At 59.4% G+C, this 115,343-nt stretch carries 103 protein-coding genes and 1 pseudogene (2 of these 104 only partly in view); 55 read left to right on the plus strand and 49 right to left on the minus strand.

Features of this window, described 5'->3' with window-relative positions:
- From mraY to lpxC, 10 genes are all read left to right on the plus strand, one after another.
- Positions 1-459, plus strand: partial view of a phospho-N-acetylmuramoyl-pentapeptide-transferase gene (mraY, locus tag JFU47_RS22535; RefSeq protein WP_123365686.1) — the end only. The gene continues 624 nt to the left of window position 1, outside the view; the window shows 459 of its 1,083 coding nt (coding positions 625-1,083); its start codon lies beyond the left edge, outside the window; its stop codon occupies positions 457-459.
- 5 nt (positions 460-464) lie between these two features.
- Complete coding sequence (murD, locus tag JFU47_RS22540) at positions 465-1,811, plus strand: UDP-N-acetylmuramoyl-L-alanine--D-glutamate ligase (RefSeq protein ID WP_201185773.1); 1,347 nt, start codon at positions 465-467, stop codon at positions 1,809-1,811.
- Positions 1,808-3,025: a putative lipid II flippase FtsW gene (gene ftsW / locus JFU47_RS22545; RefSeq protein WP_111451317.1), complete on the plus strand. Its 1,218-nt coding sequence runs from the start codon at positions 1,808-1,810 to the stop codon at positions 3,023-3,025. The genes murD and ftsW overlap by 4 nt, the downstream gene beginning before the upstream one ends.
- Positions 3,015-4,085: an undecaprenyldiphospho-muramoylpentapeptide beta-N-acetylglucosaminyltransferase gene (gene murG / locus JFU47_RS22550; RefSeq protein ID WP_046048250.1), complete on the plus strand. Its 1,071-nt coding sequence runs from the start codon at positions 3,015-3,017 to the stop codon at positions 4,083-4,085. Before ftsW ends, murG begins: the two co-directional genes overlap by 11 nt.
- Positions 4,078-5,538, plus strand: a complete 1,461-nt coding sequence (gene murC / locus JFU47_RS22555) for a UDP-N-acetylmuramate--L-alanine ligase (RefSeq protein ID WP_123365690.1) — start codon at positions 4,078-4,080, stop codon at positions 5,536-5,538. The genes murG and murC overlap by 8 nt, the downstream gene beginning before the upstream one ends.
- Positions 5,535-6,503: a D-alanine--D-alanine ligase gene (locus JFU47_RS22560; RefSeq protein WP_201185775.1), complete on the plus strand. Its 969-nt coding sequence runs from the start codon at positions 5,535-5,537 to the stop codon at positions 6,501-6,503. The genes murC and JFU47_RS22560 overlap by 4 nt, the downstream gene beginning before the upstream one ends.
- A 4-nt stretch (positions 6,504-6,507) precedes the next feature.
- Positions 6,508-7,377 carry a cell division protein FtsQ/DivIB gene (locus JFU47_RS22565; RefSeq protein WP_123365692.1) on the plus strand — a complete coding sequence of 290 codons (870 nt, stop codon included), beginning with the start codon at positions 6,508-6,510 and terminating at the stop codon, positions 7,375-7,377.
- Positions 7,378-7,391: 14 nt separating this feature from the next.
- The gene (gene ftsA, locus JFU47_RS22570) at positions 7,392-8,651 is read left to right on the plus strand and encodes a cell division protein FtsA (RefSeq protein ID WP_008147519.1); all 1,260 of its coding nucleotides are present in this window, start codon (positions 7,392-7,394) and stop codon (positions 8,649-8,651) included.
- A gap of 75 nt (positions 8,652-8,726) precedes the next feature.
- Positions 8,727-9,920, plus strand: coding sequence for a cell division protein FtsZ (ftsZ, locus tag JFU47_RS22575; RefSeq protein ID WP_033061342.1), 1,194 nt, complete (start codon positions 8,727-8,729; stop codon positions 9,918-9,920).
- Positions 9,921-10,032: 112 nt separating this feature from the next.
- The gene (gene lpxC, locus JFU47_RS22580) at positions 10,033-10,944 is read left to right on the plus strand and encodes a UDP-3-O-acyl-N-acetylglucosamine deacetylase (protein ID WP_140892705.1); all 912 of its coding nucleotides are present in this window, start codon (positions 10,033-10,035) and stop codon (positions 10,942-10,944) included.
- A gap of 68 nt (positions 10,945-11,012) precedes the next feature.
- On the opposite strand, the gene JFU47_RS22585 is transcribed toward lpxC, so the two are convergent.
- The 7 genes from JFU47_RS22585 to JFU47_RS22615 form a co-directional block, all read right to left on the minus strand.
- Positions 11,013-12,509: a sensor domain-containing diguanylate cyclase gene (locus JFU47_RS22585; protein WP_201185777.1), complete on the minus strand. Its 1,497-nt coding sequence runs from the start codon at positions 12,507-12,509 to the stop codon at positions 11,013-11,015.
- 147 nt (positions 12,510-12,656) lie between these two features.
- Complete coding sequence (locus JFU47_RS22590; protein WP_201185779.1) at positions 12,657-13,976, minus strand: OprD family outer membrane porin; 1,320 nt, start codon at positions 13,974-13,976, stop codon at positions 12,657-12,659.
- A 195-nt stretch (positions 13,977-14,171) separates the two neighbouring features.
- Entirely contained in the window at positions 14,172-14,396 is a 225-nt protein-coding gene (locus JFU47_RS22595) for a hypothetical protein (RefSeq protein ID WP_201185781.1), read from the minus strand.
- 237 nt (positions 14,397-14,633) lie between these two features.
- Entirely contained in the window at positions 14,634-15,998 is a 1,365-nt protein-coding gene (locus JFU47_RS22600; RefSeq protein ID WP_201185784.1) for a heavy metal sensor histidine kinase, read from the minus strand.
- The gene (locus JFU47_RS22605; RefSeq protein WP_166497711.1) at positions 15,988-16,665 is read right to left on the minus strand and encodes a heavy metal response regulator transcription factor; all 678 of its coding nucleotides are present in this window, start codon (positions 16,663-16,665) and stop codon (positions 15,988-15,990) included. Before JFU47_RS22605 ends, JFU47_RS22600 begins: the two co-directional genes overlap by 11 nt.
- 9 nt (positions 16,666-16,674) lie before the next feature.
- The gene (locus JFU47_RS22610; protein WP_201185794.1) at positions 16,675-19,776 is read right to left on the minus strand and encodes a multidrug efflux RND transporter permease subunit; all 3,102 of its coding nucleotides are present in this window, start codon (positions 19,774-19,776) and stop codon (positions 16,675-16,677) included.
- Positions 19,773-20,933: an efflux RND transporter periplasmic adaptor subunit gene (locus JFU47_RS22615; protein WP_201185798.1), complete on the minus strand. Its 1,161-nt coding sequence runs from the start codon at positions 20,931-20,933 to the stop codon at positions 19,773-19,775. Before JFU47_RS22615 ends, JFU47_RS22610 begins: the two co-directional genes overlap by 4 nt.
- Positions 20,934-21,462: 529 nt before the next feature.
- Between JFU47_RS22615 and JFU47_RS22620 the strand changes: the two genes are divergently transcribed.
- Positions 21,463-21,720 carry a hypothetical protein gene (locus JFU47_RS22620; protein WP_150654724.1) on the plus strand — a complete coding sequence of 86 codons (258 nt, stop codon included), beginning with the start codon at positions 21,463-21,465 and terminating at the stop codon, positions 21,718-21,720.
- A gap of 142 nt (positions 21,721-21,862) precedes the next feature.
- Positions 21,863-23,002, plus strand: coding sequence for a transporter substrate-binding domain-containing protein (locus JFU47_RS22625; protein WP_201185801.1), 1,140 nt, complete (start codon positions 21,863-21,865; stop codon positions 23,000-23,002).
- Positions 23,003-23,062: 60 nt separating this feature from the next.
- Here JFU47_RS22625 and JFU47_RS22630 read toward each other — a convergent pair whose 3' ends face one another.
- The 5 genes from JFU47_RS22630 to norR form a co-directional block, all read right to left on the minus strand.
- On the minus strand, positions 23,063-23,812 hold the full coding sequence (locus JFU47_RS22630) for a YkgJ family cysteine cluster protein (RefSeq protein WP_201185803.1): 750 nt from the start codon (positions 23,810-23,812) through the stop codon (positions 23,063-23,065).
- Positions 23,813-23,895: 83 nt separating this feature from the next.
- Positions 23,896-24,222, minus strand: coding sequence for a hypothetical protein (locus JFU47_RS22635; protein WP_201185805.1), 327 nt, complete (start codon positions 24,220-24,222; stop codon positions 23,896-23,898).
- A gap of 179 nt (positions 24,223-24,401) precedes the next feature.
- A complete protein-coding gene (locus JFU47_RS22640) occupies positions 24,402-24,860 on the minus strand; it encodes a GNAT family N-acetyltransferase (protein ID WP_201185807.1) in 459 nt (152 codons plus the stop codon).
- A gap of 27 nt (positions 24,861-24,887) precedes the next feature.
- Positions 24,888-25,790, minus strand: a complete 903-nt coding sequence (locus JFU47_RS22645; protein ID WP_008147551.1) for a chemotaxis protein CheV — start codon at positions 25,788-25,790, stop codon at positions 24,888-24,890.
- A gap of 191 nt (positions 25,791-25,981) precedes the next feature.
- The gene (gene norR / locus JFU47_RS22650) at positions 25,982-27,535 is read right to left on the minus strand and encodes a nitric oxide reductase transcriptional regulator NorR (RefSeq protein WP_140677819.1); all 1,554 of its coding nucleotides are present in this window, start codon (positions 27,533-27,535) and stop codon (positions 25,982-25,984) included.
- A 156-nt stretch (positions 27,536-27,691) separates the two neighbouring features.
- Between norR and hmpA the strand changes: the two genes are divergently transcribed.
- Positions 27,692-28,873 (plus strand): NO-inducible flavohemoprotein, encoded by a 1,182-nt coding sequence (hmpA, locus tag JFU47_RS22655; RefSeq protein WP_140677817.1) that lies wholly within the window; start codon positions 27,692-27,694, stop codon positions 28,871-28,873.
- Positions 28,874-28,964: 91 nt separating this feature from the next.
- Here the strand turns inward: hmpA and JFU47_RS22660 are convergent, their stop codons facing one another.
- From JFU47_RS22660 to JFU47_RS22680, 5 genes are all read right to left on the minus strand, one after another.
- Positions 28,965-29,621, minus strand: a complete 657-nt coding sequence (locus tag JFU47_RS22660) for a helix-turn-helix transcriptional regulator (protein ID WP_201185808.1) — start codon at positions 29,619-29,621, stop codon at positions 28,965-28,967.
- Between the two features lie 93 nt (positions 29,622-29,714).
- Positions 29,715-30,842 (minus strand): NAD(P)/FAD-dependent oxidoreductase, encoded by a 1,128-nt coding sequence (locus JFU47_RS22665; RefSeq protein WP_140892678.1) that lies wholly within the window; start codon positions 30,840-30,842, stop codon positions 29,715-29,717.
- Positions 30,843-30,907: 65 nt separating this feature from the next.
- Positions 30,908-31,855 carry an ornithine cyclodeaminase family protein gene (locus tag JFU47_RS22670; protein WP_201185810.1) on the minus strand — a complete coding sequence of 316 codons (948 nt, stop codon included), beginning with the start codon at positions 31,853-31,855 and terminating at the stop codon, positions 30,908-30,910.
- Between the two features lie 126 nt (positions 31,856-31,981).
- Complete coding sequence (rhlB, locus tag JFU47_RS22675) at positions 31,982-33,469, minus strand: ATP-dependent RNA helicase RhlB (RefSeq protein WP_095130527.1); 1,488 nt, start codon at positions 33,467-33,469, stop codon at positions 31,982-31,984.
- 98 nt (positions 33,470-33,567) lie between these two features.
- Positions 33,568-34,224, minus strand: coding sequence for an alpha/beta hydrolase (locus JFU47_RS22680; protein ID WP_008147566.1), 657 nt, complete (start codon positions 34,222-34,224; stop codon positions 33,568-33,570).
- A gap of 467 nt (positions 34,225-34,691) precedes the next feature.
- Here JFU47_RS22680 and JFU47_RS22685 point away from each other — a divergent pair, with 467 nt between their 5' ends.
- The 4 genes from JFU47_RS22685 (at position 34,692) to JFU47_RS22700 (ending at position 38,850) form a co-directional block, all read left to right on the plus strand.
- Entirely contained in the window at positions 34,692-35,720 is a 1,029-nt protein-coding gene (locus JFU47_RS22685; protein ID WP_123365710.1) for an amino acid ABC transporter substrate-binding protein, read from the plus strand.
- A gap of 65 nt (positions 35,721-35,785) precedes the next feature.
- The gene (locus tag JFU47_RS22690; RefSeq protein WP_140677809.1) at positions 35,786-36,967 is read left to right on the plus strand and encodes an amino acid ABC transporter permease; all 1,182 of its coding nucleotides are present in this window, start codon (positions 35,786-35,788) and stop codon (positions 36,965-36,967) included.
- Between the two features lie 10 nt (positions 36,968-36,977).
- The gene (locus JFU47_RS22695; protein ID WP_201185812.1) at positions 36,978-38,075 is read left to right on the plus strand and encodes an amino acid ABC transporter permease; all 1,098 of its coding nucleotides are present in this window, start codon (positions 36,978-36,980) and stop codon (positions 38,073-38,075) included.
- 10 nt (positions 38,076-38,085) lie between these two features.
- A complete protein-coding gene (locus tag JFU47_RS22700; RefSeq protein ID WP_008147575.1) occupies positions 38,086-38,850 on the plus strand; it encodes an amino acid ABC transporter ATP-binding protein in 765 nt (254 codons plus the stop codon).
- Between the two features lie 65 nt (positions 38,851-38,915).
- Here JFU47_RS22700 and JFU47_RS22705 read toward each other — a convergent pair whose 3' ends face one another.
- Positions 38,916-39,398 carry a type II toxin-antitoxin system MqsA family antitoxin gene (locus JFU47_RS22705; protein ID WP_201185814.1) on the minus strand — a complete coding sequence of 161 codons (483 nt, stop codon included), beginning with the start codon at positions 39,396-39,398 and terminating at the stop codon, positions 38,916-38,918.
- Positions 39,395-39,706, minus strand: coding sequence for a type II toxin-antitoxin system MqsR family toxin (locus tag JFU47_RS22710; protein ID WP_201185816.1), 312 nt, complete (start codon positions 39,704-39,706; stop codon positions 39,395-39,397). The genes JFU47_RS22705 and JFU47_RS22710 overlap by 4 nt, the downstream gene beginning before the upstream one ends.
- 167 nt (positions 39,707-39,873) lie before the next feature.
- Here JFU47_RS22710 and JFU47_RS22715 point away from each other — a divergent pair.
- The 5 genes and pseudogenes from JFU47_RS22715 to JFU47_RS22735 all read left to right on the plus strand — a co-directional run bounded on the left by JFU47_RS22715 (position 39,874) and on the right by JFU47_RS22735 (position 43,821).
- Positions 39,874-40,532, plus strand: a pseudogene (locus tag JFU47_RS22715) (FadR/GntR family transcriptional regulator).
- Positions 40,522-41,838 (plus strand): CynX/NimT family MFS transporter, encoded by a 1,317-nt coding sequence (locus tag JFU47_RS22720; protein WP_201185818.1) that lies wholly within the window; start codon positions 40,522-40,524, stop codon positions 41,836-41,838. Before JFU47_RS22715 ends, JFU47_RS22720 begins: the two are co-directional and overlap by 11 nt.
- 127 nt (positions 41,839-41,965) lie before the next feature.
- The gene (locus JFU47_RS22725) at positions 41,966-42,436 is read left to right on the plus strand and encodes a nuclear transport factor 2 family protein (RefSeq protein ID WP_201185820.1); all 471 of its coding nucleotides are present in this window, start codon (positions 41,966-41,968) and stop codon (positions 42,434-42,436) included.
- Between the two features lie 40 nt (positions 42,437-42,476).
- Positions 42,477-42,797: a GIY-YIG nuclease family protein gene (locus JFU47_RS22730; protein ID WP_140677796.1), complete on the plus strand. Its 321-nt coding sequence runs from the start codon at positions 42,477-42,479 to the stop codon at positions 42,795-42,797.
- Between the two features lie 88 nt (positions 42,798-42,885).
- On the plus strand, positions 42,886-43,821 hold the full coding sequence (locus JFU47_RS22735) for a glutathione S-transferase family protein (RefSeq protein WP_201185822.1): 936 nt from the start codon (positions 42,886-42,888) through the stop codon (positions 43,819-43,821).
- Between the two features lie 48 nt (positions 43,822-43,869).
- On the opposite strand, the gene JFU47_RS22740 is transcribed toward JFU47_RS22735, so the two are convergent.
- Together JFU47_RS22740 and yejK are read right to left on the minus strand one after the other, a co-directional pair.
- Positions 43,870-44,220, minus strand: coding sequence for a glutaredoxin family protein (locus tag JFU47_RS22740; protein WP_201185824.1), 351 nt, complete (start codon positions 44,218-44,220; stop codon positions 43,870-43,872).
- Complete coding sequence (gene yejK, locus JFU47_RS22745) at positions 44,220-45,224, minus strand: nucleoid-associated protein YejK (protein WP_008147593.1); 1,005 nt, start codon at positions 45,222-45,224, stop codon at positions 44,220-44,222. The genes JFU47_RS22740 and yejK overlap by 1 nt, the downstream gene beginning before the upstream one ends.
- A 395-nt stretch (positions 45,225-45,619) precedes the next feature.
- On the opposite strand from yejK, the gene JFU47_RS22750 reads away from it, so the two are divergent.
- Positions 45,620-45,901 carry an HU family DNA-binding protein gene (locus JFU47_RS22750; protein ID WP_007905514.1) on the plus strand — a complete coding sequence of 94 codons (282 nt, stop codon included), beginning with the start codon at positions 45,620-45,622 and terminating at the stop codon, positions 45,899-45,901.
- Between the two features lie 198 nt (positions 45,902-46,099).
- Here the strand turns inward: JFU47_RS22750 and rlmF are convergent, their stop codons facing one another.
- The 5 genes from rlmF to JFU47_RS22775 form a co-directional block, all read right to left on the minus strand.
- Positions 46,100-47,122: a 23S rRNA (adenine(1618)-N(6))-methyltransferase RlmF gene (gene rlmF / locus JFU47_RS22755; protein ID WP_111451350.1), complete on the minus strand. Its 1,023-nt coding sequence runs from the start codon at positions 47,120-47,122 to the stop codon at positions 46,100-46,102.
- 174 nt (positions 47,123-47,296) lie between these two features.
- Positions 47,297-50,143 carry a valine--tRNA ligase gene (locus JFU47_RS22760; RefSeq protein WP_201185831.1) on the minus strand — a complete coding sequence of 949 codons (2,847 nt, stop codon included), beginning with the start codon at positions 50,141-50,143 and terminating at the stop codon, positions 47,297-47,299.
- A gap of 214 nt (positions 50,144-50,357) precedes the next feature.
- Positions 50,358-50,753, minus strand: coding sequence for a DNA polymerase III subunit chi (locus JFU47_RS22765; protein ID WP_123365724.1), 396 nt, complete (start codon positions 50,751-50,753; stop codon positions 50,358-50,360).
- A gap of 8 nt (positions 50,754-50,761) precedes the next feature.
- Positions 50,762-51,190 (minus strand): DNA polymerase III subunit chi, encoded by a 429-nt coding sequence (locus tag JFU47_RS22770; RefSeq protein WP_201185833.1) that lies wholly within the window; start codon positions 51,188-51,190, stop codon positions 50,762-50,764.
- A gap of 60 nt (positions 51,191-51,250) precedes the next feature.
- Positions 51,251-52,741, minus strand: a complete 1,491-nt coding sequence (locus JFU47_RS22775; protein WP_201185835.1) for a leucyl aminopeptidase — start codon at positions 52,739-52,741, stop codon at positions 51,251-51,253.
- Positions 52,742-53,047: 306 nt separating this feature from the next.
- Between JFU47_RS22775 and lptF the strand changes: the two genes are divergently transcribed.
- From lptF to pdxJ, 8 genes are all read left to right on the plus strand, one after another.
- Entirely contained in the window at positions 53,048-54,166 is a 1,119-nt protein-coding gene (gene lptF, locus JFU47_RS22780) for an LPS export ABC transporter permease LptF (RefSeq protein WP_201185836.1), read from the plus strand.
- The gene (lptG, locus tag JFU47_RS22785) at positions 54,159-55,220 is read left to right on the plus strand and encodes an LPS export ABC transporter permease LptG (RefSeq protein WP_201185837.1); all 1,062 of its coding nucleotides are present in this window, start codon (positions 54,159-54,161) and stop codon (positions 55,218-55,220) included. The genes lptF and lptG overlap by 8 nt, the downstream gene beginning before the upstream one ends.
- 171 nt (positions 55,221-55,391) lie before the next feature.
- Complete coding sequence (lepA, locus tag JFU47_RS22790; protein ID WP_008151572.1) at positions 55,392-57,191, plus strand: translation elongation factor 4; 1,800 nt, start codon at positions 55,392-55,394, stop codon at positions 57,189-57,191.
- A 5-nt stretch (positions 57,192-57,196) separates the two neighbouring features.
- Positions 57,197-58,051 carry a signal peptidase I gene (gene lepB, locus JFU47_RS22795; RefSeq protein ID WP_140677781.1) on the plus strand — a complete coding sequence of 285 codons (855 nt, stop codon included), beginning with the start codon at positions 57,197-57,199 and terminating at the stop codon, positions 58,049-58,051.
- Between the two features lie 184 nt (positions 58,052-58,235).
- Positions 58,236-58,925, plus strand: coding sequence for a ribonuclease III (gene rnc, locus JFU47_RS22800; protein WP_033053426.1), 690 nt, complete (start codon positions 58,236-58,238; stop codon positions 58,923-58,925).
- The gene (gene era, locus JFU47_RS22805) at positions 58,918-59,820 is read left to right on the plus strand and encodes a GTPase Era (protein WP_008151577.1); all 903 of its coding nucleotides are present in this window, start codon (positions 58,918-58,920) and stop codon (positions 59,818-59,820) included. The genes rnc and era overlap by 8 nt, the downstream gene beginning before the upstream one ends.
- Before the next feature lie 169 nt (positions 59,821-59,989).
- The gene (recO, locus tag JFU47_RS22810) at positions 59,990-60,679 is read left to right on the plus strand and encodes a DNA repair protein RecO (protein ID WP_201185838.1); all 690 of its coding nucleotides are present in this window, start codon (positions 59,990-59,992) and stop codon (positions 60,677-60,679) included.
- Between the two features lie 43 nt (positions 60,680-60,722).
- The gene (pdxJ, locus tag JFU47_RS22815) at positions 60,723-61,466 is read left to right on the plus strand and encodes a pyridoxine 5'-phosphate synthase (protein WP_192345530.1); all 744 of its coding nucleotides are present in this window, start codon (positions 60,723-60,725) and stop codon (positions 61,464-61,466) included.
- Between the two features lie 125 nt (positions 61,467-61,591).
- Here pdxJ and mltF read toward each other — a convergent pair whose 3' ends face one another.
- A complete protein-coding gene (mltF, locus tag JFU47_RS22820) occupies positions 61,592-63,052 on the minus strand; it encodes a membrane-bound lytic murein transglycosylase MltF (RefSeq protein WP_123365731.1) in 1,461 nt (486 codons plus the stop codon).
- Between the two features lie 274 nt (positions 63,053-63,326).
- On the opposite strand from mltF, the gene purL reads away from it, so the two are divergent.
- Both purL and JFU47_RS22830 read left to right on the plus strand, forming a co-directional pair.
- Positions 63,327-67,223: a phosphoribosylformylglycinamidine synthase gene (gene purL, locus JFU47_RS22825; protein ID WP_201185839.1), complete on the plus strand. Its 3,897-nt coding sequence runs from the start codon at positions 63,327-63,329 to the stop codon at positions 67,221-67,223.
- 35 nt (positions 67,224-67,258) lie between these two features.
- Entirely contained in the window at positions 67,259-67,570 is a 312-nt protein-coding gene (locus JFU47_RS22830; protein ID WP_150654755.1) for a Nif3-like dinuclear metal center hexameric protein, read from the plus strand.
- A gap of 167 nt (positions 67,571-67,737) precedes the next feature.
- Here JFU47_RS22830 and nagE read toward each other — a convergent pair whose 3' ends face one another.
- The 7 genes from nagE to JFU47_RS22865 form a co-directional block, all read right to left on the minus strand.
- Positions 67,738-69,453, minus strand: a complete 1,716-nt coding sequence (gene nagE / locus JFU47_RS22835) for an N-acetylglucosamine-specific PTS transporter subunit IIBC (protein WP_201185840.1) — start codon at positions 69,451-69,453, stop codon at positions 67,738-67,740.
- Positions 69,454-69,481: 28 nt separating this feature from the next.
- Positions 69,482-71,998, minus strand: a complete 2,517-nt coding sequence (gene ptsP, locus JFU47_RS22840; protein WP_201185841.1) for a phosphoenolpyruvate--protein phosphotransferase — start codon at positions 71,996-71,998, stop codon at positions 69,482-69,484.
- Positions 71,999-72,163: 165 nt separating this feature from the next.
- Positions 72,164-73,186, minus strand: coding sequence for an SIS domain-containing protein (locus tag JFU47_RS22845; RefSeq protein WP_140892631.1), 1,023 nt, complete (start codon positions 73,184-73,186; stop codon positions 72,164-72,166).
- A complete protein-coding gene (gene nagA, locus JFU47_RS22850) occupies positions 73,167-74,273 on the minus strand; it encodes an N-acetylglucosamine-6-phosphate deacetylase (protein WP_201185843.1) in 1,107 nt (368 codons plus the stop codon). The genes JFU47_RS22845 and nagA overlap by 20 nt, the downstream gene beginning before the upstream one ends.
- A 50-nt stretch (positions 74,274-74,323) precedes the next feature.
- Positions 74,324-75,055, minus strand: a complete 732-nt coding sequence (locus tag JFU47_RS22855) for a GntR family transcriptional regulator (RefSeq protein WP_008151596.1) — start codon at positions 75,053-75,055, stop codon at positions 74,324-74,326.
- A gap of 340 nt (positions 75,056-75,395) precedes the next feature.
- On the minus strand, positions 75,396-75,899 hold the full coding sequence (locus JFU47_RS22860; protein ID WP_123365738.1) for a L,D-transpeptidase family protein: 504 nt from the start codon (positions 75,897-75,899) through the stop codon (positions 75,396-75,398).
- Between the two features lie 112 nt (positions 75,900-76,011).
- The gene (locus tag JFU47_RS22865; protein WP_140677758.1) at positions 76,012-76,563 is read right to left on the minus strand and encodes an NUDIX hydrolase; all 552 of its coding nucleotides are present in this window, start codon (positions 76,561-76,563) and stop codon (positions 76,012-76,014) included.
- A gap of 146 nt (positions 76,564-76,709) precedes the next feature.
- On the opposite strand from JFU47_RS22865, the gene JFU47_RS22870 reads away from it, so the two are divergent.
- The 5 genes from JFU47_RS22870 (at position 76,710) to purT (ending at position 79,997) form a co-directional block, all read left to right on the plus strand.
- On the plus strand, positions 76,710-77,309 hold the full coding sequence (locus JFU47_RS22870) for a CoA pyrophosphatase (RefSeq protein WP_123365740.1): 600 nt from the start codon (positions 76,710-76,712) through the stop codon (positions 77,307-77,309).
- 67 nt (positions 77,310-77,376) lie between these two features.
- Positions 77,377-77,901, plus strand: coding sequence for a gamma carbonic anhydrase family protein (locus JFU47_RS22875; RefSeq protein ID WP_007954617.1), 525 nt, complete (start codon positions 77,377-77,379; stop codon positions 77,899-77,901).
- Complete coding sequence (locus JFU47_RS22880; protein ID WP_201185844.1) at positions 77,898-78,113, plus strand: DUF1289 domain-containing protein; 216 nt, start codon at positions 77,898-77,900, stop codon at positions 78,111-78,113. The genes JFU47_RS22875 and JFU47_RS22880 overlap by 4 nt, the downstream gene beginning before the upstream one ends.
- A gap of 135 nt (positions 78,114-78,248) precedes the next feature.
- Positions 78,249-78,716, plus strand: coding sequence for a preQ0 transporter (locus tag JFU47_RS22885; RefSeq protein ID WP_140677754.1), 468 nt, complete (start codon positions 78,249-78,251; stop codon positions 78,714-78,716).
- Positions 78,717-78,815: 99 nt separating this feature from the next.
- Complete coding sequence (purT, locus tag JFU47_RS22890) at positions 78,816-79,997, plus strand: formate-dependent phosphoribosylglycinamide formyltransferase (RefSeq protein WP_201185845.1); 1,182 nt, start codon at positions 78,816-78,818, stop codon at positions 79,995-79,997.
- Positions 79,998-80,107: 110 nt separating this feature from the next.
- Here the strand turns inward: purT and JFU47_RS22895 are convergent, their stop codons facing one another.
- The 3 genes from JFU47_RS22895 to JFU47_RS22905 form a co-directional block, all read right to left on the minus strand.
- Positions 80,108-81,424 carry an MFS transporter gene (locus JFU47_RS22895; protein WP_033056397.1) on the minus strand — a complete coding sequence of 439 codons (1,317 nt, stop codon included), beginning with the start codon at positions 81,422-81,424 and terminating at the stop codon, positions 80,108-80,110.
- A 248-nt stretch (positions 81,425-81,672) separates the two neighbouring features.
- On the minus strand, positions 81,673-82,917 hold the full coding sequence (locus JFU47_RS22900; RefSeq protein WP_201185849.1) for a transporter associated domain-containing protein: 1,245 nt from the start codon (positions 82,915-82,917) through the stop codon (positions 81,673-81,675).
- Between the two features lie 12 nt (positions 82,918-82,929).
- A complete protein-coding gene (locus JFU47_RS22905; RefSeq protein WP_046053341.1) occupies positions 82,930-83,742 on the minus strand; it encodes a cytochrome C assembly family protein in 813 nt (270 codons plus the stop codon).
- A 210-nt stretch (positions 83,743-83,952) separates the two neighbouring features.
- On the opposite strand from JFU47_RS22905, the gene ffh reads away from it, so the two are divergent.
- The 11 genes from ffh to JFU47_RS22960 all read left to right on the plus strand — a co-directional run bounded on the left by ffh (position 83,953) and on the right by JFU47_RS22960 (position 94,328).
- Positions 83,953-85,329, plus strand: coding sequence for a signal recognition particle protein (gene ffh, locus JFU47_RS22910; RefSeq protein ID WP_074879887.1), 1,377 nt, complete (start codon positions 83,953-83,955; stop codon positions 85,327-85,329).
- A 249-nt stretch (positions 85,330-85,578) separates the two neighbouring features.
- Positions 85,579-85,830, plus strand: a complete 252-nt coding sequence (gene rpsP, locus JFU47_RS22915) for a 30S ribosomal protein S16 (RefSeq protein ID WP_007944872.1) — start codon at positions 85,579-85,581, stop codon at positions 85,828-85,830.
- A 5-nt stretch (positions 85,831-85,835) separates the two neighbouring features.
- Positions 85,836-86,372 (plus strand): ribosome maturation factor RimM, encoded by a 537-nt coding sequence (rimM, locus tag JFU47_RS22920; protein WP_008014731.1) that lies wholly within the window; start codon positions 85,836-85,838, stop codon positions 86,370-86,372.
- Positions 86,354-87,127 carry a tRNA (guanosine(37)-N1)-methyltransferase TrmD gene (trmD, locus tag JFU47_RS22925; protein ID WP_201185851.1) on the plus strand — a complete coding sequence of 258 codons (774 nt, stop codon included), beginning with the start codon at positions 86,354-86,356 and terminating at the stop codon, positions 87,125-87,127. Before rimM ends, trmD begins: the two co-directional genes overlap by 19 nt.
- 45 nt (positions 87,128-87,172) lie before the next feature.
- Complete coding sequence (gene rplS, locus JFU47_RS22930) at positions 87,173-87,523, plus strand: 50S ribosomal protein L19 (RefSeq protein ID WP_003175895.1); 351 nt, start codon at positions 87,173-87,175, stop codon at positions 87,521-87,523.
- A 136-nt stretch (positions 87,524-87,659) separates the two neighbouring features.
- Positions 87,660-88,556: a site-specific tyrosine recombinase XerD gene (gene xerD / locus JFU47_RS22935; RefSeq protein WP_201185852.1), complete on the plus strand. Its 897-nt coding sequence runs from the start codon at positions 87,660-87,662 to the stop codon at positions 88,554-88,556.
- A gap of 194 nt (positions 88,557-88,750) precedes the next feature.
- Positions 88,751-89,482, plus strand: coding sequence for a bifunctional protein-disulfide isomerase/oxidoreductase DsbC (gene dsbC, locus JFU47_RS22940; RefSeq protein WP_123365749.1), 732 nt, complete (start codon positions 88,751-88,753; stop codon positions 89,480-89,482).
- A gap of 134 nt (positions 89,483-89,616) precedes the next feature.
- Positions 89,617-90,921 carry a homoserine dehydrogenase gene (locus JFU47_RS22945; protein WP_046053481.1) on the plus strand — a complete coding sequence of 435 codons (1,305 nt, stop codon included), beginning with the start codon at positions 89,617-89,619 and terminating at the stop codon, positions 90,919-90,921.
- Between the two features lie 66 nt (positions 90,922-90,987).
- Positions 90,988-92,397 (plus strand): threonine synthase, encoded by a 1,410-nt coding sequence (thrC, locus tag JFU47_RS22950; protein WP_076029878.1) that lies wholly within the window; start codon positions 90,988-90,990, stop codon positions 92,395-92,397.
- Positions 92,398-92,519: 122 nt separating this feature from the next.
- The gene (locus JFU47_RS22955; RefSeq protein ID WP_201185854.1) at positions 92,520-93,878 is read left to right on the plus strand and encodes a transporter substrate-binding domain-containing protein; all 1,359 of its coding nucleotides are present in this window, start codon (positions 92,520-92,522) and stop codon (positions 93,876-93,878) included.
- Positions 93,879-94,040: 162 nt separating this feature from the next.
- Positions 94,041-94,328: a DUF3509 domain-containing protein gene (locus tag JFU47_RS22960; RefSeq protein ID WP_201185856.1), complete on the plus strand. Its 288-nt coding sequence runs from the start codon at positions 94,041-94,043 to the stop codon at positions 94,326-94,328.
- Positions 94,329-94,498: 170 nt separating this feature from the next.
- Here the strand turns inward: JFU47_RS22960 and JFU47_RS22965 are convergent, their stop codons facing one another.
- Both JFU47_RS22965 and JFU47_RS22970 read right to left on the minus strand, forming a co-directional pair.
- Positions 94,499-95,425 (minus strand): TIGR02285 family protein, encoded by a 927-nt coding sequence (locus tag JFU47_RS22965; protein ID WP_446739648.1) that lies wholly within the window; start codon positions 95,423-95,425, stop codon positions 94,499-94,501.
- Complete coding sequence (locus JFU47_RS22970) at positions 95,406-96,605, minus strand: CaiB/BaiF CoA transferase family protein (protein WP_201185860.1); 1,200 nt, start codon at positions 96,603-96,605, stop codon at positions 95,406-95,408. Before JFU47_RS22970 ends, JFU47_RS22965 begins: the two co-directional genes overlap by 20 nt.
- 147 nt (positions 96,606-96,752) lie before the next feature.
- On the opposite strand from JFU47_RS22970, the gene JFU47_RS22975 reads away from it, so the two are divergent.
- The 3 genes from JFU47_RS22975 (at position 96,753) to JFU47_RS22985 (ending at position 100,446) form a co-directional block, all read left to right on the plus strand.
- Positions 96,753-97,295, plus strand: a complete 543-nt coding sequence (locus JFU47_RS22975) for a YaeQ family protein (protein WP_007897614.1) — start codon at positions 96,753-96,755, stop codon at positions 97,293-97,295.
- Between the two features lie 66 nt (positions 97,296-97,361).
- Positions 97,362-99,071, plus strand: coding sequence for a single-stranded-DNA-specific exonuclease RecJ (gene recJ, locus JFU47_RS22980; RefSeq protein ID WP_201185862.1), 1,710 nt, complete (start codon positions 97,362-97,364; stop codon positions 99,069-99,071).
- Positions 99,072-99,339: 268 nt separating this feature from the next.
- Positions 99,340-100,446 (plus strand): NADH:flavin oxidoreductase/NADH oxidase, encoded by a 1,107-nt coding sequence (locus tag JFU47_RS22985; protein ID WP_201185864.1) that lies wholly within the window; start codon positions 99,340-99,342, stop codon positions 100,444-100,446.
- 208 nt (positions 100,447-100,654) lie between these two features.
- Here the strand turns inward: JFU47_RS22985 and JFU47_RS22990 are convergent, their stop codons facing one another.
- The gene (locus JFU47_RS22990; RefSeq protein ID WP_123365755.1) at positions 100,655-102,280 is read right to left on the minus strand and encodes a glucan biosynthesis protein D; all 1,626 of its coding nucleotides are present in this window, start codon (positions 102,278-102,280) and stop codon (positions 100,655-100,657) included.
- Between the two features lie 390 nt (positions 102,281-102,670).
- Between JFU47_RS22990 and JFU47_RS22995 the strand changes: the two genes are divergently transcribed.
- Positions 102,671-102,856, plus strand: a complete 186-nt coding sequence (locus tag JFU47_RS22995) for a hypothetical protein (protein ID WP_123365929.1) — start codon at positions 102,671-102,673, stop codon at positions 102,854-102,856.
- A gap of 368 nt (positions 102,857-103,224) precedes the next feature.
- On the opposite strand, the gene JFU47_RS23000 is transcribed toward JFU47_RS22995, so the two are convergent.
- Positions 103,225-103,737 carry a BRO-N domain-containing protein gene (locus JFU47_RS23000; RefSeq protein WP_201185866.1) on the minus strand — a complete coding sequence of 171 codons (513 nt, stop codon included), beginning with the start codon at positions 103,735-103,737 and terminating at the stop codon, positions 103,225-103,227.
- A 299-nt stretch (positions 103,738-104,036) separates the two neighbouring features.
- Between JFU47_RS23000 and JFU47_RS23005 the strand changes: the two genes are divergently transcribed.
- Both JFU47_RS23005 and JFU47_RS23010 read left to right on the plus strand, forming a co-directional pair.
- Positions 104,037-105,296, plus strand: a complete 1,260-nt coding sequence (locus JFU47_RS23005) for an AAA family ATPase (protein WP_201185867.1) — start codon at positions 104,037-104,039, stop codon at positions 105,294-105,296.
- A gap of 2 nt (positions 105,297-105,298) precedes the next feature.
- Entirely contained in the window at positions 105,299-105,925 is a 627-nt protein-coding gene (locus JFU47_RS23010) for an RloB family protein (RefSeq protein WP_201185869.1), read from the plus strand.
- 58 nt (positions 105,926-105,983) lie between these two features.
- Here JFU47_RS23010 and JFU47_RS23015 read toward each other — a convergent pair whose 3' ends face one another.
- From JFU47_RS23015 to JFU47_RS23050, 8 genes are all read right to left on the minus strand, one after another.
- The gene (locus JFU47_RS23015; protein WP_201185871.1) at positions 105,984-107,468 is read right to left on the minus strand and encodes an APC family permease; all 1,485 of its coding nucleotides are present in this window, start codon (positions 107,466-107,468) and stop codon (positions 105,984-105,986) included.
- A gap of 227 nt (positions 107,469-107,695) precedes the next feature.
- The gene (locus tag JFU47_RS23020) at positions 107,696-109,120 is read right to left on the minus strand and encodes a gamma-aminobutyraldehyde dehydrogenase (protein ID WP_201185873.1); all 1,425 of its coding nucleotides are present in this window, start codon (positions 109,118-109,120) and stop codon (positions 107,696-107,698) included.
- A gap of 178 nt (positions 109,121-109,298) precedes the next feature.
- Complete coding sequence (locus JFU47_RS23025) at positions 109,299-110,135, minus strand: ABC transporter permease (protein WP_129441525.1); 837 nt, start codon at positions 110,133-110,135, stop codon at positions 109,299-109,301.
- Positions 110,125-111,072 carry an ABC transporter permease gene (locus JFU47_RS23030; protein WP_201185875.1) on the minus strand — a complete coding sequence of 316 codons (948 nt, stop codon included), beginning with the start codon at positions 111,070-111,072 and terminating at the stop codon, positions 110,125-110,127. The genes JFU47_RS23025 and JFU47_RS23030 overlap by 11 nt, the downstream gene beginning before the upstream one ends.
- A 1-nt stretch (position 111,073) precedes the next feature.
- A complete protein-coding gene (locus JFU47_RS23035; RefSeq protein WP_140677720.1) occupies positions 111,074-112,111 on the minus strand; it encodes an ABC transporter ATP-binding protein in 1,038 nt (345 codons plus the stop codon).
- A 258-nt stretch (positions 112,112-112,369) separates the two neighbouring features.
- Positions 112,370-113,521, minus strand: coding sequence for a putative ABC transporter substrate-binding protein YdcS (gene ydcS, locus JFU47_RS23040; RefSeq protein WP_123365764.1), 1,152 nt, complete (start codon positions 113,519-113,521; stop codon positions 112,370-112,372).
- Between the two features lie 82 nt (positions 113,522-113,603).
- Positions 113,604-115,091: a gamma-aminobutyraldehyde dehydrogenase gene (locus JFU47_RS23045; protein ID WP_201185877.1), complete on the minus strand. Its 1,488-nt coding sequence runs from the start codon at positions 115,089-115,091 to the stop codon at positions 113,604-113,606.
- Between the two features lie 100 nt (positions 115,092-115,191).
- Positions 115,192-115,343, minus strand: partial view of a LysR family transcriptional regulator gene (locus tag JFU47_RS23050; protein WP_046048338.1) — the 3' end only. 763 nt of this gene lie beyond the right edge of the window; the window shows 152 of its 915 coding nt (coding positions 764-915); its start codon lies beyond the right edge, outside the window; the stop codon is at positions 115,192-115,194.

A 115,343-nucleotide genomic window follows, 5' to 3' on the forward strand; every position in this document is an offset into this window, starting at 1 on the left:
GGCGGCGGGTTGGGCATTTTCTGCTACCTGTCGGGTAACGTGAAATTCGCTGAATACCTGCTGATTCCGTATGTGCCGGGCGCAGGCGAATTGATTGTGTTCTGCGGCGCCTTGATCGGCGCGGGCCTCGGGTTTCTCTGGTTCAACACGTATCCGGCTCAGGTGTTCATGGGCGACGTCGGCGCACTGGCGCTGGGCGCGGCACTGGGCACCATCGCGGTAATCGTCCGTCAGGAAATCGTCCTGTTCATCATGGGCGGCGTGTTCGTGATGGAGACCCTGTCAGTCGTCATTCAGGTTGCTTCCTTTAAGCTCACCGGTCGCCGTGTGTTCCGCATGGCACCGATTCACCACCACTTTGAACTCAAGGGCTGGCCCGAGCCACGCGTGATCGTCCGTTTCTGGATCATCACCGTGATTCTCGTGCTGGTTGGCCTTGCCACCCTGAAGCTGAGGTAGAACGAGTGTCTCTGATCGCTTCTGACCACTTCCGCATCGTTGTCGGCCTCGGCAAGAGCGGCATGTCCCTGGTTCGCTTCCTGGCGAACCGGGGCACGTCGTTTGCTGTTGCCGATACGCGGGAAAATCCACCGGAACTGGCCACGCTCAAGCGTGACTATCCGCACGTGGAAGTGCGTTGTGGCGAGCTGGACGTCGAATTCCTGTGCCGCGCCGACGAGCTCTACGTGAGCCCCGGCCTGGCGTTGGCGACCCCGGCCCTGCAGGCTGCCGCCGCCCGTGGCGTGAAATTGTCCGGTGACATCGAGCTGTTCGCGCGTAACGCGAAGGCGCCGATCGTTGCCATCAGCGGTTCCAATGCGAAAAGCACCGTCACCACGCTGGTGGGCGAGATGGCTGCAGCGGCCGGCAAGCGTGTCGCTGTCGGTGGCAACCTCGGTACGCCGGCGCTGGATTTGCTCAGCGACGACGTCGACCTGTACGTGATGGAACTGTCGAGCTTCCAGCTCGAAACCACCGATCAACTCAACGCCGAAGTGGCGACCGTGCTCAACGTCAGCGAAGACCACATGGACCGCTACAGCGGTCTGCCGGCTTATCACCTGGCCAAGCACCGGATCTTCCGGGGTGCCAAGCAGTTTGTGGTCAACCGTCAGGATGCCCTCAGCCGTCCGCTGATTGGCGAGGGTCAGCCATGCTGGACCTTCGGTTTGAGCAAACCTGATTTCAAGGCATTCGGTATCCGTGAAGAAGACGGCGAGAAGTACCTGGCCTTCGAATTCCAGAACCTGATGCCGGTGCGCGAGTTGAAAATTCGCGGCGCCCACAACCAGTCCAATGCCTTGGCGGCATTGGCCCTGGGCCACGCTGTCGGCCTGCCATTTGATGCCATGCTGTCGAGCCTGCGCACCTTCGCCGGGCTTGAGCATCGCTGCCAGTGGGTCCGTGACCTGAATGGTGTGAGCTACTACAACGATTCCAAAGCCACCAACGTCGGCGCCGCACTGGCTGCCATCGAAGGCCTGGGCGCGGACATCGACGGCAAGCTCGTGCTGATCGCCGGTGGCGACGGCAAAGGTGCCGAGTTCAAGGACCTGCGTGATCCGGTGGCGGCCAACTGCCGCGCCGTGGTGCTGATGGGCCGCGACGCCGAGCTGATCGCTCAGGCCATTGGCGATGCCGTGCCGCTGATTCGCGTGAACTCGCTGATCGAAGCGGTCGAACAATGCCGCGCCATTGCAGAAAACGGCGATGCCGTGCTGCTGTCGCCGGCCTGCGCCAGTTTCGACATGTTCAAGAATTACGAAGACCGTGGTCACCAGTTCGTCCGCGCTGTGGAGGATCTGGTATGAGCCTGAGAAACATCATCAAGCCGTACCCGTCGCCGATCATCACCGGGCGCGGCATCGACCTCGACTTCCCGATGCTCGCCGGCTGCCTGGCATTGATCGGCCTCGGGCTGGTCATGATTGCCTCGGCCTCGACCGAAGTGGCGGCAGTGCAATCGGGCAGCGCCCTGTATTACATGATTCGCCACCTTATCTACATCGTGCTGGGCCTGGGTGCCTGCGTCGTCACCATGATGATTCCGATCGCCACCTGGCAACGCCTGGGCTGGCTGATGCTGATTGGTGCGTTCGGTTTGCTGGTGATGGTGATCATCCCGGGGATCGGCCGTGAAGTGAACGGTTCGATGCGCTGGATCGGCTTCAGTTTCTTCAACGTTCAGCCTTCCGAGATCGCCAAGGTGTTCGTGGTGATCTACCTCGCCGGTTACCTGGTGCGTCGTCAGAAAGAAGTGCGTGAAAGCTGGATGGGCTTCTTCAAGCCGTTCATCGTTCTGCTGCCAATGGCGGGTCTGTTGCTGATGGAGCCGGACTTCGGTGCCACCGTCGTGATGATGGGGGCTGCAGCTGCGATGCTGTTCCTCGGCGGGGTCGGGCTGTTCCGTTTTTCCTTGATGGTTGTCCTGGCGGTCGCGGCGGTGGTGTTGTTGATTCAAGTGCAGCCGTATCGAATGGCGCGCCTGACCAACTTTGCGGACCCGTGGGCCGACCAGTTCGGTGCCGGCTATCAGTTGTCTCAAGCGTTGATCGCTTTTGGTCGCGGCGAATGGCTGGGCGTTGGCCTGGGCAACAGCGTGCAGAAACAGTTCTACCTGCCCGAAGCCCACACTGACTTCGTGTTCTCGGTCCTGGCTGAAGAACTGGGTGCCGTGGGTTCTTTGTGCACGGTAGCGCTGTTCGTCTTTGTCTGTATTCGTGGCATGTACATCGGTTATTGGGCCGAGAAGGCCAAGCAGTTTTTCGCCGCCTACATCGCGTACGGCTTGTCGTTCCTGTGGATTGGTCAGTTCCTGATCAACATCGGGGTGAACGTCGGTTTGTTGCCAACCAAAGGTCTGACCCTGCCGTTCCTCAGTTATGGCGGCAGTTCGTTGGTGATCTGCTGTGCCTGTCTCGGTTTGTTGCTGCGCATTGAATGGGAAAGTCGAACCCACTTGGGCAGCGAAGAGATGGAGTTCCATGAGAGCGACTTCGCCGAGGAGCCGACCCATGGGCGCTAACGTATTGATCATGGCGGGCGGCACCGGTGGCCACGTGTTTCCGGCGCTGGCGTGTGCCCGCGAATTCCAGGCCCGTGGTTACACCGTGCATTGGCTCGGGACACCGCGTGGCATCGAGAACGATCTGGTCCCGGTGGCCGGCATCGAACTGCATCGGATCAATGCCAGCGGATTGCGTGGCAAGGGCAAATTGTCCCTGCTCAAGGCGCCGTTCATGTTGCTCAAGTCGATCTGGCAGGCACGGGCGATCATTCGCCAGCTGCGGCCGGTGTGTGTCGTCGGCTTCGGTGGTTATGTGACCGGTCCTGGTGGCGTTGCAGCCAAACTGGCCGGCGTGCCGGTGATCGTTCATGAACAGAACGCCGTCGCCGGTACCGCCAATCGGTTGCTGGTGCCGTTGGCCGCCCGAGTCTGTGAAGCGTTCCCCGACACCTTTACCCTGTCGGGCAGCCGTCGGACCACCGGTAACCCGGTGCGCACCGAGCTGTTCCTCGAAACACCGCGACAGGCTCTGGCCGGTCGCAAGGCGCGTTTGCTGATCCTGGGCGGAAGCCTGGGCGCAGAACCGTTGAACAAGTTGCTGCCTGAAGCCCTGTCGCAAGTCGCCCCCGACCTGCGTCCGGAAGTGTTTCATCAGGCTGGCAAAAACCACGATGAAGTGACTGCAGAGCGCTATCGCGCGGCTGGCGTCGAGGCGCAAGTGCAGCCTTTCATCAAAGACATGGCCCAAGCCTATGGCTGGGCCGACCTGGTGGTGTGCCGCGCAGGCGCGTTGACCATCAGTGAACTGGCCGCCGCCGGTCTGCCCTCGATGCTGGTGCCTTTGCCCCACGCGATCGACGATCACCAGACCCGCAACGCCGATTATTTGGCCCGTGAAGGCGCTGCCTTCCTGATGCCGCAAAGAACGACTGGCGCAGCGGATCTTGCCGCACGCCTGACAGAGGTCCTGATGCAACCACAACGACTCACCGACATGGCCACCGCGGCACGCCGCCTGGCCAAACCCGATGCAACCCGTAACGTGGTCGATACCTGCCTGGAGGTGGCCCATGGTTGAGAATCAGAAAGCCATGCCGCAACCGGAAATGCGCCGCATCCGTCGCATCCACTTCGTCGGCATCGGCGGCGTGGGTATGTGCGGCATTGCCGAAGTGTTGTTGAACCTGGGCTATGAAGTGTCCGGTTCCGACCTGAAAGCTTCGCCGGTGACCGAGCGTCTCGAGTCCTTCGGCGCCCACATTTACATCGGCCACCGTGCCGAGAACGCTGCGAACGCCGACGTATTGGTCACCTCCAGTGCCGTGAACACGTCCAACCCGGAAGTCGCCACTGCCCTGGAACGCCGCATTCCGGTGGTGCCTCGCGCTGAAATGCTGGCTGAGCTGATGCGTTACCGCCACGGCATCGCCGTCGCCGGTACCCATGGCAAAACCACCACCACCAGCCTGATCGCTTCGGTGTTTGCCGCCGGTGGCCTGGACCCGACATTCGTGATCGGTGGCCGTCTGAATGCCGCGGGCACCAATGCCCAGCTTGGCACCAGCCGTTACCTGATCGCTGAAGCTGACGAAAGCGACGCCAGCTTCCTGCACTTGCAGCCGCTGGTGGCCGTGGTCACCAACATCGACGCCGACCACATGGCGACCTACGACGGTGACTTCAACAAACTGAAGAAAACCTTCGTCGAGTTCCTCCACAACCTGCCGTTCTACGGTCTGGCGGTGGTGTGTCTGGACGATCCGGTGGTGCGTGAAATCCTGCCCCTGGTGAAACGTCCGACCGTCACTTATGGCTTCGGCGACGACTGCGACGTGCGCGCAATAAATGTGCGTCAGCAGGGCATGCAGACCTTCTTCACCGTGCTGCGTCCTGATCGCGATCCGCTGGATGTCTCGGTGAACATGCCGGGCAACCACAACGTGTTGAACGCACTGGCAACCATCTGCATCGCCACCGATGAAGGCGTCAGCGATGAAGCCATCGTCCAGGGCCTGTCCGGGTTCCAGGGTGTCGGCCGACGCTTCCAGGTCTACGGCGAACTGCCGGTAGAGGGTGGCAGCGTGATGCTGGTCGACGACTACGGTCACCACCCGACCGAAGTCGCCGCGGTCATCAAAGCCGTGCGCGGTGGCTGGCCGGAACGCCGTCTGGTGATGGTCTACCAGCCGCACCGTTACAGCCGGACTCGCGACCTGTACGACGATTTCGTCAATGTATTGGCCGACGCCAACGTCCTGCTGCTGATGGAAGTCTACCCGGCCGGTGAAGAACCGATCCCGGGCGCCGACAGCCGCAAGTTGTGCAACAGCATTCGTCAGCGCGGTCAGCTCGACCCGATCTACATCGAGCGCGGTGTCGACCTCGCGCCGATCGTCAAACCGCTGCTGCGTGCCGGCGACATCCTGCTGTGCCAGGGCGCCGGTGACATCGGAGGTCTTGCACCGAAACTGTTGAAAAGTCCGTTGTTCGCAGGCGCCGTTGCTGCGCCGAGTGTGGGGAAGTTGAAATGACTGCTGCTTACGCCAACCTCGTCTCCACTATTGCGCCGAAAGATTTCGGCCGCGTCGCCGTGCTCTTCGGCGGCAAGAGTGCCGAGCGTGAGGTTTCTCTCAAGTCGGGTAACGCGGTTCTCGACGCGCTGCTAAGCGCCGGCGTGGACGCGTTTGGTCTCGACGTGGGCGATGATCTTTTGCAGCGTCTGCTGAACGAAAAAATCGATCGCGCCTTCATCATTCTCCACGGTCGTGGCGGTGAAGACGGCAGCATGCAGGGCCTGCTGGAATGCCTGGGTATTCCGTACACCGGCAGCGGCATTCTGGCCTCGGCACTGGCCATGGACAAGCTGCGGACCAAACAGGTCTGGCACAGCCTCGGTATTCCGACGCCACGCCATGCCGTACTGAGCTCTGAGGCCGATTGTATTTCGGCGGCGACGGAACTGGGCTTCCCTTTGATCGTCAAACCGGCCCATGAAGGTTCAAGTATCGGGATGGCCAAAGTGACCTCCGCGTCGGAGTTGATCGACGCGTGGAAAGCGGCCAGTACCTACGATTCGCAAGTGTTGGTCGAGCAATGGATTCAAGGTCCGGAGTTCACCATCGCCACCCTGCGTGACCAGGTGTTGCCACCGATTGCCCTGGGCACGACGCACAGCTTCTACGACTACGACGCCAAGTACGTGGCTTCCGATACTCAGTACCGGATTCCGTGTGGCCTGGACAGCAGCAAAGAAAAGGAACTGATGGACCTCACGGCGAAAGCCTGTGAGGCGCTGGGTATCGCCGGTTGGGGCAGGGCTGACGTGATGCAGGATGCCGACGGGCAGTTCTGGTTCCTGGAAGTCAATACCGCACCGGGCATGACCGATCACAGTCTGGTGCCGATGGCGGCTCGTGCTGCCGGTCTGGATTTCCAGCAACTGGTTCTGGCGATTTTGGCCGCCAGCATTGCCGGCAACAACGAGCCGCGAGGTTAAGACCATGCAAGGCGCACAGCTGAGACATCAGCCCTCCGCACCACCCGGCCGCAAGCCGGTACCGCGGGGTGCCAGCCGAATGGTGGCCAAAGAGCCGATGTCTGCGCGCCTGCCGAAAGCCAATTTTGGTTTTCTGAAAAGCCTGTTCTGGCCCGTGCTGTTGGTCGCACTGGGTTTCGGTACTTACGAAGGCGCACAGCGATTGCTGCCGTACGCCGACCGGCCGATCACCAAGATCAACGTGCAGGGCGACTTGAGTTACATCAGCCAGCAAGCGGTGCAGCAGCGGATCGCCCCGTACGTGGCGTCGAGCTTCTTCACCATCGACCTGGAGAGCATGCGCACCGAGCTTGAAACGATGCCATGGATTGCCCACGCCGAAGTGCGTCGGGTATGGCCGGATCAAGTGGTGATCCGACTGGAAGAACAACTGCCGGTAGCCCGTTGGGGCGATGAGTCGCTGTTGAACAACCAGGGTCAGGCGTTCACCCCGCGAGAGCTGGCGAACTACGAACACTTGCCACAGCTGTTCGGCCCACAACGGGCCCAACAGCAAGTGATGCAGCAATACCAGGTGCTGAGCCAGATGCTCAGGCCGTTGGGCTTCTCGATTGCGCGCCTGGAGTTGCGTGACCGAGGCAGCTGGTTCCTGACCACCGGCGCCGGCAGCGCAGGCCCGGGAATCGAACTGTTGCTGGGACGCGGCAACCTGCTGGAAAAGATGCGCCGCTTCATTGCCATCTATGACAAGACGCTTAAAGAACAGATTACGAACATTGCGCGCATCGATCTGCGCTACGCCAACGGCCTCGCTGTTGGCTGGCGGGAACCTGTAGCGCCCACGGCAGCCCAACCCGCTGTCGCGAAGAATTAAGAAGAGGCAGGACCATGGCAAACGTGCAAAGCGGCAAAATGATCGTCGGTCTCGATATCGGCACCTCCAAGGTGGTGGCGCTGGTCGGCGAGGTCTCGGACGACGGCACGCTGGAAATCGTCGGGATCGGTACCCATCCGTCCCGTGGCCTGAAGAAAGGCGTGGTGGTGAACATCGAGTCCACCGTGCAATCGATCCAGCGCGCGATCGAAGAGGCGCAGCTGATGGCTGGTTGCCGTATTCACTCGGCGTTCGTCGGCGTGGCGGGCAATCATATCCGCAGCCTGAACTCTCACGGCATCGTGGCGATTCGTGATCGCGAGGTCAGCTCCGCCGACCTCGAGCGCGTTCTTGACGCTGCTCAGGCTGTAGCGATCCCGGCTGACCAGCGCGTGCTGCACACCCTGCCGCAGGATTACGTGATCGATAACCAGGAAGGTGTTCGTGAGCCTCTGGGCATGTCGGGCGTACGTCTGGAAGCCAAGGTTCACGTGGTCACCTGCGCCGTCAACGCCGCACAGAACATTGAAAAATGCGTGCGTCGATGCGGCCTGGAAATCGACGACATCATTCTCGAGCAACTGGCTTCGGCCTACTCGGTCCTGACCGACGACGAGAAAGAGCTGGGCGTGTGCCTGGTGGACATCGGTGGCGGCACCACCGACATCGCAATCTTCACCGAAGGCGCGATCCGTCACACCGCGGTCATCCCGATTGCGGGCGATCAGGTGACCAACGACATCGCCATGGCGTTGCGCACCCCGACCCAGTACGCCGAAGAAATCAAGATTCGCTACGCCTGCGCCCTGGCCAAACTGGCCGGTGCCGGTGAAACCATCAAGGTCCCAAGTGTCGGCGACCGTCCACCGCGCGAGCTGTCCCGTCAGGCCCTGGCCGAAGTGGTCGAGCCGCGTTACGACGAACTGTTCACCCTGATTCAGGCCGAACTGCGTCGCAGTGGCTACGAAGACCTGATCCCGGCCGGCATCGTGCTGACCGGTGGTACGTCGAAGATGGAAGGCGCAGTCGAATTGGCCGAAGAAATCTTCCACATGCCGGTCCGCCTGGGCGTGCCGCATGGCGTCAAGGGCCTGGACGATGTGGTCCGTAACCCGATTTATTCCACCGGCGTTGGCCTGTTGATGTACGGCCTGCAAAAGCAGTCCGACGGGATTTCGTTCTCGGGCATCAGCAGCCGCGACAGCTACAGCAATGAAGAACCGAAAGCCGCCTTGCTCGATCGCATCAAGAGCTGGGTACAAGGCAACTTCTAAAGATTTACCGCAGCACCGCAAGACCGCAGCAAAAAGCAGTAGGCGAAAAAACTAGAGAATGTAAGGAGAGGGAAAATGTTCGAACTCGTAGACAACATCCCCGCAAGCCCGGTTATTAAAGTTATCGGTGTTGGCGGAGGCGGCGGCAACGCCGTCAACCACATGGTCAAGAGCAACATTGAAGGCGTTGAATTCATCTGCGCCAACACTGATGCCCAAGCGCTGAAAAGCATCGGCGCGCGGACCATCCTGCAACTGGGCACCGGCGTGACCAAAGGTCTCGGCGCTGGCGCCAACCCTGAAGTAGGTCGTCAGGCCGCTCTCGAAGATCGTGAGCGCATTGCCGAAGTCCTGCAGGGCACCAATATGGTGTTCATCACCACTGGCATGGGCGGTGGTACCGGTACCGGTGCTGCGCCGATTATTGCTGAAGTGGCCAAGGAAATGGGGATTCTCACCGTTGCGGTGGTGACCCGTCCGTTCCCGTTCGAAGGCCGCAAGCGTATGCAGATCGCAGACGAAGGCATCCGTCTGCTGTCGGAAAGCGTCGACTCGTTGATCACCATTCCCAACGAGAAACTGCTGACCATCCTTGGCAAGGACGCAAGCCTGCTGTCCGCATTCGCCAAGGCCGACGATGTACTGGCCGGTGCCGTTCGCGGTATCTCCGACATCATCAAGCGTCCGGGCATGATCAACGTCGACTTTGCCGACGTGCGTACCGTGATGAGCGAAATGGGCATGGCGATGATGGGCACTGGCTGCGCCAGCGGTCCGAACCGTGCACGTGAGGCCACCGAAGCGGCCATTCGCAACCCACTGCTGGAAGACGTGAACCTGCAAGGTGCACGCGGCATCCTGGTGAATATCACCGCCGGTCCTGACCTGTCTCTGGGTGAGTACTCCGACGTGGGTAGCATCATCGAAGCTTTCGCTTCCGAGCACGCGATGGTCAAGGTCGGTACCGTTATCGATCCGGACATGCGCGATGAGCTGCACGTAACAGTAGTAGCCACTGGTTTGGGCGCGAAAATCGAGAAGCCTGTGAAGGTTATCGACAACACCATGCACACGTCCGTGGCATCGCAACCGCAGCAACAAGCGCCTTCGCGTCAGGAAGCGCCAGCGGTAAACTACCGTGACCTGGACCGTCCGACCGTCATGCGCAACCAGGCTCAAGCCGGTGCTGCGACTGCCGCGAAGATGAATCCGCAAGATGATCTGGATTACCTGGACATCCCGGCTTTCCTGCGTCGTCAGGCTGATTGATGGAATGTATCAGGGCGATGAAGGTGATTGGTGTTCAGCAAAGGTCTGGTCTGCTATCATCGCCAGCCTTTGTTGATACCAGTTCGCAATTTGCGCTGAAGCGGCCCAAGCCATGATTAAACAACGCACACTGAAAAATATTATCCGTGCTACAGGTGTAGGCCTGCACTCCGGGGAGAAGGTATACCTGACCCTCAAGCCTGCACCTATCGACACCGGCATTGTGTTTGTTCGTGCCGATCTCGACCCTGTGGTGCAGATTCCTGCCCGCGCGGAAAACGTTGGTGAAACCACGATGTCGACCACATTGGTCAGTGGTGACACCAAAGTGGATACGGTGGAGCACTTGCTCTCGGCCATGGCTGGCCTGGGCATCGATAACGCCTACGTCGAGCTCTCCGCGTCTGAAGTTCCGATCATGGATGGTAGCGCTGGACCTTTCGTATTCCTGATTCAATCGGCCGGCCTGGAAGAACAGGACGCACCGAAGAAGTTCATCCGGATCCTGCGGGAAGTGACAGTGGAAGATGGCGACAAGCGCGCCACTTTCGTCCCTTTCGAAGGCTTCAAGGTGAGTTTCGAGATCGATTTCGATCACCCGGTTTTCCGTAACCGCACACAAAGTGCAAGCGTGGATTTTTCCAGCACTTCGTTTGTAAAAGAAGTCAGCCGCGCCCGTACCTTTGGTTTCATGAGTGATATCGAGTACCTGCGCAAGCACAACCTCGCACTCGGCGGCAGCGTTGAAAACGCTATTGTGGTCGACGCGGATGGTGTACTGAACGAAGACGGCCTTCGCTATGAAGACGAATTCGTGAAGCACAAGATCCTCGATGCAATTGGTGACCTCTACCTGTTGGGCAATAGCCTGATTGGTGAGTTCAAGGGCTTCAAGTCCGGACATGCATTGAACAACCAGCTGCTGCGCAAGTTGATTGAGCAGACAGATGCTTGGGAAGTCGTGACTTTCGATGACGCCAGCACTGCACCGATCTCTTACATGCGTCCAGTTGCGGCCGTGTAAGTAAAAAACCTCTCTAGTTTTTAAAGGCTACCTTCGGGTGGCCTTTTTTTATGCCTGCGGGAAAGGTCTCAATCCGCAGCGACCACCCGGTTACGCCCACTTTCCTTGGCCTGATACAGCGCCTTGTCCGCTGCAAACAATAGTTGTTCCAGGCTGATATCGGCGGAGGTGGTCCAGGTACTGATACCGATACTGACAGTAATCGGCGACTCGGCACCTGGCACCAGCGGCAATTGCTCCACTGTCGCTCGGATGTGTTCGGCAATCTGTTGCGCACCCTGGCTGTCGGTTTCCGCGAGAATCACCGAAAACTCTTCGCCGCCGTAACGGGCGACCAGATCCGCTGGTCGCCTCACATTGGCGGAGATCACCTTGGCCAACGAGCGCAAGGCATCATCGCCACCCTGATGCCCATGGCGATCGTTGAAGGCCTTGAAGTGGTCGGCATCAATCATCAGCAGCGATAACGGCTGGCCGGAACGTTGAGCGCGGAACCACTCATGACGCAGGACCTGATCCAGCGTTCGGCGGTTGGCCAGGCCGGTCAAGGCATCGGTGGCCGCCAGTTGCGCCAGTTCCTGTTCGGCGTTGTGGCGCAGGCGCAGTTCCCGGCTGAGCAGCCAAGTCAGCCAGAGCAAGCTGATGCACAGCGCAGTAGTCGCAACGCTAACCACTACCGTCGTACGTTTCCACGACGCAAACACTTCATCGCTGGACAGTGCAACGATGACGATCAACGGCAAGTTGCCCACCTTGGAGAAGGTGTACAGGCGTTTGTCCGGGTAGCGGCTTGAAACACTGGTGAAGCTGCCGTTGCCTTCTTTAACGATGCGCTGGAAGTTGGGACGGTTGCTGAAGTCCTTGCCAATCAGCTCTTCGGCCAGGCGGGGCTCCTGGGCCAGAAGAATCCCGTCCGAGCTGATCAGGATGACCGAGCTGTCACGACCGATGTTCAAGCTGTTGAACAACTGATCGAAATAACTCAAGCGCATGGCGGCTTCGGCCACGCCAAGAAATTCGCCCTGTGAGCCGCTGACCCGGCGACTGAAGCTGATTCGCCATTCATGTTCAGGCTGTCTGGAACGGAAGGGACGGCTGATGAGCATGCTCGGGTCGCGATTATTCACGTGCGACTGAAAGTACTCGCGGTCGGCAAAATTGCCCTTTCTGGGCTCCACCGACGCTGAGTCGGCGATCACGTCGCCCTTGTTGTCCAGCAACAAAATGTCGCCCTTGTACGGCGCGGCAGTGGCACGGTCAAACAAGGCCAGATGGCGGATGGCAGGGGAAACGCTCTTGAGGTCTTCACGCTGCGAGGCAGCGATCAAGCCGAGCAAAGACAGGTCATAGAGTTCGACATTGCGCAGCACGTCGGCGTCGATCAGTTGCACGATATTGGTTGCTGCGCGAGTGACAGACTGTTCAGCATTAGCGCGTTCGCGAATGAGCAGGAACGCCACGATGCTCAGAATTGCAATCACCAGCAGCAAACTGCCGAGAACCAGAAGCCGCTCCGATCGCGTCGACCGGATCGGGTGGTGAGATGTTGCACTGCTCACACTCATGGTTCTGACTTCTGCTAATGAGGCGTTATGAAAGTGTTTTGCAAGACTCAGGCAGAATCCCAGAAACCGTTTGCGTTCGGAGCGCCTGTATAAATCCCGGATAAAAAAAAGGCCAGCAAAACATGCTGGCCTTTTACTTATTGAAGCTTAGAAGACATTGAGCGGGTAGTCGACGATCACTCGGTATTCATCGGTGTCCTGATCCAGCGCGCCGTAGCCGTTGCCTCCACGGTTGGTCGCCCATTGCAGACGCAGCGCGAGGTTTTTGGCCTTGCCGTCCTGAATCACGTACTTGAGATCAATGTCGCGTTCCCAGTGCCTGGCGTTTTTGCCGTCAGCGCTGTACCACGAGGCATAACCGGGGCTGTCCGGATCGACCTTGGTCAGGTCCAGTTCACCTCGGGAGTAAGACACTGCGGAGGTCAGGCCGGGCAGACCAAACCCGACAAAGTCGTAGGCGTACTTGAGTTTCCATGAGCGTTCGTTCGGGCCGTTGAAGTCCGAATACTGCTGGGAATTGTCGAGGTAGACGCTGTCGCCCTGGCTGATGTAGTCGAACGGCGTGTTGCCGTTGACCCGCTGATAGGCGGCGGTAACGCTGTGATTGCCCACACCGACGGTGAAATGCAGGCTGTAGGTGTTGTTGTCGATGTGGCCCAGCAGGGCATCGCCGGTGTCTTGCGTGTGATAGGCATGCAGGCCCGGGTTGAGGCTGATCAGATCATTCAGCGCGTAGGTGTAGTCCAGATCGTAGTAATACTGGTTCCAGATGTCCTTGAGTTCGGAGGCATAGAGGCTGCTGGTCAACCCCGGCAGGCCGCTCCAGGCCACGCCGGCCCAATTCAGGTGCTTACTTTCGTCACCGTCGGCCAGGCTGCCGTAGGACGTGCCGATTCGGGTGTGTCCGCTCTGGTTGTAAGGCTTGGTGAAACTTGCCTGGCCACCTTCAATCATCCAGCCGTCGAAACTGTGGTTGGTCAGGCTGATGCCGCGAAAGGTCTGGGGCAGCATGCGGGTTTCGCCGCCGGCGATCACCGGGTTAGTGAGAAACAAGTCACCGGCCTTCAGTTCGGTATCGAAGGCACGCATTTTCAGCGTGCCACCCGCCGTCGAGAACGAGCCCGGCGCTTTGCCGTTGCCATCGCTGACCGGCAATATACTCGACCCGTCGGTACCGCCACCGCCGTCGAGCTTGAGCCCGAGCATGGCGTGGGCATCAACACCGAAACCGACGGTGCCTTGGGTGTAACCCGATTCGAAGAGGCCGAGGAAACCCTGGCCCCATTCAATGTTGTCGTCCGCCTGCTGCAGGCGATTGCGGTTCATGTAGTAGTTACGGGCGTTGAGGTTGAGGCTCGATCCTTCAACGAAACCTCCGGCGTTTGAGTCGTCTGCGGCGTGAGCAGCAGGCGCCACCGTTGCAGCGATTGCAATGAATAACGGGCTGAATCTAAGAGGGAAACGCACTAGCGGTAAAGCTCCTTGGGTCAACTAAGAGTCTCATTGTTTTGAGGCTCAGGATGTTTCTTGTTAAGGAAGACGAACTAAAGCTGTTTAAAACCACCACGAAAAAAAGCCGCTGATAGCAGCGGCTTTGAAGACAACTTTTCAAAGGGAAGAGCCGATGAAAAGTGTCGAGGGAAACAGAGCGATACTTAATAATCAGCTGTCTTTCTCAACCAGTGGCTGGGCTTGAGTGCTCGATGCTTGAGGGGTTTGCGCAGCTTCCTGAGCCTTGGCCGTCATTTCGCTCTGATACTGTTCGAACGCAGCAGCGCGTGCGGAATTTTTCGCGACGAACGTCTGCGACTCTTCAGCGACGGCGAACGGAGACAGAAACAAAGAGGACAAAACGAAAGCGCTGGCAATACCCATGGTGTTGGACATCTTTAAAACCTTCTTGCTTGGCAAGTGCTGTTTGGTGCGGCAAAGATAAGGGGGATTGGAGGGGGGGAAAAGAGCGGATTCATGAAAGGACTGTTGCGCTTAAGGCAACAGTTTAGGCTGATCGTTCCCACGCTCTGCGTGGGAATGCCTCATCGGACGCTCTGCGTCCGCTCTTGGGACGCGGAGCGTCCCGGGCTGCATTCCCACGCAGAGCGTGGGAACGATCATTTGGCGGGGTTAAACCGGGAGGTGAATGCCGAAGGTATTCATGCCGTGATCACTGCGCACAAACACATCCCCGCCGTGCATCAGCGCAATCGCTTTTACGATCGCCAATCCCAACCCATGGTTGTTGCCACTGTTGCTGCGAGACGCATCGACCCGATAAAAACGCTCAAACAGCCGCGACAAATGCTCGCTGGCAATCGGCGACCCAGGGTTCGCAACCCCGATGCTGACCTGATGCTCCTCAACCTCGATCTGCACCTCAATCACCTGGCCCGGCTCGGTGTGCTGCACCGCATTGCTTAGCAGATTAATCAACGCCCGACGCAGATGAGCGATCTCGATCCGCACCTGGGCGTCGCCACTGACCTGCACCTGCACCTGTGCGTCTTCAAGAATGAAATCCAGATATTCCAGGGTCGTGGCCACTTCATCTGCCAGCGAGGTAGAGGTCAGTTTGGTGGCCTTGCTGCCCTGATCCGCGCTGGCAAGAAACAGCATGTCGTTGATGATCGAGCGCAGTCGCTCAAGCTCTTCAAGGTTTGATTGCAGCACTTCAAAATAGTGTTCCGCGGATCGCCCGCGAGTCAGCGCCACTTGGGTCTGGCCGATCAGATTGGTCAGCGGCGAGCGCAGTTCATGGGCCACGTCGGCATTGAACGACTCAAGGCGCGAGTAAGCCTGTTCGACCCGCTCCAGTGTCGAGTTGAACGAATTAACGAACTGATTCAGTTCCGGCGGCAGCGGCGACAATTGCAGGCGACCGGACAACAACGGCGGTGCCAGCCGCTGGGCTTCCTGGGACAACTTGATCAGCGGCTTGAGGCCGATCCGCGCCACCCAATAACCAAGGGCCGAAGCCAGTAACACGCCGATGATCGCCAGGCTGATCAGGGCAATCAGCAGATGATGTTGAGTCTGCAGAAACGTTTCGGTGTCGATACCGATCATGAAGCGCAACGGCGGGCGCTGATCCTTGGCCGGGAACTGACTGACCAGCACTTTCAGCGGATAGGGCTGATCCGGCAGACTCAAGTCGTGCATGCCCAGCGGCCCTTCGGCAAAGGCGCGGATCTGCGGCGTCAGGTTGCCGTACTCGTAGTGCGGATCACCGCTGATGATCCAGAAGCTGATGCGCTTGTCTTCTTCGCCGAGCAGCTTGAGCTTGTTGTTGATCTTCACCCAATGCTCGGGCGTGCCGTAACGGCCGACGGTGGATTCGAGCACGCTGTAACGCGCGTCCAGTTCAGCCTCGGGCAACAAACCCAGACCTTTATCGACCTGTTGATACAGCGCCCAGCCGATCAACAGAAACACCAAAAGCGCCACCAGCGTAAACATCCCGCTCAGGCGCAGCGCAATCGAGTTACTGGACACTGCGGCTCTCCAGCACATAACCCATTCCACGAATCGTGTGCAGCAGTTTCTCGTCGAATGGCCCGTCGAGCTTGGCCCGCAGGCGTTTGATCGCGACTTCGACGACGTTGGCGTCGCTGTCGAAATTGATGTCCCAGACCATTTCGGCGATGGCGGTTTTCGACAGAATTTCCCCTTGCCGCCGCGCCAGTACGCTCAGCAGCGAGAACTCCTTGGCGGTCAGGTCCAGGCGCGTGCCGGCGCGGGTGGCTTTGCGGCTGATCAAATCTATCCACAGGTCGGCGATGCTCACCTGCACCGGTTCATGGCCACCGCTGCGACGGGTCAGCGCTTGCAGGCGCGCCACCAGTTCGAGAAAGGAAAACGGTTTGCCGAGGTAATCGTCGGCACCGTCGCGCAGGCCTTTGATCCGGTCTTCCACTCGCTCGCGGGCGGTGAGCATGATCACCGGGGTTTGCTTGCGCGCACGCAACGCACGCAGTACGCCGAAGCCGTCGAGGCCCGGCAGCATGACGTCGAGGACGATCACCGCGTAGTCGCTTTCCAGCGCCAGGTGCAGGCCTTCGACACCGTCGCGCGCCAGGTCCACGGTGTAACCCTGTTCCGTCAGACCGCGGTGCAGATAGTCCGCGGTTTTTTCCTCGTCTTCGATAATCAGAACGCGCATGACCCCGCCTCAGTCTGTGGTCGCCAACGCCGGTATCGGTGCTGGTTTGGGCCGATGGAAAAGCCGCTCAAGCCACAAGTATATGACCGGAGTGGTGAACAGCGTCAGCGCCTGGCTCACCAGCAAGCCGCCGACGACCGCGATCCCCAAGGGCTGGCGCAGTTCGGCGCCGGTTCCGTAACCGAGCATCAATGGCAACGCGCCGAGCAGGGCGGCGAGGGTGGTCATGATGATCGGCCGGAACCGGGTGATACAGGCCTGGTAGATCGCCTCTTCCGGCGGCAGCCCGCCCTTGCGTTGGGCTTCGAGGGCGAAGTCGATCATCAGGATGCCGTTCTTCTTCACGATCCCGATCAGCAACACCAGCCCGATCAGCGCCATGATCGAAAAGTCCTGCCCGCAAATCCACAGCATGATCACCGCACCGAGCCCCGCCGACGGCAGCGTCGAGATGATGGTCAACGGATGGACGAAGCTCTCGTAAAGCACGCCGAGAATGATGTACACCGCGACCAGCGCCGCCAGGATCAGCCATGGCTGACTGGCCAGCGAACTCTGGAACGCCTGGGCCGCGCCCTGGAAGTTGCCGCTCATGGCGGCCGGCATGCCGATTTCGGCCTTGGCCTGGTTGAGCATGATCACCGCATCGCCCAACGCCACACCGGGCGCGAGGTTGAACGACAAATTGGCAGCCGGGAACATGCCGTCATGGGCGATGGACAGCGGGCCGACCGTTGGCGCGTCGAATTTCGCCAAGGCCGACAGCGGCACCATTTCCCCGCTCAGGGGCGAGCGCAGGTAGAAATAGTTGAGGCTTTCGGCCTTGCCGCGCTGCTTGGTGTCCAGCTCCAGAATCACGTTGTACTGGTTGATCTGAGTCTGGAATTCGTTGATCTGCCGCTGGCCGAAGGCGTCGTACAGCGCTTCATCGACATCACTCGCGGTCAGGCCAAAACGCGCGGCGGCGCTGCGGTCGATGCTGATGTGGGTGATGCTGCCGCCCAGTTGCAGGTCGTTGGAAATGTCACGGAACGCCGGGTTACTGCGCAGTTTTTCCGTGAGGCGCTGGGTCCAGGTGCTGAGGACTGCACCGTCGTTGCTCTTGAGCACGTATTGATACTGGGCGCGGCTCGGGCCGGAGCTGAGGTTGATGTCCTGCCCGGCGCGCAGGTACAGCACGATGCCCGGGACTTTCATCAGTTGCGGACGAATCCGGTCAATGAACTGGCTGGCAGAGACATCGCGGTCGCCGCGTTTTTTCAGGGAGATCCAGAAGCGGCCGTTGGCGATGGTCTGGTTACTGCCGGAGACGCCCACGGAGTGGGAAAACGCCGCGACCGCCGGATCCGCCGCGACGATTTCGGCCATCGCCAGGTGTTTTTTCACCATGTCGCCGTAGGAAATATCGGCGGCGGCTTCGGTGGTGCCGAGGACAAAACCGGTGTCCTGTACCGGGAAGAAACCTTTGGGGATAAAGATGTAACCCGCGATGGCCAGACCGAGGGACAGGCCGAACACGCCGATCATCAGCTTCTGGTGGGCGAGGGCGCGACGTAGAAGTTTTTCATAGCCTGCCAGCAAGCGTTCGCCAAACGTAGGTTTGCTGTGGGCGTGATGCACCGGCGCACGCATGAACAGCGCGGCGAGCGTCGGCGCCAAGGTTAGCGAGACCACCACCGAAATCATGATCGTCGAAGTGGCGGTCAGGGCGAATTCCTTGAACAGCCGCCCGACCACACCGCCCATGAACAGCAACGGAATGAACGCCGCCACCAGCGAAAAGCTGATGGAGACCACGGTGAAACCGATCTCGCCGGCACCTTTGATTGCCGCCTCGCGCATGCCGTCGCCAGCTTCAAGGTGACGGTGAATGTTCTCCACCACCACAATCGCATCGTCGACCACAAACCCCACGGCCACCACGATCGCCACCAGCGTCAGGTTGTTCAGGCTGAAACCCATGATGTACATCAGGGCGAAACTGGCGACTAGCGAAACACCCAGCACGGCGGACACGATCAGGGTCGCCGACCATTGGCGCAGGAACAGCGCCATCACCGCCACCACCAGCATGATCGCGATCAGCAGGGTGACTTCCACCTCGTGCAGCGAGGCGCGGATGGTTTGGGTGCGGTCGACCAGCACCTTGACCTGCACCGAAGCCGGCAGCATGGCTTCGAGGCCGGGCAAGGCGGCCTGGATGCGATCCACGGTTTCGACGATGTTGGCGCCCGGTTGCCGGGAAATCACCAGGTTCACCCCCGGCTTATCGCCGGCCCAGGCTTGCACGTAGGCATCTTCCGAACCGTTGACGACTTTGGCCACATCCTTGAGGTGAACCGGGGCGCCGTCCTTGTAGGAAACGATGAGTTGGCTGTATTCCTCAGGGTGGAACAACTGGTCGTTGGTCGACAGCGTCGAAATGCTCGACTCGCCATACAACGCACCTTTGGCCAGGTTGAGGCTGGTGCTCTGGATCGCCAGACGAATGTCCGCTAGCGTCAGGCCGATGGCAGCCAGTTTGTCAGCCGAGGCCTGTACGCGGATCGCCGGACGTTGCTGGCCGGTGATGTTGATTTGGCCTACACCGTCGATCTGACTGATCTGACGGGAGAGTAAGGTTTCCACCAAGTCGCTGAGTTCGGTGCCGGGCATTTGGGTCGAGTTGACGCTGAGGATCAGTACCGGGCTGTCGGCCGGGTTGACCTTCCGCCACGTCGGCAGGGTCGGCATGTCTTTGGGCAGTTTGCCGGCGGCGGTGTTGATGGCTGCCTGAACTTCCTGAGCGGCGGTGTCGATGCTTTTGTCGAGGGTGAATTGCAGGGTCAGGTTGGTCGAGCCCAAGGCGCTACTCGACGTCATCTGAGTCACGCCGGGGATGGCGCTGAATTGCACTTCAAGCGGCGTGGCCACCGACGAAGCCATGGTTTCCGGGCTGGCGCCGGGCAATTGCGCGGCGACCTGGATGGTGGGGAATTCGGCTTCCGGCAATGGCGCGATGGGCAGGCGTGGGAAGGCAATGACACCGAGCAGCACCAACGCAAAGGTCAGCAGAATCGTCGCAACCGGATGGTCGATACACCATGCAGAGACCGAGCCATGGCCCTTCATGGTTTCGGCTCCGATTGCACCACTTGCGGCGGCTCGGTCAGCACCTGCACGGTCGAGCCGGGTTTGAGCCGCGACTGGCCGTCGCTGACCAGTACATCGCCTGGTTTAACGCCTTTGATGATGTCCTGACCGCTGCCTTGATAGACCATTTGTACGGTGACGGTTTCGACCTTGTCACCGTTGACCCGGTACACAAAATGTTGATCGAGGCCACGCTGTACGACGGTGGGCGGGACCACCAGCGCATCTTTATCCAGCGCTGTCTGAATTTTTACCGTCACCAGCAGGCCCGGCCAGAGTTCCTGCCCGGCGTTGTTGAATTCAGCTTTGGCGCGAATGGTCCCGGTGTTGGCGTTGATCTGGTTGTCGATCAGGGTCAGGTGGCCTTCGCCCAGCAGGTTGCCGGTTTCGCCATCGGTGTCGGCGCCGATGTAGGCCTTCACTTGTGCGCGTTGCGGGTCGCCAATCAGGCCTTGCAGGGTCGGCAGCATTTGCTGCGGCAGGGAAAACTCGACGGCGATCGGGTCGATCTGCGTCACGGTGAACAGGCCTTGGGCGTCGGTCATGCGCAGGAAGTTGCCTTCGTCGACTGTACGAATGCCGACGCGGCCGGTAACCGGGGAGCGAATCTGTGTGTAGGAAAGCTGCACCTGAGCGGCGTCGATTGACGCTTGATTGCCTTGGGCGGTGGCTTTGAGTTGGTTGACCAGGGCTTGTTGCTGGTCGTAGGTCTGTTTGGAAACGCCGTCGTCGACGCTCAGCAGTTTGTAGCGCTTGAGGTTGACCAGGGCGACTTGCAGCTGCGCCTGGCTTTCGCCGAGTTGCGCCCGGGCCTGATCGAGGCTGGCGCGGATCGAGCGGTCGTCGATGGTGGCGAGCAGGTCGCCTTTGTTCACCAGTTGGCCTTCTTTAACCAGAATTTTGGTGAGGATGCCGTCGATTTGCGGGCGCACCACAACGCTGTGCAGGGACAGCACCGAGCCGATGCCGCTGACGTAGCGGGGAACGTCTTTTTCGACGACGTTCACTACCCGAACGGGGATCGCAGAGGGCGCGGTCAGTTTGGGGGTAGCGGGCTTGATGGCGTACCACAGGCCCAGCGCTGCCAGAACGATCAGAAGGGCTGCGAGCAGGGCGGGTTTTTTCTGAATTCGCATGCGAGTGGGGCGCCGGGGCTGGGGTGGTCGGAGTTTTTTCAGGTTTATACCTTCCTTTATAAACCTGTTCGCCCGTCAGGAAGGTGACTGCTAACTGACGGCGCTGTCAGTTTGGAAGCCGGCCAGGCTCTTGTGGACCAGGTACATATCCATTTCTGCGGTAACAGCTACTTAGGGTTTCGCCCTTACGGCGAGTCACTTTTTCAAACGACAAAAAGTAACCAAAAGTCTTCGCCCGGTATGACTCACCCCCAGATGAACACCTCCACTCAGCCTCCCGAAGGGGCGGGGGGATCAAGATCAAGAGCTGCAGGCGAGCTAACGCTCGGCCTGTTGAGTGGTGAGGTGCGAAAGGCGTGTGCCGATTCCCTGTGGGAGCGAGCCTGCTCGCGAAGGCGTCAGGTCAGTCAATGCAAAACCCGACGGACTCGCTTGCTGCTTGAAGCTTGCGGCTCCCGACACAGGTATACTGCCGCCTTTCGCGGCTCGCTGACCGGGCCCGACTCTATGTGCATCACCCGGAGCTTTCATGACTTCCCCGACACAACCGCCGGTTGCCGACGCTTTGAGCGACGACCAGGCAGACCTGCCAGACAGCGTCGACTCCAGCGCAGACAGCGAAACCAAGGCCGCGATCCCGGCGTTCAAGTTCCCTTTCAAACCGGGTGAGTTGGCTGGTGCGAAGAACGCCAGCCAGCCCTGGTACAAGAACGGCGCCAAGAATGGCCACACCAAGACGCCGGGGGCGGCGCCTCCTGGCACTCGTCGCTCCATGGGTAAACGGTGACTGTCAGGCGTTTTGTTGACCGGTAATTGTTCTTCCTGTCATTGAGACAGTTCCCACAAGGATGAGCGATTCGTCCTCTGGGAAAGTCGGCGGCCACTCGTCGAAGATTCATGCCCGTGAATTTTTGATGTAGGCCTCCAAAATGTCTCTGGTAAAAACCCTCTCTTTACTGTCGCTGGTGGCCCTGACCACTGGCTGCATGTCGCCTGCGCCCGATCCGCAGATCCGTTTCGGTGTCGAAGCGCTGGTTCCGCCGTTCGAGAGCCGTAACGACAAGGGTGAGCTGGTCGGATTGAATATCGAGTTGGGCAATGCACTGTGTGCCGAACTCAAATCCCGCTGTGTCTGGGTTGATCAGGATTACGCGACCAACATTCATGCCCTTGAAGCCAACCGTTTCGACGTGATCATGCCGATGACGGCAACATCGGCGCGTCGAGAACGGGTCGATTTCACCGATAATCTTTACCCCCTGAGCAGCCGTCTGGTGGCGCGCAAAGGGGCGAATCTTCAACCGGATGTGCAATCGCTCAAGGGCAAGCGTGTCGGCGTCCTGGCAGGCACCAGCCGCGAAGCGTTCGCCAAGTCCCGTTGGGCCCCGGCCGGGGTGACGGTGCGCAGTTTCAATTTCAACAATCAATTGGTCGCCAGCCTGCTGGCGGGTGAGCTCGACGCGACCCTGCAAGACTCGATTGAAATCACCCAGGCGCTTTTAAGTCAGCCTCAGGGGCAAGGTTTCGATTTTGTCGGTCCGGCGCTCAAGGACCCCATGCTGGGCAGTGGCGTGGCGATGGCGGTGCGAAAAACCGACACCCTGCTGCGCGATAACCTGAATGCGGCGCTTGAGCGTCTTAAGCAAAATGGCCAGTACCAGGCGATTACCCAGCGTTATTTGCCACCCGCAGCACCAGACTCACCGCGCTACTTTCCGAATGAGGAAGGTCTGCCATTCTCCGATGCGGTACAGGTAGGCGAGACCATTTACTTTTCCGGCATGCTCGGCCTCGGGGCTGATGGCGAACTGGTGAAGGGCGGCATCGGCCCGCAGACGACCCAGGCCATGGAGAACTTGCGTACCGCGCTGCAACGCAACGGTTCGTCCCTGGCTCAAGTGGCCAAATGCACGGTCATTCTTGCCGACATAAGGGATTTTTCCGCCATGAGTGCTGTGTATCGCAGTTTCTTTGCGGCGGATCGTTTGCCAGCACGTACGACGTTTGCCGGCAAGTTGGTCGAGAACGCGCGGGTAGAAGTGGAATGTCTGGCGGTGACGGCCAGCTAACCCTCTTGACGACGAATCACTGCGCAACGGGATTGCGCAGTGGTTCTGAAGACTGGCGTCTCAGGCTGCCCGCAACGAAATAAACGCATAGTTCACTGGCGTATCTGTCGCCACTTGCGCACCCGCCGCCTGCACTTGCCCGGCAATGTCCTCGCCCGACACATGAAACAACCAGTCAGTGCCTGACTCAGCCAATGGCTTCGCCGCAACCTGATCGATGGCCCTCGCAAACGCCGTCATGTCCGGCAGATAAGCAGTAAAGCCATCACCCTTCAGTGCTGTAGTCCGAATCCCCAGCAATGCGCAAATCGCATCCTTGGTCCGAATGTCATCGCGATCCGCCTGGCGGGAGCGCTGGATCAATCCGGCCAGTTCCTGATCGACCAATTCACCCCCCACAATCAGATCCGGTCCTTTTTCCCACGACTCGGGAGGACATTCCTTCACGGCAATGTTCAGGGGGATGTGCGGATTGATTTCCATCGGATAGATGCGGCACACCAGCGGCCGGCGTTCATAGATGTGGCAGAGGTTATCTTCGTCAAGATTCCGGCAAGGACCGACGTTGTAGGCGGCAAAGGTGATGGCTATATACGCCTCGGATACGCCGCTTCGGACTTTCACTGAACGGCGTTCGGCGTGTTCGCGTTGCTGCACTGGCAGGCCCAGGCCATTGCCCAGGAAACCTTCCACCAGCACGATCACCTGACCGCCGTCGGCCGCCCACATCCGGGCTTCGGGCAGCGTCAGGGGCACGTGGTGGTCGTTGCAGCATTTGCCACAACCTACGCAGGAAAACGTCGTATTCATTGAACGGCCAGTCGCATAAAAGGACATGAAACGGCGACAGAATGCCGCCGCAAAGGCCACTGTCGAAGCAAGTTATGCGCCAGTCACTGTGCCTTGGCGGTGGGGCGGATGGAGTCCCATTCGGTGACGTAAGCGGTTTTGCTTTTCTTGTTATAGAGACACAGTTCGGTGCCTTGCTGGCCTTTCATGTGTTTTTGCGGGTATTGGCCTTGCAACAGAAGGGCGGTGTAGCCAACCCGGTCATCGAACTGCGCGGCGTTGCCGACAGGTTTGGCATTCTTCAGGCCGCTGGCCTGGGTGCAACTGGCGAGCACGGCTTTGTCGTAAGCGGCCCAGGCGTCGGGGCTGGAAGCGTGAGCCTGGGAGGCGAGGGCGGTGAGGCAGAGGAAGGTCAGGCTTGCTGCTTTCATGGGGGCGGGCATCCTTGGGGGTGTTTTGGCCAAGGTTGGAGTATGCCTGATGGTTTCAGGTTGAATGTGTCGGCCCTTTCGCGAGCAGGCTCGCTCCCACATTTGCTCTGCATATGACACAGATTTTGTGTACGACGAAGATCCATTGTGGGAGCGAGCCTGCTCACGAAGGCGGTGTGTCAGGCCGGAACAGGTTCCCTGCGGATCACACGCATTCCGGCGTTTTCATACAAACGCTGCGCCCGAAGGTTGTCTTCCAGCACCTTCAAGTCCACAAAACCTTCGCGTCGTTGCTGAAATATGTTGAAAGCATGTAGCAGCAACGCGCGTCCTAATCCTTGGCCCTGAGCCCGTGGTTGCACCACCAGGTCCTTGATATAGGCGCTGGTCCAGCACTGGCACACGCCGACGATACCTTTGATGTCCAGAGCGATGAAGCACAGGCTCGGATCATATTCAGGATCGGTTTCAAAACGCTGTTGCCAAACGTCCAGTGCCGGCACGCGACCGCCACCTTCCTGATAGCCCAATTCCATCAAACGATGAACGGCTTCAGCCAGATCGGGGCGGTATTCGCTGAGGACGATTCCCTGAGGCCAAGTGATCGCAGGCACACCTTCAGCGAGGTTGCGCCGCATCAGAAAGCAAAAGTCCTTGGCCAAGACTCAATGACCTTGTTCAGCGACAGCCTTGGCTGCTTCGATCAGGCACTTGGTCAGTTCTGGCGAGGAGAACTTGGTCAATACCGCGTTCGCGCCGGCAAGACGGGCCTTTTCGCTGTTCATCGCGCTGTCCAAAGAAGTGTGGAGCAACACATAGAGGTGCGAGAAGTCCGGGGTTTCACGCAAGGTACGGGTGAAGGCGTAGCCGTCCATTTCGGACATTTCGATGTCCGAGACGATCAGGTTGATCTGCTGGGCCGTGCCTTGCAGGTCCAGCAGGCAGTCGATGGCTTCCTTGGCACTGCGAGCGGTGTGGCATTGCAGGCCGAGGTTGCGCAAGGTGTGAACCGATTGCTGCAACGCCACCTGACTGTCATCGACCACCAGAATCCGAGCGTTGCCGAGTACTTCGGCGTCTTCCATGCTCAGTTCGGTCGGGGCCGTTTCGATCTGCGCCGGGGCGATGCCATGGATCACTTTTTCGATGTCCAGCACCTGTACCAACGTGCCGTCGACCGAGGTCACGCCAGTGATGTACGAACGCACGCCGCCAGAGCCAAAGGGCGGCGGACGGATGTCGGTAGTCAGGCAGTGGACAATCTTGCTCACCGCTTGAACGTGCAAACCCTGCTTGGAGCGGCTGACATCGGTGACGATCAGGCAGCCACCGTTCGGGTCTTCCAGCGGTCGTTCGCCGATGGCACGACTGAGGTCGATCACCGACAACGATGCGCCGCGCAGGGTGGCGATGCCTTTGACGTGGGGATGCGACTCCGGCAGCTTGGTCAGCGGCGGGCAGGGAATGATTTCACTGACTTTCAGCAGGTTGATCGCCATCAGCTTGCCGCTGCGCAAGGTAAACAGCAGAAGCGAAAGTGAATCTGCGCGGGCTTTGTTTGAAGACATAAAAACCTTCTGTAGAAAAAGGTGATGGGCAATCGCGAGGATCGCCAACAGCTATCGATGCCGGGTTATCGACCTGAACGGGGTGGGCTTTAGGGTCGTTATGGGTTGGTGGTCGGATCCACCCCTCACCCCAGCCCTCTACCCTCTGGGGAGAGGGCTGGGGTGAGGGGTGGATTCAGAAACCGCCACACTTAATCCTTTATCCCCAACCGCTTCGCCATCCTTCCAAGATTCGCCCGATCCAAGCCTAGCTCACGCGCCGCACTCGCCCAATTGTTATGGTGCCGTTCCAGACAGGCGTTGATCAGTCGACGCTGATAATCCTCGGTTGCGGCCCGCAAGTCTCCCGAGACCAAAGCAGCAGGGCTGACAGGGGCTGGCTCGGTTGCAAGCTCAACGCTGCCAGTGGGCAAATCCAGATCCGCCGCACTCAAGCTGAGAATCTTCGGCCGCTCCTTGCAGTTACCCAGCGCCTTCAAGGCACTGCGGCCAATCAAGTGCTCCAGCTCCCGCACATTGCCCGGCCATGCATACGCCAGCAATGCAGCCTGCGCATCGCTGTTCAGACGCAGGCTGTTGAGGCCCATGCGAGAGCGGTTTTGCTCCAGAAAATAGCCGCTGAGCAGCAACACATCCCGCCCACGATCACGCAGTGCTGGCACCAGCAACGGATAAACGCTCAGGCGGTGATAGAAGTCGGCACGGTAGCGGCCGCTGCGCACTTCCTCGGCCAGGTCGCGATTGGTCGCGGCGATCAGCCGTACGTCCACCTGATGTTCTTTATCCGACCCCAATCGCTGCAGCTGACCGCTTTGCAGGACTCGCAGCAATTTGGCCTGGACGGTCAGGGACAGCTCACCCACTTCATCGAGAAACAGCGTGCCGCCATTGGCCAGTTCGAACTTGCCGCGCCGATCGTTCATTGCGCCGGTGAAGGCGCCGCGGACATGGCCGAACAATTCACTCTCCACCAGCGTTTCCGGCAGCGCGGCGCAGTTGAGGCTGATGATTGGCTTATCGGCCCGGGGCGATGCGGCGTGGATGGCTTGGGCGACCAGTTCCTTACCAACCCCGGTTTCGCCGGTGATCAGCACGGTAAGATCGCTGCCGCCCACCAGATTGATTTCTTCCACCAGCCGTTTGTGGGCCTTGCTCTGGCCAATCATCTCGCGGTTCTGCTGGCCGCTGGCTTGTCGGTAAACCTCGGCACGCTGATGTTCGTCTTCGACACGATTGGCCAGGCGTTCGATGCGCTCGGCGGCGTTGACCGTGGCGGCGGCGAGGCTGGCGAAAGCTTCCAGAGCGTCCAGTTCGATCGGTTCGAAGCGCTCCGGATCGAGTGCGTCGAGGGTCAGCAACCCCCATGGACGCTCGTCGATAAACAGCGGGCAACCCATGCAGTCGTGGACTTCCAGATGCTCATCGAGGCCATCGACCAGTCCGTCGTAAGGGTCGGGCAAGTCGCTGTCGGCGGCGAAACGGGTCGGGCCGTGGCTGCTGAGCAGCGCTTCGAAACGCGGGTGTTCGCTGACTTTGAAGCGTCGGCCGAGAGTGTCGATGCTCAACCCGTCGACGGCCAGTGGCACCAGCCATTCGCCATCAAGTCGCAGCAGGGCGGCAGCGTCGCACGGGAGCAAGGCGCGCATGGCTTCGAGCAAGCGCCGATAGCGCTCGCCTTCGGGAAGTTCGCGGGACAGGTCGGAGACCAGTGGCAGCAGGGCGGTCAGCAGGGATTTTGCAGTCATAGTGACTCCATGTAGTCGGTATGACTATAAGCCAGTGTGTGTCGATATGACTATTAAGAATTTAACATGTTGATTTTTAAGGTTTTATTTTCTGGCACGAAAACTGATAAGTACAAGGCAGTCAGTTAGCAATCCAAGTAGATCAGGAGTCGCCTTATGCTTAGCGTTCAAGACCGTGCAATCGTCAAATCCACTGTGCCCTTGCTGGAAAGTGGTGGCGAAGCATTGATCACTCATTTCTACCGCATGATGCTGTCCGAGTACCCGGAAGTCCGCCCGCTGTTCAACCAGGCCCACCAGGCCAGCGGCGACCAGCCGCGTGCCCTGGCGAACGGTGTCTTGATGTATGCGCGGCACATCGACCAGCTCGACCAGTTGGGTGACCTGGTGGCCAAGATCATCAACAAGCACGTGGCCCTGCAAATCCTCCCGGAACATTACCCGATTGTCGGCGCCTGCCTGCTGCGAGCCATCTCCGAAGTGCTGGGCGATGAGATCGCCACTCCTGAAGTGATGGCCGCCTGGGGGGCTGCTTACGGTCAATTGGCCGACATCCTGATCGGCGCCGAAACCAGCATCTACGACCAGAAAGAACAGGCACCGGGCGGCTGGCGCGGGGCGCGGGAATTCATCGTGGTGGCCAAGGTCGAGGAGAGCGCGGAAATTATCTCGTTCTACTTCGAACCAGCGGACAAAGGCCCGATTCTGGCGGCAGAGCCAGGCCAGTACATCGGCATGAAACTGATTCTCGATGGCGAAGAGATTCGTCGTAACTATTCGCTGTCGGCCTTGGCCAACAAGGGCCAGTACCGGATCAGCGTCAAACGTGAAACCGGTGGCCGCGCCTCCAACCATTTGCACGATCAACTGCATGTTGGCGCAAAAATTCAGTTGTTCCCGCCATCGGGCGAATTCACCCTGACCGACAGCGACAAACCGTTGGTGCTGATCAGCGGCGGCGTCGGCATCACTCCGACTCTGGCGATGCTCGAAGCGGCGCTGGCGACCGAGCGGCCGGTGCACTTTATCCACTGCGCACGCAACGGTAGCGTTCACGCCTTCCGTGACTGGATTGATGGCTTGGCCGAGCGTCATCCGCAACTCAAACGCTTCTATTGCTACGACGAAGATGATGGCGTGAGCCCGGCGGCGGACAAGGTTGGGTTGTTGAGCCAGGAGCAGCTGGGCGAGTGGTTGCCGCAGCAGCGCGATCTGGACGCTTACTTCCTGGGGCCTAAAGGCTTCATGGCGGCGGTCAAGCGTCACCTGAAAGCGTTGGGTGTGCCGGAGAAGCAAAGTCGTTACGAATTCTTCGGGCCGGCTTCGGCGCTGGAGTAACGGGTTGCGGTCACTCTGAAAAATAGAGTGGCCTCCCTGACAAACGAGCCCGCACACAGATCTGTGTGCGGGCTCGTTTGCGAATGGCTGCTCAGCCCTTCAGTTCTTTCAAATGTTTGTACACCGTTGCCCGCCCCATGTTCAGCACGTTCGCTACATAGTTGGAGGCGCTTTTACCTTTGAAGGCGCCTTCGGCGTGCAGTGCCAGCACCAGTTCGCGCTTATGGTCACGGGTCAGCAGGTTCAGGCTCAGCTGACGTTCGCGCAGCCAGGCGTGGAGGAAGGTGTTGATGCGCTCCTGCCAGTCATCGCGAAACAGTGATTCTGGCTGCGGAATCAACTTGCTCGGTGACAGGAACAGATCCAGAGCGGCCTTGGCATTTTCGAATAACGAAATATTCAGATTAATGCACAGCACCGCCAGCGGATGACCTTCGCTGTCGCGCAGCACGCTGCTCAGGCTGCGAATCTTCTGGCCATCCCAATTGAGCTTTTCGTACGGCCCGATGTTTCGTTCGCTGATATCGTCGCTGAGCATGTCCTCCAGCGCCGAGTCGTCACCGATTTCCCGTTTGGACAGGTTGTTGGCGATGTAGTCGACCTTCTGGGTACGCAGGTCGTGCAGCACCACCTCGGCGTGAGGAAAGAACAACGTGGCGATGGCGTCGGCGATCGCGCGGAAATTGTCCAGCGGCGAACTCTTCAGTGCAGAGTCATCACCGGCTGGTTCTTGTTCTTGGGCGTTCATAAAGTGGAGCTCCAGACAGCATCAGCGCCCCGTCAAAAAAGGGCGCTGGAAGTTTGCCGCAATCGTGTCGACACGTCACCTGACGTCTGAACGTCAGCCCAGTCGGGCGGGGGAGAGCATCCCGGGGTTCAGACCAAAGCGAGTCAGTTGCTCGGGCAACGCTTCACCGCGCACCAGTGCCGCGCTGGCCTGGCCCATGGCCGGCGAGGTCTGGATGCCATAACCGCCTTGTGCCGCCACCCAGAATAGCCCCGGCACCTGCGGATCGAAACCGGACAGCAAATCCCCGTCGCTCACGAAACTGCGCAAGCCGGCCCAGGTGCGGGTCGGACGGCGGATGGTCAGGGTGGTGGCTTCTTCGATCTGGTAGATGCCCATTGCGATGTCCAGCTCTTCGGGCTGCACGTCGTGCGGTTCCACCGGGTCGGCGTTGGCGGGCGAGCCGAGGAACATGCCGGCGTCGGGCTTCATGTAGAAGGATTCGTCGAGGCTGACAAGCATGGGCCAATGGTGGATGTCCACGCCCTCGGGGCCGGCGAAGATGAAAGCCGCACGGCGCTTGGGTTGCAGGCCCAGTGGCTTGGCACCGGCCAGCTCACCGATTTTGTCGGCCCAGGCGCCAGCCGCGTTGATGATGATCGGGGCGCTGAAGGTCTGGCCGTTGGTTTGCACGTGCCACACACCTTCGTCGTCCCGGGTCAGGCTCGTGACTTCACTGTCGGTATGAACTTCGCCCTTGTTGCGTCGGATACCGCGCAGGTAGCCCTGGTGCAAGGCATCGGTGTCGATGTCGCTGGCGGTCGGGTCGTAAATCGCACCATGGACTTTTTCCCGACGCAGGATCGGCAGGCGCGCGAAGGCTTCGTCGGCGCTGAGCAGCTGCATTTCCGGCACTGTGGCTTTGGCGCTCAGGTATTGATTGTTCAGCTCGTCCGGGTCACCGGTGAAGTCCACGGTCATCTCGCCACGCGGAGTCAGCAGCGGGTGTTCGCAGAAACCGGCCGGCGGCGCGTCGAAGAAGTCGCGGCTGGCCTGGGTCAGCGCCCTAACCTGCGGTGTGCCGTATGCGGCGGTGAACAGTGCAGCTGAACGTCCGGTGGAGTGGTAAGCCGGATGGGATTCGCGTTCGAGCACGATCACTCGGGCGTGCTGCGACAACCAGAAACCGGTGGAAGCGCCGGCAATCCCGCCGCCGATGATGATGAAATCTGCCTGGCTCATGAACGTCTCCTGATGGGCGCAAAGGCCAAATTTGTAGTGATCCCTTGTAGGAGGGTTTTGTGGTGTTAGTGCTTTAGGCGGTAGATGGCATTGGCCAGCGCGATGTCTTCCAGGCCCAGACCAATGGAGCGGAAGAACACATGACGGTCGTAGCCAGGGCGCTGCACTTTTTCGCTGAGCAGATCGGGCAGGTCGCCGATGATCGCGTTTTTATCCCAGCCATGTTGTTCACCGGCAATCAGCATCTCGCCGGCCGAGCCCGGGGTGGTCAGACGATAGTCGCAGAACACTTGCATGTCGTTGAGGCTCTGCGGCGGTACTTCATGGGCACGCGGTGCGTTGGTGCTGATGGAGGTGATCAGCGCCGGTTTGCTCAAGCTTGACGGGTCGATCACCGGGCCTGCGGACGAGGTGCAGAGCATGATCACGTCGGCGTCTTGAACCGCTGCTTCACGACTGTCGACGATGGTCAGCCGTGGATCGAGGCTTTTGAGCTGTGCCAATACTTCGGGATTTTTGTCGCTCAGGCTCGGCGAGTAGAGGCTGATACTCTGCCAGTCGCGCAGGCCTTTGACGTAGTGCAAGTGCGCCTGGGCGACCTTGCCGCTGCCGATGATTGCCAAGCGTCGGGCCTTCAGCGGGGCGAGGACGTCGACCGCCACTGCCGTGGTTGCGGCGGTGCGTGCTGTGGTCAGTTCACCGGCATCGCAGAGCAGCAACGGCTGGCCGGTCTGCATCGACATCAGCAGCGTCCAGGCGGTCACCAGCGGGCCTTGTTCGCGCACGATGTACGGCGAGGTCTTGACCCCGTAAACGCCGTCTTCGGCCAGCACGCCCAAGTAGTTGATGAAGTCACCAGCGCCCTGTGGAAACTCCACTAGCTGCTGCGCCGGTTGCACAGCTTGCCCGGCGGCCAGGTCGCGGAACAGTTTGCGCAGGATCTGCGGCACGTCGACCTGCGCCAGCAGCTCACGGGCCTGAGGTTGGGTAATCACATAAGGCGTACTGGACATGGTCGGCTCCGGGAGCTGGAAGTAAACTAATTTGTCCATTATGGACTTTTAGTTGTCTCGAACAATATCCAGACGAAAAAAAAGCGCAGTCCGTTTCCGGCTGCGCCTCTTTTGGTGCGACCCGCGTTACGGGCGCTTGCGCTCAACCGCCCGCAGCAGATGCGTCGGTGGCGTTTCGCAGCTGATCTTGCGACCCAGCAGCGCCTCGATGGACGGTAGCTGGTAGGAATCGTCTTCACCGGCAAAACTGATGGACACACCATCGGCGCCGGCACGACCGGTACGGCCGATGCGGTGCACGTAGTCGTCCGGGACTTCCGGCAGGGTGAAGTTGATCACGTGGCTGATACCGTCGATGTGAATGCCGCGACCGGCCACATCGGTGGCAACCAGGACGCGGATCTTGCCTTCGCGGAAACCTTCCAGAGTCTTGATGCGCTTGTGCTGCGGCACGTCGCCGGACAGTTGCGCGGCATTGACGCCGTCACGCACCAGGCGTTCTTCGATGCGCCGCACTTCATCCTTGCGGTTGGCAAACACCATCACCCGCTCCCAACCGTTGTCGTTGACCAGGTTGTAGAGCAGTTTGTATTTGTCGGCACCGGCGACGGCGTAGATGTGTTGCTCGACATTTTCGCTGGCCACGTTCTGCGACTCGATCTCGACGATCGACGGGTCGGTGGTCCATTGCTTGGCCAGGTTCATCACGTCTTCGGTGAAGGTCGCGGAGAACAACAGCGTCTGGCGCTCGTTCTTCGGCGGAGTCTGGCGAATGATCTGACGCACTTGTGGGATGAAACCCATGTCGAGCATCCGGTCGGCTTCGTCCAGGACCATGACTTCGACCATGTCCAGGTGCACGTCGCCGCGCTGGTTGAAATCCAGCAGACGACCCGGGGTGGCCACGAGGATGTCGCAATGACGGGCTTCGAGGTGCTTGAGCTGCTTGTCGAAGTCCATGCCGCCGACGAACGTCATGACGTTGAGGCCGGTGTATTTGGTCAGGTCGGCCGCGTCCTTGGCGATCTGCACCACCAGTTCACGGGTCGGCGCAATGATCAGCGCCCGCGGCTCGCCCATGTAGCGCTCTTTCGGCGGTGGGGTTTCCAGCAACTGAGTGATGATCGAAATCAGGAACGCTGCGGTTTTGCCGGTGCCGGTCTGGGCGCGGCCAATGGCATCTTTGCCGGCCAGGGTGAAGCCGAGGACTTGTGCCTGAATCGGCGTGCAATACGGGAAGCCCAGGTCCTGGATGGCGTGCATCAGTTCGGGGGCGAGTTTGAAATCGTGAAAACGGGTTTTGCCTTCCTGGGGTTCGACGGCGAAGTCTTCGAGTTTCCAGGGGATAACCGGTGCTTTTGGCTTGGGTTCGCGACGCGGTCGGGCAGGTTTTGCAGCTTCGCTGCTTGGTTCTTCAGAGGCTTGAGCCTCAACGGGTTGGACGGCCGGTGTGGTCATCGGCTCGTGCTTCGGTACCGCTACGGTTGCGGTCCGGCCAGACTGATTACCGTCGGTGCGGTGGCTGGGATGGTGAGACGGAGCGCTGGAGACTGGCGCGAGCTGCTCAGTCTCGCTTTTACCGAACATTTTCTTGAGTGCTTTGAGCACGGTCATCTCATCGATTGGTTAAGGAATATACGCCGGCCAGTGTAATGCAAGAATCGGGCGCGGCGTAGTGGGATGGATCAATGGGCTGCTTTTCACATAAACCGTTAACGCAAGCGCTCGGCGAGCCAGACCCCAATGTCGCGAATCTCCTCGGGTAACACTTCGTGACCCATTGGGTATTCCTGCCATGTCACGGTGACACCATGCTGCTTTAAATACTCGTAAGCGGTGCGGCCCATGGAGTTTTGAACAACGTCATCGTACTGGCCGTGTAAAGACAGCACGGGAATGCGCTGCTGGCTGGCGGAAAGCTCCAGTTCATCGCTGAAGGTCGGTGCATAGGTCGAGAGGGCAAGTACGCCACCCAACGGCCCCTGCCATTTCAGAAACGCGGTGTGTAATGCCACCGCGCCACCTTGGGAAAAACCTGCCAAAAATATCCGCGAGGCGTCTATTCCGATGGCTCGCTCCACTTCGATCAAATTGACGATCCTCTGCGCCGACTCTTCCAGCTGCTCGCGGTTGATCGCGCGCGCCGGGCTCATGGCCAATATGTCGTACCAGCTCGGCATCTCGTAACCACCGTTGATGGTCACGGCGCAGGTCGGTGCCTGAGGGAGAACGAAGCGGGTGGTCAGCAGGGTTTCCTGCAGCGCTTCGGCCACCGGCAGGAAGTCGTAGCGGTCGGCGCCCAGGCCGTGCAGCCAGATAACGCAGGCGTCTGCGGGCTTGACGGGTTGAAGAATCAAGGGCTCGGTCATGGTTGCTCCAATGTTGTGCAGGCGCTCTCATTGGGTGCGTGATCTGAGTGCGCGCCTGGTTGATCAGTTAAGAAGATGTCGCAAGGCTACAAGTTTTGCTATTGACCTGTCGCGCAATCGCTTCAGCGAGCGGTCTGGTACGGGCTTTGCTATGGGGAAACGGTGCAACCCATCTCGCGCCTTGCGGTAACACTATCAGTGTACTGCTGGCGGTGGGATAGCAAAGAATCCGGTGATGGATGTTCGCCAGTGGCCGCTACGGGCTTCGCGAACGTGAAAGGGCTACAGCCCGTTCGGCCGATTGGTGAGAAGTGAGTTGTCCATGATGTGGATTTTCTCCTACTAGACTCATAGCGCAGGTCCTACGTCGGTTGACCCTAAAAAAAGCCAACACGGGTCGACTACGCCTCATAAGGGTGCGACAGGACTCAAGCTCCGACACAACAAGAGCAAAACTGGAGGTTTGAATGAAGATGTTGAAATCCACCCTGGCTATCGTGACTGCAGCCGCAGTACTCGGTGTCAGTGGGTTCGCTCAGGCGGGTGCAACCCTGGATGCAGTGCAGAAGAAAGGTTTCGTACAGTGCGGCGTCAGTGACGGTCTGCCTGGCTTCTCGGTACCGGATTCGACTGGCAAGATCATCGGTATCGATGCTGATGTCTGCCGCGCTGTGGCCGCTGCCGTATTCGGCGACGCGACCAAGGTCAAATTCAGCCAGTTGAACGCCAAAGAGCGTTTCACCGCGCTGCAGTCCGGCGAAATCGACGTGCTGTCGCGTAATACCACCTGGACCAGCTCCCGCGATTCGGGCATGGGTCTGGTGTTTGCTGGCGTGACGTACTACGACGGCATCGGCTTCCTGGTGAACAACAAGCTGGGCGTGAAGAGCGCAAAAGAGCTCGACGGCGCCACCATCTGCATTCAAGCCGGTACCACGACCGAGCTGAACGTTTCCGACTACTTCCGCGGTAACGGTCTGAAATACACCCCGATCACCTTCGACACCTCCGATGAAAGCGCCAAGTCGCTGGAATCCGGTCGTTGCGACGTGCTGACCTCCGACAAATCCCAGCTCTACGCACAACGCAGCAAGCTGGCGACCCCGACCGACTATGTCGTTCTGCCGGAAACCATCTCCAAGGAGCCTCTGGGCCCGGTCGTGCGTAAAGGCGACGAAGAGTGGTTCAGCATCGTCAAGTGGACCCTGTTCGCGATGCTCAACGCTGAAGAAATGGGTATCACTCAGAAAAACGTTGAAGCTGAAGCCAAAGCCACCAAGAACCCGGACGTTGCTCGTCTGCTGGGCGCTGACGGTGAATACGGCAAAGACCTGAAAGTGAAGAAAGACTGGGTCGTGCAGATCGTCAAGCAAGTGGGTAACTACGGTGAAGTGTTCGAGAAAAACCTCGGCAAGGGCACTCCACTGGCCATCGACCGCGGGCTGAACGCTCTGTGGAACAACGGCGGCATTCAATACGCACCACCAGTGCGCTGATGGTTCTATCACCCGGTGGGCCAACCACCGGGTGATGTTCTGTTCCATTATTTGCGGGGCACTTCATGCAAAATTCAATCGGCGCACCAAAGCAGAGGCTCAGCCTCAGCGATCCAAAAGTGCGTGCGTGGCTATTTCAGATCATCACCATTGTGGCGGTGGTCTCGATGGGCTGGTATCTGTTCGACAACACGCAGACCAACCTTCAACACCGGGGCATTACCTCCGGCTTCAGCTTTCTGGAGCGCAGTGCCGGTTTCGGCATCGCTCAACACCTGATCGACTACACCGAATCGGACAGCTATGCCCGGGTGTTTGTCATCGGCCTGCTCAACACGCTGCTGGTGACCTTCATCGGCGTGATCCTGGCGACGATCCTCGGGTTCATCGTCGGCGTGTCACGGCTGTCGAAGAACTGGATCATCAGCAAGCTGGCGACTGTTTATGTGGAAGTCTTCCGCAACATTCCGCCGCTGCTGCAAATCCTGTTCTGGTACTTCGCGGTGTTCCTGACCATGCCGGGGCCACGCAACAGCCATAACTTCGGCGATACCTTCTTTGTCAGCAGTCGCGGCCTGAACATGCCGGCCGCGTTGACGGCGGATGGTTTCTGGCCGTTTGTGGTCAGCGTCGTCGTGGCCATTGTCGCCATCGTGCTGATGAGCCGCTGGGCAACCAAACGCTTCGAAGCGACCGGTGTGCCGTTTCACAAGTTCTGGGTGGGTCTGGCGCTGTTCCTGGTGATCCCTGCGCTGTGCGCATTGATCTTCGGCGCGCCGCTGCACTGGGAAATGCCGAAGCTGCAAGGCTTCAACTTCGTCGGTGGCTGGGTGCTGATCCCGGAACTGCTGGCGCTGACCCTGGCCCTGACGGTGTACACCGCGGCGTTCATCGCCGAGATCGTGCGTTCGGGCATCAAGTCGGTCAGCCACGGCCAGACCGAAGCGGCGCACTCGTTGGGTTTGCGCAACGGTCCGACCCTGCGCAAGGTGATCATCCCGCAAGCCCTGCGCGTGATCATTCCACCGCTGACCAGCCAATACCTGAACCTGGCGAAGAACTCCTCGCTGGCGGCCGGTATCGGTTATCCGGAGATGGTGTCGTTGTTTGCCGGTACGGTGCTAAACCAGACCGGACAGGCGATCGAGGTGATTGCCATCACCATGAGCGTGTACCTGGCGATCAGTATCAGCATTTCCCTGCTGATGAACTGGTACAACAAGCGCATTGCGCTGATCGAGCGGTAAGGAAAAGCGCATGACGACTCATACTTTCAAACCTGACATGCCGCCCCCGAACCGCAGTATCGGTGTCGTGGCGTGGATGCGCGCGAACATGTTCTCCAGCTGGCTCAATACCCTGCTGACCCTGTTCGCGTTCTACCTGATCTACCTGGTGGTGCCGCCGATCCTGAGCTGGGCGATCCTCGATGCCAACTGGGTCGGCACCACGCGCGCCGACTGCACGAAGGCGGGCGCCTGCTGGGTGTTCATCCAGCAGCGCTTCGGCCAGTTCATGTACGGCTACTACCCGACAGACCTGCGCTGGCGCGTGGACCTGACCGTGTGGTTGGCGGTCATCGGCGTGGCACCGTTGTTTATCTCGCGCTTTCACCGTAAAGCGGTATACGGGCTGAGCTTCCTGGTGCTGTACCCGATCATTGCCTACTTCCTGTTGCAGGGCGGCCTCTTCGGTCTGAGCACCGTGGCGACCAGCCAATGGGGCGGTTTGATGCTGACCCTGGTGATCGCCACTGTCGGTATTGCCGGTGCGTTGCCGCTGGGTATCGTCCTGGCGCTGGGCCGTCGTTCGAACATGCCGGCGATTCGGGTGGTCTGCGTGACCTTCATTGAATTCTGGCGCGGCGTACCGTTGATCACGGTGCTGTTCATGTCCTCGGTGATGCTGCCGCTGTTCCTGCCTGAAGGCATGAACTTCGACAAATTGCTGCGGGCACTGATCGGCGTGATCCTGTTCCAGTCGGCGTACGTCGCCGAAGTGGTGCGCGGTGGTCTGCAAGCGATTCCCAAAGGTCAGTACGAAGCGGCTGCCGCGATGGGCCTCGGCTACTGGCGCAGCATGGGCCTGGTGATTCTGCCGCAAGCCCTGAAGCTGGTGATCCCCGGCATCGTCAACACCTTCATTGCGCTGTTCAAGGACACGAGCCTGGTGATCATCATCGGTCTGTTCGACCTGCTCAACAGCGTCAAACAAGCCGCCGCCGACCCGAAATGGTTGGGCATGGCCACCGAAGGCTATGTGTTCGCGGCCCTGGTGTTCTGGATTTTCTGTTTTGGTATGTCGCGCTATTCCATGCATCTGGAACGCAAGCTCGACACTGGCCACAAGCGTTAGGAGTTCTGTAATGAGCGAAGCAATCAAAAAGCCTGTGAGCCCTGAAGGCATTATTCAGATGCAGGGCGTGAACAAGTGGTACGGCCAGTTCCACGTGTTGAAAGACATCAACCTGAACGTTAAGCAGGGCGAACGTATCGTCCTGTGCGGCCCGTCGGGTTCCGGCAAATCCACCACCATTCGTTGCCTCAACCGTCTGGAAGAACACCAGCAGGGTCGCATCGTGGTCGATGGCGTGGAGCTGACCAACGACCTCAAGCAGATCGAATCGGTACGCCGTGAAGTCGGCATGGTGTTCCAGCACTTCAACCTGTTCCCGCACCTGACCATCCTGCAGAACTGCACGCTGGCACCGATGTGGGTACGCAAGATGCCCAAGCGCAAGGCCGAAGAAATCGCCATGCATTACCTGGAACGCGTCCGCATTCCGGAGCAGGCGCATAAATTCCCGGGGCAACTGTCCGGCGGTCAGCAACAGCGTGTGGCGATTGCCCGCGCCCTGTGCATGAAACCGAAAATCATGCTGTTCGACGAACCGACCTCGGCACTCGACCCGGAGATGGTGAAAGAGGTTCTGGACACCATGATCGGCCTGGCTGAAGACGGCATGACCATGCTCTGCGTGACCCACGAAATGGGCTTCGCCCGCACCGTGGCCAACCGCGTGATCTTCATGGACAAGGGCGAAATCGTCGAACAGGCTGCGCCGAACGACTTCTTCGATAACCCGCAGAATGAGCGGACCAAGCTGTTCTTGAGCCAAATCCTGCATTGATTGGCGCTTGGCAGTGAAATAAACCCGGACAGTGTTCCGGGTTTATTTTTGTCTGGGGTTTGTGGTCAGGATGCGAGCGCGGATTGGTGTAACTGATCGAGGTTTGCCAATAGACTTTGCAAGTCTGCACCTTCGCGAAGTACTCGCACATCGTCAAGTAACTCTGGATGCCGATCAAGCAGGCGCATCAGCATAAATAACGGTTGAGGCGGTGCCAGTTCAGCACGCTCATATCGGGAAAATGCGTTGTGGCCGCCACCCGAAAGCAACTTTACCGCTTCCTTCTGCGAGAGTTTCAACTTGCGACGAATACGCTTCATCTCGGTGGCCATAAGTTGACGGCAATCGAGCAGCAGTTGATCGCTTGCCTGGGAGTAGCGCTCTGCGCTGTTGTCATCGAATTCGATTTCGCCGCAAACTCGGCACTCGTAGCCTGAAATATCGCCTACCTGACGTGACATCTGTTTGAAGTCGATGGTGAAGCTGCGCCCATCGAAGGGCTGCAGCCCTTCATGAGTACCGCAGCTGAAACATTGCTTTCCATTCATGCGTCTTTCTCCTTGAAGGAGATTACGGGAGGTCCACCACCGGGGCGGTAGGTCACTTTGATGTAAATCTCCAGGCCGTGAGTCTTCATGTAATAAACGTCCTGCCAAATGCGATGGTCGGCAAAGGTCGTCATCGATTTGTGCAGCATTCTGTTTTCCAGCGAACAGACGATTTGCAGCATTTGGGCAAGACTTAAATCAAGTCGTCGACCGCCTTCCCGTGCAGCGCCGGTAAATGCCTTTGTCCCTAATCTGATGACCTCCGACTTGACCACGGTCAAGTCGTAGTGAGGTGTGTTCTTTTCCATAAGAAGCCGCTTGCCCTGTCTCTAAAAATACCCTTAAAGGGTAATTTTGACTAATCGAAAATCCCGCTCCATTTCCCTCTCCTTGACCGTAGGCTGTTGCCGTCCTACATGTAGCTGACTAACATGTCAGAAAATTCATCCTATGATTGGATGAAAGGGCGAATTCCATGTCAGACATTTCTCCATTAGTTAAACGATCTTTGGTCGACCAAGCGTTGGACCAATTACGCCTACGCATCACCGAAGGCATCTGGACGGTCGGCCAGCGTTTACCCACCGAACCCGAGCTGTCCGCCGAGTTGGGCATCAGCCGCAACACCGTGCGTGAAGCCATGCGCGTATTGGCGTTTTCCGGGTTGATCGAAATCCGTCAGGGCGACGGCAGCTATCTGCGGGCAGTGGTCGATCCTCTCGACACCATGAAGGCGTTGTCCCGCTGCTCCCATGAGCAAGCCCGGGAAACACGGCACATTCTGGAAGTCGAGGCCATCGGTCTCGCCGCGTTGCGTCGTACCGACGAAGACCTGGTGGCATTGCGCGAGGCGTTGGGCGTCAGCGGCAGTCACTACCACGGCGATCTCGACACGTATATCGCCTGCGATCTGGTGTTCCACCGCCGCTTGGTTGATGCCGCACACAACCCGACCCTCAGCGAGCTGTATCGCTATTTTTCCAGCGTCATCGGTGCGCAGTTGCGCGAGACCCTGAACATTTCCCCCGACGCCAAGAGGTGTTCGACCTCCATATCGAACTGCTTGATGCCGTCGAGCAACGCGACCCGGAACGGGCCAAAGCCCTGTCGAGGCAGTTGATCAATGAACCTTGAAACCGAGAACCCCATGTCCAGCCAGCAGGTCAACAAAAGCAGCATCCCCCAAGCCAAGCGCACGGCGGAGCTCGAAGAGCTGCTGATTGACGCCGAGGCGGATGACGAACAGGTCCAGCAAAGTCACCCGATCCTGCGACGGCCGTGGCTGCTGTTGCTGGGCCTGATTCTGGTGGCGCTGAACCTGCGCCCGGCGCTATCGAGCATGGCGCCGATGCTCAGCGAGGTGTCGAAAACCCTCGGTCTGTCGGCAGCCCAGGCCGGTTTGCTGACGACGTTGCCGGTGCTGTGCCTCGGCTTGTTTGCACCGCTGGCGCCCGTGCTGGCCCGATGTTTCGGCGCCGAGCGAGTGGTGCTGGGCATTCTCTTGATGTTGGCCGGCGGGATCATCCTGCGCAGTTCGTTCGGTGAGATCGGCCTGTTTGCCGGCAGTGTGCTGGCCGGCGCGAGCATCGGCGTGATCGGCGTGTTGCTGCCTGGCATCGTTAAACGCGACTTTGCGAAACACGCGGGTACCATGACCGGCGTCTACACCATGGCCTTGTGCCTGGGGGCGGCGATGGCGGCGGGCGCGACCGTGCCGTTGAGCGAGCATTTCGACAAGAGCTGGGCCTTGGGCCTCGGCTTCTGGGTGGTTCCGGCATTGGTCGCGGCGATTTTCTGGTTGCCACAAGTCGGGCAGAAACACGGCGCGCACAACGTCGCGTATCGGGTTCGCGGCCTGTTGCGTGATCCACTGGCCTGGCAAGTGACGCTCTACATGGGGCTGCAATCTTCTCTGGCCTACATCGTGTTCGGCTGGTTGCCGTCGATCCTGATCGGTCGCGGCCTGACGCCGACCCAGGCGGGTCTGGTGCTGTCAGGCTCGGTCATTGTTCAGTTGGCGAGTTCACTGGCGGCGCCATGGCTGGCGACGCGTGGCAAGGATCAGCGTCTGGCGATCGTCATCGTCATGCTGCTGACCCTTGGCGGCCTGTTCGGTTGTCTTTACGCACCGATCGAAGGCTTGTGGGGCTGGGCGATCCTGCTGGGTCTGGGGCAGGGCGGTGCGTTCAGTCTGGCGTTGACCCTGATCGTGCTGCGTTCGCGGGATGCGCACGTGGCAGCGAACCTGTCGAGCATGGCCCAGGGCTTCGGCTACACCTTGGCGTCCATGGGGCCGTTCGCGGTCGGCATCGTGCATGACTGGACCGGCGGCTGGAACGCCTTGGGCTGGATTTTCGGCATCATCGGCCTCGGGGCGATCATCGCCGGCCTGGGCGCTGGACGTTCGCTGTACGTCCAGGTCGAAAGCGAAAAGGTCTGACACCCGCACACTGTCGATATTCGGCTCACGAATGCCGATAGTGTTTCGCGCCTTTGTTGACTATCGTGCAGGCAATCTTTCGACACCACTTTGCGCATCTATTTGCACATCCAGAGGGAGCCTGTCCATGAGTGATGCCCACAACGCATTGATCACCCAGTTCTACCAAGCCTTCCAGCGGCTGGATGCCGAGGCCATGAGCGCCTGCTATACCGACGACGTGGTGTTCAGTGATCCTGCGTTCGGCCAATTGCACGGACGCGATGCAGGCGACATGTGGCGGATGCTCACCACTCGGGCCAAGGATTTTTCCCTGACGTTCGATAACGTGCGCAGCGATGAGCGCACGGGCGGCGCCCATTGGGTGGCGACGTACCTGTTCAGCCAAACCGGCAACACCGTGGTCAACGACATTCAGGCACGCTTCGTTTTTCGCGACGGCAAGATTTGCGAGCATCACGACAGCTTCGATCTGTGGGCCTGGTCCCGACAGGCGCTGGGTTTCAAAGGGTTGTTGTTGGGCTGGACGCCGGCGGTGAGAAACGCCGTGCGCGCGCAAGCCTTGAAGGGGCTGAAGGCATTCCAGGCCAGTCGCTGATAAGATCGCGGCTTGTTTCCTTTCAAGCCTTGATCGTCACGTGAACACTGCCAGCGAATCTTCCGTCATTGCCGCCGAACCATCGCTGCCTGTCAGCAAACCCTGGTTCGTCTACCTCGTTCGCGCGGCCAATGGTTCGCTCTACTGCGGGATCAGCGATGATCCCGTGCGCCGCTTCGCCACCCACCAGAGTGGCAAGGGCGCGCGCTTTTTTCTCTCCAGCCCTGCCGTGGCATTGGTCTACACCGAAGCCTGTCGCGATAAAAGCGAAGCGCTGCGTCAGGAACGGCTGATCAAAAAACTCAAGAAAAGCGCCAAGGAATGCTTGGTGGCGAGTGCCGCTGCGGGCTTATCAATCTGACTGATAAGTGCCCATCAGGCAGATCGGTGGGCTGCGCATGGAATGCGCGCTAAGCTGCGGATTCCCTATCCGTGCGCCGGAGCCGAGCATGTCCGAGTTGATTCTTCATCATTACCCGACGTCCCCTTTTTCTGAAAAGGCCCGCTTGCTGCTGGGCTTCAAGGGGCTGTCCTGGCGCTCGGTGAAGATCTCGCCGGTGATGCCAAAACCCGACCTGACCGCGCTGACCGGCGGCTACCGCAAGACGCCGGTGTTGCAGATAGGCGCGGATATCTATTGCGACACGTCGCTGATGGCCCGCCGTCTGGAACAGGAAAAAGCCTTGCCGGCGTTCTTCCCGGAAGGTCAGGAAATGATCGCCGTGACCTTCGCCGCATGGGCGGATTCGGTGGTGTTCCAGCACGCGGTCAGCCTGGTGTTTCAACCGGAATCGATCGCCGTGCGCTTCGGCAATATGCCGTCGGAAGCGATCAAGGCATTCATTGCCGATCGCGCGGAGTTGTTCAGCGGTGGCAGCGCCACACGGTTGTCGGCTGAACAAGCCCGGCATCAATGGCCGACTATCATGACGCGACTGGAGCAACAGCTTCAGCGCGAACAGGGCGATTTCCTGTTCGGCGAGCCGTCGATTGCCGACTTCGCCCTGGCCCATCCGCTGTGGTTCCTCAAGGCTACGCCCGTCACTTCACCGTTGGTCGATGCTTATCCAGCGGTTTCGGCATGGCTGGGGCGCGTGTTGGGCTTCGGGCATGGCGCGTTCAGCGAGATGACCTCCGAGGAGGCGCTGGAGGTTGCGCGCAATGCCACACCGACCGCATTACCGGATGAGCAATTCGACGAGCCGAATGGTTTTGAGGCTGGCCAGCAGGTGGCCATTGCCGCCATCGATTACGGCGTTGACCCGGTGGCGGGTGAGTTGCTGTTTGCGGGCAGTGAAGAATTGATTTTGCGTCGTGAAGACGAGCGGGGCGGCGTGGTGCATGTGCACTTTCCGCGATTCGGGTTTCGCATTGAAGCCCTATAAATGCTGAACAAAAAACGCCCGGCAAAGCCGGGCGTTTTCATGTCTGGGTTATTTCAACGCGGCGAGAATGGCGTCCGGGTCATACCCGCGAATCAATGTCCCATTCACATCAATAATCGGAATCCCGCCGCCACCCAGCGCCTCGTAGGCCTTGCGCGCCTCGGCATCCTTCTCAATATCGAACTCCTTGTACGGAATGCCCTTCTGATCGAGAAAGCGCCGGGTCAGTTTGCAGTAACCGCACCATTCGGTGGCATAGAGCACGACGTTGGCCTTGGCCTGAGTCTGCTCGGACACCACTTGCGCCGGATGGAACACCCGCTCGATCTTGCCCCAGTTCTGGTAGACCACGACCACCAGCAGGATCAGCAGGAATTTTTTCAGTACGCCGCCGAGCATCAGTTACGTCGCTTGAGCTGATCGGTGAGCTGGGTCGGCAGACCTTTGATGATGAGCGTGCCGGCTTCTTCGTCGTATTCGATCTTCGAGCCCAGCAAGTGCGCTTCGAAGCTGATTGACAGGCCTTCGGCGCGACCGGTGAAGCGGCGGAACTGGTTGAGGGTCCGTTTATCGGCCGGGATCTCTGGCGACAGGCCGTAGTCTTTGTTGCGGATGTGATCGTAAAAGGCTTTCGGGCGCTCTTCGTCGATCAGCTCCGAGAGTTCTTCCAGTCCCATGGGTTCACCCAATTTTGCCTGGCTGCTGGCGTAATCCACCAGGGTCTTGGTCTTCTCGCGGGCGGACTCTTCCGGCAGGTCTTCGCTTTCGACGAAGTCACTGAAGGCCTTGAGCAGGGTGCGGGTTTCGCCGGGGCCGTCGACGCCTTCCTGGCAGCCGATGAAGTCGCGGAAATACTCCGAAACCTTTTTGCCGTTCTTGCCTTTGATGAACGAAATGTACTGCTTGGACTGCTTGTTGTTCTGCCACTCGGACACGTTGATCCGTGCTGCCAGGTGCAGTTGACCGAGGTCCAGGTGCCGGGACGGGGTCACGTCCAGCTGATCGGTCACTGCAACGCCTTCACTGTGGTGTAGCAGGGCGATCGCCAGGTAGTCGGTCATGCCTTGCTGATAATGCGCAAACAGCACGTGGCCGCCCACAGAGAGGTTTGATTCCTCCATCAGCTTTTGCAAGTGTTCCACCGCCACCCGGCTGAACGCTGTGAAATCCTTGCCGCCATCGAGGTATTCCTTCAGCCAGCCGCTGAACGGATGCGCCCCGGACTCGGCATGGAAGAAACCCCAGGCCTTGCCTTGTTTGGCGTTGTAGCTCTCATTGAGGTCGGCAAGCATGTACTCGATGGCGCTCGACTCGGCCAGTTCGGAATCGCGAGCGTGGAGAACTGCAGGTGTGCCGTCGGGTTTTTTGTCGATCAGGTGGACGATGCAATGACGGATCGGCATGGGCTTCTCGGCTGATTGAAGAGAGGAGGGCGTGCTCCCCCAAAAAGTGCCAAGTGTACCGCAACCACTGGTTTTGGCGCGGCACGAAGGGCAATTCGCAGGTGTCCGGTGGCGCTTATGCTGTTTTTTACAGTTTTAGAGCAATAAAGCTGACCAAATGGGTAGCTAGAGGCGGATATTTCCCCGTCTCTGTGCTAGTTTTGCCCGGTCTTACGCGAAGTCACTGCGTTAAGCGTGCATTCAGCATTTGTCAGGTCGAACCAAACCCTGATTTCGGTATCTATAACCCCGACTCGTCGCGGTTATGGCCGAGGGTGCCAGATCCAGAAGATCGGGCTCGATGGCTGACACTGCACTCTGCAATCCATATGAATTTGATAGGGAAGGAACACTACATGGCTCTTACTAAAGACCAACTGATCGCCGACATCGCTGAAGCTATCGACGCGCCAAAAACCACCGCGCGTAACGCTCTGGACCAACTGGGCCAAATCGTTGCCGATCAGCTGGAAAACGGCGGCGAAATCACTCTGCCAGGTATCGGCAAACTGAAAGTGACTGAGCGTCCTGCCCGTACCGGCCGCAACCCTTCGACTGGCGCTGCCATCGAAATCGCTGCCAAGAAAGTTATCAAGCTGGTTGTGGCCAAAGGCCTGACCGACGCTGTTAACAAGTAAGACGCAGTAAAAAAAAGCCGTGCTCCGGAGTAATCCGGGCACGGCTTTTTTGTGTCTGCGATTTACCACATACGCCGCTAAACCAATGTGGGAGCGAGCCTGCTCGCGAAAGCTATCTAACAGTCAATATTGATGTGACTGATAAATCGCCTTCGCGAGCAGGCTCGCTCCCACAGTTGATCTGCGTCGGTCAGTTACTCAGCTTTTCTTTACCCAGCGCTCACGCCAGACCTGCTGCTCGGATTTGGTCTGGAAGGTCCAGGCGACGAAGCGGCTTTGCTTCTGCCCCTGAGACATTTCCACGACCTGGCTTTCCAGTACGCCAGCCTTTTTCAGCGCCGTCTGGATCGCCGGCAGGTTGGAGGCTTTCGAGACCAAGGTGCTGAACCAAAGCACTTTGTGTTGGAAATGCGCGCTCTCGGCGATCAGTTGCGTCACAAACCGTGCTTCGCCACCTTCACACCACAATTCTGCCGATTGACCGCCAAAGTTCAGCACTGGCAGTTTGCGTTTTGGATCGGCACGGCCCAGCGCGCGCCATTTACGCTCGCTGCCCTTGGTCGCTTCGTCCATCGAGGCGTGGAACGGCGGGTTGCACATGGTCAGGTCAAAGCGTTCGCCGGGTTCGAGCAGGCCCAGCAGAATGTGCTTGGGATTGCTTTGCAGGCGTAACTGAATGGCTTTGTTCAGTCCGTTGGACTGCACGATGGCTTTCGCGGCGGCCACGGCCGTCGGGTCGATTTCCGAGCCAAGGAAGTGCCAGCGGTAGTCGCTGTAGCCGATCAACGGATAAACGCAGTTGGCGCCCATGCCAATATCGAGCACCTTGACCGGCGCGCCGCGGGGGATCTCGCCGTCGTTGACGCTGGCCAGCAGGTCGGCCAGGAAGTGCACGTAATCGGCACGCCCCGGAACTGGAGGGCAGAGGTAATCGGCCGGGATGTCCCAATGGGCGACGCCGTAGAACGACTTGAGCAACGCACGGTTGAACACCCGCACTGCGTCCGGGCTGGCGAAGTCGATACTTTCTTTGCCGTACGGATTGATGATCACGAACTTCGCCAGTTCCGGCGTGGTTTTGATCAGCGCCGGGAAGTCGTAACGACCCTGATGGCGGTTGCGCGGATGCAGGCTGGCCTTCTCGCGGGGCTCCACGGCTTTGGCCGGGGTGGCGGAATCAGGCTTTTTGCGCGCAGGGCGGGGTGTGCGGGGGGCGTTCATGGGCGTGGTCGATTCGGGTATGGCTGAAAGTGGGGGCATTGTCCCACATCCAGCCGTTGTGAACCCAATTGTGACAAACAGCACAATCCCACAAGGGATTTGTGGTGTAGGGGGAAAGTGATGGGCACAAAAAAGGAGGCCGTTTCGGGCCCCCCTTTTCATTGCGATTTGCCGTTACAGGCTGGCAATCCGCGCATGTTGCTCGGCCAACTTGCCCAAAGCCTGCTCAGCTTCAGCCAGTTTGGCGCGTTCCTTCTCGATGACTTCGGCCGGGGCCTTGTCGACGAAACCGGCGTTAGACAGCTTGCCGCCCACGCGCTGAACTTCGCCCTGCAGACGCAGGATTTCCTTGTCCAGACGCGCCAGCTCAGCATCTTTGTCGATCAGGCCGGCCATTGGCACCAGCACTTCCATCTCGCCGACCAGTGCGGTGGCGGACAGCGGTGCTTCTTCGCCAGCAGCCAATACGGTGATCGATTCGAGGCGAGCCAGCTTCTTCAGCAGGGCTTCGTTCTCGGTGAGACGACGCTGATCTTCGGCGCTGACGTTTTTCAGGAACAGGTTCAGCGGCTTGCCCGGACCAATGTTCATTTCGCCACGGATGTTACGCGTGCCGAGCATCAGGCCTTTAAGCCACTCGATGTCGTTCTCGGCAGCCGGATCGATGCGCTCTTCATTGGCCACTGGCCACGGTTGCAGCATGATCGTCTTGCCTTCGATACCAGCCAGCGGCGCGATGCGCTGCCAGATTTCTTCGGTGATGAACGGCATGAACGGATGCGCCAGACGCAGCGCGACTTCCAATACCCGAACCAGCGTGCGGCGGGTGCCGCGCTGACGTTCGACCGGTGCATTTTCGTCCCACAGCACAGGCTTGGAGAGTTCCAGGTACCAGTCGCAATACTGGTTCCAGATGAACTCGTACAAGGCTTGTGCAGCCAGGTCGAAGCGGAACTGATCGAGTTGACGGGTCACTTCGGCTTCGGTGCGTTGCAGCTGCGAAATGATCCAGCGATCCGCCAGCGACAGCTCGTAAGCTTCGCCGTTCTGACCGCAGTCTTCGCCCTTGTCCAGTACGTAGCGCGCGGCGTTCCAGATCTTGTTGCAGAAGTTGCGATAGCCCTCGACGCGGCCCATGTCGAACTTGATGTCGCGACCGGTGGACGCCAGCGAGCAGAAGGTGAAGCGCAGGGCGTCGGTGCCGTAGCTGGCGATGCCGTCGGCGAACTCGTCGCGGGTCTGCTTCTCGATCTTCTTCGCCAGTTTCGGCTGCATCATGCCGGAGGTGCGTTTCTGCACCAGGTCTTCGAGCTCGATGCCGTCGATGATGTCCAGCGGGTCCAGGACGTTGCCCTTGGACTTGGACATCTTCTGGCCCTGGCCATCACGCACCAGGCCATGGACGTAAACGGTCTTGAACGGAACCTGCGGCGTACCGTCTTCGTTCTTCACCAAGTGCATGGTGAGCATGATCATCCGGGCAACCCAGAAGAAAATGATGTCGAAACCGGTCACCAGCACATCGGTGGAGTGGAATTTCTTCAGGAACTCGGTCTGCTCAGGCCAGCCGAGCGTGGAGAAGGTCCACAGACCCGAACTGAACCAGGTGTCGAGAACGTCATTGTCCTGTTGCAGCGCAACGTCCGGGCCGAGGTTGTGCTTGGCACGTACTTCGGCTTCGTCGCGACCGACGTAGACTTTGCCTGACTCGTCGTACCAGGCCGGAATCCGGTGGCCCCACCACAGCTGACGGCTGATGCACCAGTCCTGGATGTCGCGCATCCACGAGAAGTACATGTTTTCGTACTGTTTCGGCACGAACGCGATGCGGCCGTCTTCAACGGCTGCGATGGCTGGCTCGGCCAATGGCTTGGTCGACACGTACCACTGGTCGGTCAGCCACGGCTCGATAATGGTGCCGGAACGGTCACCTTTCGGCACTTTCAGCGCGTGATCGTTGACGCTGACCAAGAGGCCGGCAGCATCAAACGCGGCAACGATTTGCTTACGGGCTTCGAAGCGGTCCAGACCGGCGTACTCGGCCGGAATCTTGCCGTCGATGCTTTCGTTCAGGGTGCCGTCGAGGTTGAACACCTGACAGGCCGGCAATACAGCGGCGTTCTTGTCGAAGATGTTCAGCAGCGGCAGGTTGTGGCGCTTGCCGACTTCGTAGTCGTTGAAATCGTGAGCCGGGGTGATTTTCACGCAGCCGGTGCCGAATTCAGGGTCGCAGTAATCGTCGGCGATGATCGGAATGCGGCGGCCGACCAGCGGCAGCTCGACGAATTTGCCGATCAGGGCTTGGTAGCGTTCATCGTTCGGGTTAACCGCTACGGCGGCGTCGCCGAGCATGGTTTCCGGGCGAGTGGTCGCGACGATCAGGTAATCGTTGCCTTCAGCGGTTTTGGCGCCATCGGCCAGTGGGTATTTCAGGTTCCACAGGAAACCTTTCTCGTCGTGGTTTTCCACTTCGAGGTCGGAAATCGCCGTGTGCAACTTGGTGTCCCAGTTGACCAGGCGCTTGCCGCGGTAGATCAGGCCGTCTTCGTGCAGGCGCACAAAGGCTTCTTTCACGGCTTCCGAGAGGCCGTCGTCCATGGTGAAGCGCTCACGGCCCCAGTCCACGGACGAGCCGAGACGGCGGATCTGACGGCTGATGTTACCGCCGGACTGATCCTTCCATTCCCAGACTTTCTCGAGGAATTTCTCACGGCCCAGATCGTGACGATTCTGGCCCTGGGCTTCGAGTTGACGCTCCACCAGCATTTGCGTGGCGATACCGGCGTGGTCGGTACCCGGCTGCCACAAGGTGTTGCGACCCTGCATGCGGCGGAAACGGATCAGGGCGTCCATGATCGCGTTGTTGAAGCCGTGACCCATGTGCAGGCTGCCGGTGACGTTTGGCGGCGGGATCATGATGGTGTAGGACTCGCCCGCGCCTTGCGGGGCGAAGTAATTCTCTGACTCCCAGGTGTTGTACCAGGAAGTTTCAATGGCGTGCGGCTGGTAGGTCTTATCCATGCGCGGCGGGACCCTATTGGCATTTATTCAGGAAAAGCCGGCAAGTATAGCGGGGCATCGGGCGCAGGGCGAGCGGGTGCAGACAGGGCGCAGTCTCAATAACGGCGCGAATCAAATGTGGGAGCGAGCCTGCTCGCGATGCAGGCGCCGCGGTCTATCAGGAAACCGAGGTGATGCTATCGCGAGCAGGCTCGCTCCCACAGGGATTGGTGTTTTATTCGTACTGACTCAACAACCGTTCCATTCGCGCGCTGAGGCGGCGTTTGATTTCGGTTTCGATGTGCGGGGCGAAGTCGTCGATCACGTCTTGCATGATCAATTGCGCGGCGGCGCGCAGTTCGCCATCCAGGTGCAGCAGGTCGTCGGGGCCCTTGCTGGCGGCGGGTGCCGGTTGGGCAGCAGGGGCTGCAGGGGCGGGTGGCGCCGGTTCGAGAATTGGCGGGCTGGCGCCGACCGTATCGAACAGCATCGGAATCTGTTCCTGATCACCTTCCTCGACCGTGTCGGTGAGCAAGGGTGGTTGCAGGTTGTCATCGCCGAGCAATTGACGGATCGACTCAAGGTCATCCAGCAGGTGCGCGGACTTTTGCAGCGGTTTTGGAGTGTCCATCGGAATGCTCAGAGTCGCTGTAAACGGTGATCTTGCAGAGGATAGCCCTGTTCGCGGTAGAAACGGAAACTCTCCCGCGCAGCCGTACGAATGGTCGGATCTTCCACCACCACTTCCGCCACACGGGCGAACTTGTTGGCGAATGCCGGGACTTTCAGGGCGAGATTGACCAGCAGGTCCTGATGCGAACCGCAGTCATCGCCAAGGCCCAACACAATCAAACCGTCCGGCTCATTTTCAGCGGGGCCGTGGGGCACGAAGCTTTCGCCCTTGAAGGTCCACAAACGCGCATCGAGATCGTCACGCTGGGCAGCATCGCTGCAATGCAGATAGATGCGGTGGCCCATGCGCCAGGCTTTCTCGGTGAGCTTGCAGGCAAAATCCAGCCGCGCTGAAGGATCGGCGCTGGGCAGGATATAGAAGTCGACTTTGGTCATTGCGGTTCCTGAGCCTTGAACGGCGTCACCGGAAAGTGACGCCGCCCAGGTTCATCGGTTTCAGGCTTTGGCGCGGTCCAGCAGGTATTGGGTCAGCAATGGAACCGGACGGCCAGTGGCGCCCTTATCCTTGCCGCCGCTGGTCCAGGCCGTGCCGGCGATGTCCAGGTGCGCCCAGTTGAGGTTCTTGGTGAAGCGCGACAGGAAGCAGGCCGCGGTGATGGTGCCTGCTTTCGGACCACCGATGTTGGCGATGTCGGCGAACGGGCTGTCCAGCTGTTCCTGGTACTCATCGAACAACGGCAGTTGCCAGGCGCGGTCGTCAGCCGATTGGCCAGCGCTCAGCAGTTGGTCGATCAGTTCGTCGTTGTTGCCCAGCAGGCCCGACGTGTGGGAACCCAGCGCAACGACGCAAGCGCCGGTCAGGGTGGCGATGTCGATCACTGCTTGCGGCTTGAAGCGCTCGGAGTAGGTCAGGGCGTCGCACAGCACCAGACGGCCTTCGGCGTCGGTGTTGAGGATTTCCACGGTCTGGCCGCTCATGGTGGTGACGATGTCGCCAGGACGCGAAGCGTTGCCGCTCGGCATGTTCTCGGCGCAGGCCAGGATGCACACCAGGTTGATCGGCAGTTTCAGCTCGAGCACGGCGCGCAGGGTGCCGAATACACTGGCAGCGCCGCCCATGTCGTACTTCATTTCATCCATGCCGGCGCCCGGTTTCAGGCTGATGCCGCCAGTGTCAAAGGTGATGCCTTTGCCGACCAGTGCATACGGCTTCTCGGATTTCTTGCCGCCGTTGTATTGCATGACGATCAGGCGCGGTGGCTGGGCGCTGCCCTGGCCCACGGCGTAGAACGAGCCCATGCCCAGGTCCTTGATCTTCTTCTCATCAAGGACTTCGACTTTCAGGCTCTTGAATTCTTTGCCCAGGTTCTTCGCTTGCTCACCGAGGAACGTCGGGTGGCAGATGTTCGGCGGCAGGTTGCCCAGGTTGCGGGTAAACGCCATGCCGTTGGCGATAGCGGTGGCGTGGGCCACGGCGCGCTCGACTTCAGCCTGTGCAGCCTTGATGGTCACCAGGGTGACTTTCTTCAGGGTGCGAGGCTCGGCTTTCTGGCTTTTGAACTGGTCGAACGTGTATTCGCCGTCCACCAGGGTTTCGGCCAGCAGGCGGGTCTTGCCGTAGCTGTCACGGCCTTTGACCACGACTTCGTCCAGGGCCAGCACTGCGTCGCTGCCGCCCAGGCCTTTAAGGGTGTTGAGGATGCCGGCAATGATCTTGCGGAATGGGCGGTCACCCAGCTCTTCGTCTTTGCCCACGCCCACCAGCAGCACGCGTTCGGCCTTGAGGTTCGGCAGGCTGTGCAGCAACAGACTCTGACCGACTTTGCCAGCCAGGTCGCCGCGCTTGAGCACAGCGCTGATGGCGCCACCGCTCAGTTCGTCGAGTTGTTTGGCGACGGCGCCGAGCTTGCGGCCTTCGCCGATGGCGACCACCAGAGTGGCGGTTTTCAACGTTTCTGGGCTAACGCTTTTTACAACCAGTTCCATGTCCGGGTCCCTGAATTAATGGTCAACACGCAAGAGCTCGACGGCATGCGTTCGAGCTTGCTTATAAATAGAAAGACGCAGGTCACGGCCCGCGACAAAGGCCGCAGTTTGAACCTCGTGCCCCGAGCCTGACAACCCTCGGTTGTACGATCTTCAACGCTTTAACCGCCTGCTTGAGCGTGCGCAGTGACAGGCGCACCCAATCACAGGATAATGCGCCAACTTTTTCGGCGGCTCTGCCCTGCGGGCCGTCTGATACGTTTGCTTGTTTGGCCGCCTTAGCCTGACAACCCTGGAGTGTCTGGTTTGATCGTCTTCCGTTACCTATCCCGCGAAGTCCTGTTGACCTTGAGCGCCGTCAGCGCTGTGCTGCTGGTCATCATCATGAGCGGTCGCTTCATCAAGTACCTCGCCCAGGCAGCCTCTGGCCTCCTGGATCCGGGTTCGCTGTTCCTGATCATGGGCTTTCGTCTGCCGGGTTTCCTGCAGTTGATTTTGCCTCTGGGCCTGTTTCTCGGCATCCTGCTGGCCTACGGTCGCCTGTACCTTGAAAGCGAAATGACGGTGCTGTCTGCCACCGGCATGAGCCAGCAGCGTCTGTTTGCCATGACCCTTTTTCCAGCCACCCTGGTCGCACTGGTGGTGGCATGGCTGAGCCTGAGCCTGGCGCCACAAGGCGCCAATCAGTTCCAGTTGCTGCTGAACAAGCAGGATGCCCTGACCGAGTTCGACACCCTCGAGCCAGGCCGCTTCCAGGCCCTGCGTGACGGGACACGGGTGACCTACACCGAAACGCTGTCAGACGACCGCATCAACCTCGGCGGCGTGTTCATTTCGCAGAAGAACGTCAATTCCGATAACAAGGATCGCGGGATTTCCGTGCTGGTGGCCGAGAAGGGCCGTCAGGAAATTCGCCCCGACGGTAACCGTTACCTGATTCTCGACAACGGCTATCGCTATGACGGCAATCCGGGTCAGGCCGACTACCGGGCGATCAAGTACGAGGAGTACGGCGTATTGCTGCCCAAGCCGGACGTCAGTGACGAAGTGACCGACCGCGACGCAATGACCACCAGATTCTTGCTGGACAGTGACGACATCCGTTTGCGTACCGAGCTGCAATGGCGTCTGTCCTTGCCGTTGCTGGTCTTCATCGTGACCTTGATGGCGGTGCCGTTGTCGCGGGTCAATCCGCGTCAGGGCCGTTTCCTCAAGCTGTTGCCGGCGATTCTTCTATATATGGCTTACCTGTCCATCCTGATTGCCGCTCGCGGCGCCCTTGAAAAGGGCAAAATCCCGCCAACTCTGGGGTTGTGGTGGGTGCATGCAATCTTCCTGGCCATCGGCCTGGGCTTGCTCTATTGGGAACCCTTGCAGTTGAAGCGGGCGAGTCGTCGCAGCGCGCTGGAGGTGGCTCGTGGATAAGCTCGATCGCTACATTGGTAGCAGCGTGTTCGTGGCTATTCTGGCGGTACTGGGGATCATTCTCGGTCTGGCGACGCTGTTTGCGTTCATCGATGAAATGAGTGAGGTCAGCGATACCTACACCTTGGTCGACGTGTTGAGTTATGTCCTGCTGACCGCGCCGCGTCGTCTTTACGACATGTTGCCGATGGCTGCACTGATCGGTTGCCTGATCGGCCTCGGCAGTCTGGCCAGTCACAGCGAGCTGACCATCATGCGCGCTGCGGGCGTGTCGATCGGGCGCATCGTCTGGGCGGTCATGAAGCCAATGCTGATCCTGATGGTGGTAGGTGTGCTGATCGGCGAATACGTTGCGCCGGCCACCGAAGTCACCGCTCAGGCCAATCGCTCCCTGGCCCAGGGCAGCGGCGACGCGCAAAGCGCCAAGCATGGCCTGTGGCACCGTCAGGGGGACGAGTTCATTCACGTCAACTCCGTGCAGCCAAACGGTTTGCTGTATGGCGTGACCCGTTATCGCTTCGACGATCAGCGCCACATGCTGTCCTCGAGCTTCGCCAAGCGCGCCGAATTCGACAAGGATCACTGGCAGCTCAGCGAGGTCACGACCACGTTATTCCATGACAAGAACACCGAAGTGGTGACCGCTCCGGTCGAGCGCTGGAACGTGGCGCTGAGCCCGCAACTGCTGGATACCGTGGTGATGTCGCCCGATTCGCTGTCGATCAGTGGTCTGTGGGGGTACATCCACTACCTGGCTGACCAGGGCTTGAGCAATGGTCGTTACTGGCTGGCATTTTGGGTCAAGGTGTTGCAACCGCTGGTCACCGCCGCTCTGGTACTGATGGCGATTTCCTTCATCTTCGGTCCATTACGCTCGGTGACCCTCGGTCAGCGGGTGTTCACTGGCGTGCTGGTGGGCTTCACCTTCCGTATCGTTCAGGATTTGCTCGGTCCTTCGAGCCTGGTCTTCGGTTTCTCGCCACTGTTTGCGGTGCTTATTCCGGCGGGTGTTTGTGCCTTGTCCGGGGTCTGGTTGTTGCGCCGGGCCGGTTGATCCAGGGTTTCTCCTGACCTTGCACGTCACTCAAAACGCCCCTGTCGCAAGACCGGGGCGTTTTTGTAGGCGCCGTCTGACCTGCGAACGTGACGCTTGCGCCGTGGATCAGGTACAATTCCCGGCTATTTTTCGGCGGGCTATGCCTGCAGCCTTTTTGAGTGTTGATCCGTGAGTGATTTGAGTCATATCCGCAATTTCTCCATCATCGCCCACATTGACCATGGCAAGTCGACGCTGGCCGATCGCTTCATCCAGATGTGTGGCGGCCTTGCCGAGCGCGAAATGGAAGCCCAGGTTCTGGACTCCATGGACCTGGAACGTGAACGCGGGATCACCATCAAGGCCCACAGTGTCACCCTGTATTACACCGCTCGCGATGGCATCAAGTACCAGCTGAACTTCATTGACACCCCAGGCCACGTTGACTTCACCTACGAAGTCAGCCGGTCGCTGGCGGCCTGTGAAGGCGCGTTGCTGGTGGTCGATGCCGGTCAGGGCGTTGAAGCGCAGTCGGTAGCCAACTGCTACACCGCGATTGAGCAGGGCCTGGAAGTGATGCCGGTCCTGAACAAGATCGACCTGCCTCAGGCCGATCCGGACCGCGTGAAAGAAGAAATCGAAAAAATTATCGGCATCGATGCCACCGATGCGGTCGAGTGCAGTGCCAAGACCGGTCTGGGCGTCGACGAAGTACTCGAGCGTCTGGTCAAGACCATTCCTGCGCCGACCGGCAACTATGAAGATCCGCTGCAAGCGCTGATCATCGACTCCTGGTTCGACAACTACCTGGGCGTTGTTTCCCTGGTTCGCGTGCGCCACGGTCGTGTGAAGAAGGGCGACAAGATCCTGGTCAAGTCCACCGGCAAGATCCACCTCGTGGACAGCGTCGGTGTCTTCAACCCGAAACACACCGCCACCGTTGACCTGAAGGCCGGCGAAGTGGGCTTCATCATCGCCGGCATCAAGGACATTCACGGTGCACCGGTCGGTGACACCCTGACCTTGAGCTCCACGCCGGACGTCGACGTGCTGCCAGGCTTCAAACGCATTCAGCCGCAGGTTTACGCCGGCCTGTTCCCGGTCAGCTCCGACGACTTCGAAGATTTCCGTGAAGCCCTGCAAAAGCTCACGCTTAACGACTCGTCCCTGCAATACACCCCGGAAAGCTCCGACGCCCTGGGCTTCGGCTTCCGTTGCGGGTTCCTCGGCATGCTGCACATGGAAATCATCCAGGAGCGCCTGGAGCGCGAGTACGACCTGGACCTGATCACCACGGCGCCGACGGTAATTTTCGAGCTGCTGCTGAAAACCGGTGAAACGATTTACGTCGACAACCCGTCGAAGCTGCCAGACCTGTCCTCGATCGAAGACATGCGCGAACCGATCGTGCGGGCCAATATTCTTGTGCCGCAAGAGCACCTGGGCAACGTCATTACCTTGTGCATCGAGAAGCGTGGCGTACAGCACGACATGCTGTTCCTCGGTACCCAGGTCCAGGTGACCTACGATTTGCCGATGAACGAAGTGGTCCTGGACTTCTTCGACCGTCTGAAATCCACCAGCCGTGGCTATGCTTCGCTGGATTACCATTTCGATCGTTATCAATCGGCTAATCTGGTGAAACTGGATGTGCTGATCAACGGTGACAAGGTCGACGCCCTGGCGTTGATCGTGCACAAGGATAACGCGCACTACAAAGGTCGCCAGTTGACCGAGAAGATGAAAGAACTGATTCCACGCCAGATGTTCGACGTCGCGATCCAGGCCGCCATTGGCGGGCAGATCATTGCGCGGACCTCTGTCAAGGCGCTCAGAAAGAACGTATTGGCCAAATGCTACGGCGGTGACGTTAGCCGTAAGAAAAAACTGCTGGAAAAGCAAAAGGCCGGTAAGAAACGCATGAAGCAAGTCGGTAACGTGGAAATTCCACAAGAAGCCTTCCTTGCAGTGCTCAGGTTGGATAGTTAGGTCCTATGTCACTAAATTTCCCGCTGTTGCTGGTCATCGCCGTGTTCGTCTGCGGCCTGTTGGCGTTGCTCGATCTGGTTTTCCTGGCGCCGCGTCGGCGTGCCGCCATTGCCTCCTATCAGGGCAGCGTCAGCCAGCCTGACGGGGTGGTGGTCGAGAAACTGAACAAAGAGCCGCTGCTGGTCGAATACGGCAAGTCGTTCTTCCCGGTGTTGTTCATCGTGCTGGTACTGCGTTCGTTCCTGGTGGAACCGTTCCAGATTCCTTCCGGCTCGATGAAACCGACGCTGGACGTTGGCGACTTCATTCTGGTGAACAAATTTTCTTACGGGATCCGCTTGCCGGTGATCGACAAGAAAGTCATCGAAGTCGGTGATCCACAGCGCGGTGATGTGATGGTGTTCCGCTACCCGAGCGATCCGAACGTCAACTACATTAAACGTGTGGTGGGCCTGCCGGGTGACCAGATTCGTTACACCGCCGACAAGCGTCTGTTCGTCAACGGTGAGTCGATTGCCGAACAACTGGTCGGCTCCGAGCCGGGCACGTTGGGCAGCGCCGAGCTCTACAAGGAAAAACTCGGCGTTGCCGAGCACCTGATCCGCAAGGAAATGAGCCGGTACCGCGCAACGCCGGACCATTCGTGGACCGTGCCTGCCGGGCACTACTTCATGATGGGCGACAACCGCGACAACTCGAACGACAGTCGCTACTGGGATGATCCGAGCATTCCCAAGGATCTGCTGGGTATGGTTCCCGACAAGAATATCGTCGGCAAGGCCTTCGCAGTCTGGATGAGCTGGCCAGAACCTAAACTCAGTCACCTGCCGAATTTCTCGCGGGTTGGCCTGATCAAGTAATCACACACGGCGCTGTTGAACACAGCGCCGAATGCATTTCTGGAGTCGGCATAATCGGCGACAGACGCATGAAAACAACGATATTCAGGACGTTATTTTTGAACACAGCGTTAATTGTCCCAAGCCTGCGCCGCATCACGGCGATGGCGGTGGAACCCAACCACGAACTCAGCGTGGGTAAACCGTGAGCGTCTCCTTAAGCCGTCTCGAGCGTCAGCTCGGCTACACCTTCAAGGATCAGGAATTGATGGTCCTGGCCCTGACTCACCGCAGCTTTGCCGGGCGTAACAACGAACGCCTGGAGTTCCTCGGTGATGCCATCCTTAACTTCGTTGCTGGCGAGGCGCTGTTCGATCGCTTCCCGCTGGCCCGCGAAGGTCAGTTGTCGCGCTTGCGCGCACGCCTGGTGAAAGGCGAGACCCTGGCCGTACTGGCTCGCGGTTTCGATCTGGGCGAATACCTGCGCCTGGGTTCCGGCGAATTGAAAAGCGGCGGGTTCCGTCGCGAGTCGATTCTGGCCGATGCCCTTGAAGCGCTGATTGGTGCGATCTACCTGGATGCCGGCATGGACATGGCACGCGAGCGCGTACTGGCCTGGCTGGCCGGGGAGTTCGAAGGCCTGACGCTGGTCGACACCAACAAAGATCCAAAAACCCGCCTGCAAGAGTTTCTGCAGTCGCGGGGCTGTGAGCTGCCGCGTTACGAAGTGGTGGATATCCAGGGTGAGCCGCATTGCCGGACGTTCTTCGTCGAATGTGAAATCACCTTACTGAATGAAAAAAGCCGAGGTCAGGGTGTGAGCCGTCGTATTGCCGAACAGGTAGCGGCCGCTGCAGCACTGATTGCCCTGGGCGTGGAGAATGGCCATGACTGATTCAACTGCAACTCGCTGTGGCTATGTCGCCATCGTCGGCCGTCCCAACGTGGGCAAGTCCACGCTGCTGAACCACATCCTCGGTCAGAAGCTGGCGATCACCTCGCGCAAGCCTCAGACCACTCGCCACAACATGCTCGGCATCAAGACCGAAGGCGCCGTGCAGGCGATCTACGTCGACACCCCCGGCATGCACAAAGGTGGCGAGAAAGCCCTGAACCGCTACATGAACAAGACCGCTTCGGCAGCGTTGAAAGACGTCGACGTGGTGATTTTCGTGGTTGACCGCACCAAGTGGACCGACGAAGACCAGATGGTCCTCGAGCGCGTTCAATACGTGACCGGCCCGCTGATCGTGGCGCTGAACAAGACTGACCGCATCGAAGATAAAGCCGAGCTGATGCCGCACCTGACCTGGTTGCAGGAACAGTTGCCGAACGCGCAGATCATGCCGATCTCGGCCCAGCACGGGCATAACCTCGAAACGCTGGAGCGCGTGATTGCCGGTTACCTGCCGGAAAACGATCACTTCTTCCCGGAAGACCAGATCACCGACCGCAGCAGCCGCTTCCTCGCCGCTGAACTGGTACGCGAGAAAATCATGCGCCAGATGGGCGCCGAGCTGCCGTACCAGATCACCGTCGAAATCGAAGAGTTCAAGCAGCAGGGCAAAACCCTGCACATCCATGCCTTGATCCTCGTTGAGCGCGACGGCCAGAAGAAAATCATCATTGGCGACAAGGGCGAGCGGATCAAGCGCATCGGCACCGAGGCACGCAAGGACATGGAGTTGCTGTTCGACTCCAAGATCATGCTCAACCTCTGGGTCAAGGTGAAAGGCGGCTGGTCCGACGATGAACGCGCCTTGCGTTCGCTGGGTTACGGCGACCTGTAAATCGTCTGGCAGCACATAGATCCACTGTGGGAGCGAGCCTGCTCGCGAAGAGGATGTAACATTCAGCATTATTGTTGACTGTCACACCGCTTTCGCGAGCAGGCTCGCTCCCACATTGGTTTTGGGTAGTTTATAAAGCTGTGCTCGTTCATTGAGAACCCTGACTTCCATGTCCCAAACCCCTCCCATCGGCCAGCCCGCCTTCGTGCTCCACAGCCGCGCCTACCGCGAAAGCAGCGCGCTGGTGGATTTCCTCACGCCGCAAGGTCGGCTGCGGGCGGTGTTGCGCAGTGCTCGGGGCAAGGCCGGGACGTTGGCACGACCGTTCGTGCCGCTGGAAGTCGAGTTCCGTGGGCGTGGTGAATTGAAGAACGTCGGTCGCATGGAAAGCGCTGGCGTCTCCACCTGGCTCAATGGTGAGGCGCTGTTCAGCGGTCTCTACCTCAATGAGCTGTTGATTCGGCTGTTGCCGTCCGAAGACCCGCATCCCGCTGTATTTGATCACTACGCCGCGACCCTGCTTGCGCTGGCCGAAGGTCGTCCGCTGGAACCGTTGTTGCGTTCCTTCGAGTGGCGGCTGCTCGATGATCTTGGTTACGGCTTCGCCTTGACCGCCGACATCCATGGCGATCCCATCGCGCCGGACGGTCTCTACCGTCTGCAAGTGGATGCGGGGCTCGAACGGGTCTACCTGCTGCAACCCGGTCTGTTCAACGGCACCGAGCTGTTGGCCATGGCCGATGCAGATTGGTCTGCCCCTGGCGCGCTATCGGCAGCCAAGCGATTGATGCGCCAGGCACTGGCCGTTCATCTGGGCGGTCGTCCCTTGGTGAGTCGCGAGTTGTTTCGCAAGCCGTAGGGTATGCTGTGCGCCGAACTTTTCCATTTTCAGGAGCGCTTCCGTGACCACCAGCAATCGCATTCTTCTTGGCGTGAACATCGACCATGTTGCCACCCTGCGTCAGGCCCGGGGCACGCGCTATCCGGATCCGGTCAAGGCAGCACTGGACGCGGAAGAGGCGGGCGCTGACGGCATTACCGTGCACCTGCGCGAAGACCGTCGGCACATTCAGGAACGCGACGTGTTGCTGCTCAAGGATGTGCTGCAAACCCGCATGAACTTCGAAATGGGCGTCACCGAAGAGATGATGGCGTTCGCCGAGCGCATTCGTCCGGCGCACATTTGCCTGGTGCCGGAAACCCGTCAGGAGCTGACGACCGAGGGTGGTCTGGACGTGGCGGGGCAGGAAGCGCGGATCAAGGCTGCGGTGGATCGCCTGGCGAAAATCGGCTGTGAAGTGTCGCTGTTCATTGATGCTGACGAGCGGCAGATCGAAGCGTCCCGTCGTGTCGGCGCGCCCGCCATCGAGCTGCATACCGGCCGTTATGCCGATGCCGAGACGCCAACCGAAGTGGCTGAAGAGCTCAAGCGTGTGGCGGATGGCGTGGCGTTTGGTCTGGCTCAAGGTTTGATCGTCAATGCCGGTCACGGTCTGCACTATCACAACGTTGAAGCTGTAGCAGCGATCAAAGGCATCAACGAACTGAACATCGGTCACGCGCTGGTGGCTCATGCGTTGTTCGTCGGGTTCAAGTCGGCGGTGTCTGAAATGAAAGCACTGATCCTGGCCGCCGCAAAAGCCTAAGCCGTACGCAAAACCAATGTGTGCGAGCCTGCTCGCGAAAGCGGTGTACCAGTCAAAGTTAATGTCGACTGACACACCGCTTTCGCGAGCAGGCTCGCTCCCACATTTGATTTTGGTTGCCCGGATTAAAGCGGCGGGGTTTCCAGGTTCGGCTTGGTCTTGTCGACCCCCGGCACATGCAGGTTGCCCTCGGCGACCTGATTGCCTTCCAGCTGCGGCTGCGTCACCCACGTCAGGATGTCGTAGTAGCGGCGGATGTTCGCCACGAAGTGAACGGGTTCGCCGCCACGGGCGTAGCCGTAACGGGTTTTGCTGAACCACTTCTTCTCGGACAGCCGTGGCAGGATCTTTTTCACGTCCAGCCACTTGTCCGGGTTCAGTCCTTCCTTGGCCGCCAGTTTGCGCGCGTCATCCAGGTGACCGCTGCCAACGTTGTAGGCCGCCAGTGCAAACCATGTGCGATCCGGCTCCTGGATCGACTCATCCAGCTGATCCTTCATGTAGGCCAGGTACTTGGCGCCACCCATGATGCTTTGCTTGGGGTCCAGTCGGTTGGAGACTCCCATGGCCTGCGCAGTGTTCTGGGTCAGCATCATCAGGCCGCGCACGCCGGTCTTCGATGTGACGGCCGCTTGCCATAGCGATTCCTGATAGCCGATCGCGGCCAGCAGGCGCCAATCGACTTTCTCTTTCTTGGCGTACGCCTTGAAGTGCTGTTCGTATTTGGGCAGGCGTTGCTGCAAGTGTTGGGCGAAGGTGGTGGCGCCCATGTAACCCAGTACGTCGACGTGCCCGTAATAGCGGTCTTTGAGGCGTTGCAAGGTGCCGTTTTTCTTCACCTTGTCGAGGTAGTCGTTGATCTCGTTGAGCAAGCTGTTGTCGTCGCCAGCGGCCACCGCCCAGCTCTGGTTGCTGGCATCACCGAGGTCGAAGGCCACTTGTATGTTGGGGAAGTAGACCTGGTTCATCGCGACTTCGTTTGAATCGACCAGGGTTAGATCGATCTGGCCTTCATCGACCATCCGCAGCAAGTCGACGACTTCAACGGCGTCGGACTCTTCGTATTCAATGCCGGGAAATTTCTTTTTCAGCTCCGCCAATTGCTCGGCGTGGGTGCTGCCCTTGAGCACCATGATCTTCTTGCCCACCAGATCCTTCGCGTCGGTCGGCCGCGATTGGCCGTTGCGATAGATGATCTGTGGGGTGACTTCGAGATAGGAGTGAGAAAACCGCACCTGTTGTTTGCGTTTGTCGCTGCTGACCAGGCCGGCAGCAGCCAGCACCGGGCCATTGGGTTTGCCCACCTGATTAAACAGGTCGTCGAGGTTGTCGGCGGTTTCGATTTTGAGTTCCACCCCTAGATCGTCGGCGAAGCGCTTCACCAGCTCGTATTCGAAGCCGGTTTCACCGTTGCGATCCTGAAAGTAGGTGGCAGGGCTGTTTCGGGTAACCACCCGCAGCACGCCATCCTCCTTTACGCGCTCCAGCGTGTTGGGTTTATCAACACAGCCACTGAGCACCAGGAAGAGTCCGGTTGCGATCAGCCATTTGGCGAACCGCGGACGCAAAGCCGTTGGGGAAAACATCTGCGCAGTATACGCAAAGGACCACGAGCGCCATATCTCGACAGCGAAGGGCTTGTCTGCTAGGCAATTGAAAACCGCTCCGGAGCCCGCAGGAATGGGCCCGCGCAGCATTTTGTGACAGAAAAAATAACGCTCAGTGTGCGCCTGTTTAATGTCCGGACACCCGGCCCGACACTCGGGTGCAGCCGCCCGTACCGTTTCGGGTGATGTCGCGGCCCGTTTAGGCTAGAATGCACGGCCTCAAAGCACACCCCTTCCCGAGGCTGTCCCGAAGATGTTGATCCTGCGCGGCGCTCCTGCCCTTTCTGCCTTTCGCCACAGCAAACTCCTTGAGCAACTGAGCCAGAAAGTTCCGGCTGTCAGTGGCTTGTATGCTGAATTCGCTCACTTCGCCGAAGTTACCGGCGTCCTGACCGGCGACGAACAGCAGGTGCTCGCGCGCCTTCTGAAGTACGGCCCAAGTGTTCCGGTACAAGAGCCGACCGGTCGTCTGTTCCTGGTGTTGCCGCGATTCGGCACCATCTCGCCATGGTCCAGTAAAGCCAGCGACATCGCTCGCAACTGCGGCCTGAGCAAAATCCAGCGCCTGGAGCGCGGCATCGCGTTCTACGTCGCCGGCCAGTTCAGCGACGCCGAAGCGCAGCTGATCTCCGATGCACTGCACGACCGCATGACCCAGATCGTCCTCGGTAACCTTGAACAAGCCGCCGGCCTGTTCAGCCACGCCGAACCGAAGCCGCTGACCGCGATCGACGTGTTGGGTGGCGGCCGCGCCGCGCTGGAAAAAGCCAACACCGAGCTGGGCCTGGCCCTGGCCGAAGACGAAATCGACTACCTGGTCGACGCCTTCGTCGGCTTGAAGCGCAACCCGCACGACATCGAACTGATGATGTTCGCCCAGGCGAACTCCGAGCACTGCCGTCACAAGATCTTCAACGCCAGTTGGGACATCGACGGTCAGAGCCAGGAAAAAAGCCTGTTCGGCATGATCAAGAACACCTACGTGATGCACAGCGAAGGCGTTCTGTCGGCTTATAAGGACAACGCTTCGGTGATCGTCGGTAACGTCGCCGGCCGTTTCTTCCCGGACCCTGAAACCCGCCAGTACGGCGCGGTGCAGGAACCGGTGCACATCCTGATGAAAGTCGAAACGCACAACCACCCGACCGCGATTGCCCCGTTCCCGGGCGCGTCCACCGGTTCCGGTGGCGAGATCCGCGACGAAGGTGCCACCGGTCGCGGTGCCAAGCCAAAGGCTGGCCTGACCGGTTTTACCGTGTCCAACCTGCAAATCCCGGGCTTCGAACAGCCATGGGAAGTGCCGTACGGCAAGCCTGAGCGCATCGTTACCGCGCTGGACATCATGATCGAAGGCCCACTGGGTGGCGCCGCATTCAACAACGAATTCGGTCGTCCGGCCCTGACCGGTTACTTCCGTACCTTCGAACAGTCGATCACCACCCCGCGTGGCGACGAAGTTCGCGGCTACCACAAGCCGATCATGCTGGCCGGCGGTATGGGTAACATCCGTGCCGAACACGTACAGAAAGGCGAGATCACCGTCGGCTCCAAGCTGATCGTCCTCGGCGGCCCGGCCATGCTCATCGGCCTGGGCGGCGGCGCAGCTTCCTCCATGGCCACCGGCACCAGCTCGGCAGACCTGGACTTCGCTTCCGTACAGCGCGAAAACCCGGAAATGGAACGTCGCTGCCAGGAAGTCATCGACCGTTGCTGGCAGTTGGGTGAGCACAACCCGATCAGCTTCATCCACGACGTCGGCGCGGGCGGTCTGTCCAACGCCTTCCCGGAACTGGTCAACGATGGCAACCGTGGCGGTCGCTTCGAACTGCGCAACATTCCAAACGACGAGCCGGGCATGGCCCCGCACGAAATCTGGAGTAACGAATCCCAGGAACGCTACGTTCTGGCGGTCGGCCCGGCTGACTTCGAACGCTTCCAGGCGATCTGCGAACGTGAGCGTTGCCCGTTTGCCGTCGTCGGCGAAGCCACTGCCGAACCGCAACTGACGGTCACCGACAGTCACTTCGGCAACAGCCCAGTGGACATGCCACTGGAAGTGCTGCTGGGCAAAGCTCCGCGCATGCACCGTTCGGCCGTTCGCGAAAACGAAATGGGCGACGATTTCGATCCGTCGACCCTGGAGATCGCAGACTGCGTCGAACGCGTTCTGCATCACCCGGCCGTGGCCAGCAAAAGCTTCCTGATCACCATCGGCGACCGCACCATCACCGGCCTCGTGGCCCGTGATCAGATGGTCGGCCCATGGCAGGTTCCGGTAGCCGACGTTGCCGTCACCGCCACCAGCTTCGATGTGTACACCGGTGAAGCCATGGCCATGGGCGAGCGCACTCCGCTGGCTCTGCTGGACGCTCCGGCGTCGGGCCGCATGGCCATCGGCGAAACCCTGACCAACATCGCGGCTTCGCGCATCAACAAGATCTCCGACATCAAACTGTCGGCCAACTGGATGTCCGCTGCCGGTCACCCGGGCGAAGACGCGCGTCTGTACGACACCGTGAAAGCAGTCGGCATGGAACTGTGCCCGGACCTGGGCATTACCATTCCGGTGGGCAAGGACTCCATGTCCATGGCCACCCGCTGGAACGACGAAGGCGTCGACAAGACCGTGACCTCGCCGATGTCCCTGATCGTGACCGGTTTTGCGCCTGTGGCTGACATCCGTCAGACCCTGACGCCGGAACTGCGCATGAACAAAGGCACCACCGACCTGATCCTGATCGATCTGGGCCGTGGCCAGAACCGCATGGGCGCCTCGATCCTGGCCCAGGTTCACGGCAAGCTCGGCTCGCAAGCGCCGGACGTCGACGATGCCGAAGATCTCAAAGCCTTCTTCGCCGTGATCCAGGGCCTCAACGCCGACGGTCACCTGCTGGCTTACCACGACCGTTCCGACGGTGGTCTGTTGACCAGCGTTGTGGAAATGGCCTTCGCCGGTCACTGCGGACTGAGCCTGAACCTCGACGGTCTGGCAGAAACCTCCGCCGACATCGCCGCGATCCTGTTCAACGAAGAACTGGGCGCCGTGATCCAGGTTCGCCAGGACGCTACTCCAGACATCCTCGCGCAGTTCAGCGCTGCTGGCCTGGGCGAGTGCGTGTCGGTGATCGGTCAGCCGATGAACAACGGCCAGATCAACATCACCTTCAACGGCGAAACCGTGTTCGAAGGTCAGCGTCGTCTGCTGCAGCGTACATGGGCTGAAACCAGCTACCAGATCCAGCGTCTGCGTGATAACGCCGACTGCGCCGAACAAGAGTTCGACGTGCTGCTGCAAGAAGACAACCCGGGCCTGAGCGTCAAGCTGAGCTACGACGTCAACCAGGACGTCGCCGCGCCTTACATCAAGAAAGGCATCCGCCCACAGGTTGCCGTACTGCGTGAGCAGGGCGTCAACGGTCAGGTGGAAATGGCGGCCGCGTTCGACCGCGCCGGTTTCAACGCGATCGACGTGCACATGAGCGACATTCTGGCCGGCCGTGTCGACCTGAACGAGTTCAAAGGTCTGGTCGCTTGCGGTGGTTTCTCCTACGGCGACGTACTGGGTGCAGGCGAAGGCTGGGCCAAGTCTGCGCTGTTCAACAGCCGTGCACGCGATGCGTTCCAGGGCTTCTTCGAACGTAACGACAGCTTCACCCTCGGCGTATGCAACGGTTGCCAGATGATGTCCAACCTGCACGAGCTGATCCCGGGCAGCGAGTTCTGGCCGCACTTTGTGCGTAACCGTTCCGAGCAGTTCGAAGCCCGTGTGGCGATGGTTCAGGTCCAGGAATCGAACTCGATCTTCCTGCAAGGCATGGCCGGTTCGCGTATGCCGATCGCTATTGCTCACGGTGAAGGTCATGCCGAGTTCGCCAGCGAAGAAGCGTTGCTGGAAGCCGATCTGTCGGGTTGCGTGGCGATGCGTTTCGTCGACAACCACGGCAAGGTCACCGAAAACTACCCGGCCAACCCGAACGGCTCGCCGCGCGGGATCACCGGTTTGACCAGCCGCGACGGTCGCGTAACGATCATGATGCCTCACCCGGAGCGTGTGTTCCGCGCCGTGCAGAACTCGTGGCGTTCGGAAGACTGGAACGAAGACGCACCCTGGATGCGTATGTTCCGTAATGCGCGCGTCTGGGTGAACTAAGAGCGGGTAAATTAAGAGCGGGTGAACTAAGCGCTGTGTACAAGCTCAGTTTTTTTGTTCCAACCAGTCACGTCGAAGACGTGAAAAGTGCCGTATTCGCCGCCGGTGGCGGACGGATCGGCGCGTACGACCATTGCGCCTGGCAAGTGCTCGGCCTCGGCCAGTTTCGCCCGTTGGACGGCAGTCAGCCGTTCATTGGGGAAGCGGGGCAGGTCGAGCAGGTTGAGGAATGGAAGGTTGAGCTTGTGGTCAGCGACGAGTTGATTCGCGCTGTGGTGATGGCTCTGAAGCAGAGTCATCCCTACGAGACACCGGCTTATGAGGTGTGGCGGTTGGAAGATTTCTGATCTGCCTGCCGCTGAAATGAGAAACCCGCTGAAGTGATTTCAGCGGGTTTTTTATTGCCCGGGAGGGCCCCTTCGCGAGCAGGCTCGCTCCCACAATGGTTTGGTGTACACAGTTCCAATGTGGGAGCGAGCCTGCTCGCGAAGGCGGCCTGTCAGGCGCCAACAATCTAAACCTTGGCACTCACCTCACTGCGATTCACCAACGCCTCCAGTGCATCATTCAAACTCGATGCCTTGTCGCCAACCAACAGGTGCCAAACCCCACCGTCCAACTGACTGACACCCTGGCACCCCAGCGTCTTCAGATCACACTCCGACAACGCCTTGCCATCCGCCAGTTGCAATCGAATCCGGGTCATGGCGATGCAATCCATCTGCAATACGTTCTCGCTACCGCCCAACGCATTCAACCATTGCTGTGCTTCTGGATTCGCCACCGCCGCAGGTTGCGGCGCATCGATCACCGCAGCGGGGGAGGAAATGATCGCGCGCCCCAATGCAGGCATCGCCAAGCGAATCTCATCGGCAATGCTGTCCGCCATCGGCCCGACCACTACCTGCAAACTCCCACCCTTGCCCGGACGCACAACCGCCATCGCACCCAGCGCTTTCAACTCCGCATCGTTTGCCTTGTTGCGATCCACCATGTCCAGCCGCAACCGGGTGGTGCACGCACCCACGGTGATCAAATTCTGCGCACCACCCAGCGCCTTGATGTAAGCCCCGGCCCGTTCATTCTCGGCGACGACTACTTTGTCGCCATTCAGAACATCTTCTCGCCCCGGCGTTTTCAAGTTGAACCGACGAATGCAGAAATCAAACACCACGTAGTAGATCACCGCATACGCCAGGCCGACCGGTACCATCAACCAGCCGTTAGTGGATTTTCCCCAGCCGAGAATCATGTCGATCAAACCACCGGAAAACGTAAACCCGAGATGGATATTCAACAGGTTGGTGATCGCCATCGACAGCCCGGTCAGCAACGCATGCACGAGATAAAGCAGTGGCGCGAGGAACATGAAGGCGAATTCGATCGGCTCAGTGACACCCGTCAAAAATGACGTCAGCGCCATCGACAGAAAGATCCCGCCCATGACCTTGCGGCGTTCCGGCAACGCATTGCGGTACATCGCCAGGCACGCGGCGGGCAGGCCGAAGATCATCATCGGGAACATGCCGGTCATGAACTGGCCGCCTTTCGGGTCACCCGCGAAGTAGCGCGACAGGTCGCCGGTGACGATGGCGCCGGTGGTCGGATCAGTGAAGTTGCCGAAGACGAACCACGCCATGTTGTTGAGGATGTGGTGCAGCCCGGTGACGATCAGCAGGCGGTTGAAAACGCCAAAGACGAACGCGCCGAAGCTGCCGCTTTCCATCATCAACGTGCCGAAGCTGTTGATCCCGTGTTGGATGGGCGGCCAGATAAAGCCAAAGATGACACCCAGGCCGACGGCGGCGAACCCGGTGACAATCGGCACGAAGCGCCGGCCGCCAAAGAATGCCAGGTACTCCGGCAGTTTGATGTCCTTGAAACGGTTGTACAGCGCGCCCGCCATCAAGCCGCTGACGATCCCGGCGAGCATGCCCATGTTGATGCTCGCGTCGAGCACCTTGAGGGTGGAGATCATCACCAGGTAGCCAATCACCCCGGCCAGGCCTGCGGTGCCGTTGTTGTCCTTGGCGAAACCGACTGCGATGCCGATGGCGAAGATCATCGCCAGGTTGGCGAAGATGACTTGGCCGGCGTCGTGGATGATCGCGATGTTCAGCAGGTCGGTGTCGCCCAGGCGCAGCAACAGGCCGGCGATCGGCAGGATCGCGATCGGCAGCATCAGCGCGCGGCCGAGGCGTTGCAGGCCTTCGATGAAGTAGTGGTACATGGCGGATCTCCGTGGATTCTTGTTGTTTTCAGCTCAGAGGCCATTGCTGGTGACAGGCGTGACGCACAGCCGCGGCGCTGCTCAAACTGAGCAGGCCCTGGCAGAGGCGTCGGCATTCGCTCGCGTCGAGGTGGCGGACGCGGTCCTTGATTTCACCGATCTGCACCGGGCTGACCGACAACTCGCTGACGCCCAGGCCGATCAGTACCGGCGTGGCCAGTGGATCGGAGGCAAGCGCGCCGCAGACACCGACCCAACGGTTATGCACCGCAGCACCGGCGCAGGTATGGGCGATCAATCGCAGCAATGCCGGGTGCATGGCGTCGACCCGCGAAGCGAGGCCAGCGTGGTCGCGGTCCATGGCCAGGGTGTATTGCGACAAGTCGTTGGTGCCGATCGACAGGAAGTCCGCGTGTTCGGCCAGTTGCTCGGCCAGCAGTGCGGCGGCGGGGACTTCGATCATCACGCCTAACTCAGGGCGCTCACTCACACCGAGTTCAGAGCACAACGCGTCGAGGCGTTGGCGGATGTGCAGCAACTCATCGACTTCGGTCACCATCGGCAACAGGATCCGGCAACGCGAAAGCGGGCTGACATGCAGCAAGGCGCGCAGTTGCTGATCGAGGATTTCCGGACGGACCTGAGCCAGGCGAATGCCGCGCAGGCCAAGCACGGGATTGGCCTCAGCCGGCAGCGGCAAATAGTCGAGTTGTTTGTCGCCGCCAACGTCGATAGTGCGAATGATCACCGACTTGTCGCCCATGGCGTCGAGCACGGCTTGATAAGCAACGCGCTGTTCCTCTTCGTCCGGTGCGGTGTTGCGATCCACAAACAGAAACTCGGTACGCAGCAAGCCGACGCCGTCGGCGCCATTGGCCAAGGCATCAGCCGCTTCAGCGCTGGAGGCCACATTGGCGGCGACTTCAATCTGCAAACCGTCGAGCGTCAGCGCCGGGGTGTGAGCCTGAGCCTGTTGCTCGGCGCGGCGCTGTTGATGATCGAGTTGCGCCTGATGCACGTCGGCCAATCGTTCGGCACTTGGCATCAGTTCGAGGCGACCGCCATCGGCATCCAGCACGACCGCTTGGCCTTGCTGCTGATCCAGCAATGTCGAGCCCAGTGCAACCATGCATGGCAAGCCTTTGCCACGCGCGAGAATCGCCACGTGGGAAGTCGCGCCGCCCTCGGCCATGCACAACCCGGCGACACCTTGCTGACTGAGTTGCAGCAGATCGGACGGCGTCAGTTCATGCGCGGCGACGATGGCGCCGGCCGGCACGTCGTAGTGCCAGGTTTCGCCGAGCAGGGCACGCAGCACGCGTTGTTTGAGGTCGCGCAGATCGTTGGCACGTTCGGCCAACAGCGGGCTGCCGAGTTGCTGGAGAACCTCGCACTGCACGTCGATCGATTGGCTCCAGGCGTGGGTTGCGGCCATGCCCTGGTCGATGGAAGTGTTCGCAGCGTTCAGCAGCGCCGGGTCTTCGAGCAAGGCGAGGTGCGCGGCGAAGATCGCTTCTTCGTCGGTGTTTTTATGTTTCCTGGCTTGGGCCAGCGTGTGGTCGATTTCGCTGCGCACAACGGTCAGCGCGGTGTCGAGGGTTTGCAGTTGTTGCTCGGGATCATGGTTGCCGGCGTCCACCGGCAGGCTGATTGCGGTCAAGCGGAACAACGGCCCGCCAACCAAACCGGGGGCTGCACAAACACCGTGCAGCACGCCCGCTTCGGCAGCTCGAGTACGTCGGGCAATCGGTGTCGGCGCGGCGGCGTGGCTGTCTTCGGCCAGCGCTGTGGATAACGCGATCAGCAACGCTTGCAACGCGGCTTCGGCGTCCGGCCCTTGGCAGCTGACCTGAACCTCGTCCTGCTCGCCGACGGCCAAACCCATCAGCCCGATCAAGCTGTCACAGGTCGCCGATTTACCGGCGAAATGCAGCTGCGATTTGCTCTTGAAGCCTTGCGCTGTCTGACGGATCAGCGCTGCCGGACGAGCATGCAGCCCGCCGCGATGGGCGATGCGAACGTAGCCATGAATTTCTTCCCCGGAGAGCTCCGCTTCAGCCTGCGCACCCGACGCGTGCCGACGAATGATGTGCAGCAATGGCTCGCCAACTTTCACCGACTTTAGCGTGATTGGTCGCGCCTGAAAGTCCTGGCTGTTGGTCAGGATCATCAGGCTGACCAGGCTTTTGCACTGCTGCGCGACCTTGTCCAGGTCGTAGCGCAACAGCGGCTGGCCATTGCTGACCCGCGCACCTTCCTTGACCAGCATCGAGAAGCCTTCACCCTGCAACTCGACCGTGTCGAGGCCCAGGTGCAGCAGCAATTCGGCGCCGTTGTCGGCGCGCAAGGTAACGGCGTGGCCGGTGCGCGCGACGTGCACCACGACACCGGCGCACGGGGCGTGGAGGGTGTCGTTCAGCGGGTCGATGGCGATCCCGTCGCCCATGGCGCCGCTGGCGAACACCGGGTCCGGGACTTTGGCGAGCGTGAGCACCGGGCCGCTGAGCGGGGCGCTGAGGGTCAGCTCTTTATTATTGTTGTGCATGGCTCGGTCTCATTAAAAATTCGGATCAACTCGCCTGCCCTTTGCAGGAGCTGTCAAGTGAAACGAGGCTGCGATCTTTTGATCTTGCCTTTGAAAATCAACGTCAAAAGATCGCAGCCTCGTTTCACTCGACAGCTCCTGCAGGGGATGCATTTGTCATTTGATTCAGTGCGTGCGCGTCACTTTGCTCAAGTGACGCGGCTGGTCCGGGTCCATGCCTCGTGCGACGGCCAAACCGGCGGCCATGACGTAGAAACTCTGGATGGCCAGAATCGGGTCGAGGGCCGGGTGCTCGGCGCGGGTCAGGGTGAGGTCGCGTTCGGCAACGTCATCCGGTGCGGCCAGCAATACGCGGGCACCGCGCTGGCGCATGTCGGCGGCGAGGCTCAGCAAACCGGCTTGCTCGGCGCCGCGAGGGGCGAAGATCAGCAGTGGATAATTTTCGTCGATCAACGCCATCGGGCCGTGACGGACCTCGGCGCTGCTGAAGGCTTCAGCCTGGATCGCCGAGGTTTCCTTGAATTTCAACGCGGCTTCCTGGGCGATGGCGAAACCGGCGCCACGGCCAATCACCATCAGGCGTTGGCAATTACGCAGGACATCGATGGCCAGGCTCCAGTCCTGTTTTGCCGCCTCGCGCAAACCTTCCGGCAGTGCGAGGCCGGCCTCCAGCAATGGCGTGTCCTCTTTCCAGTGGGCGATCAGACGGGCGCTGGCGCTGAGGGTGGCGATAAAACTCTTGGTCGCGGCGACGCTGCTTTCGGTGCCGGCACACAGCGGCAGGCTGAACTCACACGCGGCCTCCAGCGGCGAACTCTCGGCGTTGACCATCGAGATGCTCAGGGCGCCGCGCTTGCGCAGCAGACGCATGCTGTTCACCAGATCGGGACTTTGCCCGGACTGCGAAAAGGCGAACGCCACTTGGCCGCTGACCTTCAGCGGCGCTTGCAGCATGGTCACCACCGACATCGGCAACGACGCCACCGGGAAGCCCAACTGCTGCATGGTCAGGTAGGCGAAGTAACTGGCGGCATGATCGGAGCTACCGCGAGCGACGGTCATTGCCACCTGCGGTGGCTGACGGCGCAGGCGCCCGGCGATCTCGATCATCTGCGGGTCGAGTTGCTGCAATTGGGCTTGCACGGCCTCGAACGAGGACAGCGCCTCTTCAAGCATTTTTGAAGTCAATGTCTTCTCCTTCGACCATGACGGCGGTCAATGTGAGTGAGCGATCGAGCCGCACGCAGTCGGCCCAGCTGCCGGGTTGCAGGCGCCCGCGTTCGTTGAGGCCGAGATAGTCGGCGGGGAATTGCGAAAGACGTTGCGAGGCCTCGGCGATCGGCAAACCGATCTTCACCAGATTGCGCAAGGCCTGATCCATGGTCAGCGTGCTGCCGGCCAGCGTGCCGTCGGGCAAGCGCACACCGCCCAGGCATTTGGTCACGGTGTGGCTGCCGAGCTTGTACTCACCGTCGGGCATGCCGGCGGCGGCGGTGGAATCGGTGACGCAATACAGACACGGGATTGAGCGCAGGGCCACACGGATGGCGCCGGGGTGCACGTGTAGCAAGTCCGGAATCAACTCGGCGTATTTGGCGTGAGCCAGTGCCGCGCCGACGATGCCTGGCTCGCGGTGATGCAGCGGGCTCATGGCGTTGTAGAGGTGAGTGAAGCTGCTGGCGCCGGCGTTCAGCGCGGCAACGCCTTCCTCGTAGCTGCCGAGGGTGTGGCCGATTTGCATCCGCACACCGCGAGCGCTGAGGTCACGGATCAAGGCGTCGTGGCCGGCGATTTCCGGGGCGATGGTGATCACTCGGATCGGCGCCAGTGCCAGATATTCTTCGACTTCGGCCATCAACGCGGTGTGTGCGAAATTCGGTTGGGCGCCGAGTTTGCCGGGGTTGATGTACGGGCCTTCGAGGTGCACGCCGAGGACTCGGGCGCTGCCTTTCGGGCGCTGTAGACAATATTCGCCGACGGCTTTGAGCACGCTGGAAATTTCTGCAGGCGGCGCGGTCATGGTGGTCGCCAGCAGTGAGGTCGTGCCGAAACGCACGTGGGTTTTGGTGATGGTCTCGAAGGCTGGCGCACCTTCCATGATGTCTTTTCCGCCGCCGCCATGAACGTGCAGGTCGATGAAACCCGGCAGCAGGTAAGGCAGGTCATTGTCGGCCGGATCGCACGGTTGGCCTTCGATCGACACGACCTTGCCATGTTCGTGAATCAGCCGGCCGCGAACCCAGCCGTGGGCGGTGAGGATGTTGTCTTCGGACATGATCGGTTCTCGTTTGCTCGTTTAACGAAGCTCTTTATCGACGGAGCTCTTTATCTACGAAGCTCTGCGACAAAGTCGTAGTAGTCGTTGCGGCAATAGGTGTCGGTGACTTCGATCGGCGTGTTGTCTTCCAGGTAACCGACCCGGGTCATCAGCAGCATGGCGGTGCCGGGGGCGATGCCCACCAGGGCGGCGAATTCATCCGAGGCGTTGATCGCCTGAATGTGCTGCAGGGCGCGGACGATCGGCTTGCCGATGCCGTCGAGGTATTCGTACAGGGAGTCGCCCACAGCTTGCGGCTTGGGAATGATCGAGGCGGGCAGGGTGCTCATCTCGATCGCCATCACCGTGTCGTCGGCTTTACGCAGACGCTTGAGCCGCGCGACCTTGTCGTTCGGTGAGAGGCCCAGGCGGATCAGTTCTTCGTGGGTCGGCGGAGTGATTTCACGCTCCAGCCATTGCGAGCCGGGAACGAAGCCTTTCAACCGCAGCATTTCGCTGAAACCCGAGAGGCGCGACAGCGGTTGTTCCAGGCGTGGGGTGATAAAGGTGCCGGAACCCTGGTTGCGTCGGATCAGGCCTTGCTCGAACAGAACTTCCAGCGCTTTGCGTGCAGTGACCCGGGAGATGCCCAGCATTTCGCTGAGGTTGCGCTCCGACGGCATGGCCTGTTCGGCTTTCCACTGGCCGGCATGGATCGCCGCTTCCAGATTGCGCGCCAGTTGCAGGTACAACGGCGTGGGCTGGGTGTCGTCAGGACGTAGGGCCTGGAGGTCATTCATGTAGGTTTGGTCCGATGCGGATATAGGATTGTTGTCGCTCGGTGGTGGGGTGAAACCTAATACCACTTAAATACCATGTCAATGAGACCACTTTGCTGTTGGCGCGGGAAAGCCTGCCCTGATTGATTGGCAATAGGGTTGCTGGTTTGAAGTGGTATTAGAGGTGGGGATTTTGAACGCAAAGATCGCAGCTTGCGGCAGCTCTTACACGGGGAATTGGTATCTACCCGGTAGGCGCTGCCGAAGGCCGCGATCTTTTGAATTTATTTTTTCGATGGCGACCGAAGGTAGCCAATTGATCGTTCCCACGCAGAGCGTGGGAACGATCATAGGAGGGGGATTACGGGCGGATTTCGATCATCGTGCCGTCCGGCACCAAACCCCAAACCTCGCGCATGTCCATGTTGCGCATGGCAATGCAGCCGTCGGTCCAGTCCAGCGTGTGGAACAGGTCTTCGGGGTTTTCTTCGGTGTCCGGGGTGCCGTGGATCATGATCATGCCACCGGGTTCGACGCCTTCACGCCGGGAGCGCGCGGAGTCACTGATGTTCGGGTAGGAGATGTGCATCGCCAGATTGAATTTATCGCTGACCTTGCGCCAGTCCAGCCAATAGAAACCTTCAGGCGTGCGTTTGTCGCCTTCCATGAGTTTCGGGCCGACGGGTCTTTTTCCCAATGAGATGCGATAGGTCTTGAGCGGCTTGCCGTCATTGATCAATTGCAATTGGTGGGCGGATTTGAGCACCAGGATTTTTTCGATGACTCTGCCGTCCAGGGTTTCAGCGACGGAAGCCTGGGAGACAGCGACGAACGACAAGCAAAACACGGCAAGCAACCAGCGCATTGAAACGATATCCCTAAGAGGTGTCGCGACTATATTAATAGTTATAGGTGTTTTTGCAGGAGCTGCCGCAGGCGGCGATCTTTTAGCGGCTTGCAGAGGTTCCGAATTTAAATCAAGTAATGGCAGGTTGTGCAAGCGGCGGGATCGACTCGGACCGCACGGGGTAGACCTCGGTCTGCCGGTCAGCGAAGAAGCATTCTAAGGTACGGCCCACCGTGCGGAAAGCCAGCTCGGACCAAGGGATGTCGGCTTCTTCGAAAAGCTGTACTTCCAGGCTCTCGGGACCCGCGGCAAAGTCCAGGTCCACCAGCTCGGCACGGAAGAACACATGCACCTGGCTGATGTGCGGCACGTCGATCAACGTATAGATGCTCAGGTTGCGCACCCGCGCGCAGGCTTCTTCGGCCGTCTCGCGAATGGCCGCCTGCTCGATGGTTTCACCGTTTTCCATGAAGCCGGCGGGCAGGGTCCAATAACCGAGCCGAGGCTCGATGGCGCGTCGGCACAACAAGACCTTCGAGCCCCAGGTCGCCACGCAACCGGCGACGATATTGGGGTTCTGATAGTGAATCGCCTGACAGCTGTCACAGACAAAACGCAGGCGCGAATCGCCCTCTGGAATGCGCTGGGTCACCGGGTTGCCGCACTGACTGCAAAATTTCATGCTTGGGTTCCTGAATGCTGCGCCTATCTTGGCGTGCGGCGGTGTCTGTCGGCAAGTTGTCGTTTAGCGACATGCAGCGGTTATGGGGTTGGGCGGTCGGTTCGATTGGTGCATGATGCGAGGTAGAGAACAAATCGAGAAGACTCATGCTGGACGAGCTACTGCATCGAGTAAGCAACCACACCCCACGCACAATGGAAACCGACAAGCGTTTCCCTGAGGCCGCGGTACTGGTCCCCATCACCCGCAGTGACGAGCCGGAACTGGTTCTGACCCTGCGCGCCAGCGGGCTCTCGACCCATGGCGGCGAAGTCGCTTTTCCCGGCGGGCGACGCGACCCTGAAGACCCGGACCTTATTTTCACCGCCCTGCGCGAAGCCGAAGAAGAAATCGGCCTGCCGCCGGGGCTGGTCGAAGTGATCGGCCCGCTGAGCCCGCTGATTTCCCTGCACGGCATCAAGGTCACGCCCTATGTTGGTGTGATTCCGGATTTTGTCGAATACCTGGCGAACGACGCCGAAATCGCTGCGGTGTTCAGCGTGCCCCTGGAGTTCTTCCGCAAGGATCCGCGTGAACACACCCATCGCATCGATTACCAGGGTCGCAGTTGGTACGTGCCGAGCTATCGCTATGGCGAGTACAAAATCTGGGGCCTGACGGCGATTATGATCGTCGAGTTGATCAACCTGCTCTATGACGCCAAAATCAGCCTGCACCAGCCACCCAAGACGTTTATCAATACCTGAAGCCATCGCCCGTATGGCGTGAACCCGCTTTTTGCAAGTGAGCCAGCCTGGCCTTGAGGACAATAAGATGAAATATCGCCTGGGCGACGCCCGCGTCGAAACCCATCCGCAGAGCTGGGTCGCACCCAATGCCGTGCTGGTGGGCAAGGTCAAACTGGAAGAGGGCGCCAACGTCTGGTTCAACGCTGTGCTGCGTGGCGACAACGAACTGATCCTGATCGGCAAGAACAGCAACGTCCAGGACGGCACGGTGATGCACACCGACATGGGCTACCCGCTGACCATCGGCACCGGCGTGACCATCGGCCATAACGCCATGCTTCATGGCTGCACGGTGGGCGATTACAGCTTGATCGGGATTAACGCGGTGATCCTCAACGGCGCGAAAATCGGCAAGAACTGCATCATCGGCGCCAACTCCCTGATTGGTGAGGGCAAGGAGATTCCAGACGGTTCGCTGGTCATGGGCTCCCCCGGCAAAGTGGTGCGCGAGCTGACCGAGCCGCAGAAAAAAATGCTGGAGGCCAGCGCTGCTCACTATGTGCATAACTCGCAACGTTATGCCCGCGATCTGGTTGAGCAGGAAGAATGAGCGCCACTGAACGGCCGGTGCTATCGCCCTGCGTGAACATTTGCGCGTTGGACGACGATGACATTTGCACCGGGTGTCAGCGCACGGTGGAAGAGATCACCCGCTGGAGCCGGATGAGCAACGACGAGCGCCGCACGGTGTTGGGGTTGTGTCATGAGCGGGCCAAGTCTAGCGGGATACTCTGGATGATCGGCAAAACTCCAAACCTGTAGGAGCTGACGAGTGCAACGAGGCTGCGATCTTTTGATCTTGCCTCTAAAAAACAACGTCAAAAGATCGCAGCCTCGTTGCACTCGTCAGCTCCTACGGTACCCTGTGCGCCAAATTGACAGGTATCCCGTCGCCCCATGTTCTTCCTGATTGCTTACATCAGCAGCGTCGTGCTGATCAACTTCGCCTTTTCCACCGCCCCGCACCTGGACATCATCTGGTCGGCCTGGGGTGGTTTGGTGTTCGTTTTGCGCGACATGGTGCAAACCCGTTTCGGCCATGGCGCGATCGCGGCGATGCTGGCAGCGCTGGTGTTGTCCTACGTGACGTCCGATCCCTCCATCGCGCTGGCCAGCGCCACGGCGTTCGCGGTGTCCGAATGCATCGATTGGCTGGTGTTCAGCATCACTAAGCGTCCCTTGCACGACCGCCTGTGGATAAGTTCGGCCCTGAGCATTCCTCTCGATACCTTCATTTTCTTCGGCATGATCGATGCGTTCACTCCAGGCGTGATCCTCACCGCCATGGGCTCGAAGTTCGCCGGCGTGACCGCCGTGTGGTTGATCATGGCCTGGCGCTTGCGCAAGCAGGCCGTCGTCAGCTGAAGCCAAACCCCTCGGTTCATGTAAAATGCCGCGCTTTCTCCCCATGGGACGCGTGCAAGGCGCCGCGACCCTCGATGATCCGCTTCTTGAGGACCTGAGATGACCCGTATCGGAACTCCATTGTCGCCAACCGCGACCCGCGTATTACTGTGTGGCTGTGGCGAGTTGGGCAAGGAAGTGGTGATCGAGCTGCAACGCCTGGGCGTTGAAGTGATTGCCGTGGATCGCTACGCCAATGCCCCGGCCATGCAAGTAGCCCATCGCAGCCATGTGATCAACATGCTCGACGGCGCCGCCCTGCGTGCGGTGATCGAAGCCGAAAAGCCGCATTTCATCGTGCCGGAAATCGAAGCCATTGCCACCGCGACCCTCGTGGAGCTGGAAGCCGAAGGCTTCACCGTGATCCCGACCGCGCGTGCCGCACAGCTGACCATGAACCGCGAAGGCATCCGTCGCCTGGCCGCCGAAGAGCTGGACCTGCCGACCTCGCCGTACCACTTCGCCGACACCTTTGAGGATTACAGCAAGGCTGTCGAAGACCTCGGCTTCCCATGTGTGGTTAAACCGGTGATGAGCTCGTCGGGCAAAGGCCAGAGCCTGCTGCGTAGCGTCGATGACGTGCAGAAAGCCTGGGATTACGCTCAAGAAGGCGGCCGTGCCGGTAAAGGCCGCGTGATCATCGAAGGCTTTATCGACTTCGACTACGAAATCACCCTGTTGACCGTGCGTCACGTGGGCGGCACGACGTTCTGCGCGCCAGTGGGTCACCGTCAGGAGAAGGGCGACTATCAGGAATCCTGGCAGCCACAAGCCATGAGCCCGATTGCCCTGGCCGAATCCGAGCGCGTTGCCAAAGCCGTCACTGAAGCCTTGGGTGGCCGTGGTCTGTTTGGTGTTGAGCTGTTCATCAAAGGTGATCAGGTCTGGTTCAGCGAAGTCTCGCCGCGTCCACATGACACCGGTCTGGTGACGTTGATTTCCCAGGACCTGTCGCAGTTTGCGCTGCACGCACGGGCGATTCTGGGCCTGCCGATTCCATTGATCCGTCAGTTCGGTCCATCGGCTTCGGCGGTGATTCTGGTGGAAGGGCAGTCGACTCAGACGGCTTTCGCCAATCTCGGTGCGGCGTTGAGTGAGCCGGATACGGCGTTGCGTCTGTTCGGCAAGCCTGAGGTGAATGGTCAGCGTCGGATGGGTGTGGCGTTGGCGCGTGATGAATCCATCGAAGCCGCTCGTGCCAAGGCGACCCGTGCTGCTCAGGCTGTCGTGGTCGAGCTGTAAACCGAGGCACGGCTATCGCGAGCAGGCTCACTCCCACAGGGGGGCCGCGTTCTTTCTGACAGAATGCGGTCCCCCTGTGGGAGTGAGCCTGCTCGCGATGCTCTTGCTTTTTAAGCCACCCGATTCAGATCGTTATTGCGCGTTTCCTTCAGGCACAGCACAGCAATCAAACTCAGCACCGCCGCCCCTGACACATACCCGCCGACATAACTCAAACCACCCATCGCCACCAGCTTCTGTGCGAAGAACGGCGCTGCCGAGGCCCCGACAATGCCGCCCAGATTGTAGGCCGCCGACGCACCGGTATAACGCACGTGGGTTGGAAACAGCTCCGGCAGCAGCGCGCCCATCGGCGCAAACGTCACGCCCATCAGAAACAGCTCGATGCACAGGAACAGTGCCACGCCCCAGGTCGAACCTTGGGTCAGCAGCGGCTCCATCAGGAAGCCGGACAGAATCGCCAGCACACCGCCGATGATCAGCACCGGTTTGCGCCCGTATCGATCACTGGCCCAGGCCGACAGCGGCGTAGCGGCGGCCATGAACAGCACGGCGAAGCACAGCAGCGCGAGGAAAGTCTCGCGGGTGTAGCCGAGCGTCGACACGCCATAGCTCAGCGAAAACACCGTCGAAATATAGAAAAGCGCGTAGCACACCACCATCGACCCAGCCCCCAGCAACATCGGCGCCCAGTATTGGCTGAGCAACTCGACCAGCGGGATCTTCACCCGCTCCTGGCGAGCCATTGCGTTGGCAAACACCGGGGTTTCGTGAAGCTTCAGGCGCACGTACAGACCCACCATCACCAGCGCGGCACTGAGCAGGAACGGAATCCGCCAGCCCCACGAGCGGAACTGCTCGTCGTTCAGGGTCATGGCCAGCGTAAGAAACAGGCCGTTGGCCGCAAGGAAGCCGATCGAGGGGCCAAGCTGCGGGAACATGCCGAACCAGGCGCGTTTGCCCTTCGGTGCATTCTCCGTCGCCAGCAGCGCCGCGCCACCCCATTCACCGCCGAGTCCCAGGCCCTGGCCGAAGCGCAGCACGCAGAGCAGGATCGGCGCCCAGGCCCCGATGCTGTCGTATCCCGGGAGCACGCCGATCAGCGTGGTGCACACGCCCATTAGCAACAGCGAGGCAACCAGCGTTGATTTTCGCCCGATGCGGTCACCGAAGTGGCCGAAAAGTGCCGAGCCCAGCGGTCGAGCCAGGAAGGCGATGCCGAAGGTGAGGAACGCCGACAGCATCTGGGCCGTGCCGGAGGTCTGCGGAAAGAATACCGGACCGATCACCAGCGCAGCGGCAGTGGCATAGACGTAGAAGTCGTAGAACTCGATGGCGGTGCCGATGAAACTCGCGGTCGCCACGCGGGTGGCGGAGTTCGTCGGTTGCGCAGGCGCGGTGTCGTTATAAGTCGTGCTGGTCGTCATGCGGTTATCCCTGACAGTCATGTGCCCCAGTGGAGCGAATTATTATGGTCGAACACCCAGGGATGTGGGAGTGAGGCGCGGCCGCTGTTCAAGGTAGGAACAGTCGTCGGTGTGGTGCGGATATTGCCGATGGTCTGGCCGGACCAGCTGCGTGCGGGGTAAGCACGTGGTGCGGCGGGGCTTGGGTAAGCGGCTCGATTATAGGAAGGCGGCTATCGATCGAACAAGGGCATAGATCTTTTAACTATCTAACGGATAGAGGCAATCGCAGGCGTCGAACTGGTATGCCAGATCAGTACGCGACTGACGCGATTGTCTTCCGTCTCCAGAATCTCCAGCCGATAGCGCCCGATCTTCAGGCATACCGCGCTGTCCGGAATCGTCTCCAGCGCCTCCGTCACCAACCCGTTGAGGGTTTTCGGACCGTCGCTCGGCAAGTGCCAGCCCAGGCTCTTGTTCAATTCGCGAATCGACGCCGCCCCTTCGATCACCAGGCGGCCATCGGCCTGTGGGTGGATGTGTGGGTTATCCAGGCTGTGCTGGCTTTCGAACTCGCCGACGATTTCTTCGAGAATGTCTTCCAGAGTCACGACGCCGAGCACTTCGCCGTACTCGTCGACCACCATGCCCAGGCGTCGCTGTTGTTTGTGGAAGTTCAACAGCTGCAGTTGCAGCGGGGTGCTTTCCGGCACGAAGTAGGGGTCGTGACAGGCTGCCAGCAGTGCTTCTCGGGTCAGACTGGCGTCAGGCAGCAGATGGCGGATCTGCCGGGTATTGAGCACCGCCTCGACCTGGTTGATGTCGCTGTGGAAAACCGGCAAGCGTGTGCGTTTATTGGCGCGAAGCTGCTCAATGATTTCCTCGAGGGAGTCGTCCAGATTGACCCCGTCGACGTCACTGCGTGGCACCAGAATGTCGTTGACCGTGATGTTGTCCAGCGCATGGATGCCTGACAGCGGGTGTGGGCGGCAGGCGGCGTGTTCGTGATCATCGTGCCGATCGTTCGGATCCTCGTCTTCGCTCTGCTGCACCACGTTGACTTTGCGGGCGAACGGTCGCATCAGCAGCTGGCTTATGCCATTGAGCAGCCAGGCGACGGGATAGATTATTTTCAGTGGCGCGCCAAGCAAGGTGTTGCCCAGGGCCAGGACTGTATCCGGATAACGGACGGCGAGGGTGCGCGGCAGGTAGTCGGCAAACACCAGAAGCACGGCGCCAGCCCCCAGGCAGGCCACCCATGGACCGTTTTCCGCCCAGGTGAAAATCGCCAGCAAGGTGCTGATGACCACGACCAGTGCGCGGCACAGGGTGTTGCAGAAGATCAGGCTATTGAGCGCAAAGCTCAGCTTTGCCACTGGCTTGTCGCTCGAGCGCGAAGCGGTCCGCTGGGCGAGCAAGTGCTGTTGTGCAGCTTCGATGGCGGTAAACAGCCCCGACCATAAAATCAGCAGGGCCACTACCGCGAGCATCGGCCCTATGGGCAAGTCGTCCATTAATGCCGCCCGTCAGATATGCAGGATGTATTCACGAACCAGCTTACTGCCGAAATAGGCCAGCATCAGCAGGCAGAAACCGGCGAGGGTCCAGCGAATGGCCTTGTGTCCGCGCCAGCCGAGGCGATTACGGCCCCAGAGCAGCACGCTGAAGACGATCCAGGCGAGACAGGCCAGCAAGGTTTTGTGCACCAGGTGCTGGGCGAACAGGTTGTCGACGAATAGCCAGCCGGAGATCAGCGACAGCGACAGCAGGGTCCAACCGGCCCAGAGGAAACCGAACAGCAGGCTTTCCATGGTTTGCAGCGGCGGGAAGTTCTTGATCAGGCCCGACGGGTGCTTGTGCTTGAGCTGATGGTCTTGAACCAGCAGCAGCAACGCCTGGAATACCGCGATGGTGAACATGCCGTAGGCGAGGATCGACAGCAGGATGTGGGCGAGGATGCCCGGTTCTTCGTCGATGATCTGCACGGTGCCGGCCGGGGCGAACTGTGCGAGCAGCACGGTGGCGGCGCCGAGCGGGAACAGCAATATAAGCAGGTTTTCCACCGGGATCCGCGAGCAGGCCAACAGCGTCAGGGCAATCACCGCGGCGGCAATCAGGCTGGCGGCGCTGAAAAAATCCAGGCCCAGGCCAATCGGTGTCAGCAGGTGGGTGAACAGACTGGCGCTATGAGCCAGCACGGCGAGCACGCCGAGCGTGACCAGCAGGCGTTTGTTCGCCTTGGCACCGGTGGCCAGACGAGTGCCCTGATAGAGGGTCGCAGCGGCATATAAGCAGGCGGCGGCGAGGGTAGTTAGCAAACTGGGTGACAAGGGGAGCATAAATCCTGTTAGGCAAGCCCGAAAGGCGCTGAGTTTGGCATAGAACCCCCGCAGCACGAAAGACCATGCAACCTGACGACGAGGTGTCCGCCAGACGCAGTCTTCGCTATAATCCGCGACCTGCCCACGCCGCAGGCTCGCCGAGCACATGTTTATTCCGGTCTGGGCCGCCATTATCCCGGTCTACACAGGGCCTGAAAGGATCGCGCAATGTTTGAAAACTTAACCGACCGTCTCTCGCAGACGCTGCGCCATGTCACCGGCAAGGCCAAGCTGACCGAAGACAACATCAAAGACACCCTGCGCGAAGTGCGCATGGCGTTGCTCGAAGCTGACGTCGCCTTGCCGGTCGTCAAGGACTTCGTCAATTCGGTCAAGGAACGCGCCGTCGGCACCGAGGTGTCGCGCAGCCTGACGCCGGGCCAGGCCTTCGTGAAGATCGTCCAGGCCGAACTCGAAAGCCTGATGGGCGCGGCCAACGAAGACTTGAACCTGAGCGCCGTTCCTCCGGCCGTCGTGCTGATGGCCGGTTTGCAAGGTGCAGGTAAAACCACCACCGCCGGCAAGCTCGCGCGCTTCCTCAAAGAGCGCAAGAAGAAGTCGGTCATGGTCGTGTCTGCGGACGTTTACCGTCCGGCAGCGATCAAGCAGCTGGAAATGCTCGCGGGTGAAGTCGGCGTAACCTTCTTCCCGTCCGACCTGAGCCAGAAGCCGGTCGACATCGCGCAAGCAGCCATTAAAGAAGCAAAACTGAAATTCATCGACGTGGTCATCGTCGATACCGCCGGTCGCCTGCACATCGATGAAGAGATGATGGGCGAGATCAAGGCGCTGCATGCCGCGATCAACCCGGTCGAAACGCTGTTCGTGGTCGACGCCATGACCGGTCAGGACGCCGCCAACACGGCCAAGGCCTTTGGCGACGCGCTGCCGCTGACCGGTGTGATCCTGACCAAGGTCGACGGCGACGCCCGTGGCGGTGCTGCACTGTCGGTGCGCGCCATCACCGGCAAGCCGATCAAGTTCATCGGTATGGGCGAGAAGAGCGACGCGCTCGAGCCGTTCCATCCTGAGCGTATTGCTTCACGCATCCTCGGTATGGGTGACGTGCTCAGTCTGATCGAGCAGGCCGAACAGACCCTCGACAAGGACAAGGCCGACAAACTGGCCAAGAAGCTGAAGAAGGGCAAGGGCTTCGACCTCGAAGACTTCCGCGATCAGCTGCAACAGATGAAAAACATGGGTGGCCTCGGCGGCCTCATGGACAAACTGCCAAACATGGGCGGTATGAACCTCGCGCAGATGGGCAACGCCCAGGGCGCGGCAGAGAAACAATTCAAGCAGATGGAAGCCATCATCAATTCCATGACACCGGCCGAGCGCCGCGACCCTGAGATGATCAGTGGTTCGCGCAAACGCCGGATCGCCATGGGTTCCGGCACTCAGGTGCAGGACATCGGTCGCTTGATCAAGCAGCACAAGCAGATGCAGAAGATGATGAAGAAGTTCTCCGCGAAAGGCGGAATGGCCAAAATGATGCGCGGCATGGGCGGTATGTTGCCCGGCGGCGGTATGCCGAGAATGTAAATAATTTACGCAGGGGCTTGCCCTTGCACCTCCCACACGGAAGTGGGATCTCCAGCAAACCCGCACTTGGCGGGAGCTGACTGGCCGTTTTCAACGACGGCTCTATAGCAAATCTTGATGGCGGCCGATAGGCAGCCGGAAAAAGACATTTGCAAAAGTCCGGATATTCCTTAGAATATGCGGCCTTTCGGGCACCTATGCCCGCTGTGCCTTTAGATTTGCAGCACCGACTACAGGAACGATGTTCACATGCTAACAATCCGTCTTGCCCTTGGCGGCTCCAAAAAGCGCCCGTTTTACCACTTGACCGTAACCGACAGCCGCAACCCGCGCGACGGTTCGCACAAGGAACAGGTTGGTTTCTTCAACCCTGTTGCTCGTGGTCAAGAAGTCCGTCTGTCCGTGAACCAAGAGCGCGTAGCCTACTGGCTGAGCGTTGGTGCACAACCTTCTGAGCGTGTTGCTCAGTTGTTGAAGGACGCGGCTAAGGCTGCGGCCTGAGCAATATGAACGCGACGCCAGCTGTTGCTGATGATTTGATCGTTATCGGCAAAATTTATTCGGTTCATGGCGTTCGCGGCGAAGTGAAGGTGTATTCCTTTACTGATCCGACTGAAAACCTGTTGCAGTACAAAACCTGGACGCTCAAGCGCGAAGGTAATGTGAAACAGGTCGAGCTGGTCAGCGGACGCGGGAACGATAAGTTCCTGGTCGCGAAGCTCAAGGGTCTTGATGATCGTGAAGAAGCGCGTCTTCTGGCCGGTTATGAGATCTGCGTGCCGCGCAACCTGTTCCCTGAATTGACCGACGGCGAGTACTACTGGTACCAGCTGGAAGGTCTGAAGGTCATTGATCAACTCGGGCAATTGCTCGGGAAAATCGATCATCTTCTGGAAACCGGCGCCAATGATGTAATGGTGGTCAAGCCTTGCGCTGGCAGCCTGGATGATCGCGAACGCCTGTTGCCCTATACGGAGCAATGCGTGTTGGCCGTCGACCTTGCCGCAGGCGAGATGAAGGTGGAATGGGATGCGGACTTCTAAACGTGGCTAACTTGCGCGTAGAAGTGATCAGTTTGTTTCCCGAGATGTTCTCCGCCATCAGCGAGTACGGCATCACCAGTCGTGCGGTGAAACAGGGGCTCTTGCAGCTCACCTGTTGGAATCCGCGAGACTACACGACGGATCGACATCACACTGTGGACGATCGCCCATTTGGCGGTGGTCCGGGCATGGTGATGAAGATCAAGCCCCTGGAAGATGCGTTGGTTCAGGCCAAGGCAGCAGCCGGGGAGGCGGCGAAGGTAATTTACCTGTCCCCCCAAGGCCGTCAACTGACTCAGTCGGCGGTACGCGAGTTGGCGAATCTGGATGCATTGATCCTGATTGCCGGCCGCTATGAAGGCATTGACGAGCGTTTTATAGAGGCTCATGTCGATGAAGAGTGGTCGATTGGCGACTATGTACTGTCTGGCGGCGAGCTGCCGGCGATGGTCCTGATCGATGCGGTTACACGACTGCTGCCTGGAGCTTTAGGGCATGCGGACTCCGCTGAGGAAGATTCCTTTACGGATGGTTTGCTGGATTGCCCGCACTACACCCGACCGGAGGTGTATGCGGATCAGCGTGTTCCCGACGTGTTGCTAAGTGGCAATCACGCGCATATCCGGCGTTGGCGTTTACAGCAGTCCCTTGGTAGGACCTTTGAACGACGCGCCGATCTTCTGGAAAGCCGCTCGCTTTCTGGAGAAGAGAAGAAGCTGCTCGAGGAATACATCCACGAGCGGGACGATAGTTAACAACGTATCGATGGTAGATCCGACGATTTACCTTAGGAGCACAGCATGACTAACAAAATCATCCTTGCACTCGAAGCAGAGCAGATGACCAAAGAGATCCCTACCTTTGCCCCGGGCGACACCATTGTCGTTCAGGTGAAAGTGAAGGAAGGCGACCGTTCGCGTCTGCAAGCGTTCGAAGGTGTTGTTATCGCCAAGCGTAACCGCGGCGTAAACAGTGCTTTCACCGTTCGTAAAATCTCCAACGGTGTTGGCGTAGAGCGTACTTTCCAGACCTACAGCCCGCAAATCGACAGCATGGCCGTTAAACGTCGCGGTGACGTACGTAAAGCCAAGCTGTACTACCTGCGTGACCTGTCCGGTAAAGCAGCTCGCATCAAGGAAAAACTGGCTTAAGTCCAGCTTCCGATGCAGAAAAAAGCAGCCTACGGGCTGCTTTTTTGTTGCCTGCAATTTATAGGTGCAATGGTTCCGTGGGCTATGAAAGACTGTCTTTCACCTTCCAGTCGTTACCTGTCTTGCCTGAGTCTTTATGCCCGCCATTGACCATCCCCTGATAGACCAATTCCTCGACGCTCTGTGGCTGGAGAAAGGTCTTTCCGATAACACCCGCGATGCCTATCGCAGCGACCTGGCCCTGTTCCACGGCTGGCTGCAGGAAAAAGGGTTGGAGTTGATCAATGCCGGCCGCGAATTGATCCTCGATCACCTGGCCTGGCGTCTGGAGCAAAACTACAAACCCCGCTCGACAGCGCGATTTCTCTCCGGCGTGCGTGGCTTCTATCGCTATTTGCTGCGGGAAAAGCTGATTGCAGTCGATCCGACCTTGCGTGTCGATATGCCGCAGCTGGGTCGACCATTGCCTAAGTCCTTGTCGGAAGCGGATGTGGAAGCGTTGTTAAAAGCACCTGACCTGAGCGAAGCCATCGGCCAACGCGACCGCGCCATGCTCGAAGTGCTTTATGCCTGCGGCTTGCGTGTGACGGAGCTGATCAGCCTGACGCTGGAGCAGGTCAACCTGCGTCAGGGCGTGCTGCGAGTGATGGGTAAGGGCAGCAAGGAGCGGCTGGTGCCGATGGGCGAGGAGGCGATTGTCTGGGTCGAGCGTTACATGCGCGATGGCCGCCAGGAGCTGCTTGGCGGGCGTCCCAGCGATGTCATGTTCCCCAGCCAGCGCGGTGAGCAGATGACGCGGCAGACCTTCTGGCATCGCATCAAGCACCAGGCCAAGGTTGCCGGTATCGGCAAGTCGCTGTCGCCGCACACCTTGCGCCATGCCTTCGCCACGCACCTGCTCAACCATGGCGCGGACTTGCGGGTGGTGCAAATGCTGCTCGGCCACAGCGATCTGTCGACCACGCAGATCTACACCCATGTCGCCCGTGCACGTTTGCAGGACCTGCATGCCAAGCATCACCCGCGCGGATGATCACGATTCCTGTGGGAGCGAGCAAGCCCGCTCCCACATAACAGCCAGCGCCACCACGATGTCTCGCGACAGGCGCATTCGGTCACGAGGGCCTTATGTGGTAGGCTTTGCCGGTTTGCACGATGGGCGTTTATGACCCGGTGTTTCGGCACGGGCGTTCTGATCGTCCCATTTGTCCGCCTTCAGGAGTTCTCATGCGTCTGACCCAGATTTTCGCCGCCGCAGCCATTGCGTTGGTCAGCACCTTTGCCGTCGCCGATGACGCGGCCGACAAAGCCATTCGTAAAAGCCTGGAAAACCTCCAGCTCGAGGTTCCGGTAGAAACCATCACCGCCAGCCCGCTGCCAGGTCTGTACGAAGTCAAGCTCAAGGGCAGCCGCGTGCTCTACGCCAGCGCCGATGGCCAGTACGTCGTTCAGGGTTACATGTTCCAGCTCAAGGACGGCAAGCCGGTCAACCTGACCGAGAAGACCGAGCGCCTGGGCGTTTCCAAACTGGTCAACGAAATTCCGGTGGCTGAAACCGTGGTATACCCGGCGATCGGCGAAACCAAATCGCACATCACCGTGTTCACCGATACCACCTGCCCGTACTGCCACAAGCTGCACGCTGAAGTGCCTGAGCTGAACAAGCGCGGGATTGAAGTGCGTTACGTCGCGTTCCCGCGCCAGGGTCTGGGCTCACCGGGTGATGAGCAGCTGCAAGCGGTCTGGTGCTCGAAAGACAAGAAAGCCGCGATGGACAAGATGGTCGACGGCAAGGAAATCAAGGCCGCCAAGTGCGATAACCCGGTTTCCAAGCAGTTCGCCCTCGGTCAGTCGATCGGCGTAAACGGTACACCGGCCATCGTTTTGGCCGACGGCCAGGTCATTCCGGGCTACCAGCCTGCGCCACAAGTCGCCAAACTGGCGCTGGACGCGAAATAAATTCGCATCGTCACGGTCAGCCATTGACGATCATGGTTCGGCGGCAGCGTTCGCCGAGCCATTAATAGAGAACCGCGAGTATGCGGTTGTTTTCACGGCCGGCCTTGAGTCGGCCGTTTTATGGGGAGTTCACAGTGAAACCGGTCAAAGTAGGCATCTGTGGGTTAGGGACCGTCGGTGGCGGTACCTTCAACGTACTTCAGCGTAACGCCGAGGAAATTGCTCGTCGTGCCGGGCGTGGAATCGAAGTGGCACAAATTGCCATGCGCACGCCAAAGCCTCAGTTCCAAACGACCGGTATTGCGATTACCAACGATGTCTTCGAAGTGGCCACGAACCCTGAGATCGACATCGTTATAGAGCTGGTGGGCGGCTACACCGTTGCCCGCGAGCTGGTACTCAAGGCCATCGAGAATGGCAAGCATGTGGTCACCGCGAACAAGGCACTGATTGCCGTTCACGGTAATGAAATTTTCGCCAAGGCGCGCGAGAAAGGCGTGATCGTGGCGTTCGAAGCGGCTGTGGCCGGTGGCATTCCCGTGATCAAGGCGATCCGTGAAGGCCTGTCGGCCAACCGTATCAACTGGGTCGCCGGCATCATCAACGGCACCGGTAACTTCATCCTCACCGAAATGCGTGAGAAGGGCCGCACCTTCGAAGACGTACTCGCCGAGGCGCAAGCCCTGGGTTACGCCGAAGCCGATCCGACCTTCGACGTCGAAGGTATCGACGCGGCCCACAAGCTGACGATCCTGGCGTCCATCGCGTTCGGTATTCCGCTGCAGTTCGACAAGGCCTACACCGAAGGCATCACCAAGCTGACCACCGCTGACGTGAACTACGCCGAAGCGCTGGGCTATCGCATCAAGCACCTGGGCGTGGCGCGCAGCACCGCAGCCGGCATCGAACTGCGCGTGCACCCGACGCTGATCCCGGCCGATCGCCTGATCGCCAACGTCAACGGCGTGATGAACGCGGTGATGGTCAACGGTGATGCCGCCGGTTCGACCCTGTTCTACGGCGCTGGCGCTGGCATGGAGCCGACCGCTTCGTCGGTGATCGCCGACCTGGTGGACGTGGTTCGCGCCATGACTTCCGACCCGGAAAACCGCGTACCGCACCTGGCCTTTCAGCCGGATTCGCTGTCGGCCCACCCGATCCTGCCGATCGAGGCCTGCGAAAGCTCCTATTACCTGCGCATCCAGGCCAAGGACCATCCGGGCGTGTTGGCGCAGGTGGCGAGCATCCTGTCGGAGCGCGGTATCAACATCGAATCGATCATGCAGAAGGAAGTCGAAGAACACGACGGCCTGGTGCCGATGATCCTGCTGACTCACCGCGTGCTGGAACAGCACATGAACGACGCGATCGCCGCCCTGGAGGCCTTGGCGGGCGTAGTCGGTCCGGTCGTACGGATCCGCGTCGAGCACCTGAACTAAGCCGTTATCGTTCACCGGGCTCGCCTGCGAGCCCGGGTTTGCGAACACTGTCTATTGGAGCCAGTCATGCGTTATATCAGTACCCGCGGCCAGGCACCGGCCCTGAATTTCGAAGATGTCCTGCTGGCCGGTCTGGCCACGGACGGTGGTCTGTACGTCCCGGAAAACCTGCCACGTTTCACCCAGGAAGAAATCGCTTCCTGGGCCGGCCTGCCGTATCACGAGTTGGCCTTCCGGGTAATGCGCCCGTTCGTCACCGGCAGCATCCCTGATGCCGATTTCAAAAAGATTCTTGAAGAAACCTACGGTGTGTTTTCCCACAACGCCGTGGCGCCATTGCGTCAGCTGAACGGCAACGAATGGGTACTGGAGCTGTTCCACGGCCCGACCCTGGCGTTCAAGGACTTCGCCTTGCAGCTGCTGGGTCGTCTGCTCGACTACGTGCTGGAAAAACGTGGTGAGCGCGTAGTGATTGTCGGCGCCACCTCCGGCGACACCGGTTCGGCCGCCATCGAAGGCTGCAAGCACTGCGAAAACGTCGACATCTTCATCCTGCACCCGCACAACCGCGTGTCCGAAGTGCAGCGTCGCCAGATGACCACCATCTTCGGCGAGAACATCCATAACATCGCCATCGAAGGCAACTTCGATGATTGCCAGGAAATGGTCAAGGCCAGCTTCGCCGACCAGAGCTTCCTCAAAGGCACGCGTCTGGTCGCCGTGAACTCGATCAACTGGGCGCGAATCATGGCCCAGATCGTTTACTACTTCCATGCAGCCCTGCAGTTGGGCGGCCCGGCACGTTCGGTATCGTTCTCGGTGCCGACCGGCAACTTTGGCGACATTTTCGCCGGTTACCTGGCGCGCAACATGGGCCTGCCGATCAACCAGTTGATCGTCGCCACCAACCGCAACGACATCCTGCACCGCTTCATGAGCGGCAATCAGTACGTCAAGGACACCCTGCACGCCACGCTGTCGCCGTCGATGGACATCATGGTGTCGTCGAACTTCGAACGCCTGCTGTTCGACCTGCACGGTCGCAACGGCGCAGCGATCGCCGGGCTGATGGACACCTTCAAACAAGGTGGCGGTTTCAGCGTCGAACAGGAACGCTGGACCGAAGCTCGCAAGCTGTTCGATTCGCTGGCCGTGGATGATGCACAAACCTGCGAAACCATTGCCGAAGTTTTTGAGCAAACCGGCGAACTGCTGGATCCGCACACCGCTATCGGCGTGAAGGCGGCGCGCGAGTGCCGTCGCAGCCTGGATATCCCGATGGTGATCCTCGGTACGGCGCATCCGGTCAAATTCCCGGACGCTGTGGAAAAAGCTGGCGTAGGAAAAGCGCTCGAACTGCCTGCACATCTTTCTGATTTGTTTGAGCGAGATGAGCGCTGCACCGTGCTGCCAAATGACCTGAAAGCCGTGCAGGCCTTTGTCAGCAAGCATGGCAACCGCGGCAAGCCTCTGTAACCAATTAAAACTGTCACATTTTGAAGCCCGTCTCCTGACGGGCTTTCTCATTTCTGCATGTCACACTTGTTGGGTTTTCGCCCCATGAAGGACGGGCGAGTTGATCACGAAGGGAAGTGGTAATGCTGTTTTTCAGAGGGTTAAAACCAGCTGCGTGCTGGATGTTTTTTTTAGTCGGCACCCTGGGCTTTGCTCAATGGGGGAGCGCGTCGCAATTGGCGGCAACCGATTCCAAAGGATCGGTTGCTGGCCTAAGAATCGAGCTTGATGCTCAGGAGTTGAAATGGATTGCCGAGCATTCAAAAGTCATCGTCGCCTCGGTGCAATACCCGCTGTACCTGTTCAAGGATAAGCACGGCCAATGGAGCGGCTTGAACAATGATCTGCTCAACCGCATCAGCGCGATGACGGGATTGCAGTTTGTTCATGAAGAATCGTTTTCCACCGATCAGTTGCTTGGACGGCTGGAAAACGGTGCCGCGGACATGAGCACGACGCTGGCGATGAATGACGAACGCAAGACGTTTCTGGATTTCAGTCATGCGTTCGGTGGCGCTGGCTGGGTGTTCGTCGGGCGGGCGGGGGCGCCAGAAGTGCAATCCCTGGAGCAGCTGTCGGGAAAGGTTCTGGTGTTACCGACCCGGCATGCGCTGGAGTCCACGATTCGCCGCGACAATCCGGACATCGAGCTGCGCTTGGTTAAAACCTATGCGGAAGCCCGGGCGTTGGTCGAGAGCGGTGAGGCTTATGCCACTATCGAGAACGAAACCGGAGCACAACTCTATCCGTCCGGGCAGCTCAAGGTCGGGTATACGGTGGAGGGCAAATGGGAGGCGGACCACCTGGCCGTACGCAAAGGTCAGCCTCAGCTGTCGAGCATCCTCAACAAGGCGCTTGAGGCGCTTGATCCTGCCGAATTGCGCGCCATTCGCCTGAAATGGCTCAATGGGATTGCTCCCGTCAAGGTGCCCGACGCCTGGCACCGACTCGCCGAGTGGGGCTGCTGGGGAATGTTTATCGTCAGTCTGTTCGGTCTGTTATCCCTGCTCTGGAACCGACGGCTCACGGTATTGATCCAGCAACGCCTGGATGCCGAGAAAAGTCTGAGTGATCAGCTCGCCTTCCAGCATGCGTTGATGGACGCCATGCCCGATCCGATGTTTGTTCGTGATCTGGAAGGGCGTTTGATCATGTGCAACAAAAGTTATGAGGAGGGCTTGTCGACCCGTTTCGATCAGGTTCAGGGACGACAACTGATTGAACTGGACATCTTGCCTAAAGAGACCGCCGAACTGTTGCATGCAGAGTTCATGGCCCAGCTCGGTACGCGCAAGACCCGCTTCACCGAGCGTCAATTAATGTTCAACAACGGCGTCAGGCATGTCTATCAGTGGACGGTGCCGTTTTACAGTGCCGACGGACAATTGCGGGGTCTGTTGGGCGGATGGATCGATATCGGTAAGCGCAAGCAGCAGGTATGACGCGGCTGTTTTTTTACTGTCATCTTGGCCGTGCATGCTCTATTGACCCGCGGCGCAGGTTCCCCAGCAGTCGGTATCCAGAACTTTCTTCTCGAGCCAGTGGTCATTTACTGTAGGCACGCCCCAGGCACTTTGTTTTCGGACTATTGAGTGGTGATCGAGATGGAAAGTATCAGTCTATTGCTCGGTGAAGCTCTGAGCCCGTATCAGGTAACGTTGACCCCGTCGGGAACCCAGGGCGAATGCCTGGTGACACTGAAAAATGCGACCGGCGCGATCGTGGTCGAGCGGGCGTTCAATCAGGACCAGTTGACCAGCAAACGTCTGTTGACCGATGTCGTCGACGGATTGCACCGCGATGTGCTGATCGCCGAAGGCAGGCTGGAGCCCTGCGTCATCGCGGCGTTGCGTAATGCTGCTCAGGACAAAATCCTGGCCAACCGAAATTGAATTGTTTTTTGTGGGAACCTTCCTGCGTTTAGGTCAGTCAGACCTTGTAACAGCAGGATCAAGCATTGTGCTCCGGTGCTTGTAGCTTGCTGCCACTGGTCTTTATGTAGGCCACGTTTAACCCCGAGTCGTCTCCCCACTTCTCGGGGTTTCTTTTTGCCTGCGATTTGTCATTGCTCGGCCTGATGCTCAAAAAACGCTTTGGTTTCTTTCAGGTAGTCGCTGCGCCTTTCCGGATCCAGCCAGTCAGCGTATTGCTGATCCAGTCGATCGTGCGCCATGGTGCGTAACAGCTGGTTGATCTCATTGATCGCCTTTCGGCCTTGAGGTGTATTGGAGCAGCCGATGTGCCCGGACAGGTATTTACCCGTGCCTCTGACCGGGTAGAACGCCAGCTGGTCGTCGGTCATCTGTGCCTGATCGGCCTTATAGCGAATTTCCGGCCAGTAACCCAAAACCACCTGCAAGCGACCCAAGCGTTGCATCTGCAACAGGCTGCCGAGGGCGTCGTTGCCGTAGTGACGTGTCAGCGCGTCGGGCAGTGCCTGTTTCAGCAGCGTGTCGAGGAATTGACCATAACTGCGCTCAGCCACCACCCCGACTTTCTGTCGACCACTGGCGAGCATAGCCGCCAGATCGACTTCACCGTCGACAAGAAACGGTTGCAGCACCGCTCGATCTTCCTGCCGGACGACCAGGCCATTGCTGACGGCGCGGAAGGCCGGAATGGAGAACGTAATCGACTGTTCCCGCTCCTTGGTCCAGACCAGCGAGGGATCGCACGTCAACGACGCTTCGTGGAGCATTTGCATGCCACGGGCCCGGTTGACCCGCATCAGGGCGTGTTGGTATTGCGGCATGCCGGCGATCAACAGCGGCAGCATTTGATCGATGATTCCCTGTCCTTTTTTCGGACCTTCGAGAATCATCGTTGGCGGCAAATCGCGCAGCAGCCAGATCAGCGTCTCTTTGGGTTGCGCCGAGGCGGGAGAGCCAAGGCACGACAATAAGATGAGCGTCGCCAAAACCCGCCAGCCGTGGGCGTGATCGAGTGCTGATGAAAGCAGGCGTTCCAGCTTAGATGGCCCCGTCTTCACGCAGCTTTGCGATCTGTTCCTTGTCATAACCAAGATCGTTGAGTACCTGCGCATTGTGTTCGCCCAACTGCGGCCCGACCCATTCCGAAGTGCCGGGTGTCTCTGATAGTTTCGGCACGATTCCCGGCATCTTGAAATCTTTGCCGTCCGGTAACTTGGCCTTCAGGAACATTTCCCGGGCCAGGTACTGCGGATCGCTGAACATATCTTGCGCACTGAAGATCCGGCTGGCCGGTACGTCGGCCTGATTCAACTGCTCGATGATGGTGTCCAGCGGCAGTGAGTTGACCCAGCGATCAATCACCCCATAAATCTCGTCGCGACGGCTATCGCGTCCGTCGTTGCTCGCCAACACAGGGTCATTGGCCAGGTCCTCGCGACCAATGATCACCATGAAACGTTTGAAGATCGCATCGCCATTGGCGCCGATCTGCACATGTTTGCCGTCGGCACTGGTGTGGATCGACGAGGGCGTGATGCCCGGCATGATGTTGCCGGTGCGTTCGCGGATGAAACCGAACACGTCGAATTCCGGAACCATGCTTTCCATCATGGCGAAGATCGCTTCATACAGCGCCACATCCACCACTTGGCCAAGGCCACCGTTGACCTCGCGATGACGCAGCGCCATCAATGCGCCGATCACGCCCCAGAGCGCGGCAATAGAGTCGCCGATGGAAATCCCGGTGCGCACCGGTGGCCGGTCTTCGAACCCGGTGATGTATCGCAAGCCACCCATGGACTCACCGACGGCGCCAAAGCCTGGCTGATCCTTCATCGGCCCGGTCTGACCGAAACCCGAGAGACGTACCATCACCAGTTTCGGGTTCAGTGCGTGCAAGACTTCCCAGCTCAGACCGAGCTTTTCCAGGACGCCAGGGCGAAAGTTCTCGATCAGGATGTCCGCCTCGCTGAGCAATTTTTTCAAAATCGCCAGGCCGTCGGGGTGTTTGAGGTTCAGGGTCAGGGATTTCTTGTTGCGCGCCTGGACGAACCACCACAGCGAGGTGCCTTCATACATTTTTCGCCATTTGCGCAACGGATCGCCGCCATCGGGGGACTCGATTTTGATCACCTCGGCACCGAACTCTCCGCAAATGCGCGAGGCAAACGGCCCCGCGATCAGCGTACCCAATTCAATGACTTTCAGACCTGAGAGCGGTTTTCCGGTGAGCGGCATGCTGGATCCTGTAGGACAAAGGTTGAGCGAATACAGGGTTTTAACATAGCCGAACGTCAGACGACCAAGGTTGATCGCCTTCAATTCGTGGATTGCCTACCGCATCGGTTAGACTTGCCGCCTTTCCCCGTATCAAGAAGCCCGTTCATGGCCCAGCCGTCCACGACCTACAAGTTTGAACTGAACCTTACCGACCTCGACCGCAGCGTCTACGAGAGCGTGAAGCAGACCATCGCCCGTCACCCTTCGGAGACCGAAGAGCGTATGACCGTGCGGCTGCTGGCCTACGCCTTTTGGTACAACGAGCAGTTGTCGTTCGGTCGCGGTCTGTCAGACGTGGACGAACCTGCCCTGTGGGAAAAGAGCCTGGACGACCGTGTTCTGCACTGGATCGAGGTCGGCCAGCCAGACGCCGATCGCCTGACGTGGTGCTCTCGTCGCACCGAGCGCACCAGCCTGCTGGCTTACGGCAGCCTGCGCGTCTGGGAGACCAAAGTGATCCCGGCGATCAAAAACCTGAAAAACGTGCACATCGCTGCTGTTCCGCAGGAAGTGCTGGAAACCCTGGCCAAAGACATGCCCCGGGTTATCAAGTGGGACGTGATGATCAGCGAAGGAACGATTTTCGTCACCGACGACCGTGGTCAGCACGAAGTCCAGTTGCAGTGGCTGAGCGGCGAGCGCGGCTGATTATTCGCTGCTGGTCCGCGTTATCCGGTTTTATCCTACGTACCCAAGAGAAGCACCTGTCACCCCATGCGCATCGAACCCCGCCTGTTGCCCGACACCCTGCCATTCCTCGGTGATCTGCCGCCGCTGCTGACCCGTCTGTACGCGGCGCGGGGCGTGCTGTCCGAGGCTGAACTGGACAAGAGCCTGGCGCGGTTGATTCCATTCCAGCAGCTCAAAGGCATCGATGCGGCGGTGGATTTGCTGGTGACGGCGCTGGAGCAGCGTCAGCGGATTCTGATCGTCGGTGACTTCGACGCCGATGGCGCGACGGCCAGCACCGTGGGCATGTTGGGCTTGCGCCTGCTGGGCGCGGCGCACGTCGACTACTTGGTGCCGAACCGGTTCGAGTATGGCTACGGCCTGACGCCGGAAATCGTTGAAGTGGCGCTGACCCGTACACCCCAGTTGCTGATCACTGTGGACAACGGTATCTCCAGCGTTGAAGGCGTGGCAGCGGCGAAAATGGCCGGGCTCCAGGTGCTGGTCACCGACCACCACTTGCCCGGTGACGAGTTGCCGCTGGCCGATGCCATCGTCAATCCGAACCAGCCGGGTTGCGAGTTTCCGAGCAAGGCACTGGCCGGCGTCGGGGTGATTTTCTACGTGTTGATGGCTCTGCGTGCGCGTTTGCGCAGCCTCGGTTGGTACGAGAGCAAGCCGCAGCCGAACATCGGCGAGCTGCTGGACCTTGTGGCCCTGGGCAGCGTCGCCGACGTGGTACCGCTGGATGCCAACAACCGGATTCTGGTGCACCAAGGCCTGGAGCGGATTCGCGCCGGGCGTGCTCGGCCGGGGATCAAGGCGATCCTCGAAGTCGCCAAGCGTGACCACACGCGCATCACCTCTACCGACCTGGGTTTCATTGTTGGCCCGCGTCTGAACGCGGCGGGGCGTCTGGATGACATGAGCCTGGGCATCGAATGCCTGCTCACCGAAGACGCTGGTCTGGCGCGTGAAATGGCCGCTCAGCTCGACGGCATGAACCAGGACCGTAAATCCATTGAGCAGGGCATGCAGCGTGAAGCGCTGGCTCAACTGAAGGATCTGCCGGTCGAGTCGATGCCGTTCGGCTTGTGCCTGTTCGATCCCGAGTGGCACCAGGGTGTCATCGGAATCCTCGCTTCGCGTATGAAAGAACGCTATTTCCGCCCGACCATTGCCTTTGCCGATGCCGGCGATGGCTTGCTCAAGGGCTCGGGGCGTTCGGTTCAGGGTTTTCATATTCGCGACGCGTTGAGCGTGGTGGCGGCGCAACACCCGAATCTGATCAGCAAATACGGCGGCCATGCGATGGCCGCCGGCCTGACGCTGCCGGAAGCGAATTTTCCGTTGTTCGCCGAAGCCTTTGACGCGGAAGTGCGTAGGCAATTGCGCGAAGAAGACCTGACCGGGCGATTGCTGTCGGACGGCACGTTGGCGGTCGAGGAATTCCACTTGGAACTGGCCCGTGCCCTGCGCCATGCCGGTCCTTGGGGGCAACATTTCCCGGAGCCGCTGTTCCACGGCGTGTTCCAGTTGGTCGAGCAGCGAGTGGTCGGCGAGCGGCACCTCAAAGTGGTGCTGAAGAGTGAATGCGGCTCGGTGAAGCTGGATGGCATTGCCTTCGGAATCGACCGCGACATCTGGCCGAACCCGACCATCAAGTGGGTGGAATTGGCCTACAAACTCGACCTCAACGAGTTTCGTGGCAACGAGACGGTGCAGTTGATGATTGCCCACATCGAACCGCGTTGAACCCTTCGCGAGCAGGCTCGCTCCCACAGGATTTGCGCAAACCCTGTGGGAGCGAGCCTGCTCACGAAAGCGATTTGCCTCACACCGAATCCCTCGGAACCCTCCCTGATCCCCCGATGTCGACTAGTCTCTAAGCACTGCTTGATTATCCTTGTGACGTCTTGTCGAATTTTTTACCCGCGGGGGCGGGTGCTGCACCTTTTTCCTGTCACTCGTCGACTTTTCAAACAGAACCCTGGAGCCTGCCCACTGATTCGAGAGGTGCCCCATGAGTCTGCTGCTTGAACCCTATACCCTTCGCCAATTGACCCTGCTCAACCGCATTGCGGTGTCGCCGATGTGCCAGTACTCCAGCGTTGATGGACTGGCCAATGACTGGCACCTGGTCCACCTCGGCAGCCGTGCTGTCGGCGGCGCCGGCCTGGTGTTTACCGAAGCCACGGCAGTCACGGCCGACGGGCGCATCACCGCCGAGGACCTCGGCCTGTGGAACGATGAACAGATAGAACCGTTGCAACGCATCACTCGCTTCATTGCGGCTCAAGGCGCTGTGGCCGGCATTCAGTTGGCGCACGCCGGGCGTAAGGCCAGCACCCATCGGCCGTGGATCGGTAAACATGGCAGCGTCAAACCTGAAGACGGTGGCTGGATCCCGGTGGGCCCATCGCCGATTGCTTTCGACCCGCAACACACACATCCCAAGCAGCTCGATGATGGCGAGATCGCTGAAATCATTCAGGCCTTTGTCGCTTCGGCCCAGCGAGCGCTGACCGCCGGTTTCAAAGTGGTGGAAATACACGCTGCCCACGGTTACCTGTTGCATCAGTTTCTTTCGCCCCTGAGCAATCAGCGGCGCGATCAATATGGTGGTTCGTTCGAGAATCGAATCCGGCTGGTGCTGCAAGTCACCGAAGCGGTGCGTGCGGTGTGGCCTGAAGAGCTACCGCTGTTTGTGCGGGTGTCGGCCACCGATTGGGTGGAAGACGGCTGGAATCCCGATGAAACCGTGGAGCTGGCGCGACGCCTCCACGCGTTGGGCGTAGACCTGATTGACGTCTCGTCGGGCGGTACGGCGGCCAATGCCGAGATTCCGACAGGTCCCGGTTATCAAACCCGTTTCGCCGAACGTGTGCGCAAAGAGTCAGGTATTGCCACCGGCACGGTAGGCATGATCACCGAGCCGGCACAGGCCGAGCACATTCTGCGCACCTGCCAGGCTGACATCATCTTTCTCGCCCGTGAGCTGTTGCGTGATCCGTACTGGCCGCTGCATGCCGATGATGACCTGGGTGGACGCAAGGCCATCTGGCCGGCGCAGTATCAGCGGGCCACCCATCGTGAACAGCCGATTCATGAGTCGGATTTGCGCGACTGATTGACGCTGTAAAACCAAAAAGCCCCGGTCGAATTGACCGGGGCTTTTGCGTTTCTGGGCCGGGACTTTTATTGTCTGGCCTGGCGTCATCGCGAGCAGGCTCGCTCCCACATTGGATCTCCATGAGACACCAATTTTGTGTCCGACAAAGATCACCTGTGGGAGCGAGCCTGCTCGCGATGGGGCCAGCCAAGACACCCAATTACCCTCAGGTGTACTTACGCTTGTCCGGTGCTGGCGGGAAATACTGGTACAACCAGGTCTCACTCAACGTCCGATCATTGGTGCGAATGAACAACCGCAGCTCCACCGGCTCCACGCTGTCATTGGTCGGGTACCAGTCAAAGGTAATGCGGTAACCCTTGATGTCATCCAGCACCAGCACGTTGAAATCCTTGACCTGCCCATTCGAGCACGTGACCACCGGCTCGATCGCCGCACCTTCCGGCAGGCGGTCCAGACCGCCACCGGTGAAGTCCACGGCAAACCGTCGAGCCCAAACCTCCGGGTAATGCTCGCCGGGGGCCCAGCCTTCGATGAAGCCGCCCATGCCAGAACGAGTGGCGTTGACCCGCGCCAACGGCGTGCTGACCGGCGGTAGTGCGCTCCAGTACAGCTTGTAGCCGTAGTTCAGTGAGTCGCCGGCCGCGACCGGTTTTTTCGGGGTCCAGAAGGCGACGATGTTATCCAGGGTTTCGCCAGTCGTAGGAATTTCCATCAGATCGATAGAGCCTTCGCCCCACGCGGTCGTAGGTTCTACCCACAGGCTCGGACGCTTGCTGTACCAGTCGACGGTGTCTTGATAGCTGTCGAACTCATGATCGGTCTGCACCAGGCCGAAACCTTTCGGGTCGGTGTCGGCGAAGGCATTGAATTGCAGGGTGGCCGGGTTGTTCAGCGGGCGGCAGATCCACTCGCCGTTGCCGCGCCACATGGCCAGGCGATCAGAGTCGTGGATTTGCGGGTGAATCGTGTCGCACATGCGCCGTTCATGGGTGCCGCAGCTGAACATGCTGGTCATCGGCGAGATGCCCAGTTGTTCGATGGCAGTGCGCGCATTGATGTGGGCATCGATGCCCATGACGACCTGGCTGGCCTGACAGTCGATGTCGAAACGGTAGGCACCGGTGGCGCTCGGCGAGTCCAGCAGGGCGTAGACCACGAAGCGGGTGCTGTCCTTGTCGGGCGTCTCGAACCAGAACTTGGTGAAGTCCGGGAATTCTTCACGCTTCTTGGCATAGGTATCGATCGCCAGGCCGCGTGCCGACAGACCGTACTGGCCTGAGGCATCGACCGCACGGAAATAGCTGGCGCCGAGGAAGGACAGCACGTCGTGCTGGTCCAGCTCCGGGGCCTTGAACAGCTTGAACCCGGAAAACCCCAGGTCGCCCGTGAGCTGTTTGGTATCGACCGTGGTTTTTTCATAGTTGAACAGGGACGGGCGGAAATGCACCTCCCGCGCCTGACGCGTCTTGGGATCGACGCTGTACATGCGCACCGGCTGCTTGAACCCCATGCCCACGTGGAAAAACTGCACATCCAGCTGACCGTTGAGGTCATTCCACAGCGAATGGTTGCCGTCGTAGCGGATCGCGTTGAAGTTTTGCGGTGTCATGGTCGCCAGGGTCGGGGGAAGCACCTGCTTGGTGTCCTGATAGCGATTGCCGGCGAGCTGCTTGGCCTGGATCTTCAGCGCTTCGAAGTCGAACGCCTGAGCCTCGCCATCCGCCGCGCCGGTACCGGCCCAGGCCCGGGAAGCCAGCAGGCCGGTGGCTGATAATCCGGTGTAGGCAGCGATGGCCATGGACGCTTTGAGCAAATTCCTGCGGTGCATAAGTTCAACCTGTCGTGAACAATCCCGCGCCGTTCCTGGCACGTGCTGGATCAAAAATAAAGGTTCGGACATGCCTTCGGCCAAACGCAACGGACATTAAACAGATAACAAATAGCTTAAACCGTTCGGTCGCGGAGAAAAAATGATTGGTAGCACTTTGGCTTCGTGGCAATGAAACAAGAAATGTCGGTTAAGTTTCCGACAGTACTTTCTGATTTATAGGGCATTTCTGCTTTTTTTGACTAATTACTCTAAAAATCGCTTTTCAGCGCCGCGATAGTTCCTATTCTGTGTTCATGACCGACCACTGCCCTTCAGGCCGGCGACTACAAAAAGGAGAGGGCGATGCGGTTTTTGAAGTTTTCTCGGGCTTATAGAAGGACATCGTCCATGACGAAAGTACAAGGCATCACCCAGTTGCTGGGAATCCTTCCTTGCCTGACCACTGTGCGCCGAAGGCGTCGGGTCAGTTCGGACGAGATGAAGTTGTTGGAGCGCTATCGGGAGCTGTCGGAAAGCGACCAGATTGCGATGCGGTATCTGGTGGAGGCGATGAGGAGTGTTTCGCGGTTTTGAGGAGGCGGGGATTTGGCCGTGACGTGTTGTCGTGGCCAATTCTAAGCGCCATAGGAGGCCTGATACCAACGCGGTCTGTAGCAGCTGGCGAAGCCTGCGTTCGGCTGCGCAGCAGTCGTAACACCTGAGCACACGGTCTTCCTGAAGCACCGCGCAAGCTGATTTCACGTCTGCTGCGCAGCCGAACGCAGGCTGCTACAAAGAGCGTGTATCTGCTGAGATCTTCTTAATTGACTGACGTTAGGCAGGCAGCCGATGTTGCGAGGTGAGGATTGATGCTTTGGGGGGAGACCGGGAGATTTGAGGAGCTGACTAACCAAAGGGGCGGACTGTGAAGTCTGCCCCTTTTTCATTTTTTCACTCTACCTTCAACTGCAAGTGCCTACGATCTTGAACGGCCGTTGTGCCTGCATCAGATCAGGCATGTCCCGCCACTTGATCCAGGCCTGATGCTGCCAATGCAGCAGCGGCACCGAGATCCCGGCCCACTGCAACGAACTCAGGCTTGGAATGTTATCCACAGATGTCGCTTTCGACTCACGCAGCGAAGGTATGACTTCGTTGCTCAGCCATTGGCGCAGGTTTCGGTTTTCCGGGACGAAATGGTGCACCAGAAGGGCATACATCCCTGATTCGCTGACCATCAGTGATTCGACTGTTTTGCCGTTCTTGAGCAGCCAGACGTATCGACGCTGGTCCGGATCAAGTTTCAGGGTGAGGCGTTGGTCCATCGGGCGGCCCATCAAGCGACCGAGATCCTGGACGCAGAACCAGGCTTGGTTGTCCTGCATGAAGGCGTGGAGGAAGCGGTTGTGGCGGGTGAAGATGGTTGGGGTGAAATGCGGATGGATTTCAAACGGATTTGGTGTGTGCGTAAGCATTTTTCGACTCCAAGTTGAAAAGGGAGCCGCCACTCAGAGGAGCGCGGTTGCGCCGTGTTGATAGTGTTCCGGCTTCGACCCCGGGTCGCTGATTTGGCAGCGACGAGGTAAAGCCTATCGTTCAGGTGCTCGCGGCGCCAAGCCTACTCTGGCGCCGCTTGTTGTAGGAATTGGTGTTTTGAGCGGAGGGAAGAGTCTGTAAGATTTTTAATGCCTAGACGACTTGTAAAAAAACTGCACTTCGACTGTAAATTAGCTATATTCAGTTAAATTTTTGGCACGAAGTGCAGGTTTTCCACATGTTGATCGAATTTTCAGTTTCTAATTTCCGTTCTTTTCGTGAAAAACAAACGCTATCCATGGTGGCAACACCCCGCCTCAGTAAGAAGCGAAATGTAACGAAAGCATTAGTCGACGGGGAAAAATTTCCAGATCTGCTAAAAGTGGCTGCTATTTATGGCCCCAATGCGTCTGGGAAATCATCTTTGTTGCAAGCGATGGAGGTTGTATGTAACTTGATTAGGCGAGTGCCTAATGTAAATGATTATCCGCTACCAGTTAAACCGTTCCGATTTGATTTGGCGTTAAAAGAAGAACCTAGTCGTTTTGAGTATAATTTCATACAGCAGCAAATGCGTTACCAGTTCGTTATTGAGCTTACAGATAAGCGTGTGATTTATGAGAAAATGATTTCCTATCCGAAGGGGAAGGAGAGCTTGTTATATGAGCGATCTTTTTCCGATGGAAAAGAAAGCTATGTTTTTGGCGAAGGCCTTGAGGGCGGTAAAGAGGTTCACAAAGCATGGCAGCGATTAACAAGTCCCAAGGCTTTATTTATTTCTCAAGCGGTCGCTAATAGTAGCGAGGATTTGACTCAGTTAAGGAAACCATTTCAATGGTTCAATACTGGTCTCTTAGTTATCGGTCAAGACGCAATGCGAGGTTGGTCGCGAGCCTCCATGAATGTGTTAAATCGAGTTAATGATCTAACTACTGAGTTGGAAGGCTTTTTACAAGAAGTAGATATTCCTGTCTCTAAAATAAGATTGGATGAGGAAGAAAAATCGCTTCTTCAAGCAGATCTAGAAACTCCCGAAGTAAGTGACTATACAGAAAGGCTTGAGAATGCCGTTAAATTGACACATTCAAGCCAGCTGGGAGAGGCGGAGTTCGAATTTTCGGAAGAGTCAGGAGGGACTAAGAATTTAATTGGGTTCTGGTTGCCTTGGAGCACGATGAGCCTTAGTCAACAGTACAAGAGCAGTGTTTTAGCCGTTGATGAACTGGATAGTAGCTTACATCCGGAGATAGTCGCTGATTTGATCGAGAAACATTTGGAAAGTGGGATACATGCGCAACTTATTTTTACCACGCATGACACACACCTGATGAATGCCAAAATACTTCGCCGCGATCAGTTCTGGATAACAGAGCGTGATGCAAATGGCGCAACCAATCTTTTTTCTGTGCATGATTTTGTAGGGCGCGAGGGGGAGGACGTCGAAAAACGTTACTTTGAAGGCCGTTATCGTGGGTTGCCGCTGATTCGGAGGCGATGATAATGGGGCGTACAGCAAGTTCGTTTGGTCGCAAAGAGTCTCGTTTTAAGCCTCAGCCAAAAGTACTGATTCTTTGTGAGGATAGTAAGTCTGGAAAGCGGTATCTCGAAGATGCGGCGATTCACTTTCGTGCAAATGCGCAAGTTGAGATTGCTCACTGTGGAGTAACTCATCCGAGCGGCATTGTTGAGAGAGCAATTGCGCGGCAAAAAAGCTTTGATAAGGTTTTTTGTGCGTTGGACCGCGATACTCATCTCTGCTTCGACAGAGCGATCGATCTAGCGAAACCTCATCCAAAAATAAAAGTTATAGCATCCTTTCCATGTTTCGAATTTTGGTTACTGCTGCACTTTGGCTACAACAGGAAGCCATTTGCTGCTGCGGGCAAAAACTCGCCAGGTGACCTCGTTGCGAAAAGCCTCAGAGAAAAGCCCAATATGGAAAAATATGAGAAGGGCAAAGACATTAGCTATTTCGCTCAACTCCTCGGCGAGCCGTTCCAAAAGGCGAGAATATTGGCGCCCAAGATTCTTGAGGACGTTGCTATTAGCGGCGATCCCAACCCCAGCACTGAGATCCATTTGCTGATGGATGAATTCGAAGCTCTCTCCAAGCCGCAGCCGATCTAGCACCATGAATCCTGTCCGCATCGCTGCGGGCAGGGTGTTGATCGAAGTGCAATTTACATTACCGACTAACCTTCCAAGCATCCCCCGCAGGCGCAGTCCCATGGTCATACGGCTTGGCCAGCCACATGTAAACCAGCCCCAAACCAATCACGATCGCTGTACTCAACACCATCGCGTAGTTGATGTACCACGCAGCATCCGGCGTGCGCGGCCAGGCCATGTTGATGATTGCGCCGACGCCATACACCAGCGCGCAGATGTTCACCGCCCAACCCCAGGCGCCGAGGGTGAATTTGCCGCTCGGTTTCCAGCCTTTCATGCGCGCGTAAAGCGCCGCGAGCACGATCATCTGGAACGCCAGGTAGATACCAATGGCCGCGAAGCTGACGATGGTGGCCACCGCATCTTGCAGGAAGAAGCCCAGCACAATGATCAGCGCCGGCAGGACGCCGGACACGAACAGTGCCGCAACCGGAACCTGAGTCGTAGGGGAAATCTTCTTCAGCAGTGAGCTGCCGACGACCATTTCATCCCGAGCGTAGGAATACAGCAGACGACTCGCCGCGGCTTGCAGGCTGATGACGCAGGAGACGAAGGAAATCATCACCACGCCCATCACCACTTTCGAACCGACCGGGCCGAAGGCGTTGTTGAGGATGGTGGTCACCGGGTCCTTGTCGGTGCCATTGATGACGGCTTGCATGTCTGGCACCGCGAGAATCAGCGCCAGGCAGGCGAACATCGCCGCGATGCCGCCGATGTAGATGGTCATGCGCATGGCCACCGGGATCTGCTTGCTTGGGTTCGGGGTTTCTTCGGCCACATCGCCGCAGGCCTCGAAGCCGTAATACAGGAACATCCCCGCCAGGGATGCGGTGAGAAATGCCGGCAAGTACGAGCCGTCGACGCTGATATCGAAGGTGTTGAACAACACACTGATCGATTGATGACGTTCGAAGATCAGCAAATAAACGCCGACGATCACCGCACCGACCAGTTCGCAAACGAAGCCGAACATGGCGATCCGTGCCAGCACCTTGGTGCCACTGAGGTTGACCAGGGTGGCGAACAACGTCAGGAACAGTGCGATGACGATGTTGGTGTAGTTGCTCGGTTCAAAGCCCATCATGGCGGCCAGGTACGGACCGGCGCCCACCGCAACGGCGGCAATGGTGACACACAGGGCGATGGAGTAGATCCAGCCGACCATCCACGCCCAGCGCTTGCCCACCAAGCGACGAGCCCACGGGTACACGCCACCGGAAATCGGGAACTGCGAGACCACTTCACCGAAGATCAGGCACACCAGCAACTGGCCGCATCCGACCAGCAAATAAGCCCAGAACATCGGCGGCCCACCGGCGGCGAGGCACAGGCCGAACAGGGTATAAACCCCTACGACCGGAGAGAGATAAGTGAAGCCCAGGGCGAAGTTTTCCCACAGGCTCATGCTGCGATTGAAGTTCGAGGTGTAACCCAGCTTGCGCAGTTGCTCGGCGTCGCTGTCGGCAACGGCTGCGGAGAGTTCGGGTGATGCACTCATGGTGTGTTAACTCCGGAAAATCGGCAGATTTCGGATGTCCGAAACCGTGACAGGGCCATGACGGCGCTGCCCGGATCGGTGGTTATTGTTTTGGCTTCTTTGGGGTGGAACCTGGGTGGTACTTAGTGCCGGTTTCTTCCTTGATATCGGGGTGACACCTTCGCGAGCAGGCTCGCTCCCACAGAGACTGCGGTGAACCTGTGGGAGCGAGCCTGCTCGCGATGCTTTTAGTGCTTGAACATCACATGCCGAACGACGGTGTAGTCCTCCAGCCCGTACATGGACATGTCCTTGCCATAACCGGACAGTTTCTGACCGCCGTGCGGCATTTCGCTGACCAGCATGAAGTGCGTATTCACCCAGGTGCAGCCGTACTGCAAGCGTGCGGACAAGCGATGCGCACGACCGACGTCCGAGGTCCAGACCGACGACGCCAGGCCGTAGTTCGAATCGTTGGCCCAGCCCAGAACCTGTGCTTCATCGGCGAATTTGGTCACCGACACCACCGGCCCGAACACTTCGCGACGGACGATTTCGTCGTCCTGTTGCGCGTCGGCCAACACCGTGGGTTCGAAGAAGAAGCCATTGCCTTCAACAGCCTTGCCGCCGGTGATCAATCGGATATGCGGCTGCGCCAAGGCACGCTCGACAAACCCGGCCACGCGGTCGCGATGTTGCGCGGTGATCAACGGGCCGAGCTCGGTCGACGGATCATCCTGCACACCGTACTTGATGCTGCTGACCGCTTCGCCGAGCTTCTCGACGAATTTGTCGTAGATGCCTTCCTGCGCGTAGATGCGGCAGGCGGCGGTGCAGTCCTGGCCGGCGTTGTAGAAGCCGAAGGTGCGAATGCCTTCCACGGCGGCGTCGATGTCGGCGTCATCGAAGATGATCACCGGGGCCTTGCCGCCCAGTTCCATGTGCATGCGTTTGACGCTGTCGGCGGTGCTGGAAATGATGTTCGAACCGGTGGCGATCGAACCGGTCAACGAGACCATGCGCACTTTCGGGTGTGTGACCAATGGGCTGCCGACCGTAGGACCACGACCGAACACCAGGTTAAGTACGCCGGCCGGGAAGATTTCCGACGCCAGTTCCGCCAGACGCAGCGCGGTCAGCGGGGTTTGTTCCGACGGCTTGAGCACCACGGTATTACCCGCCGCAAGGGCCGGGGCGATTTTCCAGGCGACCATCATCAGCGGGTAGTTCCACGGTGCGATGGACGCGATCACGCCGACCGGGTCGCGCCGGATCATGGAAGTGTGGCCCGGCAAGTATTCACCGCCCGCCGAACCGCTCATGCAACGGCTGGCGCCGGCGAAGAAACGGAACACGTCGGCAATTGCCGGGATCTCGTCGTTCAGCGCGGCGTTGTAAGGCTTGCCGCAGTTGTCCGATTCCAGTTTGGCCAGCTCTTCGCCGTGGGCTTCGATGGCGTCGGCGAGTTTGAGCAGCAGCAGCGAACGTTCTTTCGGCGTGGTTTGCGACCAGCCTTCGAAGGCGCTGTCGGCAGCACGCACGGCGGCATCGACCTGGGCTTCGCTGGCTTCGTTGATTTCCACCAACACACGACCGAGGGCCGGGTTGAACACCGGTTGGGCGGGGCCTTCGCCGTCGATCAGTTGGCCATTGATCAAGAGTTTGGTTTGCATGGCTTTGTCCTCTTCGAAAGTGTTGTTTTTTCTCTGTAGGAACCGGTTCAAATGTGGGAGCGAGCCTGCTCGCGAATGCGGTGTGTCAGCCCACATCAATGTTGGATGAGATGGCCTCTTCGCGAGCAGGCTCGCTCCCACATTAGAGCCGGTTCCTATAGGGAGTAATCGTTGTTCGTTATTTCCCGCCACTGCCCGCAACGCTCTCACCGCCACGGGTCAGGTAATAGGCGCCGAGGATCGGCAGCATGGTCACCATCATCACCAGCATCGCGACGACGTTGGTCACCGGCACGTCCCGTGGGCGGCTGAGCTGGTTGAGCAGCCACAGCGGCAGGGTGCGTTCATGGCCGGCGGTGAAGGTGGTGACGATGATTTCGTCGAACGACAGGGCAAACGCCAACATGCCGCCGGCCAGCAACGCCGAGCCGAGGTTCGGCAGGACGATGTAGCGGAAGGTCTGCCAGCCATCGGCGCCGAGGTCCATCGAAGCCTCGATCAAACTGTGAGAAGTGCGACGCAAGCGGGCGATGACGTTGTTGTAGACGATCACCACACAGAAGGTCGCGTGACCGACGATGATGGTGAACATCCCCGGCTCGATGCCCAGCGTCTTGAAGGTCGCCAGCAAGGCGATACCGGTGATGATCCCCGGCAAGGCAATCGGCAGGATCAGCATCAGTGAGATGCCTTGCTTGCCGAAGAAATCCCGCCGGTACAACGCCGCCGATGCCAGCGTACCGAGGACCAGCGCAATCAACGTCGCGACGGAAGCGATTTGCAGCGACAGCTTGATCGCTTCCAGTACGTCGGGCCGCGAGAACGCCACGCCGATCCACTTCAGGGTGAATCCCTTGGGTGGAAAACTGAACGCCGCATCTTCGGTGTTGAAGGCGTACAGGAAGATGATCAGGATCGGAAAGTGCAGAAATACCAACCCGCCCCACGCTGCGATGCGCAGGCCGAGCGAGGCTTTCTCCCCGTGCGTTTCTGGCCTTTGTTTTTTAGAGCGCATCGAAGGCCCCCAGTCGTTTCACGATAGTCAGGTAAATGGCGATCAACACAATCGGCACCAACGTGAAGGCCGCGGCCATCGGCATGTTGCCGATCGCGCCTTGCTGGGCGTACACCATGCTGCCGACGAAGTAGCCCGGCGGGCCCACCAGTTGCGGCACGATGAAGTCGCCCAGGGTTAGCGAAAAGGTGAAGATCGAACCGGCCGCGATGCCCGGAATCGACAGCGGCAGAGTCACTTGCATGAAGGTCTGGCGTGGCTTGGCGCCGAGGTCGGCCGAGGCTTGCAGCAACGAGGGTGGCAGACGTTCCAGCGAGGCTTGGATCGGCAGGATCATGAACGGCAGCCAGATGTAGACGAACACCATGAACCGGCCCAGGTGCGAGGTCGACAAGGTGCTGCCGCCGACACCCGGAATGCCCAGAATGAACTGCAAAACCGGCTCCAATCCAAGGTGCTGGACGAACCACTGCGCCACGCCGCCCTTGGCCAACAGCAAGGTCCAGGCATACGCCTTGACGATGTAACTGGCCCACATCGGCATCATCACCGCGATGTAGAAAAACGCCTTGGTTTTGCCGGTGGTGTAGCGCGCCATGTAGTAGGCGATCGGGAACGCGACGATGGCGCTGGCGATCGACACAACGATGGCCATGCTCAAGGTGCGCAGGATGATGTCGAAGTTCGACGGCTGGAACAGGGCAGCGAAGTTCGCCAGGGTCAGGTCGGGCGTGACCGCCATGGTGAAGTCATCGAAGGTGTAGAAACCTTGCCACAGCAGCACCAGCAGCGAGCCGAGATAGATCGCGCCGAACCACAGCAGCGGCGGTACCAGCAGCAGCGACAGGTAAAAATTCGGCCGGCGATACAGCAGGTTGGAAAACCTGCGCAACGGCGAGCCGCCGGTCGGGGTTTGAGGGATAGCCACGCTGTTCATCTCACACCCCGCCGACAACGTTGTCGTGCAGCGGGATCATCGCTTCCCGTGCCCAGCGTGCGCTGATGCGTTGTCCGGTCTGATGTTGCGCGCTGACGTCCAGCCACTGGACGTTGGCCTGGCTGATGTTCAGGGTCTGGCCGTTTTCCAGTTTCAGTTCATAGCGCGTGGCGCTGCCCTGGTACTGAATGTCATGGAGCAAACCGCTGACTTCGATTTCATGACTGGCCAGCGGCCCTTCGGCGAAACGCACATGTTCCGGGCGAATCGAAAACGGCTGTGGATTGCCGCTCAGTTGTTTCGCCAGATCGCCGCGAATCACGTTGGAGGTGCCGACGAATTCGGCGACGAAGGTTGTAGCCGGTTTCATGTAGAGGTTGCGCGGGGTATCGACCTGCTCGATGCGTCCCTTGTTGAACACCGCCACACGATCCGACATCGACAGCGCTTCGGTCTGGTCGTGGGTGACGAAGATGAAGGTGATGCCGAGCTGGCGTTGCAGCTTCTTCAGTTCACCCTGCATTTGCTCGCGCAGCTTCAAGTCGAGCGCGCCCAACGGTTCATCGAGCAGCAGCACACGCGGCCGATTGACCAGGGCGCGGGCCAGGGCCACACGCTGGCGTTGACCGCCGGACAGTTGCACCGGTTTGCGCTCGCCGTAGCCGCCGAGGGCGACCATGTCGAGGGCTTCTTCGGCGCGTCTCTGGCGTTCGGTTTTGCCGACGCCTTTGACTTTCAAACCGTAGGCGACGTTGTCGAGTACGTTCATGTGCGGGAACAGCGCGTAATCCTGGAACACGGTGTTCACGTCACGCTGATACGGCGGCAGCCCGGCGGCCTCTTCGCCGTGAATACGGATAGAGCCTGCACTCGGTTGTTCGAAACCGGCGATCAGGCGCAGACAGGTGGTTTTGCCCGAACCGGAAGGGCCCAGCATGGAAAAGAACTCGCCGTCCTGGATATCGATGGAAACCCGGTCAACGGCCTTCACTTCGCCGAACTGACGGGAAACGTTGGTGAACTGGACTGCAAGCGTCATGGTGCGGTGCTCCAAAAAGGCGAGGGTCTCGCGGCGGCCTTGCCTGGACTTCTGAAAATCTGAATCGTTGCGGTGTACGCGACCTGCTTTTAGCGCCCTCTCCCTCCGGGAGAGGGCGGGGGTGAGGGCCGCGGTGTCGGTCATTCCCAAGAGTCGAGGCGGAGTCAAAAACCACCCCTCACCCCAGCCCTCCCGAAACGTCGGACCGCCCCACAGGGGAGAGGGGGGAAGGGAGTTGACCGTGTCGTGCTTGAGGGCTTAACGGCCGCCCATGATCGCGATGTAGTCCTGGGTCCAGCGGCTGTACGGCACGAATTTGCCGCCTTCAGCCTGCGGGGTTTTCCAGAAGGCCAGGTTCTCGAATTGGTCGTAACCATTGGTTTTGCAACCCTCGGCGCCGAGCAATTCGCTCTCCTTGCACCCGGCCGGAACCGACGGCAGCGAACCGAACCAGGCCGCCAGGTCACCCTGGACTTTGGGTTGCAGCGACCAGTCCATCCACTTGTAGGCGCAGTTGGGGTGCTTGGCTTCGGCGTGGAGCATGGTGGTGTCGGCCCAACCCGTTGCACCTTCTTTTGGAATGACCGAGGCAACTGGCTGCTTGTCCGCCACCAGGCCGTTGACCATGTAGCCCCAGGTGCTGGACGCCGCGACGCCTTCGTTTTTGACGTCACTCATCTGGACCGTTGCGTCATGCCAGTAGCGGTGGATCAAGGGCTGTTGCTTGCGAAGCAGGTCCAGCGCCGCTTTGTATTGCGCTTCGTTGAGCTGGTACGGGTCTTTGATGCCCAGTTCCGGCTGTTTCGATTTGAGATAAAGCGCCGCATCGGCGATATAGATCGGGCCGTCGTAGGCCTGGACCCGGCCCTTGTTGGACTTGCCGTCCGGCAGGGTTTGCTCTTCGAACACCACGCTCCAGCTGTCCGGCGCCGTTTTGAAGATATTGGTGTTGTACATCAACACGTTCGGGCCCCATTGGTACGGAGTGCCGTAGGTTTGCTTATTGACGACGTACCACGGGCCATCCTTCAGGCGAGGGTCAATGTTCTTCCAGTTCGGAATCAACGCCGTGTTGATCGGCTGCACACGCTTGCCGGCGATCAACCGCAGGGAGGCGTCGCCGGATGCAGTCACCAGGTCATAACCACCCTTGGACATCAGGCTGACCATCTCATCGGAAGTGGCGGCTGTCTTGACGTTGACCTTGCAGCCGGTTTCCTTTTCGAAGCCGGTGACCCAGTCGTAGGCCTTGTCGCTTTCGCCACGTTCGATGTAGCCAGGCCAGGCCACAATATCCAGCTGACCTTCGCCGGCACCGACGGCTTTCAGCGGTTCGGCGGCCTGGATACTGGCACTGGCCAGCAGCGCCGTGGTGATTGCACTGAGCAGTGCGGTCTTGTGCACGAACATGGGGTTTCCCTCTTCTTTAATTATGGTCGGGGCAGTTTTGAACGTGGTGAAGCATGCCGTTAGCGGCTTGTTATAAGCGTAGTCAGAGATGCTGGCCGTGGCGGGCCATGATGTGCCGCACCACGCTGTAGTCCTGGAGCGAATCGCTGGATAAGTCTTTGCCGTAGCCCGAACGCTTCAGGCCGCCGTGGGGCATTTCGCTGACCAGCATGAAATGGCTGTTGATCCAGGTGCAGCCGTACTGCAAGCGCGCCGCGACCTGCATCGCCTTGTCCAGGTTCTGGGTCCAGACCGAGGAGGCGAGGCCGTATTCCGAGTCGTTGGCCCAGTCCACGGCTTGTTCGAGCTGATCAAAACGGGTCACGGTGACCACCGGCCCGAACACTTCGCGCTGGACGATCTCGTCGGTCTGCTTACAACCGGCCAGCAATGTCGGCTGGTAATAGAAGCCGGCACCGGAATGCACCGCCGCGCCGGTCACCCGTTCGATGTGCGGCTGGCCGAGGGCGCGCTCGACGAAACTGGCCACGCGATCACGCTGGCGGGTGCTGATCAGCGGGCCGATCTCGTTGTCGGCGTCGCGCTTGCCGGCGAACCGCAGGCTGCTGACCGCTGCGCCGAGTTCGGCCACCAAGCGATCATGAATCCCGGCCTGTGCATAAATTCGGCAGGCCGCGGTGCAATCCTGGCCGGCGTTGTAATAGCCGTAAGTGCGCACGCCTTCGACCACGGCTTGAATGTCCGCATCGTTGCAAACGATCACCGGGGCCTTGCCGCCGAGTTCGAGGTGAGTGCGCTTCAGGGTTTTCGCCGCGGCTTGCAGGATTTTTTGCCCGGTGACGATATCGCCGGTCAGCGACACCATGCGCACTTTGGGATGACTGACCAAGTGACTGCCGACGCCTTCACCGCCACCGCAAATGATGTTGATCACGCCGCGCGGCAGGATCTCGGCCAGCGCGGGCGCCAGGGCCAGAATCGACAGCGGCGTGTGTTCGGAGGGCTTGAACACCAGCGTGTTGCCGGCGGCCAGGGCCGGGGCGATTTTCCACGCGGCCATCATGATCGGGTAGTTCCACGGCGCAATCGAGGCGACCACGCCAATCGGATCGCGGCGAACCATGCTGGTGTAGCCCGGCAGGTATTCGCCGCTGAGCTGGCCAGTCTGGCAACGCACGGCGCCGGCGAAGAAACGGAACACATCGACCGTGGCACTCAAGTCATCCTGACGCGCCAGGTGCAACGGCTTGCCGCAGTTCAGCGATTCGAGGCGGGCGAGGAGGTCGGCTTGTTTTTCAATGGCGTTGGCGATGTCCAACAGCAGATTCGAGCGTTGTTGCGGTGTGGTCCGCGACCAACCGACAAAGGCGCGGTGGGCGGCGAGGATCGCGGCTTCGACTTGTTCGGTGCTGGCTTCGGCGATGTGAGTCAGCACTTCCCCGGTGGCCGGGTTGAGGATCGGTTCGACAAACCCCTGACCCGCGACCAATTCGCCATCGATCAACAACGCGGTGAACAACGGGGTCTGTGCGCCAGCCATTTTTCGGGTTCTCTTTTCTTGTGTGGCCATGCTGCTCCCTGTGACTGGGGCCCGGCCGTCTTATAGATGTACCAAGACTAGGCGCCGCACCCGAGGTCGACAAATACTAAATACTGAAGGTGGCGTTCGATTAAATAGATGGCTTGCGCCCGCCGTGGGGCTGCTCGCGGGCGACGGTCAGGAACGGGTCCACCAATGCTGGGCGCGCGGTGCCGCGACGCCAGGCCAGGCCGACGTCGAGGGTCTGGCTCAGGTCGGCAATCGGGCGCGCTTCGATGATGT

The organism is Pseudomonas sp. TH39(2020) (assembly GCF_016650715.1).
Lineage (GTDB): Bacteria > Pseudomonadota > Gammaproteobacteria > Pseudomonadales > Pseudomonadaceae > Aquipseudomonas > Aquipseudomonas mandelii_C.

Excerpts from the sequence above, each read along its gene's own strand:
- ftsW (WP_111451317.1), top strand. The coding sequence starts at position 1,808 with ATGAGCCTGAGAAACATCATCAAGCCGTACCCGTCGCCGATCATCACC.
- murG (WP_046048250.1), top strand. The coding sequence starts at position 3,015 with ATGGGCGCTAACGTATTGATCATGGCGGGCGGCACCGGTGGCCACGTG.
- murC (WP_123365690.1), top strand. The coding sequence starts at position 4,078 with ATGGTTGAGAATCAGAAAGCCATGCCGCAACCGGAAATGCGCCGCATC.
- JFU47_RS22560 (WP_201185775.1), top strand. The coding sequence starts at position 5,535 with ATGACTGCTGCTTACGCCAACCTCGTCTCCACTATTGCGCCGAAAGAT.
- JFU47_RS22565 (WP_123365692.1), top strand. The coding sequence starts at position 6,508 with ATGCAAGGCGCACAGCTGAGACATCAGCCCTCCGCACCACCCGGCCGC.
- ftsA (WP_008147519.1), top strand. The coding sequence starts at position 7,392 with ATGGCAAACGTGCAAAGCGGCAAAATGATCGTCGGTCTCGATATCGGC.
- ftsZ (WP_033061342.1), top strand. The coding sequence starts at position 8,727 with ATGTTCGAACTCGTAGACAACATCCCCGCAAGCCCGGTTATTAAAGTT.
- lpxC (WP_140892705.1), top strand. The coding sequence starts at position 10,033 with ATGATTAAACAACGCACACTGAAAAATATTATCCGTGCTACAGGTGTA.
- JFU47_RS22585 (WP_201185777.1), bottom strand. The coding sequence starts at position 12,509 with ATGAGTGTGAGCAGTGCAACATCTCACCACCCGATCCGGTCGACGCGA.
- JFU47_RS22595 (WP_201185781.1), bottom strand. The coding sequence starts at position 14,396 with ATGTCCAACACCATGGGTATTGCCAGCGCTTTCGTTTTGTCCTCTTTG.
- JFU47_RS22605 (WP_166497711.1), bottom strand. The coding sequence starts at position 16,665 with ATGCGCGTTCTGATTATCGAAGACGAGGAAAAAACCGCGGACTATCTG.
- JFU47_RS22610 (WP_201185794.1), bottom strand. The coding sequence starts at position 19,776 with ATGAAGGGCCATGGCTCGGTCTCTGCATGGTGTATCGACCATCCGGTT.
- JFU47_RS22615 (WP_201185798.1), bottom strand. The coding sequence starts at position 20,933 with ATGCGAATTCAGAAAAAACCCGCCCTGCTCGCAGCCCTTCTGATCGTT.
- JFU47_RS22620 (WP_150654724.1), top strand. The coding sequence starts at position 21,463 with ATGACTTCCCCGACACAACCGCCGGTTGCCGACGCTTTGAGCGACGAC.
- JFU47_RS22625 (WP_201185801.1), top strand. The coding sequence starts at position 21,863 with ATGTCTCTGGTAAAAACCCTCTCTTTACTGTCGCTGGTGGCCCTGACC.
- JFU47_RS22630 (WP_201185803.1), bottom strand. The coding sequence starts at position 23,812 with ATGAATACGACGTTTTCCTGCGTAGGTTGTGGCAAATGCTGCAACGAC.
- JFU47_RS22635 (WP_201185805.1), bottom strand. The coding sequence starts at position 24,222 with ATGAAAGCAGCAAGCCTGACCTTCCTCTGCCTCACCGCCCTCGCCTCC.
- JFU47_RS22640 (WP_201185807.1), bottom strand. The coding sequence starts at position 24,860 with ATGCGGCGCAACCTCGCTGAAGGTGTGCCTGCGATCACTTGGCCTCAG.
- JFU47_RS22645 (WP_008147551.1), bottom strand. The coding sequence starts at position 25,790 with ATGTCTTCAAACAAAGCCCGCGCAGATTCACTTTCGCTTCTGCTGTTT.
- norR (WP_140677819.1), bottom strand. The coding sequence starts at position 27,535 with ATGACTGCAAAATCCCTGCTGACCGCCCTGCTGCCACTGGTCTCCGAC.
- hmpA (WP_140677817.1), top strand. The coding sequence starts at position 27,692 with ATGCTTAGCGTTCAAGACCGTGCAATCGTCAAATCCACTGTGCCCTTG.
- JFU47_RS22660 (WP_201185808.1), bottom strand. The coding sequence starts at position 29,621 with ATGAACGCCCAAGAACAAGAACCAGCCGGTGATGACTCTGCACTGAAG.
- JFU47_RS22665 (WP_140892678.1), bottom strand. The coding sequence starts at position 30,842 with ATGAGCCAGGCAGATTTCATCATCATCGGCGGCGGGATTGCCGGCGCT.
- JFU47_RS22670 (WP_201185810.1), bottom strand. The coding sequence starts at position 31,855 with ATGTCCAGTACGCCTTATGTGATTACCCAACCTCAGGCCCGTGAGCTG.
- rhlB (WP_095130527.1), bottom strand. The coding sequence starts at position 33,469 with ATGACCGTGCTCAAAGCACTCAAGAAAATGTTCGGTAAAAGCGAGACT.
- JFU47_RS22680 (WP_008147566.1), bottom strand. The coding sequence starts at position 34,224 with ATGACCGAGCCCTTGATTCTTCAACCCGTCAAGCCCGCAGACGCCTGC.
- JFU47_RS22685 (WP_123365710.1), top strand. The coding sequence starts at position 34,692 with ATGAAGATGTTGAAATCCACCCTGGCTATCGTGACTGCAGCCGCAGTA.
- JFU47_RS22690 (WP_140677809.1), top strand. The coding sequence starts at position 35,786 with ATGCAAAATTCAATCGGCGCACCAAAGCAGAGGCTCAGCCTCAGCGAT.
- JFU47_RS22695 (WP_201185812.1), top strand. The coding sequence starts at position 36,978 with ATGACGACTCATACTTTCAAACCTGACATGCCGCCCCCGAACCGCAGT.
- JFU47_RS22700 (WP_008147575.1), top strand. The coding sequence starts at position 38,086 with ATGAGCGAAGCAATCAAAAAGCCTGTGAGCCCTGAAGGCATTATTCAG.
- JFU47_RS22705 (WP_201185814.1), bottom strand. The coding sequence starts at position 39,398 with ATGAATGGAAAGCAATGTTTCAGCTGCGGTACTCATGAAGGGCTGCAG.
- JFU47_RS22710 (WP_201185816.1), bottom strand. The coding sequence starts at position 39,706 with ATGGAAAAGAACACACCTCACTACGACTTGACCGTGGTCAAGTCGGAG.
- JFU47_RS22720 (WP_201185818.1), top strand. The coding sequence starts at position 40,522 with ATGAACCTTGAAACCGAGAACCCCATGTCCAGCCAGCAGGTCAACAAA.
- JFU47_RS22725 (WP_201185820.1), top strand. The coding sequence starts at position 41,966 with ATGAGTGATGCCCACAACGCATTGATCACCCAGTTCTACCAAGCCTTC.
- JFU47_RS22735 (WP_201185822.1), top strand. The coding sequence starts at position 42,886 with ATGTCCGAGTTGATTCTTCATCATTACCCGACGTCCCCTTTTTCTGAA.
- JFU47_RS22740 (WP_201185824.1), bottom strand. The coding sequence starts at position 44,220 with ATGCTCGGCGGCGTACTGAAAAAATTCCTGCTGATCCTGCTGGTGGTC.
- yejK (WP_008147593.1), bottom strand. The coding sequence starts at position 45,224 with ATGCCGATCCGTCATTGCATCGTCCACCTGATCGACAAAAAACCCGAC.
- JFU47_RS22750 (WP_007905514.1), top strand. The coding sequence starts at position 45,620 with ATGGCTCTTACTAAAGACCAACTGATCGCCGACATCGCTGAAGCTATC.
- rlmF (WP_111451350.1), bottom strand. The coding sequence starts at position 47,122 with ATGAACGCCCCCCGCACACCCCGCCCTGCGCGCAAAAAGCCTGATTCC.
- JFU47_RS22760 (WP_201185831.1), bottom strand. The coding sequence starts at position 50,143 with ATGGATAAGACCTACCAGCCGCACGCCATTGAAACTTCCTGGTACAAC.
- JFU47_RS22765 (WP_123365724.1), bottom strand. The coding sequence starts at position 50,753 with ATGGACACTCCAAAACCGCTGCAAAAGTCCGCGCACCTGCTGGATGAC.
- JFU47_RS22770 (WP_201185833.1), bottom strand. The coding sequence starts at position 51,190 with ATGACCAAAGTCGACTTCTATATCCTGCCCAGCGCCGATCCTTCAGCG.
- JFU47_RS22775 (WP_201185835.1), bottom strand. The coding sequence starts at position 52,741 with ATGGAACTGGTTGTAAAAAGCGTTAGCCCAGAAACGTTGAAAACCGCC.
- lepB (WP_140677781.1), top strand. The coding sequence starts at position 57,197 with ATGTCACTAAATTTCCCGCTGTTGCTGGTCATCGCCGTGTTCGTCTGC.
- era (WP_008151577.1), top strand. The coding sequence starts at position 58,918 with ATGACTGATTCAACTGCAACTCGCTGTGGCTATGTCGCCATCGTCGGC.
- recO (WP_201185838.1), top strand. The coding sequence starts at position 59,990 with ATGTCCCAAACCCCTCCCATCGGCCAGCCCGCCTTCGTGCTCCACAGC.
- mltF (WP_123365731.1), bottom strand. The coding sequence starts at position 63,052 with ATGTTTTCCCCAACGGCTTTGCGTCCGCGGTTCGCCAAATGGCTGATC.
- purL (WP_201185839.1), top strand. The coding sequence starts at position 63,327 with ATGTTGATCCTGCGCGGCGCTCCTGCCCTTTCTGCCTTTCGCCACAGC.
- nagE (WP_201185840.1), bottom strand. The coding sequence starts at position 69,453 with ATGTACCACTACTTCATCGAAGGCCTGCAACGCCTCGGCCGCGCGCTG.
- ptsP (WP_201185841.1), bottom strand. The coding sequence starts at position 71,998 with ATGCACAACAATAATAAAGAGCTGACCCTCAGCGCCCCGCTCAGCGGC.
- nagA (WP_201185843.1), bottom strand. The coding sequence starts at position 74,273 with ATGTCCGAAGACAACATCCTCACCGCCCACGGCTGGGTTCGCGGCCGG.
- JFU47_RS22855 (WP_008151596.1), bottom strand. The coding sequence starts at position 75,055 with ATGAATGACCTCCAGGCCCTACGTCCTGACGACACCCAGCCCACGCCG.
- JFU47_RS22860 (WP_123365738.1), bottom strand. The coding sequence starts at position 75,899 with ATGCGCTGGTTGCTTGCCGTGTTTTGCTTGTCGTTCGTCGCTGTCTCC.
- JFU47_RS22865 (WP_140677758.1), bottom strand. The coding sequence starts at position 76,563 with ATGAAATTTTGCAGTCAGTGCGGCAACCCGGTGACCCAGCGCATTCCA.
- JFU47_RS22870 (WP_123365740.1), top strand. The coding sequence starts at position 76,710 with ATGCTGGACGAGCTACTGCATCGAGTAAGCAACCACACCCCACGCACA.
- JFU47_RS22875 (WP_007954617.1), top strand. The coding sequence starts at position 77,377 with ATGAAATATCGCCTGGGCGACGCCCGCGTCGAAACCCATCCGCAGAGC.
- JFU47_RS22880 (WP_201185844.1), top strand. The coding sequence starts at position 77,898 with ATGAGCGCCACTGAACGGCCGGTGCTATCGCCCTGCGTGAACATTTGC.
- JFU47_RS22885 (WP_140677754.1), top strand. The coding sequence starts at position 78,249 with ATGTTCTTCCTGATTGCTTACATCAGCAGCGTCGTGCTGATCAACTTC.
- purT (WP_201185845.1), top strand. The coding sequence starts at position 78,816 with ATGACCCGTATCGGAACTCCATTGTCGCCAACCGCGACCCGCGTATTA.
- JFU47_RS22895 (WP_033056397.1), bottom strand. The coding sequence starts at position 81,424 with ATGACGACCAGCACGACTTATAACGACACCGCGCCTGCGCAACCGACG.
- JFU47_RS22900 (WP_201185849.1), bottom strand. The coding sequence starts at position 82,917 with ATGGACGACTTGCCCATAGGGCCGATGCTCGCGGTAGTGGCCCTGCTG.
- JFU47_RS22905 (WP_046053341.1), bottom strand. The coding sequence starts at position 83,742 with ATGCTCCCCTTGTCACCCAGTTTGCTAACTACCCTCGCCGCCGCCTGC.
- ffh (WP_074879887.1), top strand. The coding sequence starts at position 83,953 with ATGTTTGAAAACTTAACCGACCGTCTCTCGCAGACGCTGCGCCATGTC.
- rpsP (WP_007944872.1), top strand. The coding sequence starts at position 85,579 with ATGCTAACAATCCGTCTTGCCCTTGGCGGCTCCAAAAAGCGCCCGTTT.
- rimM (WP_008014731.1), top strand. The coding sequence starts at position 85,836 with ATGAACGCGACGCCAGCTGTTGCTGATGATTTGATCGTTATCGGCAAA.
- trmD (WP_201185851.1), top strand. The coding sequence starts at position 86,354 with ATGGGATGCGGACTTCTAAACGTGGCTAACTTGCGCGTAGAAGTGATC.
- rplS (WP_003175895.1), top strand. The coding sequence starts at position 87,173 with ATGACTAACAAAATCATCCTTGCACTCGAAGCAGAGCAGATGACCAAA.
- xerD (WP_201185852.1), top strand. The coding sequence starts at position 87,660 with ATGCCCGCCATTGACCATCCCCTGATAGACCAATTCCTCGACGCTCTG.
- dsbC (WP_123365749.1), top strand. The coding sequence starts at position 88,751 with ATGCGTCTGACCCAGATTTTCGCCGCCGCAGCCATTGCGTTGGTCAGC.
- thrC (WP_076029878.1), top strand. The coding sequence starts at position 90,988 with ATGCGTTATATCAGTACCCGCGGCCAGGCACCGGCCCTGAATTTCGAA.
- JFU47_RS22955 (WP_201185854.1), top strand. The coding sequence starts at position 92,520 with ATGCTGTTTTTCAGAGGGTTAAAACCAGCTGCGTGCTGGATGTTTTTT.
- JFU47_RS22960 (WP_201185856.1), top strand. The coding sequence starts at position 94,041 with ATGGAAAGTATCAGTCTATTGCTCGGTGAAGCTCTGAGCCCGTATCAG.
- JFU47_RS22970 (WP_201185860.1), bottom strand. The coding sequence starts at position 96,605 with ATGCCGCTCACCGGAAAACCGCTCTCAGGTCTGAAAGTCATTGAATTG.
- JFU47_RS22975 (WP_007897614.1), top strand. The coding sequence starts at position 96,753 with ATGGCCCAGCCGTCCACGACCTACAAGTTTGAACTGAACCTTACCGAC.
- recJ (WP_201185862.1), top strand. The coding sequence starts at position 97,362 with ATGCGCATCGAACCCCGCCTGTTGCCCGACACCCTGCCATTCCTCGGT.
- JFU47_RS22985 (WP_201185864.1), top strand. The coding sequence starts at position 99,340 with ATGAGTCTGCTGCTTGAACCCTATACCCTTCGCCAATTGACCCTGCTC.
- JFU47_RS22990 (WP_123365755.1), bottom strand. The coding sequence starts at position 102,280 with ATGCACCGCAGGAATTTGCTCAAAGCGTCCATGGCCATCGCTGCCTAC.
- JFU47_RS22995 (WP_123365929.1), top strand. The coding sequence starts at position 102,671 with ATGACGAAAGTACAAGGCATCACCCAGTTGCTGGGAATCCTTCCTTGC.
- JFU47_RS23000 (WP_201185866.1), bottom strand. The coding sequence starts at position 103,737 with ATGCTTACGCACACACCAAATCCGTTTGAAATCCATCCGCATTTCACC.
- JFU47_RS23005 (WP_201185867.1), top strand. The coding sequence starts at position 104,037 with ATGTTGATCGAATTTTCAGTTTCTAATTTCCGTTCTTTTCGTGAAAAA.
- JFU47_RS23010 (WP_201185869.1), top strand. The coding sequence starts at position 105,299 with ATGGGGCGTACAGCAAGTTCGTTTGGTCGCAAAGAGTCTCGTTTTAAG.
- JFU47_RS23015 (WP_201185871.1), bottom strand. The coding sequence starts at position 107,468 with ATGAGTGCATCACCCGAACTCTCCGCAGCCGTTGCCGACAGCGACGCC.
- JFU47_RS23020 (WP_201185873.1), bottom strand. The coding sequence starts at position 109,120 with ATGCAAACCAAACTCTTGATCAATGGCCAACTGATCGACGGCGAAGGC.
- JFU47_RS23025 (WP_129441525.1), bottom strand. The coding sequence starts at position 110,135 with ATGCGCTCTAAAAAACAAAGGCCAGAAACGCACGGGGAGAAAGCCTCG.
- JFU47_RS23030 (WP_201185875.1), bottom strand. The coding sequence starts at position 111,072 with ATGAACAGCGTGGCTATCCCTCAAACCCCGACCGGCGGCTCGCCGTTG.
- JFU47_RS23035 (WP_140677720.1), bottom strand. The coding sequence starts at position 112,111 with ATGACGCTTGCAGTCCAGTTCACCAACGTTTCCCGTCAGTTCGGCGAA.
- ydcS (WP_123365764.1), bottom strand. The coding sequence starts at position 113,521 with ATGTTCGTGCACAAGACCGCACTGCTCAGTGCAATCACCACGGCGCTG.
- JFU47_RS23045 (WP_201185877.1), bottom strand. The coding sequence starts at position 115,091 with ATGGCCACACAAGAAAAGAGAACCCGAAAAATGGCTGGCGCACAGACC.